Origin of the sequence: Chryseobacterium sp. 7 (assembly GCF_003663845.1) — a bacterium.
Classification (GTDB): domain Bacteria; phylum Bacteroidota; class Bacteroidia; order Flavobacteriales; family Weeksellaceae; genus Chryseobacterium.
Map to the genome: position 1 here is coordinate 576,713 of NZ_RCCA01000001.1, position 115,343 is coordinate 692,055.

Genomic DNA, 115,343 nt, shown 5'->3' on the forward strand with positions numbered 1-115,343 from the left:
GACAAGCATAAAGAGGTTTTTGAAAAATATTTCAACACCATTGCTTCTCAAGAACAGGCGTTTACTAACCTGAACCTTGCTTACTGTAAGTATGGTTTCTTCCTGAAAGTTCCTAAAAATGTAGTGATTGAAAAGCCAATCCACGTTTTTTACATTTCTCAGAATCAGGAGGAAAATACATTCTATAATACAAGAAACCTTTTGATTGTAGAAGAAGGAGCCAAAGTAGAAGTGATTGAAAGCCATCATAATTTTGACAGCACTTATGTATTGACAAACTCTGTAACGGAGATCTTTACCTACCCTAATGCAAAAGCAGACTGGCACAAGCTTCAAAATGACAACAACACAACTTACCTTATTGACAATACTTTTGCAAAACAGGAAAAAGACAGCTTAACGACTGTTAATACTTTCTCTTTCGGAGGTAAATTGGTAAGAAATAACCTTGATTTTATTCATAATGGATCTAATATCAATTCATTCATGAACGGAATCACAATCATCGGAAAAGATCAGCTGGTAGACCACCACACGGCAGTTCACCATAACTTCCCGAACTGTGAAAGTTACCAGAACTATAAAGGAATCTTTGACGGCAATGCTCACGGAGTTTTCAACGGAAAAGTTTTCGTTGATAAAATTGCTCAGAAAACAAACGCTTATCAGCAGAACAACAATGTATTGCTAAGTGAAGGTGCAAGTATTGATACAAAGCCCCAGTTAGAGATCTTTGCTGATGATGTAAAATGTTCTCATGGCTGTACCGTAGGCCAGTTGAATGAAGATGCTTTATTCTACCTGAGAGCAAGAGGAATTTCTAAAAAAGAAGCGCAGGCATTACTTTTATATGCTTTTGCTAATGATGCAATGCAAAACATTGACATAGAGCCTCTAAAAGAGAAAATTTCAAAGCTGTTGGCTGAGAAACTAGGAGTTGATATAGAATTCTAAGACTTATATATATTGATAAACAAAAGCACTTCTTTCGAAGTGCTTTTTATTTTTATAACAGATTATCTTTCTGTTTTATTTTTTCAACCAATCCTGATTTCCTTTATTATCAGATCTTTTCTTACCGTTATCAAAATTGTAAGCCAGTCCTACTCCTAATGTCTGCTTCAGCTGTGTTTTCCATATCTGATTATGGTCATACAACAGATCAAGTGTTACATTCGTGGAGATATATTTATTGATTTTCATGCTTAAAACTCCGCTGTATCCAAGAACAAGTCTTTCCGGGTGGTCAAGATAATTTGAGAATACAGAAGCCGTATTCAGCAAGGTAATATTATCCATAATCTTCAGCTTATACATGGCTGTACCAAGGAAACCGAATTGGAAAAGAGAAGAGTCTCCGTCATGCTTAAGTCCATACGTTCCGGCCGTTTGAAGGTCTTTGTCTAAAACAAAAGTCCATCTGGCATTTGCCGGACGTAAAGTTACCGTAAGATTGTCATTAGGACGATAAGTAACCCCTGCTCCTAAATTAACATATCCCGGTGCCATAAAGTTAGAAATCTTTTTAGCATCAGGGTTGTTTCCGTCTTCATATCCCGGTGCAAACTGAGTCTGAAGGCCTGCACCTGTTGATAGATACCAATGCTTGGCAAACTCTCTACCATAATTAGTAGAAAGGTTAATAACGTCCTGAGTTTTTCTTACTCCGGTTCCCTGTGTATTATTTTGTCCGTAACCAAGAATAATAATGTTTTCCCAAAGATCTTTTCCTTTTTCATATGTAAGGTTGTAATTGACACCGGCAAGCCACCCAACGTTGTTGGCTCCCCCTCCTACCCAGTTTGAAAAGGCAGCCTGATTAAGCATTAATGTGTTTTGTCCCTGAATAGACCAGGCTTTAACAGTATCTGTTGCCGGAGCTTCCGTTTTAGTCTCCTGAGCCATTGCTACAGCTCCAAGAGAAATAGAACTGATCAATAAAAGTTTTTTCATAATGACGATTTATTACAAATGTATAAATAATAATCTTTGCCGGAATAAAATTCACTTTAAAATGAATTTAGCAACACTAAATTACCGCTTATAATCCCATGAAAATAAATCATTTAAGCGAAAAACCTTAAGTCTTCAAACTTAAATCAACTTAAAATTACAGTATTTTTAAAATAAAAAAACACCTCATTTCTGAAGTGTTCTTTTATTGAAATTGATATTCAATATTATTTTTTTAACCACCACTGGCTGTCTTTTCGGTCAGAACGTTTTACTCCATTATTCAAGGTATAAGCGAAGCCGATTCCAAGAGTTTGTTTCAGCTGTGTTTTTTCGATTTGATTATGATCATATAGCAAATCTACCGTAACATTGGATGAAATATATTTGTTTACTTTCAAGTTCAATAGCGCTCCGTATGCAAGAACCAGTCTTTCCGGATGATCAAGATAATTGGAAAAGACAGAAGCAGTATTCGTTAAGTAAATATCTTCCATTATTTTCAGCTTGTAAATGGCTGTTCCCAGAAAACCGAACTGCAATAAAGAAGTATTCCCATCATTTTTCAAACCATAACTTCCTGCTGTTTGAAGATCTTTATCCAGTACAAAAGTCCATCTGGCGTTGGTAGGACGTAAAGTAACTGTAACATCATCATTAGGCCTGTATGTGATACCCATCCCGAGATTCAGGTAGCCTGGTGCCATAAAGTTTGAGATTTTCTTGGCTTCAGGATTATTTCCGTCTTCATATCCCGGTGCAAACTGAGACTGAAATCCCGCTCCCAGAGAGAAATACCAGCTTTTGGAAAACTTTCTCCCGTAATTGGTAGAAATGTTAATTACATCCTGTGTTTTTCTTATTCCAAGCCCTTTGGTATCATTTTGCCCATACCCAAGAATAATGATATTTTCCCAAAGGTCTTTATCTTTTTCATAGGTGATGTTGTAATTAGCTCCGGCAAGCCATCCCACGTTATTGGCTCCCCCTCCAACCCAGTTTGAGAATGCAGCCTGGTTGATCATTAATGTATTTTTTCCTAAAACAGACCAGTATTTCACTGTGTCTACCACTACGGAATCTTTTTTCAATTCTTCTTGTGCACTTGCATAAATTCCTATAAAACAGGAAAGAATCAATAAAAACTTCTTCATTACTCTTAATAATTTTCAATACAAAAGTATTAATATAATTTTTTTTAAAGGCAAATTCAGCTTTAAAGAATTGAATTTCATCAAAGCTGAATCAATCACAATAACATAGTTCTATAAAATCAGTGCCAAAATAATAAGTTTGAAAATAAAATTTGATACCTTTTGTCTTAAAATCAGGTGGGTAGAAATTAATTCATCGCCAAATTTTCCGAAATTTATCCTTGGCTTTTGATTTGACATAAAATCTTCATGTTTAAAAACGTAATTTCCAAAAGAGCGGTTATATACCCATTGCTGATGCTTTCTGCAATGTGGTTCGGGTATTTCTTACAAATGCAGGGCTTTTTCCAAAGCTGCTTTGGAGCCATCATTCCACTTTTGCCTGAAGGGTTGCTTGGTGTAGCCACCTCTCCTCTTTTACACGGAAATATTGATCATATTATAGGAAACTCTATTCCGATAGCAGCATTGATGTTTTTGCTGTATCAGTTTTATCCTATTGTTGCCAACAAAGTCTTTATCATCGGCTGGCTCGCGACAGGGCTTTTGGTATGGCTTCTTCCCCCTATTGACATTCTTACCGGCGAATATATGTACACCTGTACCATTGGAGCCAGTGGCGTAGTGTATGTGCTTGCATTCTTCCTGTTTTTCAGCGGGGTATTCAAGTGGAACACCAAACTTTTAACCATTTCAATGCTTGTAGTACTGTATTATGGAAGCTTAATCTGGGGAATGCTTCCCGAAGAACTGTTCTACAATATGCAGGAGCCAAGTAAAATCTCATGGCAGGCCCACCTTTCAGGAGCCGTAGTAGGAAGCATCATTGCATTTTCCTTTAAAAATGTGGGTGAAAAGAAGAAAAAATTTATTTGGGAATTCCCTAATTATTATAGTGAAAAGGATGATAAACTGTGGCAGGAATACAAGGAAAACCATCCGGAAGACTTTATGGAACTGCCTTATAAAAAAAGAGATGATATCTGGGATCATTTGGAAGAATTAAGAAAGAGATAATACTTATTTCACTACATTTGAAAAAAAACACCAATGATCTCTGAAGAATATTTATATGCTATCGCTCTCCGTGAATGCAGCCAGATTGGCGACATTCATTTTCATAAACTTGTCCGTACTTTTGGAAGTACTCAGGAAGCATGGAAAAGAGCAAAGAAAGAGTATAAAAAACTGGAAGGAATAGGACAAAAAACGGTTTCGGATATTGGCAATGAGGCTCATTTGAAATTCGCAGAAGAAGAATTAAATTTTTGCGAAAAAAATAATATCCAAATCAGGTTAAAACACCTTTATGAAATACCTTCCCTCCTTCAGGAATGCAACGACTCTCCTGCCATTCTTTATCAAAAAGGACAGATCAATGATTTACTTCCCAAAGTAAGTATTGTAGGAACCCGGAATATAACTTCTTACGGCAGACAATTTATTGAAGCGTTTTTTGAAGCATCAAAATCCTCACCATATACATCAGTAAGCGGCCTTGCTTTAGGAATAGACAAGGAGGTTCATGAACAGTCTATACTTACCGGAAAACCTACTATAGGAGTTCTCGCTCATGGTTTTAAGCACTTATATCCGTCGAAAAACAAGCGCCTTTCTGAGAAAATTATTGATGAAAGAGGTGCATTAATTACAGAATTCAGTTCTTCCAGAAAGCCAGACCGGGAAAATTTTATACAAAGAAACAGAATTGTAGCGGGAATGTCTCCGGCGACCATTGTTGTGGAAACTGGTTTTGGTGGCGGCTCAATAAGCACCGCAACATTTGCGAATGACTATAACCGTGACGTGTTTGCTCTCCCTGGAAAAATTACTGACGCAGCCAGCCAAGGATGTAATCAGCTGATTTTCCATAATAAAGCAACAGCTATTTCAACCATCAAAGATCTCATCAGCATGCTTGGATTGAATGAACCCAAAGAAAAAATGGAAGAGTTATTTCCTCACAGCGAGAAAAGAATACAACTATCTGATAGTCAGAATTTAATATATCAATCTATCAAAGACCATCCTCAGATCTCTCTGGACGATCTCTCGCAGAAAATTGAAGTTTCCCCTTACAGAATTTTACCAATAATTTTAGAATTGGAACTTTTAGGGAAAGTAAAATCATTTTCCGGGAGGCAATTTATTGCAATTTAATATTTAACGATTTCTTAATATTGCATTATTTCACACATAACATTTCATTTTTAATAAAATTTAATCACAAATTATCAATTTAATAATATTACGAAACATTATTATTTAATTTTTAACAATGTTAAAATATAGTGTTGTGAATCTTGAAAAAAAAATTAAATTTGTTGACAATAATATTCAACCTTAATATATGGAACAATATAATATTGACCAGAAAATCCAAGAGTTTATTGCAAAAATTGAAGCAAAAAATCCTAACGAACCGGAGTTCTTACAAGCTGTAAAAGAAGTTGCCGTAACTGTAATTCCATTCATTGCTACTAAAAAAGAATATACCGGAATGAAGCTGCTTGAAAGAATGGCTGAAGCTGAAAGAATTATTATTTTCAGAGTTCCATGGGTTGATGACAAAGGAGAAATTCAGGTTAACAGAGGTTTCAGAATTCAAATGAACTCTGCTATTGGTCCATACAAAGGAGGAATCCGTTTCCATCCTACGGTAAACTTATCAGTTCTTAAGTTCTTAGCTTTTGAACAAGTATTCAAAAACTCTTTAACAACACTTCCAATGGGAGGTGGTAAAGGAGGTTCAGATTTCGATCCACAAGGAAAGTCTGACATGGAAGTAATGCGTTTCTGCCAGGCTTTCATGACAGAACTGTGCAAGCATATTGGTCCTGAAACAGATGTACCTGCAGGAGACATTGGTGTTGGAGCAAGAGAAATCGGATATTTATTCGGACAGTACAAGAAAATCAGAAACGAGTTTACGGGAGTTCTTACAGGAAAAGGTCTTGCTTACGGAGGTTCATTAATCCGTCCTGAAGCTACAGGATACGGTGTAGTATACTTCGCTGAACAGATGCTTAAAACAATCGGACAGAATTTCGAAGGTAAAATTGTAACGGTATCAGGTTTCGGAAACGTAGCTTGGGGAGTTATCAAAAAAGCAACTGAACTAGGAGCTAAAGTAGTAACAGTTTCTGGTCCAGACGGATACATTTACGATAAAGATGGTATCAGCGGAGAAAAGATTGACTATCTGTTAGAGCTTAGATCTTCCGGAAACAACAGAGCTGAAGATTATGCTAAAAAATATCCATCTGCTGAGTTCCACGCTGGAAAACGTCCTTGGGATGTGAAGTGTGATGTAGCTTTCCCTTCTGCAACTCAAAACGAATTAGATTTAGATGATGCAAGAAAATTAGTTGAAAACGGATGTATCTGTGTAACTGAAGCAGCTAACATGCCTTCTACATTAGATGCTATCAACTATTTCTTAGATAATAAAGTATTATTCTCTCCTGGTAAAGCTTCCAATGCTGGAGGTGTTGCAACTTCAGGATTAGAAATGACTCAGAACTCTATCCGTCTTAACTGGACTTCTGAAGAAGTAGACGCAAGATTAAAGGAAATCATGATTGGTATCCATAAAGCTTGCAGAGACTACGGAAAAGACGAAGACGGTTATGTAAACTACGTAAAAGGTGCAAATATTGCCGGCTTCGTAAAAGTAGCAGAAGCAATGTTGGCTCAAGGAGTTGTGTAACATAAAAAGTAAAGGTTGGGAAAAACTCCCGACCTTTTTTGATATAGCCTGTTCCCGGGATAATGGGAAAAAAGTAAAAAGTGAAAGGAGAAAGCGCTGCTATATGCAGCGCTTTTTTTATTTTTATATAATGAAAAACACCTTTAAAAATATTGATGAATACATTCTTCTGTTCCCAATGGAAGTACAGGAAAAACTGCTTGAACTGAGAAAAGCCATTCATTCTCAGGCTTCAGATCTGGAGGAATATATTGGCTATCAAATGCCTGCTTTCAGATATAAAGGAAAGCCCATGATCTATTTTGCAGGGTACAAAAAACACATTGGATTGTATCCGGGAGCAGAAGGCATCAGTCATTTTGAGGCTGATTTTAATGAAAGAAAATATAAGTTTTCTAAAGGTGCCGTACAATTTCCAATCACCGAAGAACTTCCGTTGGATTTAATTCATAAAATGGTCAGGTTTAAAATTGAAGAAATTGAGCAAAAAAAATCCTGAAATACAAGATTCCAGGATTCCGACTAGTGTTTGCTAAAGTGCTTACTTTTTCTTCTTTTTGTCTTTCTTCTCTTCTTTAGGAGTATCTGCAGGTTTGGTAGTATCCGTAGGCGTTGTGCTTACTGTAGGATCTGTTGCAGGAGAATTCTCCATAGTGGTAACAGGTGCTTTTTCCTGTTGGGTTTTTGGATCCGAAGGACTTGTAGTCTGCGTATTCGGTTGAGTTTGAGTTGTCGTTTGTTTGTTCGTAGAGGTATCCGGCTTTTGTGTTGTTGATTGTGCCGAAACTGCGATTACTCCAACTAAGGTAAACGCTGCCGTTAAAAATAACTTTTTCATAATGTAATATTTAAATGATTGTTTAACTTAAACGAGACATCATTTATAAAATTATACGTAATAAGCTTATTTAACGTACTTTATAATTATTTAAGAGGATTTTGGAAAAAAGATTTCAATTAGCTCAGCTGGAAGAGTAATGCTGGAGGCTGGAAGTTTATTCCAGTGAAAATATTACCTAAAACGGTTTATTATTAAGACTTCTTACTTCCATCATCCAGCTCCCACCTTAGGCTTACTTCGTCACATTCTTCATCATTTTTTCTACAAATTCAAAAGCGGCCGGGCAGATCACTGTATTTTTCAGCATTAAATTATTAATCTGATAGATCTTCTTACGGTCTGTATGAGGATATTCACGGCAGGCTTTTGGCCTTATTTCATAGATAGAACACGTATTATCACTATTTAGAAAAAAGCAGGGAAGATTCTGCAGTACTTTGTCATTATCTTCATCTACCCTTAAGAATTTAGCTTCAAAATCAGCAGACTTCATACGAAGATGCTTAGCAATACGCTCGATATCCTTTTCTGTATACAAAGGTCCTGTTGTCTTACAGCAATTGGCACATTGCAGACAGTCTATTTCATCAAAAACTTCCTCATGGGTTTCCTGTACAATATAATCGAGGTTCTTGGGCGGCTTTTTCTTTAATCCGTCCAGAAATTTTTTATGATCCTTTTGCTTTTGTATGGCTTGTTTTTTATAAAAATCTAAATTCATTTATTCATTATTTCTCACAAAATCCGGAAGCTCTTCTTTTTTGTATTCATTAATTTTATCCAGATCCAGAATAGTGGTAAGATTTTCTTTGCTTGGATAATACATTGGGACAAATTTAGCCCCGTAAACAATTTCACCCGTGGTATACGAAGATCTTTGAACTACTGTGTTTGAAAATACTTCGTCAAATGCACGGATCTGTACAATAAGCTCAATATCCGTATTTTTAAAATCCTCTTCGGAAAAGCCGTAAAACGGAGAATTTTCATCAATCTTATGTACTACCGTCCAGTTGAGCGCCAGTGTATTGATCTTGCTCATCTGAGTATCTAGCCTGTAAAAATTATTTTTAGCAACGCCATTTTCTATCACTTCAATAGCTGCTGAAAGAATAACATCAGCATCCGTTAATGCATTATTTTTATAAGGAGCCAGCCTGAACATCAGTGCCGGAGAATCCTGAAACGGTGCAATAACAGCTATATCAGAAAACCTAAGGAAAGCCCGTGGTCTTGAAAATCTTCCGTAGAAAAGTCCGGTTGCAATGGCAAAGGTAAGCAATCCCAGAAAAGCTTCAAAAGTAGCCACAAGACTTGCCAAAAAACCTACCGGGGCTATTCTTCCGTAACCTACCGTGGTAAACGTCTGGGAACTGAAGAAAAAAACATCAATAAATTCATTCAACGGATCACTTTTATCAATTCCGGTAAGATGTTCCACGCCAATCAGATAATAGATCATGGCAAAAAGAAGATTGACCAGAATATAAGCAATCACCAGATACGAGATAAAACGGAATGATGAAAGATTCAGCATCGTATGATACCAGCTTAGCCTGTTGAAAACATTCACCCCTTTTCTCTGAACATTCGGAAGGCCGTCTTTATTGATAAATCTTCCGGATGCATTGGTTCCGAAACCGCTGTTCTCAGCATTTTTCTGCCGGATCTTTTTTCTGAATCCTCCTGTCATTGTATATCATTTGTTTTTTTAAGTTGTTTTTATACTATTTCATCTTTTCATTAATTCCTGCACAAAGATAAAATATTGTTTTGATGAATTTTATCAATTGATTCATTTGAGTTTTAAATTCATTTTGGAGTACATTTGGAGTATGAAAAAAATGGAGTCAAGAGAGGACATTGAACACCTTGTCAACTCATTTTATGCCAAAGTAGTTAAGGATGAAACCATAGGATTCTTCTTTAATGATGTCGCTAAAGTAGATTGGGATAAGCATCTTCCCAAGATGTATTCTTTCTGGGAATCAATCCTTTTCGGACAGATGACCTATAAAGGAAATCCAATGGGTGTACACTTCCCGATTAATGAAATACAGGCTATGGAACAGAAACATTTTGACAAATGGCTGCTGCTTTGGCGTACCACCATTGAAGAAAACTTTGTAGGGGAAAATGCAGATATGGCAATCTATAAGTCTGAAAACATAGCAAAACTGATGGCGTTTAAAATGGATTTGGCGAGAAGGTTGTGATGGAATCCAGACTTTCTGATTTCGAGATATGGGGTTTTGGGTGCATGATATGAATTATGGAATCTGAAATTTATTTCAAGTAAATTGTTCTTTTTAAGGAACAATTACCGTAAAAATATAGGCTGCCAGATTTACCAATAGAACAGTTCCGTACAGGATATTTGTTTTTCCCCGGCTTAAAGAAAGCATTACGATAAATACAGATAAAGAAAGCAGGATAATATCTTTTTTGTCCAGGCCTAACACCAGCGGAATATCATACATGATACATACCGCAGAAACCGCAGGAATAGTCAAACCTATACTTGCCAATGCTGAACCCAGTGCAAGATTTAAGCTGGATTGTATCTGATTGGCTCTTGCTGCACGTATGGCAGCAACACCTTCAGGAAGCAGTACCACAGCTGCAATAATCACCCCAACAAGGGATTTCGGAGCCCCAAGACTTTGTACCATTCCTTCTATTGTATCAGATAGTCCTTTTGCCATTAATACGACAATAACAAGGCAAATCACCAGAAAAATAAAACTGATAAGAGTTTTGGGCAACGAAGGAATATAATGTTCTTCCGGATGTTCATCAGGAACAATAAAATAACTTCTATGGCGCACAGTCTGTACCATCAGGAAAACGCCGTAAATAACAAGACATGCGATGGATATAAAAATAAGCTGCGCTTCATTATAGAATGGTCCGTTGACACTTGAAGTAAAATTAGGAAGGACAAGGGTAAGTACCAGGATAGAAACAATACTCACCAGATAAGTCGTTGCTGAGGTTCTTGCGAAGAACTGTTCATGATATTTAACACCGCCTACCAGAATACATATCCCCAAAATTCCGTTAAGAATAAGCATTACGGCAGCAAAAACGGTATCTCTGGCCAGCGTGATCGCCTGATCTCCGCCGGCAACCATCAGCGAGATGATCAACGCCACTTCAATAATGGTGATACAAAGCGCCAGGATAATGGTTCCAAAAGGTTCTCCTACTTTATGAGCCACTACTTCTGCATGATGCACTGCTGATAAAACACTCGCAATTAATAAAACACCTGCAAGGATATCATAAATAACACCATTTCCCATTAAACCGGAAAAGTAGTATCCTACTGCCAGAATAGGAAAAATATAGGTATAATGTAAAAGTTCTTTTAGTCTCATATCGTGACTACAAAATACAAAAAATCTATGAATTTTTCAATCTTAAAAGAAAATATTAATAATATTTTAATGAGGCCAGAAGTTAAAGTCCTGATAATCTGTAAACATATGAAACAGCAGCCCAATTCCTATAATCCTTATATTTCCTTTAAAGAACAGCAGCAAAAAATACACCGCAATGGCATAATAGGAATGTAAAAAATGAAAACCTATGCTTTCTCGTGATGGGTCAAAAATAGGATTGGCAAAAAGATGGTCCAGGTCTACCAACATGGTAGCCAGAAGAATGAAATAAGCCTTCTTCCAGTTTTTACGATAAAAAATCAATGCAATAAAGACCGGAAAAACGAGATGTAAAAAATAATGCGTAAAGGTCTTGAGCAATGCAATATCTGATGGAGCCATTAATGATAATTTTATTCGGTTGTATGCTTACCAGCGTAAAATTAAGGGTAATTCTCCGTTTTTTGCTTTTATTTTCACCCAATAATCTTTTGATTTATTTCCATAGAGCACATAGTCTATATTGGAAATGATCCTTTTCTCATTGGCATTCAGTGTTTTTAATGAAGAACAGAGCAAATTATTATTTCTGATCAGAATATAGTTTTCTTTTCGCTGAGGAGATAATGATACGGGCTTCCGGATTGATTTGATCGCAACACCATCATTATTTCTGTTGATCTGGTTCGGTTGAAAAGGAATTGCAGTGAATTGATTTTCGTTGTTTATCCACTTTTTAGACTGGAAATATTCCCATGTCTTTTCTGGAGCACTACTTTTAATATCAATGAAATAATTAGGCTGGGTAATTTTCTGAAAGGTCTTTTTTTCAACTTCATTGAAATTATCATCATATTCATAGCTGATGATAGTATCATTCACTTGTTCAAGATCTGCTGTTGCCTTAAAGTAGGAAATCTGTGAAGAGTCAGCGATACTTTTATTGAAAAAACGGCTGATGTTTCTTACATTTTCTTTGTCTAATTCCAGATCTAAAAAATGTTTTTCTTTTTCCAGTTGAGAACCTATAGCATTAAAAAATTCTGTGTTTGAATTATTTTTGATTTCAATTTCATCCTCATTTAAATCAATAGAAAAATTCTGAATCTTTTTCCCGGAAATGAATGAAATGCTTCCTACCGAATTATTGATTAACTGATCTGCATTCAGAACAGCATTCGAAGAAGATTGAAGAACTTGTTTCTGAATGGTTTCAAAGGCCAAATCTGAAGTCCCCGCAATACAATGACTTCCATTAATTACAACAAAAATCTGATCTTTCTGAAAACGGTTATTTCCTTTGGTAACAAAGTTTTGCTTCTTTAAAAAGGTGATGAATTTTTTCGAATCTTTCAATTCTAAAACAGTATACCATTCGGAGAATTTGGTGTCCTTAAGATGAAAAATCTGCAGAAAGTCCGGAATTCTGATCCCTGCATCTTTCAATGAACCTGAACTTTTACCTTTAGACTTACTTCCAGACCACTGTGAAGGGTGCATTGCCAGGTTGAAGAGGTATTGTCCCGTTAGTTTCTTTATATCCATTAAAATTACTGCATCTGCGTTTTCAGGAATATATCTGAGGTTTTTATTCTTATAAAAAGCAACAAAGTATACTGCAATAGCAAGCAATACAATTAACGGGACAATAATCTTCTTTTTCTTCATTTATAAAATTTGTGGTTTCTCTTCTGTTTCTTTTGTTTTAAAAATCTGATCGAACACATCAAAGAAATACATTAAGCTGTTTTCCGAAGAATCTTTAATATTATAATTCATTTCAGTCTGAATGCTTTCTCCTTTCACTTCTGTTTTATAATACATTTCGCCTACATTTTTTCTGATGGCATCCAATGTTTTTCTCTCTTTTGGAGTTTTAAATTCTTTGTCAAGGCCTGTTAAAAGTTTCTTGATATCTAATCTTCCGGATAAAGGATATTTCGCTGAATCTTTGGCCCATTTTCTGGATACGTCAGACTGGTTTACTGATAAATTATTATCGGCAGAACTCATCAGATACACTACCCCATCTTTTACGGTAAAGAATAATTGATCAATATATCCCCCATTTTTCTCTTCTTTGAACGTGTAAAGATTTCCTTTTTTAGAGAATCTTTTAGATAGTTTTTTATTGGTTGCCAGCATATCAAAAATACGGTTCCAATACCCTTCATTTTCCGTTGCAAAGGCGAAAGTGAAATTAGGAACAGCAATTTCTTTAGTCTTTTTTACTTCTTTTTCGTTGAAATCTGCATCGTATTCATAATCTGTATATTCTACTGTTTTGGATTTCAATTCGTTCAAAACAAAGATTCCGTTTCCGGGTGCAATTTTGGTAATGGCTTCTTCGTCAAGAACAATTTTCATGGTTTCCATCACGAGTTCCATTTCTTTTTTGTACTCATTTTCTCCTGAATTCTGAAGAAGACTGTACATCATATCGAAACATTTTGCTCCATTGACGTTCATTGCATAGTAACCAACGCTTTTTTCATTGATGAGCTCCAACAGTTTTTTATTTTTCTTTCCTTTGTAAATGGCAGAAATATTGTTTTGAATGTCAGGATTTTTGTGCTGATAATTATTCACCAGCCTCACTTTATCCTTATCAAAATACAGATTGTAGGAATAGTTGGAGTCGTAAATATTTTTGAAAAACTGCCCATAGCTATAGAACTTCGTCATTTTCCCATAAATCCCGTCATTTACAATTCTTCCATAATCTGTATAAACAAAAACATCGGAATTGGCATCTCTGAATTTCAGCATTTCTTTAGGAGCTTCAATCTCTAAATTTGAACTGAAATACTGGTCAAAACGATCTTCAGCATTCTTTTTTACTATTTTAAAGTTTTCTCTTCGGATAGAATCCTGCTCTTTTTTGTAAGCTTTATCTTCTTCCTCATCATATGCTTCATTAGGCATTTCCTCTCCATTTTCAGGGTTTTCAGCATGTTCCTTTTCTTTAGGATATTGATGATGCTTTTGCAGATACTTGATATCTTTCTGAATTCTCGCTATTTCCAGATTATTGTCTTTAATGCTTTCTTTCAGATACTTAATATCATCCTTAAGGCTTTTGATTTCCTCTTTATAGTTAAAAGGTTTTTCCGGCTCATCGGTATAAGCACTGTCTCCGGCATCTACTGCAACACTGTCTACAGCTACTGCTGTACTGTCTGCAACAGCTTCAGTAGACCAAATATCTTTATAAGGCTTGGTATAGCTTATCATGCTAAGAACTGCGCGGCTTCCGTTCCACGCCACAAAAACATCATCATTAATATCTACATAAGAATAGTTTTTTCTACTGGAAACTTCCTGTCCTTTTTTCTTTACAGAATTAATGAACTCCTGAAACTTTTCCTTATTATCAATGATAAAATGCGTGTTGTACGTCTTAATAGAATCATTAAAGCTTGCATAATGATACTGAGTCGCATCATATTTGATTCCTGTTTTGGAATAATCTGTCCATGACGGGGCTTCTTTGCTTTTTTTGCTTAGCTCATGAAGCAGCGGATTCAGTTTATTCCAGTTGATTTTATTATTAAGCTGTTTTCCGTTGACTTCCATATAAAATACGGCATCAGACGGTATTTTCATACCGTTTTGGGCAAAAGCCAGTGTAAAGCCAAAGAGTACAAAAATAATTTTTTGTGTTTTTAAAAAGATAGATTTCATGACTATAGTTTAGAAATTTATTGAAAAATAATTGTGTTTTGTATTTGTTTTTTCTGAAGGATCAAATCCAGAATATCAGCCTCCAGTTTAAGTGCTTTTTTATTGGGAGAAAGTACGTAGGTATTATTTGTTTGTGATTTTACCGTGCTTTCGAATTGCATAATGGAAGTATATTTTGCATCATTAAAAACTTCCTTGTCTGCCTTACTCATCTTGTCGTAATCCGCTTTGAAGGTATTGACTTTATTCCTTGTCAATGTCTTTTTTTCAAGATTCTGGCTGTAAACCTGGGTAGGAACCATTTTGCCCAATATATTCTGAGCCTTCAGTTTTTCCAGACCAGCATTGATATTTTCAATTTTCTTGAAATTGCAGCTTAGTTTAATGATATAATTATCAAAATCCATTGATGTTTTCACATTGCTGATACCAGGAGTTCCTTTGAAAATTCTGGCAGCTTCATTGATTTTATTTTCAATTTCGGCCTTTTTGGGAACCTTTTTCCCGTTAATGGTTTCCATTTTGGAGATGGAAGCCAGTCTCGTCTTGCTTTTGCTGGCGTTGAGAATGATGGTATATTCTCCCGTTCCGTTAGCCTTTACATTCACTTTATCAAGGATATCGAAACAGCTTGTTAAGAACAGCAATGGGAGGCATAGAAGAAATAATCTGAGAAAATTTTTCATGATTTGTTTTAAAGCCACAAAATTACTCAATTTTGGCCTTAAATCCTTATTAACTTTGATTTTTCGGCCATAAATAGCTGTTTCCCGGTACTTTTTCAGGGGAAAATACGGTACTATTTTTTAAACACGTCCTTTCAGATAATCCTGACGAAGATCTTCGTCCAGTTTTTCGATAGCATACCGAAGACAGGTTCTGGGCATTTCTTTGTAATGCTGATTCAAATAGCTGATAAGTTCACTTTCATTTTTATTCCCCATTTCCCTTAATAACCAACCATTTGCTTTATGCATCAGATCGTGGGGATGTTTCAGGTTTCTGGCTACAAACTCCTTGGTAAGATCAAACGAACCTTTTTTAATGTAATGCATGGTCCCCACAACAGCAATTCTCTTATGCCACATTTCTTCAGATTCCGAAAGTTCTCTGAGAAGGTTTTCTTTCTGATTTTCAAATGTATATCTACCCAGAATCTTATAACAGGTAGAGTCTACCAGATCCCAATTGTTGACGTAAGGAAGATGATTCAGGTAAAAAGCAACTACTTCTTCTTTTACGGCTTTATCTTTTGTTTTTTCAAACTTTGAAATCAGCATAAAAAGAGCTGTAAGCCTATGCTCATGATATTTTGAAGAAAGTAATAGACTAAGATCTTTTAAACTGATTTTCGAATAATATTCTTTGGCAACAGAGCGCTGATCCGGAACCGTTACGCCCAGAAACAAATCGCCTTCACCATATTCTCCTTTTCCTGTCTTGAAAAATCTTGGAAAGAATTCTGCCTTTTCAGGAATGGATAGAACAGCCAGCGATTCCTGTATTTCTTTAACAATGCTCATGTGACAAGTTAAGCGTTTTCTTCTACAGCAATATTTTCCTGTTCTTCCTCTTCTTTGGCAATCTTATTAGGATTGGCTACTTTAGCAATGGTAAGCCCCTGAACAATGATCGAGAATACAACAACACAATAGGTAATACTCAAAATAATTTCACTGTATTCACTTTTGGGAATAGACATCGCCAGTGCAATTGAAACACCGCCTCTGATTCCTCCCCAAACCAAAACTTTTACTGTCTGCGGACTGAAGCTTCTTCTGAGTGAAGTAAATTTTGTAGGGCCCCAGATGGAAATAAATCTTGCAAAAAGAACAACTACAATCGCTGCTAATCCCGGAATCATAAAATGTTTGAGATCTTTAATCATCAAAAGTTCAAATCCGATGAACAGGAATAATACGGCATTCAGAATTTCATCAATCAATTCCCAGAACTTGATCAGGTAATCCTGAGTTACCGATTTCATTTTGAAACTTCTGTTGAAGTTCCCCATAAACAATCCTGCCGCAACCATTGTCAATGGCCCGGAAATATGCATCTGGCGGGCAATAAGATATCCTCCCATCACCACAGAAAGCGTTACTAGTACGGAAATAATATAATCATCTACCTCACGCATCAGCCTTGAGGTAACCCACCCCAGCAGAACTCCGAGTAAAAGACCTCCTCCTGCTTCTTTAAGCAAAAGTAATCCTATGGTTTCAACACTCAAATCCACCTCTTTTCCGACTGCCAGCTGTAAGATTACGGTAAAGACCACAACTGCCATACCGTCATTGAAGAGCGATTCTCCGGCTACTTTTGTTTCCAGGGATTTTGATACATTAGCCTGTTTCAGTACACTCAGAACTGCTACCGGATCGGTAGGTGAAATCAAAGCACCAAAAACAAGACAGTAGATAAACGGAAGCTTAACCCCCACATAAGGAAGCAGATAGAACATTCCGAATCCTACTACAAAAGTAGATATCACAACACCTACCGTGGAAAATATTACTACAGGTCTGAACTGTTCTTTCAGGTCATTAATATTAATATGAATTCCTCCTGCAAAGAGCAGAAAATTAAGCATAGCACCCATTAAAACCTCCGTAAAATCGATGCCGTTCATAAGCTTATGAAGATGCCCGAAAGTTCTCGGAAGCACTGTTTCTCCGAACATTACCAGAAAAATAGAAACCACAATGGCGATTACCATAATTCCGATGGTGCTCGGAAGTTTCAGAAACCTGTAATTAAGATAGGCAAATATTGATGCTAATACGATTAATGCTGAAAATGAATAATATAACTCCACTAAGTGTTTTTTAATTTTTAAGATTAATTGGTTAGTTCCAAATAAAGTATTTTAATATAGACCTTACTACCCTCTTTTTCCCAGACATCATACATGGCATCCTGAGAAGTTTTTGAACTTCTTGTATAGTCTTGCCCTATATTCAGAATGTTCAGCAGAATGTATTCGTCTCCTACAGAATTGACGACATAGGCTGTTTTCTCAGACTTACCGTCTCCTGAATTTTTTATCCCGTCCGTAAGCGCACGAAACTGGTTCAGATGATGCATAAAATTATTTCCATCTTTCACAGAGTCATAGGCTCTAAGCAGGATCAGCAAAATATCCAGGTTGGTAGGATCTTGACCATACAATGTCTTTCCCTGTTTGATGCAATCTGTAAAATTGTTCTGCTTAAAAGCATCTACAAGATTCTTAAAGCTGTCATCTGACGTGCTTATTTTATCATTTCTAAAGTTTCTTCCATAGTAAAGATACTGGGATTCTATACTGTCCAGAGACTTTGGATACCCTTTATACTTAAAAATAAGTTTCTCGTAATTGTACGGAGAATCAGGACTTTTGAGGCTTTTCTCAATAGCTTTTAAGTCGATTTTTGATTTCTGGCTGAACCCAAAAACCGAAAACATAATAAATAAAAGGAAAAAGTGATACTTCATTAATTGTTGCTTTCTTCCTCGTCGTTATCGAAATATTCGAAAAGGAAATCGTTGTACGGGAATCTTGAAATATGAATTTTCATAACTTCATCATAGATCATTTTCTTCATTTCCGGGAAGTTTTCCTTCGTTAATGCAGAAATGAAAACCGTTGGATATTTTGATTTTGCCATCCACGTCTTTTTCCATTCTTCCAGAGAGATATTTTTACGGGTAGAGGGCGTAAGATCATCTTCATCCTTTTTCTCATAGCTGAAATCATCAATCTTATTGAAAATCATGATCATTGGTTTCTGATGGGCATTAATTTCCATCAGGATATGATTTACAGATTCTATATGATCTTCAAAGCTTTCGTGAGAAATATCCACTACATGAATCAAAAGATCAGCTTCACGCACTTCATCCAAAGTAGATTTGAATGATTCTACCAGCTGAGTCGGTAATTTTCTGATAAACCCTACGGTATCGGTAAGCAGGAAAGGTAAATTTCCAATCACCACTTTTCTTACAGTCGTATCTAGGGTAGCAAATAATTTATTTTCTGCAAAAACCTCAGACTTTGAGATAGAATTCATCAAAGTAGATTTTCCTACGTTGGTATATCCTACCAAAGCAGCACGAACCACCTTTCCGCGGTTGTTACGCTGAGTTGCCATCTGTTTGTCAATAGTCTTTAATTTCTCTTTCAGCAACGTAATTCTGTCACGGATAATACGACGGTCAGTTTCAATTTCCGTTTCACCGGGACCTCTCATCCCAATCCCCCCTTTCTGACGTTCAAGGTGAGTCCACATTCTTGTCAATCGTGGTAAAAGATACTGATATTGAGCTAATTCTACCTGAGTTCTTGCATAAGAAGTCTGGGCTCTTTGGGCAAAAATATCAAGAATAAGATTGGTACGGTCCAAAATCTTCACTTCCATATCTCTTTCCAGATTTTTAAGCTGTGAAGGAGAGAGTTCATCGTCGAAAATTACAGTTCCTATCTCGTTTTCTTTTACATATTCTTTTATCTCAATGGCTTTTCCGCTTCCGATAAAGGTTTTGGAATCCGGCTGAGTCAGTTTTTGGGTAAAACGCTTTTGTACGGTAGCTCCGGCTGTGAAAGCTAAAAACTCAAGTTCATCTAAATACTCCGTCAGTTTTTCTTCGTCCTGATTTTGAGTAATAACACCCACCAGGACAGCCTTCTCATAGTTATGTTCTTTCTTTTCTAACATTAAGTTCTGTCTATGTTTATGATTTTTACAAGTTAATATTTTTCAGAAAAAAACAAAATCAATTTTTATTTAATAACACATTTTAAGATAAATTTAAGTTTGAAAATAAAAAGTCTGAAAAAAAACTCCTAACTTTATAAAACAGATTTCTGATTTTTAAATAGTTAAACTAAAATTTAATCTCCGGAATATCATGATTACCCATATTAGATGTATGATTATTGATGATGATGAACTGGACAGGCTGGTTCTTCAGCATTATATCAAACAATATCAGAATATTGAGATTGTTGCTTCTTTTGAATCTGCAGAAAAGGCTATTCCTTATCTTGACCTTCCTGTGGATCTTCTGATTACCGAAACCAGTCTGAAGGGGATGAACGGTCTTGAATTCCGGAAGCTGGCTCATAAAATACCGGCATGTATTTTTGTAAGTTCTCATCCTGAACTGGCTGCCGATACGTTTGAAATCAACACTCTGGATTTTATTACCAAACCGCTTATTGCGGATCGTTTTCATTATTCTATGGAGAAACTTTTCCATTTTTTTGAAGTAAAGGAAAAGTGTGAGTGCTATGATGCCCTGATAGGTGAAAACTGCATCAAAATAAAAGAAGGCGGACATATTTTTCAAATCAAAATGAGAGATATTCTGTATCTGGAAGCCCTGAAAGACTATACAAGAATCATCACCCTCGAAAAAAAATATTGCATTTTAAATTCTTTGGGAAATATTCTGCAAAAAAACTGTTTTGATTCTTTCGTCAGGATACACCGGAGCTATGCTGTACCACGCCATCTCATCCGCGGAAAAAGCTGCCATGAAATAGAACTGGCACACCACATAAAACTCCCTATTGGACGAACTTATAAGGATAATCTTTCTTTTTTCAATCCTTAAAAAAATCCTGATAAAGACCCGGAAATACCTCACAAAATGCTATTGGTCGATTATTTCTGCCGTTGGTCTATTTTCCTGTCATTCGATTGAGATAGGTGGTAATTTAGTTCTCCCAAATCACCCTTGTTATAAGACAGAATACCTAATATTTAAAAGTGATTATCTATGAAAAAAACTCTATCTCCTCTTCTTTTTCCAATTACCCTTATTGATTCTTAAGTTTTGGCATCAGTCATAATTTGTACGAATAAAAATGGAAATAAGATATTTACCACCCTTAGTTTCTTAAAGGATTTGAAATAAAAAACAAGAATTTGAAAACCCATATTTTTATTTAAACTTTGGAAATAACTTGTTCTAAAATCCCAAATTTTGGTTATTTCGAAAGGACTCATTGTATACAGGCCAATTATAATAATTCTAGGAACACAAATACAAAATTTATTAAGCAGCCCAATATTGACCAATATCTAAAAAACTATTCTCTAAACTAATAACTGCCAAAAACTAATACCCGCAAAAAGCTGATAACCAAAATAGATTTTTCAAACAAAAAGAAAGTCCGCCAAAAGCGGACTTTTTATATAGAAGACGGAATCCTTAATCCCAATCTGCTGCTACAAATTTCATTGAATTGCCATTCTCATTGGTTAAAGTAAGAAAATGTCCTTCCACTGAATATTTTGTCATGGTTTCAATTTTCTTCTGAAAAGAGGTTTCAAGCTCCATATTCTGGCAGGCTTTCATTGTACTTACTCCTTTTGAAATTTTCACTTTTCCTCCTTTTTTAAATTCAGTTACAAAAGACATTTGGTTACATCCCATATAAGCACTTCCTTGAATTTTTCCATCAACCATATTAGCGGTCAGGTTCATTTCAGCCTTATTAGCAATCAGTTGATCTTTTGAAAAACCATCCAATGAAACAAGCATCCATTGTCTTTGAAGAGAAGGATTTTTAGCTGGCATTGAAGAACAATTTAAAACTACTCCTAAAAGTAAAACTGCAAAAAGTGACAATAGTATCTTTTTCATGCGGATTATCATCCCATTTTCGTACCATTCCGGGACAGAATCTCGTAAAAATTAGTAAATTAGCGACACAAAAATTATTTTATAAAATGAAAAGACTATTTCTACTATTCACTTTCTTATTGGGCTTTGCTCAAATGAGGGCGGATGAGGGGATGTGGCTGCTAATGCTCATCAAAAGACTTAACGGTGTTGATATGCAAAAAGAGGGTCTACATCTTACGCCTGAAGAAATTTATTCTGTGAACAATTCAAGCTTAAAGGATGCTATCGTAAGTTTCGGTGGTTTCTGTACAGGAGAGATTGTTTCTGATAAAGGACTTATATTTACAAACCACCACTGTGGTTATGGTGCCGTTGCTGCTGCTTCTACACCGGAAAAAGATTATTTGAAGAACGGTTTCTGGGCAATGAAACAGAAAGACGAATTCAATGCAAAGGATCTTTATGTAAGATTTTTAGTGAGAATGGATGATGCTACGCAGAGAATCACTTCGAAACTAAACAACAATATGACCGGAGCAGAGAGAAAAGCTGTTATTGATGCTGAAACTAAAGCGATTCAGACAGAAAACTCTGAAAACGGAAAATATACTGTAGTAGTAAGAGATTTCTTCAACGGAAATGAATTCTACTATTTTGTATACCAGGATTATAAAGACATCAGATTAGTAGGTGCTCCACCTTCATCATTAGGAAAATTCGGAGGAGATACAGACAACTGGGAATGGCCAAGACACACAGCAGACTTCACTGTTTTCAGAGTATATGCTGATGCTGCAGGAAATCCTGCTGAATATTCTCCAAGCAACACCCCATTGAAGCCTAAGCACTTCCTTCCGGTTTCTCTTAAAGGAATCAAGCCTGGGGATTTCTCTATGATCTTGGGTTACCCTGGAAGAACAAACCGTTACCTGACTTCTTACGGAATTCAGCAAATGGTAACTAAAGATTACCCGGCTTGGGTAGAAGCTTCTAAATTGGCTATGGATGTAATGAAAAAGTACATGGACAAGGATAAAGCTACTCAGCTTAACTATGCTTCTCAATATGCTTCAGTAGCAAACTACTGGAAAAACAGACAGGGAACTATTGACGCAGTAGAGAAAAACGGAACTATTTCTGACAAACAAAAAATAGAAGAAACTTACAATAAGTGGGCTGCAATGCCTGGAAATGACCAATACAATGGCGTTTTAGAAGATATTGGCATATACTATAAACAAGTTTCTGATAGAAATGTTGAAAGAAACTACGCTTCTCAGTTCTCAAGAAATGCAAAATATATGACTCTTGCGCTACAGGTAGGATCTGCTCTTAAAGCTTACGCGGCTCAAGATATGCAGGGAAGACTGGCTATGAAAGCTAAAACTGAAGCGGCTATCAAAGCGGCTTATGAAAACTTCAACCCATCTTTAGAAGGAGAAATGCTTGCTGCAATGACAAGTCTTTACCAAGCCAGAGTTAAAAATCCGGAAGTTGCTTCTGCCACTATTTTAGGTTTAGATGCTAAAACGGTTTCAAATGTAGCTTATTCTTCAATTTTTGCCAATAAAACTTCTGCAACCAACTTCTTATTGAATCCAGATGCACTAAAGCTGGATGCTGATCCACTTTGGAAAGCTGCTAACGGAATTGTTGCTGATCAAAAAATAAGCACTGAAAGATTTGTTAAAATAGACGACAATTTTGCAAAAAATAACCGTCTTTTCTTAGCTGGTCTGATGAAGGCTATGCCTGAGAAAAAATTCTACCCGGATGCTAACTCTACCATGAGATTAACGTATGGTACTGTAGATAAATTACCTATCAGAACTGACAGAAACTATTTCGGTATTACGGATAACTATTATACAGATATGACTGGTCTTGTTGGAAAATACAAGAAAGGTGATGAAGAATTCGACCTTCCTCAAAGAGTGATTGATCTTTATAACCTTAAAGATTTCGGACAGTATGCTGATGCTGCAGGATATATGCCTGTAAACTTCCTTTCTAACAACGATATTACAGGAGGTAACTCTGGTTCTCCGGTAATTGATGGAGACGGAAACCTTATCGGTATTGCTTTCGATGGTAACAGCGAAGCATTAAGCGGTGACATCGTATTCGAACAGGAATGGCAGAAAACAATCAACGTAGACGTTCGTTTTGTTCTTTGGACAATCGATAAGTATGCGGGTGCAAGAAGATTAGTTGACGAATTGAAGCTTGTAAGAAGTGAAAACACTCCTGCTGATACAAAAACTAAAAACTCAGGTACTACAACAATGCCTAAGAAAATCAAGAAAAAATAATCTTATCTGATATTTTTTTGAAAACCGTGAAATTTACTTTCACGGTTTTTTTATTTTTGACTATTAAAATTATTCATTATGAAACCTCAACCTATTGAATTCAAAGCCATTATTCAGCAAAACGGAGAGATGAATGCTGCATTTGTAGAATTTCCTTTTTCCACGGAAGAGTTGTTTAATAAGAAAGGTCAGGTAAAGATAAAAGCCCTGTTTGATGGTAAAGTTGAATATCGCGGAAGTCTGGCTAAAATGAAATCTGATTGTCACATTTTAGGTCTTACTCAGGAAGCTTGAAAGCTGCTGAATAAAACCTTCGGTGATGAGATCTCTGTTTCTCTTGCTGAAGACAAAGAAGATAGAGTAGTTGAAATTGCAGATGATATAGTATTCGTCTTTAATGAAAATCCACAAGCAAAAGATCTATTTGACAAAATGAGTTACACTCACCGAAAGGAATACATCCGTTGGATTGAAGAAGCCAAGAAACCTGAAACAAGAGAAAACAGAAAAATAAAAATGATCCAGATGATTCTGGATGGAAAAATGGGGATATAAAAATTATTCTATGCTTCTTGAAGTTGGATCAGCTTCATTATCTCTTTCTAATGAATCAATATCATCGCCAGGGTTTTCAGGCACGAGAAAACTCATTACAAGCAGAACTATAAATTCAAAAATAAGAACCCAATACCACTTTACAAAGTTAAACAGCCAAACATATGGTAAAATTAAAGATACAAAGAAATAAATATTTGTTACTTTTAAAGTAGACCATTGACCAGATAATATTTTTTTAACGTTTTTATTTAAAATTAGAATTAATAAAATACCACAAACAACAAAGACAGCTTTACGTAAAAAAGTACTTGTATAAATATAAATATCACTAATAAACATTGTCGAAATAACACCTACAAATAGTAATATAAAAATTATATTTACAATTCTGTATATCCATTTATAGACTTTGTTCTCATCTTTTCTTTCATAAATATAAGTGAAATTTATATTTAAAATTCTTTCTTTTTCTATTATAAAATTATGCCCGGGAATACTTTTTATTTCAACACCACCACCATCTAACCTTTTATATCTTTTTGCATCTGATAAAACAATTGTTTGTAGTTGGTTACTTTGGGGATCCAAATAATAGTTAATTACTCTTCCTGAATATAATTTCGTTTCTTCATTTTGCTCTGTTAAAACATCAGCATTAGTATAACCATAGGTAAGAGTATCATCACTATTTAGATTATAAGTCCCTTTTACTAAGTCTTGCCAATAATTTAAATATTTCATAACACCAATTGATTTTACAAAAGTTGTTCTTGTTATTAAGTATGTTAGTATGCCTAGTAAAAATGAAAGAGTATATATACAAATCATTAACAGAAAAAAATGCATATAGATATCTTTATCTTTTGGTGCTAACTTTTTATCTGGATTGGGAAGCTTGTTATTAGATAGATCATTAAAGGTATCCCATATTGTTTTATATGAAATTGAGGGCAATAAATCCAAATTTAGAGCTTTGTTGCAGAATACAAAAAAAAGAAAAGTAACCAAAAGAATAATAATACTCGTTAGTATTGTCCAAATAAATCTCTCAAAAAGATTCCCCTTGTCAAATTCTTTCGAATACTCTCTGATAAAAAGAAATTTCCGGAAAATAATTCCCGGAAATAAAAATATCATTAAATAGACAATAGTATTTAAAGCTATATTAAATTCCATATATTTAATTTACAACTATTGTAACTTCTTTATTATTCTTTAAAGTTATTTTACGTGGCTTATTATCATTTTTCGCCTTCAGTTCTTCTACTGTTTTTTCAAGCTTTTCTTTATCTTGAGGATCAGAAAATTTATCTAGGAAATCCTTATTAAATAAAGTATCCTCTGCAACTAATGAAGCTGTAGTTTTAAATAAAGATTCTATAAGAAAGAACATATTATTAACAATTCTTACCATTTTTCCATGTTTTTCCATTACAAATATATATACAAAAAGTTTTCCACAAATCTTGTGTATTAATTATTTTTTTTTAAATTACCAAAATTCATATTGTTTTTATTTTTCTTGATGCAAATATCGCCCTGTACAACGACAAAACTTGACGTATCATTTATGAAAAAAAAATTAGATTATTTTGTCAGGAACTGATAAAGTAGCCGACTATAGTTACAGATATCATTTATAACTATAAAAAATTTACTTTTATGAACAAGTTTATTTTCAGAACATCAATTTTAGCGGCAGCTACTTTAGCAGCATTTACTCTTTCTTCATGTAGTGATTCTAATGACGACATGATGATGGATATGGGTTTTCAAAGAAGCATCACTTTTGAAAATGTAGTAACCCCTAAAGATTTTGTAGAAAGCGGAAGTTTTCAGGGAACAGGAGCACCTCCGATTATTTTGCCCGGACAATCTGTTTCCATTACATTCAGTGCAGGAAAAACACAGGCATTAATGTTTGCAACCATGTATGGAGCTTCAAAAGACTGGTTTTTTGCATCACAACAGCCAGGCATCAAATTATTTGACACCAATGGAAATGCCATTACCGGAGATGTTTCTTCAAGCGTAAGATTATGGGATAACGGAAGCAAAGATGACGCCACAGGACAGGTTGAAAGCAAACCTATCATGCAGGTTCCTAATGTAAATGCTTCTCAGCTTATGAAGCTTAGTCTGGCTTACAATGATGTAACTTCGGAATTCACTCTTACCATTACCAATACTTCTGGTGGAACCGCTAATGAAACTCCTTTTTCTCCGGGAGTATGGGCCGTTTCCAATTATAATGGTTCCCAGCTACTAAACAGCGCTCCATTTTTTACACCTAACGCTTTATCAAATCCAGAGATCACGGATATTGCTCAGATGGGAAATATCAGTAAAATGATGACTAAGCTGAATGCCAATACCGGAATTATGACTGGTCTTTCTCCGGCATTGGTTGTAGTTTACCGTGGCGATAAAAATCCGATTTATGAATTAGGTAAAACAGACACCGGAATGGGTCTGAAAGACATTGCACAATTTGGAAATGCAGCCAAGCTTCAAAACAGTCTTAAATCTTTATCCGGCGTAAAAGCGGTATATGTTGCAGGGAATGCTCCTGTAGCACCTGGAAACAAGGTAACAACAAGCTTTAATGCTGAACCGGGTGATAAAATAGCTTATGCAACGATGTTTGGATTCTCTAACGATTGGTTCTTTGCTAATGAACAAAGTATTGATGCCAGTAGTAAAGGAGATATTAGTTCAAAAACCTCACTATTTGATTCCGGAACAGGGATTGACCAATATCCCGGAGCCGGAAACCATCAGGCATTATTTGGAGGAACTCCACAAAGTGAAAATAAAATCATTTCTAAAGTAGGAAACCAGTATCCTTTTCCTTCTGTTCAGAATATGATTAAAGTAACAGTTAATTAATCTTGAAATAAAGAAAAGGTCAGGCGCTATTGTCTGACCTTTTTCATTGTAAAATTATATGGGCTTGATTATGGTTTCAGTGCGCCTTCCAAATATTGTTCTCCTCCACCATTGGTGACGGTTATAAAACCTTCATAATGGCTTACTTTTACTCCCAGATCATTATTAATTTCTTTAAAATATCCGGCTTTTTCTTTGTTATAAAATATATCTCCCTGCCAAAGAAACTTTGCAGACTGCCCTGTTTTATTTTGAAATATAAGAGCATTCAAAGGATTTACCAACCCACAGGATTTGAGATCTACCACGGCGCTTTCATTAGCGGCAAAATCTTTAGACAGTACAATAACGGTATTCATTTATTTTTCTTTGGTTTTCGGTTCATTAAAAAACTGAGCAATACTTTCCTATTACTTTGATACAAATGTGATTCTCCATTGCGACAAAACTTGACGTATTTACTCAGCAAAAAATAAAAAGCCCAAGCAGAATCTGTTTAGACTTTTTAATATTCAAATTCTATTCAACCGGAATTCCAAGATATTGTAAATAAGAATCCAATATTTTTTTATCAAATACCGGTTCATTAATACCTGATCCTTCCAGATACTGAATCACATTGGAACAATCCCATATGTAAGTATTCTGGTAAAGTTCTACAGTAGATAACCCCTCATGCATATTGTCTCTGAAAAGACTCGTCAATGGATATAAACGGTTTTTACTGTCATCCTCCCACTGTTTTCTCCATTCTTTATATGGAAGATCTTTGAGGGTAAAAGGATAATATTTTTTCATAAGTCCAAAGAAGTCTTCCAAAGTAAGATTGGTTTCCGGACGGGCAATCAGATTGAATTTTTTCCCTATTGCCTCTTTATTTCTGGTGATATAAGCCATAGCTTTGGTCATATAATCTACGGTGATAAGCCCTTCTCTAAGTTCGGTGAGTGCAGGATAAGATTTGAATTCTATACAGTTTTTCACCAATCCGGACCACCATTGGTACGAAGCGCTTGCTCCTGTTTCACTGTGGCACATGGCATACCCAAGACGGTAAGTAACCAACGGCAAACCTTCTTTTGCCGCCAGATCGGCAATGGCTTCCATAACCCATTTGCTTCTTACGTAGCCAATGTCTTTACTTACAGACATCAGGTTTTGTTCAATATCATCAGATTCAAGCATTACTTTTTTTCCTGTAAACAAATGTCCCCAGCTGTAGACGGAAATGGTTGACAGCAATGCGAGACATTTTGTTTTTTCTGCTCCTGCCAGTTTTATGATCTCTCTCAATCCTTCTACATTCGGGGTTTTCATATAGGAATAAGGTTCAATGAAATTAACCGAGCTTCCGGAATGATAAATTAAATCGATTTGCTTAGCCAGCTTTGTGAATATTTCATCTGATAATCCTAAAGACGGTAAAGCAAGATCTCCTATTACAGGAATAATTCTCGGTTTCTGTTCTATGTTTTGAGGAATATGATATTGCTTAAAGCATCTGTCGATTTTTTCCATTGCATGAAACTCGTCCTGAGCTCTGACAAGACAATAAATATCTGCACTGGTAGTATCCAGAAGTTCCTGCAAAAGGTGAATTCCCACAAATCCTGTAGCTCCCGTTAAAAATATAGTTGTTGGATTTTCTACCTGTTTAGGATCAAAACCACCTGCAAAAACAGTTCCCGGAGCAAGATAAACATCTTTCTGAAGCTCAACGTAAGGTTCCACATCTTCGGCAGGAATAGCTTCTCTGGTTTCTCTGGATCTGGCAATAAGAACTTCTGACAGTTGCTGCAACACCGGGTACTGATAAATATCCCGCAGATATACTTTTACATCCAGCATTCTCTGCAAAGCTACAGCCACTGTTGCAACCAGCAGTGAGTTTCCTCCGATATCAAAAAAATTATCCGTGATATTAATAACAGGGCGTTCCAATGCGGAAGACCAGACACCTACGATAATTCTTTCTGTTTCGTTGGTGGGTGGTTCGCTTGAAATGAGTTCTTTAGACTCCTGAGCTGCCAGATCTTTTAAAGCCTGAGTATCTGTTTTGCCATTTGCCGTTAATGGAATGTTATCTATAAAAATAATCTGTGCAGGAATCATATACCCCGGAAGTTCATCTTTCAATCTATTTCGGATGGATGAAATATCTCTTTCTAATCCTTGATTTAAAACAATAAAAGCAATCAGATACTGAGTACTTCCTTCTGTTTCCTTTCCAATGACAAGGGCTTCTCTGATATCCTTCTGATGCATTAATGTACGTTCAATTTCTCCCGGTTCAACCCGGAATCCGCGAATTTTGATCTGGTTATCTATTCTCCCTAAAAATTCAATCTCTCCGTCCGGCTTCCACTTGGCCAAATCTCCGGTACGGTATAATTTTTCTTTTTCATTGAATGGATTGGCTATGAATTTAGTATTTGTCAATTCTTCATTATTAAGATATCCGTTTGCCAAAATGCTTCCTCCAATGCATAATTCTCCTGTCGCTCCCACAGGTAATAATTCCATTTTCTCGCTTAAAATATAGGCTTTTGCATTGGCTATAGGTCTTCCAATTGACGACATGTATTTTCCGTTGGTATCTTTCACTTTTCTAAAAGTTGCATATACCGTACATTCTGTGGGTCCGTAGTAATCTATCAGTTCATAACTTAATTCGGAGGTAAGTACCGGCTTTAGTTTTTCTCCTCCGGTAAAGAGATATTTCAGCTTCAGATCAGTATAATTCCGGGAATAATTAACGAATGACGGAACAAGAACAGTAGGTACAAAGCCATGAGTAATCTGATTTCTTCTATAAAAATCAACCAAAGCAACAGCATCTGTTCTCTGCTCATTATCAGCTATAAAAATAGTAGCTCCGGAAGTAAGTGCTGACCAGGTTTCCCATACGGAAATATCAAAGGCCAATCCTGCAACAAGTGTCAGTTTTGAGCTATGATCTACATGGAAATGATGGTTATGCCATGTTACCAGATGCTGTATAGCCTGGTGACTTACCATCACTCCTTTGGGTTTTCCGGTTGAGCCTGAAGTATAAATGGTGTAAGCTAAATTGTTCTGATGAATATTAATTTCAGGATGTTCTGAGGGTAGATCATTAAGATTTTCCATACTGCTCAGATCAAATACTTTTGTCTGTTCCGTGCCTGATAAATGGGTTTTAAGAATTTGATTGGTAATGATGATATCAGCAGAAGTATCCGAAAGAATATATTCTACTCTTTTAGCGGGATAAGCCGGATCTATAGGAACATAAGCTGCACCTGTTTTGATAATGCCAAGCACAGCAACCATCCATTCTAAGGAACGATCCAGCCAGATAGGAACATATTTTCCTTCTTTGATTCCTTGACTTAGTAATAAGCTAGCAAACTGATTGCTTCTCTGATCCAGTTCTCTATAAGTAATTTTCTGATCCTGATAAACTGCGGCCGTCTTATCCGGATGGAGAATTGCCTGTTTCCGAAAAAGAGATTCCAGTGTTTCTTCGCGAGGATAATCCCAACCGGTTCTATTGAATCCGTTGAGTAATTTTTCTCTGTCTTCTGATGACAGCAATACCGCAGAGCCCAGTGAAAGGGCTTCTTGTGAGGGAATAGTGTTTGACATAATAATTGGATTTGATTTGATTTAAAGAATTCCGAGTGCAGAACAGTAAATACATGAGGGATACCCACAGCTTATTTACTAAATGTGTTTCTGATCATGTTTCAAAAAACTGAATGATACAGGATATTAATCAATCAACCTATTGAGCAGAACGATCAACAATGTTCAAACAGTATTGATGACATTCAAAAAAGAGAGAGAATATATTTTACTATTCTTTACGAGTAGGTGTATTTTTTACGCAGTATTTGAGAATTTAATTTTCATAATGTGGTATTTTAAATAATTTGGTAATCAAACTTAACATAATAATTTAAATTGCGTGTTACATAATTACTATTATTTATAATCACCAGGAATTGATATTCTAGAATAAAATACTGAATTATAACAAATTACAAATACAACCATTCAAGATACCTCCGCCTGCAATCAATGTATAGGAATATTCTTTAAATTTGTAAGAAAGAAAAAAACACCTCATTTTAATATGAATCACAAACTGAAGAGAGAGCATGGATTTATACATATTCCATGTCATGAACTGGATATTTTTATACTTTCTGACGGGTATTTTGGAGTTGGTTATCACCAGCCGATTTTAGCCCCTGACATTCCTCAAAATATGGTCAAAAATGAGCTCCGTAATCTATACTTATCGGAGTCCTACTATGAAGCACCTATTAATGTAATGCTTATTAAAAAAGCTGGCCGTATTATTTTAATTGATACCGGAGAAGGATTTTATGATGAGGAAAATGCAGGACAATTATTACACAGCCTTTCGGCAGCTGGATTTACACCGGAATCAGTAACGGATATTCTGATTACACATGCTCACAGAGATCATATTGGTGGAATTCTTTCTAAAAATGGTGAGATTGTATTTCCGAATGCGCAGTATTATATTTCGCGTCCGGAATTTGAATTCTGGATGGCAGGTGAACCAGATTTTCAAAAAAGTAAAAATCCGGAAGGTGGAAAACCGAGTATTCCACTGGTGAGAAAAACTCTTTCTGCCATTGGCAGCAGACTCACAACCTTTGAAACGGGAGATTTTTTGTTCTCCTGTATTCAGACACAGACTGCACCAGGACATACTCCCGGGCATATTATATATTCAGTAATTAATGGAGATCTATCAATTATCAATGTGGTAGATGTTTTCCATTCTCCCCTTCTTATTGCAAAACCGGATTGGGGAACGCAATGGGATACTGATTTTGAAGCTGGTATAGAGACTCGTAAAAAGGTTCTGGAAAACTGTTATCAGAACAGAACGCTTATCTGCTCTGCTCATCTTCCATGGCCGGGTATTGGGTACATCAGTAAGGTAAACGATCAGTTTCAATGGATTCCTAAGGTTTACAATCATCCTTTTTTAATCAATCTTGCCACTGATCTTGAAATAGTTACATAAATTATTTTAGCAGCAGAAGTCCGGATCATCCATTCCAGAATTCACGATCCAGACTTCTGTACTGTATGGCTTCGGAAATATGGTGAGACAAAATATTTTCGGATTCTTCAAGATCTGCTATTGTTCTGGCTACTTTCAGGATTCTGTCGTAAGCTCTTGCTGAAAGATTGAGTTTTTCCATCGCTAATTTTATGAGACCGAAGGAAGCTTCATCCAATTGGCAGAAAGCTTCAATTTCTTTGGGACCTATCTGGGCATTGCTGCTGATATTCAGATTTTTATATCTTTGATTCTGAATGTCTCTTGCTTTCATTACACGGTCTCTGATGTCTTTGCTTTTTTCTCCTTTTCTTTTTTCGGAAAGCTGCTCAAATTCAACTTTCTGAACCTCAATATGGATGTCAATTCTATCCAAAAGCGGCCCCGAAAGTTTATTCATATACCGCTGCATTTCGTAAACAGATGAGGTATTATTGGGATCATCGGGAAAGAAACCGCTGGGGCTGGGATTCATGGAAGCTACTAACATAAAACTTGCAGGATAATTTACGGTAAAACGAGCTCTTGAAATGGTTACTTCCCTGTCTTCTAAAGGTTGTCTCATCACCTCCAGCACTGTGCGTTTAAACTCAGGCATTTCGTCTAGGAATAAAACTCCGTTGTGAGCCAGCGAGATTTCTCCCGGCTGTGGATAGCTTCCTCCTGTATATTTGCAAAGTAAATGCAAAATACAATGGAGAAATCGCCCATATTCGCACCTACTTTGGATATTTTTTCGCAAAGTAGATGCGACCAATTTTAAATTCTTATCTTAGATGGTACAAATCATACAAAATAAGGTGAGAAAAATTGGCTTAAAATATAGCTCACTATCTGGAAGCTTCTTTAGTGCTAAGAGCAATAAAGAAGTTCAGTTTGAATCTTCTCTGGAAAGGGATTTTATATTCTTACTAGAGATGGATTGGATTATTGAGTCTTATCATGAACAGCCAGTTACTATCTATTATTCCGATTCTGAAGGAAAACAACGTTCTTATACTCCTGATTTCTTATTTTACTGGCATCCCCGATTTGCTTCCAAGGGAGCAAAACCATTGTTAATTGAGATAAAATACAAAGAAGATCTGGAAAAAAATCTGTCCATTTATAATCCCAAATTCAAAGCCGCAGAAGAATTCTGTGAAAAGAATGGATACGAGTTTAAAGTTCTTACTGAAGAAGATATCAGAACTGAGTATCTTGAAAACTGTAAATTCTTATATCGATATAAGAAGAATACTTTTGATCATAGGCATCCGGATATACAACTCATTCTAAAAACCATGTGTGATTTGCAATGTACAACACCAAGGGAACTTATCCAGGTGTGTGCAAGAGAAAAATATAAACAGATGGAGCTCATATATTATATGTGGTATATGGTTTCAATAAATATCATCAGGTGTATTTGGGAGCAACCCTTAACAATGGATTCTGCAATATGGCTTGATGAGTTATATGAAAATTCTTATCTAAAATGAAACAGGAAATTTTTTATCTGAATGTCGGTCAGCAAATAACTTATAATGATATTCCTTGTGCTATCATAAGAAATATTGATATTAAGCGTGTAAGTATTGAGGAAATAGAAAGCGGTATAATACATACGGTTAATATCGGTGAAATCTCTCCCGCTGATCCTCAACAGGAATCTAACAATAGAGATATGCTTGATTTTACAGATAAAGAATGGAAAAAAGCACAGGAAAGATTTCAGGTTATTCGTCCTGTTCTTGAAAATCGAGGAGATTTAAAAATTGTTGAAAGAGCAGCTAAGGAAGCTAAAGTTGATAAGGCAACCATTTATAGATGGATCAATCGTTACGAGCAAACAGGAAGTATTGGTTCTATACTTGGAAAAAAGAAAAATGGGGGCCGTGGCAAATCAAGGCTATCCCCCGAACAGGATGAAATAATACAGAAATGTATCAATGAAATATATTTAACTTCATTCAGAAAGTCTATTAATTATCTCATTAGAGCAATTTCTTATGAGTGTAATAAATTAGAAGTTCAAATGCCACATTCTACAACTATAAGAAGGAGAATAAATGAACTTTCAGAAGAAGAAAAAATAAAACAACGTTATGGCAAAAAAGTTTCTGATAATAAATTCAGACCGATCCGTGGAAATTTTCCACATGCCCACTATCCATTATCAGTTGTACAGATTGACCATACCCCTGTAGACATTATACTTGTTGACGAAGTATTTCGTCAGCCTTTTAACAAACCTTATTTAACTGTTGCTATAGATGTTTACAGTCGCATGATATTGGGAATCAATATTTCATTTGACCCACCCGGAGCAATGGGAACTGGACTCTGCATTTCAAATGCCATTTTAGGAAAGGAAACATATCTTCACAAGCTGGGTGTTGAGGGCTCATGGGGGTGCTGGGGAGTAATGGAGACAATTCACGTTGATAACGCCAAGGAATTCAGAGGAATTATGCTGAAAAAAGCATGTGAAAATTATGGAATTAATCTTGAATTCCGCCCTGTTGCAACTCCCCATTATGGAGGACATATCGAAAGATTCCTAGGTTCATTTTCAAAAGCCGTACATGATCTTCCAGGCACAACATTTTCAAACATTAAGGAACGTTCAACTTATAAATCTGAAAAACACGCTTCATTCACATTGGCTGAGTTTGAGAAATGGATGGTAACTTATATAGTCAATGTATATCATAAAACTGTACATTCAGGAATTGGAATGACTCCTGAAGAAAAATATATTGATGGAATATTTGGCAATAATGAAACGAAAGGCATGGGACTACCCCCACGTTTCCATGATGAAAGAAAGGTCAGGCTGGATTTTATGCCTTATTTAGAGCGAACAATTCAGGCATCAGGAATTGTTATAGACCATATATATTATTACGATGAAGTTCTAAGAAAATATATTAACGTTCCCAATAAAAGTAAGAACTTAAGAAAATATTCTTTTAGAAGGAATCCCAAGGATATCAGTGTCATTTATTTCTTTGATCCAGATTTGAATGAATATTTTGAGATCCCTTACAGGGATACCCGCTATCCTCCAATGTCAGTCTGGGAGTACAAAGCTGCAGTAAAAAAATGGAAGGAAGATAACACTGGAACTATTAATGAAGCACACATATTTGAAAGCTATAAAAAACTGGAAGAAATTGAATTAAAAGCAATCAAATCGACCAAGAAGCTATCCAAAAACTCCAGAAGAATAATAGCAAAAGAATTTATAAGTAAGGAGATCTTTCTGGAGGACATTTCAAAGGTAAATCACGACATAGAATTAGCAGGGACAAACAAAGATAAAAGCCTACAAACCGACGAAATAATCTTTGAGAATGAGCTCAATTTAAAACCATTTGAAAACCTAGATGATGAAGCATTTGACAACTAAAACTAAAGAACTGGTTCTGAATGGAAGTCTTGAAGAGAAAATCTTTCATTTAAGAAAACAAAAATGGATTCCTTATCCCAATGCTGAGAAAATATTGGCAAAGCTGGAGGATCTTAAAGATTATCCAACTGTAGATAGAATGCCAAATCTTTTGATTGTTGGTGAAACCAATAATGGAAAAACAGCACTCATTAATAGATTTTATAAGAAAAACAATCCATATATCCGAGAAGGAGAATATGACTTAGTTATCGCTCCTGTGCTTGTTGCCCAAGCGCCATCAGAGCCTGATAAAAAGAGTTTCTACAATAGAATATTGCAAATACTTAATGCTCCAATAATAAAGAGTGAAAGTCCTGACACCAAGCAGAGAAGGATTATTTCATTATTCAAAAAGCTGGAAGTAAAAATAATTATCATTGATGAAATACATCATGTGCTTGCTGGGAGCCCTCTTAAACAAAGAGTATTCCTGAATGATTTAAAAGAGCTCAGTAATGAATTAAAAATTCCAATCATATGTGTTGGAATTCGTGATGCATTTAATGTCATTCAGTCTGATAACCAGCTCTCTAATAGGTTTGAAACAGTAACATTGGAAAGATGGAAAATGAATGAGGCATACTTACAGTTCCTAGTAAACTACGAAGCTCTTCTTCCTCTTGAAAAGCCATCATACCTTGCTGAGAATTCAATAGCTTCAAAAATACTGGCAATGTCAGATGGGTTAGTTGGTGAAATTTGTACTATCCTGATAAGATCTGCAGAACTTGCACTGAAAAGTGGTTTAAACAAAATTGATCATAAAATCTTGGATAATATCGAATATGTTTCCCCTGAAGACAGAAAGAAAGTCCTCAGAAGAGCTAATTTATAATGCCATACATCCATACATTAAATAAAAATATATGGGCACATTATATTCCACCATATCAGGATGAATTGTTCACAAGCTGGTTTCTTAGACTTTCGCAAGCCCATGAAGTAAAAAGCCATTCGTTTGGAAAATATTATTTTAAAGATCAACAATTTTGGAACCGAGATGTAGATAACATGCCTACAGATTACTTAAAAAAAGTAATATTTGATAATTCACCTTTGGAGTATACTGCCATTAACAATCTATTTTTAAGTAATTATCAAAGTATGTTATTTGAAAATCACAATCCAAACGGTTTTACCTCTGGAATACTTCCATTAGGCATTGCCCATAGAAAGCGTAAGAATAATGGACTTTTATATTGTCCAATATGCTTAAAAAAAAAGCTTATTATAAAAAACAATGGAGGTTATTAATTTCTTATGTATGCTGTGATTGTGAAGTTCTTTTACGAGATTGCTGCACCAAATGTTATAATCCTATAACTTTTCACCGATTAGAACAGGGTAATAAAAAAACAATCAAGATTCAATCACTAAATTTATGTTCATTTTGTGATTATGATTTAACTCAAGATTTTGATAAGGCAAACAAAAATCAAGTTTCAAATCAAATAAAAATTTATGAAATTCTAAACCAGGGATATTCAGTAAATATACATTATAGTTTTTCTTACTTCTATCTTCTTCAGGTTATCATGACCCTTTTATCACGAAAACATAAGATTTGGGGAAGATTACGAGAAGCTTGTGAGGCTGAGTTTGGAATCCTGCCAGAAATAAATAAAAATTTTACAACCTGGTCTATTGAAGATCGTATTCCTATTTTCGAAATAGCATGTAAAATCATTAAAGATTATTCTTTTTTAAGATACCTGATTATCACTTATAACCTTAGACTAAGTGAATTTAAAAAGGATCATATACTTCCATATTCATTTGAAGCAATATTCAAAAATATTTAATTATGATAAACCCGATTTTATATAGGCAAATATTTTGATATTGTAGAACTGAATATACATTTAAAAACACCTGAAAGCCACAAATATAATATTCGCAATATTCATTATGAATATTATGAATATTACATAAAAACAACTCAACAAACCTAACATACCAAATATTTACACGGTTAATGTAAGAAATTTGTAATTTGAGAGAAAATATTTATATTTGTGTTTATGACTTAAAAAAAGAGAATCTATTAGAAAGGAGAAATAAAAAATCCGTTAGTACCTACGAAATACAATAACGGACTTATATGTTATAAAAAATATGGTAAAGGAAATTCTTTTATCCGACCCCTTATTTTCTATAGCAAATATAAAAATTTATTAATTAATAATGAAATATATTATGCTGAAATTACAAGAAATTTTACAAAAAAAATGCAGCTTGTTTAAGTTGAAAAATCCATTCGGATGTACATTAAAAAAACAAATAAACAAAAACAGTTTACACTCTAATTATCAAACCACTACAAAACCTAATCCCGTACTAACATTTACTCAAATTTCAACAGAAAAACACATATTAGATTTACTAGAATTTAAGAATAAATTCCTATCTGAAAATGAGATTTTATGTTACCTATCAAACACTATATATGAAGATAAATTCTGTCAAAAAAAGCTAAATTTCTGTCTGGAAAAACTTGAAAAAGAAAAAAGGATTTATGAATATCGAATCCCGAAAACGAATAAATCACTTTGGGGTCAGGCGTATTGGCTAGACCATAATATGATTCCCCAAAATGCATATATTAATCATCCAAAATACAGAGATGTCATTCAGGAATATAAACGTCAATGTAGTTTAGCTTAACCAAACAAAATATATTAATAGTTATGGATTTCGACTTCAGTCTTCCTCCCATTAACAAGGGGTTCTACAAAATCACCAACTTTCCTTATTGGTTTAAAAATACCAATGATGAAATATACACAAAAATAGAATTTGCCCATATTATCTATGAGCAAGAGAATAATTTTATGGTTGAAAAAATACAATCCTACCATGATGATAAGTTTAATATTGAGGCATTAATGGATTTAAAAATTGGTGATAAATTCGACATCAAACTTAATGGAAATTCAAAAAGAATAAAGCAGAAAAAAAAATATCAACTAGGATTATGGCTGGATAGTTATGAGAAGACGCGTTTTCAAATAGTAGAAGACGATCAAAACCCAATTTTCTCAGAACGATCCGTAGGTACAAGGTATTATCAAATTGAAAAACAATATAAAGATTCCTCTCCTGTAACAATAATTATTCCTTCAGTTGTCATCGCCCAAGCCTTTTATCTGGTAAATTCTCTGATCATTCAAAATTTATTTAGGGCAGATCTTGATGAGTTAACAGAAATTGTTAATTGGGAAACAAAAAAAGAAAATGATCTTGTTATTGGGGAAATATCACTAAAAAAACATGGAACTGAGAATATAAAATCAATGGCTAAATCATTGGCATTCTTTTTATTTTCAAAAGATAACTACCTGTGGAACAACCTGCTTAAAATGCAGAGCAATTTATATCATAAAGTATTAAATAATTCTCAAAAGAACAATTATAATTTTTTAATTCCTATAAAAGAAAAGCTACATCTGACTATAAACGGCAACTATATTAATACTCCGGAAAAGACTTTCTTCCTTGCCAATGAAATTGTAAAAGTGAAGTCGGAGAATAATTTTGACGACCTTTATGAAACTGACTATATAAGGTTCATTGATTATTATAACTCATCTAATACCCTATCCGAAAATTTAAAAGATTCTACAGGTAAAAGATCAAAAAAAAGCAATAAGAATAAAAAAACAACTATTACAAAAGATTGTGTTAATTCTGAATTAGCAGAAAACTTTATTGAATCAGGAATTGATGTTCTAAGCGATATCGTAAAACTTTCCATTGACAGTAAGGCTAGCAAATCTAAATCCGGAGGAAAGCCCATCATTATAAATAGTACTCCTTATGGAACATTCGATGATAAACAACCAAATCCAGGTTCAAAGTCAGGCGGAATTAGCGGTGGAAAAAAAACATCTAATACACGGAAGAAAAGTGAGATTTTCCACATCATTTATTCTATAGTGGAAAAATTAAAGGTTCATTTCACCATTAGTGAGCATATTATGGATAATAAAGAAATTGTAGTCTTTAAAGTATTTTTTAATGGAAAATATGCTTTTTTGATAGATGATGATTTTCACCAACGTCTACAGTTAGTATATCAAGCTGGATTAAAAGATGTTTCTGCAACAGACATTGATAATCTAATAAATTTGGTTAAAAACAATGATTACAACTGGAAGAAAGTAAAAATGAATAAAGAGTCTAATGGATTTATAATTTCTAAACCCACAAATTACAATCGAGGAGGAACACGCATTGTTAGAACAATAATAAATAAGGATGGAAATAAGGAAGAACAAAAGATATCTGATTTGTGTTATCTTAATATTTTAAGCAAACTGAAAGGTCTGTTTGAGATTTTTCACTAGAGACTCTCCAATATTTTTACTATACAGAAATCCCTACAATATTGCCTATTCTCTTATTCCTAACAACAAACTTGGCAGGTAGTAATCCGTTTGTATTAATTTTCTCTTTTCTTAATTCAAAATTTACTTTCATTTCCAGTAAAACTAAATTACTTTTAAATTCATTATTTTGAAATTGAAAATTTGAATTTACCTGGTAAATTAAAATCTGTGAAAATATAGAGCTATATGATTCAGGTATATAATCATAGTTAAAAATTGTTATTTAAAGAAAATGTACTTATTTTTGCAACGAAAGAATAGGATAAATAAAATCTGAACAGCTTAACAGCAGGATTTCTACAATCTGAACAATTTTTTCATTTTAAGCATACTCTTCAATAATATTTGTTAATAATAAATAAAGCAAATTAACATTCATGTTACCTTTTACAATTATAACGTTCAAGGCTAAAATCTACTTTTGCAAATTCAGATAAAAAGAAGCAAGGTATCTGAAATATTACTTTATCATCCATAATATTTAAAAAATTAAGTACACTAAGAAGAACTTTCTCATCATCTTTACCGTTTTTAAGTGGTATCCATATTATATTTAATGAGGCTAAAGAGCCAAATGAGTTCATTACGGTCTGTTCGTCAGGATAAAATATAAGTTCATTTAACATTATTGTAATAGGAATAAGTATAGCTTGACAACACTCTTCATAATTTATTTCCCTTGTCTTTCTATCAATAAGGGTTAAAATGTCCTGCATCATCAATTCCTGAGCATTACTCATTTTACAAGTTTTTATAGGTACAATTTTATAAATTATATTTCATTTTCTTCAAATCCTTCAGAAAAAAATTCATCCATAGTCATTCCAAAGGCATGGATAACTTTTGCTAGAGTGCTGAAACGAAGATCTTCCCCTTTCTCATATCTTCCATACTGAGCCCTGGATATATTATGCTCATAAGCAAAATATTCATAACTCGAATATCCTTTGGCGATCCTAATTTGTTTTATTCTCTTTCCGAGTTTCTGTAGGACTTCATCCTTTAAAAATTCTTTTTCCTCCATGTAATCTCAATTAGAGAATACAAAGCTTGGAAATAAGCCTCGTTTATGTTACCACTAAAAAGGTGTATCTAATTAGTAGCTTTTTTATTAAAATGTTTTATATTTGGCCTCCTTCTCTTAACAAGAGATCTAAATAAGAGCATAAAATCAATAACAAATATGTTAGCAATACTAACTTCCACGAGCCAAAATATTGGAGAGTTTCCATTTGTCAAAATAATTCTCTTTATCTATTTTATTCCCACTATAATTGCATTGTTTAGGGTATATATATTAAGATTTAAATTTTTCAGTGTTTTACTGATTAATTTATTTTTTGGTTGGACCGTATATGGTTGGTGGTTGGCATTTGCAAAAGCATTTTCAAGTAAAAATGTTATTTATATAAAGAATAAACCTAAAAAAACTGTAGTTTTAGATAAATATGATCAACTCAATAAATTAAATGACCTACGTGCTTCAGGAGCTATTAATGAAGAGGAGTTCGAAATTGAAAAACAAAAAATATTAAATCATTAATACAAATAAATTATCTGGAAGTAATGAAGGTTATTCTAACAGTTAAAGAAGAGGATTTAGATTTTATTTTAAAACAGTTTCTTAGGGTTGAAGTTAAAGCCATAAAAATTAAAAAAAAGAATAAACAACGGACATTGAAGTCAACCTTTCCAAATACGTACAATGAGCCAGATACATAAGTTCAATATTTCCTTACTAAACTTATATTCTTCAAAAATAGTCTTTAGTTAAAAAAATAAAGAACATTTCTAGGTTACTCACTTTTCAAAATTGGCTTTACATATTTAGCTTATAAAATAAATTTTTATACGTCAATATTTGACGCACCTAATAAATACTTTTATATAAATTATTGATTTAAGAACAATTATATTAAAAACAATAGATAAAATAAATGTTACTAAATCACATAATTTGATTAAAATACATTAAATTTGTAACATAAAATAATAAATATGGACAATACAGTAGGCAAAAACATAAAGGCTTTGCGTACAAAAATGCAGTATACACAGCAAAATGTCGCACATTATCTAAACATAAGCCGAGTAGAACTTAATTACTATGAAAATGGTAAAAGGCCAATTCCAAGTCATCTAATAACAAAATTAGCTGAGTTATATTCTGTAGACGAATATGACTTATATAATGATGACGAAGCTGCTTTAAAAACTAATCTTGCTTTTGCTTTCCGTATGGAAGAATTAAATGCCGAAGATTTAGCTTCAATTGCATCATTCAAAAAAATAGCTACGAACTATTTTAAAATGCAAAATGTATTAGCTAGTAATGAATAATTTCATAATTTTAGAAAGAAAGGCAACTGAGTTCCGCCGAGAATTGGGAATAGGACATATAGATCCAATAAATTTTAAAAGTCTTCTTAAAAAACTAAATGTAATTACTGTTTTTCGACCTTTAGGAGAAACATTTAATGGTATGGCTATAAAAATAGTAGATACAAATAAAGAAAACACAAATAGATTTATGTTAGTTAATAACATTCATAGTCTAGGAGAGCAAAATTTCACTATTGGCCATGAGTTATATCATTTATTTATACAGGAAAATTTCACACATAATTACTGTACAACAGGACTTTTCAATAAGAAGCATATAGAAGAATTTAACGCAGATGTATTTTCATCTATATTAATGCTTCCAGAGGACGGGATAATTTCCCTTATTCCTGATATGGAAACACAAAAGGATCAAATAACAATTCAAACTATACTAAAGTTAGAACAATATTTTTTTTGTTCTAGATCGGTTCTTTTATATAGATTAAAAAACTTAAGCTTAATTAGTGAATCCAAAAGTAAGGAATACCTTAAAGACATAGTAGAGAACGCCATATTAAATGGATACCCATTAGACTTATATAAAAATGGAAATTCAAATCTAGTACTTGGAGATTATGGACAAAAGGCTAGTGAATTATATTCTAAAGAGCTTATCTCGGAAAGTCATTATCATAGTCTTCTTTTAGATCTTGGAATGAATCAAGAAGATTTAGAAAACTTATTCAATGGCTAAGAAAAAAGATAAAATAATACTAATAGATGCAGATGTAGTTTCGCATTTCATTAAAGCTAGTGAAATTTATTTTCTATGCAGTATTTTTGATTATGATATCAAAGTACTAGATAAAGTTTATGCTGAACTGGAAAGATTTCCAAAGAAAAAAATTGAAATAGACAATTTGATAAATCAGAAAATTTTAGAAATAGAGAAATTTCCAGAAGAAAATCAAGAAATAGTAAAAGAATATTTTTATATAAAAAATAAATTATTCAAAGGAGACGGAGAAAGCGCATGTCTAGCTGTTGCAAGATATACAGAAAATATAGTCGCAAGTAGTAATCTTAAAGACATTCGACAATATTGCAACCTACACAATGTAGAATACTTAGCTACTATGGACTTTCTCTGTGAGGCATACCGTAAAGGAATTTTCGACCTAGAGCGTTGCAACAAATTCATTACAAATGTACTTGCAGAGAATGGAAGACTTCCTGTAAAAAAAATGGAAGATTACACCTGTAAACAATTTAATTTTAAATAAAAATACCCCAAATAAATAACTAAACCAAATGCCTCAGATCTATTTCTAATAGAAAATCAGTCGCTTTTATATACGGAAGAGCTGTATTTTAGGTCTTAATTCAATAGGCTTAGGATATGCATTTGGATTTGCTAATGTAATAATGGGAACAGGAAGAAAATATTGAGTATATCAAAATAAGATCTGACATGATTGTCTCTGTAGATTTAATAAAAAACATTAAAAAGCTGCCTCATTTTTGAGACAGCTTTTTTCAATAAAACCCGTTCGTGATACTCATATAATCAATTGATATTCTAAATTATCTCGGATAATTCCATTTGGACTACTCCGTAAATATCTACCTACACCATGACCGATTACACTGACTTCCCTTTCAGAATGCTAAGCTGTTGTTGTATAATTCCAAATTACAGTCCATACAGAAATTCGTGGAATATCAAACAAAGAAACAGCGTCTGCCCTAGAATATTTAGTAGATTGATCAAAGCTAAAGTGTCGTGGATTAATGTTAGTCACAACATAAGCAGCATAAGCTGTAATTGTATCTGTAAAATCTCCCCATACACAGGAAAACATATTTTTATATTTTCTCCTATTTATTTGGGGAATGACTGATTTATTCCCATATTTAAAGTATCATAAACAATAACTAGATTGATTAAATATGCTAAATATATACGCTAACGAAGAATGGGCTATTGAAGCAAAAAAAGCTTTAAACTTTTTTATCTCTAGAATGGGTGACACAAAATGGACAGAAAGAAGGGCAAAGGTTATTTCATATTTTCATAATGTAGAAAGTATTCAATATGGAACTAAAGAAATTAAAACAGGCGAGAAAAAGGCCATATTACCAATAGCAGTATATGAAGATTGGATAGCTTGGTATATGTATTTAGTAGAAAGTATATTTTATCGTCCATCTTGTGGTGATAATTTACAATCCGCAAGGATATTTCCATTCTTTTCAATGATTGGAAAAAATCTTTCAACTCTTCTTGATATCGATGGGATAGAAACTAAAATTGATGAATTGCTAAATGAAAAGAAAAACCAACCTGATGCTATTTTTTTTGAACTAGCAGTTGCAAATTTATATTGTAAAAATGGTTGGAAAGTTTGTTTTATACCAGAAAGTACTTTTTATAAATCTCCAGACTTACAAATAAGAAAAAATGGAAAACAGTATTGGGTAGAATGTAAAAGAATGCAAAAAGTATCTGATTATTCGGAAAGCGAAAGATCAGAATGGCAAAAAAGATCAATAAAGCTATCGGAATTACTTAATAATCTGAAATTATCATATTATATTGACATTACATTCAAGGTTCCAGTTGCAGATACAGATGAAAATATCCTAGTTGATACCTTTATAGATTACTTAAAAGCAAAGGAATCTGGTAAGATTATGGAAAGTAAAACTAATCAAATAGAGGTTGTAATAAAACCCTTAGACATTACTTCTATTAATAAAAATTTAAAAGATAAAAATATTAGAAACCACTCTCCTGAAATAATTGAAGCTTTAATAGGTGAATATATAAGTGGAGGAAATTATGTGACGGCTTTAGGATATGACGAGCTATATAAATTAGGAACGAATAAAGATCTGGATGTTCTAAATATCTATGTAAATAAAATAAATAATGCCTGTATAATGAAGTGGATAAATATTTCCGATTATTCAATTGACATGAAGGCTAAAGATATAAAACGTCTTTTAGTAAAAGCAGTTAATCAAATACCATCAGATAATCCTGGAATTATACATGTTGGTTATGAAAACTTAGATGGACCTTATGTTGAAAGGAAAAGATTCTTGAAAATACAAAATACAATACAAAACTTTGATTATAAAGATAAAGATATTCAGGCCATATTCTGTAATAACATTCAATTACTTGCAACTAGCAATAATTTTGATTGGGCTGAAACAGCTTGTTTTTATAAAAAAAGCATTGACCCTAATCTTAAAAATCATTTACTTTTAGCTGATTCAATTAATAAATTCAATCAACCACATTGGGAAGAGGATATTTATAATTTAGAAAAAAAAGATACTGAAGGCTAATACAGTGAGCCAACTCAGTCTATTCAATTCAGAAGAATTTCATAAATTTCCAGAAGATCATTTTGAACACAGAGAAAAATTCTTCCAACCAAGGGTAGCTGATGAACTCAATGATAATTTACTACATATCAACAACGTACTCAAAAAAATACACAATAAGATCCTATTAATGCCACGTCTCACCACATGGTATGGAAACACCTATTGAATCTAACGAATCAGACAATAATAAAAAGAAAACTAATCCCTGGACTCCAGAACTTTTATCACTGAAAGAAAGAATTGAAAAGAAATTCGAATATCATTTCAATTGTTTCAGAAAAATGGATCACCATCAAAATCAGTTTAGCCTGCCATCACTAATAGCTCATTATGAAAGGTAACCTTCAAGAGTATTGGGAACATAGAATTTAATCTTAATAGGACTTTTAGCTCATTAGAATTTTTGCTACCTCCTCTGTTCTATTACCTATAAAGTTAGAGATTAGATTTATTTTTTTAAGGTTAACACTCTCATCAAATTTTGTCCTTGTACCTTTTCCTTTATAAGCAACAATTCCTTTCTTACCTGAAATCTTTATAATTTTTTTAGATCTATTGTTGTCATATAATATAATTTATAATCAAATATACAAAACTAATTTTTTCTTACATTCATTTGAGTATTTATCAAACCAATCCTTAAAATACTATTTGATTTTTAACAACCATAAAAAATCCCCTTCAATTCATGAAGGGGACATTATCTTTTTAAATATTCGTTACTAAATTAAGCCTAAATTTATTAATCTGAAGGTCATAGCAGAAGAGCTTACTTCAAATTTATTAGCCAATGAAGCAATAGTAGCATCATCATGTAAGTCACATTTCAATCCCACTATTTCTTTTCTAACTAAATGTTCAGGCATAAGAATATTTGCAGCAAAATAATTTGCCTCTTTTTCGATTTTTTCTTCCTTAGAAGTATATCCTTCCGATTTCTTTCTAAAAAAAACATTATCCATAAACATCTTAGACTTTTGAGTATGCAACTTAAAGTGCCCTAGCTCATGTGCTAATGTAAATCTTTTTCTGACATTACTGGATTTTTTATTAACTCCTATTGTTACATTGTCCTCTTCTATAACCAAAACTCCAGAAATATCATCTTCAAAAGGATAATTAATCACACTAATCCCTTCTTTTCCAATTAACTCCTCCAAATTAATTGGAAGGCTCTCAAAAAGAAAAGAGTTTGTATCAATATACTCTCGCGTTATATCAATAATACTTTTTGAAATTGACATTCTATTTGTTGTTTTTTGAAACTATTCTCATAAATTTTACAAAGTCTCTATCTTGTGAAAAAATTGATGGGTCAATACCTACACCAATTATATTTCCTCTCTCAATTGCCGGAATTACTTCTGGTAATAAATCTTTGATATCCACCATAAGATAATTAGCAATTAATATTAAAGTATAAATACTGGGTTTCTGTTTACCTTTCTCTATATTAACGATTGACGGTCGGGATAAATCCAGAAATTTGGCGAGATCATCTTGATTTATCCCTTTCTTAATCCTAATAGAGGAAATATTTGCACCCAAATTTATAAAAAATTGGTTCTCATTCATATTTAGGTTGTTTATTAAGTACTACAAAGATACAATTTAATTTCTATTTTAACAACATTTTAAGAAATTAATTTAAAATTCATTTTAAAAATAGTTTGCATAATTGACATTAGCGACAAATCATGTCGTATTTTTTAAAAAAAAATTAACTATTTATAAATCTATAAATCAATTACTTAAACATAAAAACTCAAGTTAAAATTAACTTTATTGTAAAAAAATATTAAAATTATTTTGGGAATTTAAAAAAGAAATTTTAACTTTGTTGCAGGTTCATGATTAAAATCATAATTCCTAAAAAAAACCAGGCAGTTAAAAAGCCTAGTTTGTAAATATTTCTAATGAAAAGTAGAGGCCGTTGCAAGGCTAATACTTAATCAAAATAAAAAATATTTGTCTTTGCACTTCAAATATATATACTTTTAGAAATATCTTCCAAACTTTTCGCTTTTTTTAACACCATGTTAAATTTTTAATGTGGGCCTGTTATTGTTAATCTAAAAAAATATACCGCCGCAAAATCAATTATTCGCGTGCCACTGAGAGTGGCTAGGGTTACTAAAATGTAACATTTTTTTTAAACATAAACAAAAACAGATGAACACAATAGACAAAAATAGCGATATGCCACCTCTTAAATTTTTAATAGATGGTGAAGAATTCTCAACTACACAACAATATATAACAGGTAGAGAATTAAAAGATAAAAAGAACATTCCATACTCAACGACACTGTATTTAGCGATAAGCAGACCTTATGAAGATGAACTAATAGAAAATGACAGTAGAGTAAATCTTGCAAGACCTGATATAGAACAGTTTTTTGTCAAGAAAAAACTTGAATATTCAATAAATGGTAAAGATTTCATTTCCTATAAACAATTCATTACAGGAAACGAAATTAGAAAAACAGGTAATGTCCCAGACAATCATTTAATTTATTTAGATAATCCTGATGATTGGGATGATATTTTAATTGGGAATAATGACTTTGTCGATCTCGCAAGAGAAGGCAAGGAAAAATTCATTTCAAAGCCTAAGGAAAAAAACTACATTATTGTTAATGGGACAAATCATTTTTGGGATAAAGAATATATCTCTTTTGAAGAAGTGATTAGCCTATCCGGACACATAATGAGCAATCCAAACACAGCATTTACCGTAGCATTTGAAAACGGACCCTTATCTAATCCTGAAGGCGTACTTACAAATGGGAAATCTGTACAGGTAAAACATAAAATGATATTCTATGTCACTGCAACAGATAAATCATAGCCCAGATATTCGTTCTCTTCAAGATGAAGGATACGAAGTGGAAATAAAAGGTGGATACATATGTATCCACCACATTCCTTACGTCAATTTTGAAAGAGAAATTAAATATGGAGTATTGTTTTCGCCATTTCAAATAATTCCAGGCACTGAAAGAATTGGCATTCCTAATGACCATGTAATTCACTTTATTGGAGAAAAGCCATGTCATACAAATGGGAACCCAATATTACCTCTTGAATATATAAATGAAAAGCGAACCCTATCCAAAGACTTAGTAGCGGATTATTCTTTTTCAAATAAACCCCAAAATCCATTTAGAGATTTTTACGAAAAGTTTACAAGCTATATAAGAGTTATATCAAACGAAGCAATCTCTTTGGATGAAACTGGTACAGTAACTGCAAAAACATTCAAGCCAATCATTATAAATGAAACAGAAACACCATTCATATATTTTGATTCAAATTCGTCGAGAGCAAGAATTGATTTTCTTAATGAAAAATTTCTTGGAATGAAAGTGGCAATTATTGGACTGGGTGGAACTGGGAGCTATATTTTAGACTTTATCGCTAAAACCCCTGTCTCTCAAATACATTTATTTGACAACGATACCTTCGAGTCTCATAATGCTTTTAGAGCCCCAGGAGCAGCAAGTGTTGATGAACTTAGTAATCGAGTGTCGAAAGTAGATTATTTAAAAGGAATATACTCAAAAATGCATGCTGGTTTAATCTCTCACCAAGAAATTCTTTCAGAACTTAATATAAATGAACTTGATAATATGGATTTCGTATTTATTTGTATTGATAGAAATGATGCAAGAAATTTCATTTCAAAACATCTGCTTTCAAAAAACATCCCCTTTATTGATAGTGGTCTTGGAATTAATGTTAGAGATGAAAGACTTTGGGGAGCAACAAGAATAACATATAATCAACAGGTCGGAAGTGAATATAATGAAACATCACACAATCCATATAATTCTAATATTCAAATTGCCGAATTAAATGCTTTTAATGCAGTTCATGCAGTAATGAAATGGAAGCAGCATTGTGGTTTTTATGGTGATTCATTAAATCAAAACTCTTCCCACTTTATCATTGAAAACTTTAAATTCTTTCATAATGCAGGTTGAATATAAATTCATGAAAGAAATCCCACAAAACCCCGCACAAGGGGTTTTGTATATATCTATTCAATATAAGGTAGCAGTACATCTATGTGCTTGTGGATGTAAGAATAAAGTTGTTACAAGATTGTCTCCAAAAGATTGGAAATTAATTTTTGATGGGCAAAGTATAACATTATATCCTTCTATTGGAAATTGGAATTTCACCTGTCAATCCCATTATTGGATAAGAAATAACGAATTTCTCTGGATAAAGGAGGAAAAGCCTAGAAAGAAGAAGAAAAAATTTTTTTCTCTTTTCTCAAAAAAAAATTTAAGCAATAACTAAATTATATAAATATGTTTCAAATTAAAGCAATTAAACCCGGGCCCAAGCCTAAAAAAGAAGACGGCTCACACGACAGAAGAAGAAGAGTAACACCTGAAAAAAAGGAAGATTATCCAGAATTAAAGCCTCACAAACATAAACCAGGTGCCTAATTTAAAAGAACCAGTTGACTTAGTTGAATTAGTCAATACTTAATCTGACAGTTATAATCAAAAAGAATAACTTTAAAACAGATTAAGTATTATGACTACACAACAAAAAATCATCAAAAACAAGTTAGGCGTACTTGAATTAGCACAACATTTAGGAAACGTATCCAAAGCCTGCAAGGTAATGGGATATTCCCGAGACAGCTTTTATAGATTCAAAGAACTGTATGAACAAGGTGGAGAACTTGCTTTACAGGAAATTTCCAGAAGAAAACCTGTACTAAAGAATCGTGTAGACGAGTCGATTGAGAAAGCTGTCATTGATATAGCAATTGAGAACCCAGCTTTAGGACAACTTAGAGTAAGTAATGAGCTCAGAAAGAAAGGTTTTATTGTTTCACCTGGTGGAGTTAGAAGTATCTGGCTCAGACATGATCTCCATACCTTTAAGCTTCGTTTAAAAGCTTTGGAAACTAAATCAGCACAAGAAGGCATTGTCCTTACAGAAAGTCAACTTACTGTTTTAGAAAAAGCGAAGGAAGAAAAGAAGGCTCATGGTGAGATAGAAACTTATCATCCAGGGTATTTAGGAGCACAGGACACATATTACGTAGGAAATATTAAAGGAGTTGGTCATATTTATCAGCAAACTTTTATAGATACCTATTCTAAGGTTGCATTTGCAAAGTTATATGACCGTAAGAATGCACTTATTGCCGCTGATATGCTTAACGATCAAGTTGTTCCTTTCTTTGAGCAGCAGGAACTTCGCTTACTTAGAGTTTTGACCGACAGAGGAACTGAATACTGTGGAATAAGAGAACAACACGAATATCAGTTATATTTGGCTATTGAAGATATTGACCATACCAAAACAAAAGCTAAAAGTCCACAAACCAACGGTATTTGTGAACGTTTTCACAGAACCATACAAGACGAGTTTTATGCAGTTGCTTTCAGAAAGAAAATTTACAGAAGTATTGAAGAACTCCAATTGGATCTTAGCAGCTGGCTATCGTATTACAACCAAGAAAGAACACATACAGGAAAGCATTGTTACGGTAAAACCCCGATGCAAACGTTTTTGGATAGTAAATCTCTTGCAAAAGAGAAATTATTGGAAACTCTTGCAGAGGAACAAAAAATCCTTACTTTTGGAAGTAAGGAAAATATTGGATAACTGACAATTATTTTTAACCCCTAAATGTCAGATTAAGTCGTGGCTATTACAACTTAGTCAACTGGTTTTATCAATCTATAAAACACTTTCTTTCGGTATCAATAGACGAAAGTATTATTTACATTAATTTATAAAATTTTGCACTAACAATTAATTTTTTGTAATTGACAATGAAGAAATAATCTACTTTTCTTCACTTTTAATTCTATCTTCTTCTAATACTTCTGCCATAATTTTTGCTTGTAATTTACAATCAATAAGTTCAACTTTCAAACTATCAATTGTTTTATTTTTAGCTGTCAAATTAGTTTCACCTGCTCTTTTCTGTACTTACATTGTACCATGCTGTATTATCCGTTTCATTATCCTAATATCAATTTTCATTTCTATTATCCATAACTTTATATATTGCTTAGTATTTAAAATATAATCCCCGCACAAGTTTCTTCAAAGTAATTGCAGCTGAAAGATTCAGTTTAGCACAACGTTTCTTATTAATTTTATGAATAATATAATTATATATCAACATATATTTTTAGATCAAGGCACCCATTTAGGAAAATAAGTGCCTATTATTTAGAATTTTACTAATTATTAATATACGCAAAGAACAATAAAATTATATATTAAATGAAAAATTATCGGATATAAATAATTCCTTTCTTTTAAGTATATTAATGATGTTATGATTGTAAGAAAAAATGTATAACACATTTGCTCTAATGAAGGCAAATGATTAATGCTAAATAAAAATGAAATAAAAAGAGTAATAAAAATAGGTGAGATATTTTTTTTCAATAAAAATTCAATTGGAATTATTTTTTTAAAGATTTCTTCATATAGTGGAGCTACTAAAATAGCACTAATTAAATAATAATCATATTTATTAGACAAGTGAAAAGCACATTCAAAAATATCATTACTAATAAGAACTATGGCATAAGAATATAATATACTTGCTACAAAATATAAAAATATTTTTTTTGAAGAAATACCTTTAAATCCAATATAATCACTTACTTTTTTATTCGAAATCATGATTGTCACAAAAAACAGGCCAGCAACAATCAATCTACTGCATATAATACTTAAATCATAATTAATTTGATTATCATAGCCTCCTAACCATTTTATAAATAAAAAATTGATAATAAATTCTACTAGAAAATAAAGTAAAATTATCAGGATTGGCATAATATAATTATTTTTTCTTTTCATTATTATCTTTATTATCTGTTTTTTTATTATGCCATAGCAAATGATTCAAGGCGACTCCCATTCTATAACCATCATATGCAGACTTAGTTGATGGTCCATCGACAGATCCTATAGGCGCAGGCCCTGCAGTAGCAGGTGGGCACTCTGAACAATAGGGAGCTATTCCTGAGCCAGAAGTAGCGCTACCAACGCCGTTTATGACTTTAGAAACCCCACTTTCAGGTGCAGTGAAATTTTCCTTAAAATTTTCCTGTACAAAATCTTTAGCATTAAAATCAAATTCCATATTTGGGTAATTATAAGTATTATAATTATCCTGCGAAAACTTATCTACACCATATATCTTAGCATTATCTGCTAATTTCGCATCTACAATAAGTCCAAATCCAGATTTTTTACCGATTGTATTATAACTGACATTTCCTTCATTAGCCCAACTTCCTGTTACCGAAACTCCTCCTCCTTCTTCCAATTTAATATTGCCTACTGATTGCTTATCAGAATTTACAAGATTAATTGAATGAGAGGCACCAAGATACTCTTCTTTGTCAGACAATCTTGCATAAGCATTACTAGATGTTAATTTTGCGTCATAGACAAAATCACCAGCTTCATCCTTATACCAATCTTCATTTCTTCCATCCGGATCAATAAATATTAGAGGATTATTATAAGCATATCGATATGGTGTCCATCTTGTATCTTTCTCCGCCAAAGGATCCACCACTCCCCATCTTCCTAAATCCGGCATATACATTCTCGCTCCATAATCAAAAAAGCCTGTTTCCTGTAATTCCTTACCATTATACTTGTAAGACCTATAACTTCCGAAATAAGAATTACTCAGTCCTCCTGAGATATGGCTTAACCCAAATGCATAATAGTTGTTGGTATCAGTAATTTCAAGAGCTCCTGTGCTGTCTTTACCAAAGCTCATCCTTGTATTTCCAAGGTGGTCTTTGTACTGATAAATATAGCGGTTTTCTGCAAAACTGTAAACTCCTTCTGTAGTATGTACAAAATCAAGCCTCCATTCCGGGGTAATTGTACCGGGATTAAAAATACCTTTATATGCCTGTTGCTCATAGGCATGCTCCGTACGGCAGGTTAGACAGATCCCTCCTCCCTCAAAATAGTTGTACTGAAAACCATCCAGATAATCTGTAATTGTAATACTGGCCAGACCACGAGGTGGGGCACTGGAATACGTTTTACGTACTTTTACGCCATCTGCACGGTATAAATAATCCAAGCCAATATTCATAGCAGGTCCAAAAGGACTACTCTGTGTAATGGAATAAGAATCAGGTAAACTCAGATAATTATATACAATACTCCAGATTCCTTTATCCTTCATAGTGGTCATGCTGCCATTCAGGTCATAGTCAATTACATTGTTTCCTCCCTCATAACCGGTATCATTCAATGCATTTTCTATCACCTGAGTCAAACGGTTGCCATTATAGATATAGTCAAGGTTATCCACCAATGTCGAAGTCTGACCCGATACAGGAATAGCCCTTCTTTTAAGATTGCTGATATTCCCATTCACATCATAAGTCAGGTATTCGTCATAATTACCGCTAACTCCTGTTGAAGGCTCTTTATAAAACGCATTGGTTAACCTGTTCAATACATCATATTCATAATTATAACGCTTCAAAAGGTTTTCAGAACCGTTATTCCAGTCAATTTCAGCAATGTTACCATTAAACTTCCCAACGGATTGAGTATTAACAGGATTATTATATCTCATCTCATAACCAAAAAGTTTACCGTTCAGGTTAGAAGGATCATTGATTTTGGTCATCCAGCCTCTGATATTATACTTATAATCCATCTGCTGCAAAGGCGAAGCTGCTGCAGTCCCTCCCACTTTCTTGGACTCAAGCTGAGAAAGCTCATTGTATTTATTCTGCGTAAGATATTCAACAGCATTATTATCCACCTGATGTTTATGAACCAATAACCTGTTCTGGCTGTCATATTCAAAGGTTTCTGTAATAACCCTTTCAACGTCGGTATCTAAACGTTTATGTCGGGTAACAGTCATTTTTGGCGTGCCTGAAAAATCAAGCTGGCTCTCTGTTCCTGTATATCCTCCCAGATGGTTTACGGAATGAGTTCCTACTGCTCTTCCCCGGAAATCATAATAGAAATACGTTTTGGTCCAGTTATCATCCTCTACGTTCTTTACATAAGAAGCCGTTGGCATTCCCTGAGTACTCACACTGCTCGCTGCATTGATCACAGGCTGGTCTAAAATAACAGTAGGTGGAAACTTCTTAGTATCCCGGGGATAATTGTCATAGTAATTAATGCTCAGAATAGTCTGGGAATCCGATAGAAAATTGTTCGTATAGTATACCATAATCCCAGGCCTGTTAAAGCCGGTAGCAGTCTGCTCTTCTACAATATTCTGACTGCCAAGCTGGTTCTGCATCGTTTCACGGTCTCCACCAGATATAATTCCCGTGTAGGCCACACGTCCAAATTTGTCATACTTGGTAAAAAGCCACTGACCTTTCCCTTCCATTACAGTATCACGAGTCAAAATAAGACGGTCCTGTTTGTCATACACCATATATTCCCAGCCTTTCCCAGGAAGCTTCTTTTGCGCAAGCCTGCCCCGGCCGTCATAACGGTACTGGTAGCAAAGCTCATTAAGTAAAGAATCCGTCATAGATGCAGAAACACCTTTTGGAGGTATAACAAAGGCTAACTGGTCATACTCATTATAAACATAATACGTATCTGCATTCAATGTCGGACTGATAACTTTCCTTACCAGTATCACCTGACCTTTCGCATTTTTAAATTCCTGGGTCTCATTGCCATCTTCATCCTTTACCATATTCTTATACAGCTGCCCAGATGGATAAGCAATGGCAGGAGCAGGGTCAAAACTGCTCTTGGTTGTTCCCTGATACCAGCTTGAAGAGATAAGATAATGGTAAACTTCTCCAGTTCCATTGGTGCCGTAGTCATATTTTACAGGCTTGCCTGACCAGGCTGTTCCTACCTGAACCTGTTCCTGAATCCGGTTTAAAGGAGAGCTTTCAAGTCTTTTCTCAGAATAGATCTTTTCATTCCCATAAATATCGGGATTAACAGCATTGGACAGCGGGGAAGCATAGATACCCCCATTTAAGGTCCCGCTCTGAGGGACAGGAAGATAATCATTAACCTGCCTTCCAAACCCATCATATTCGTATTTCGTTACTACATCCTTACCCGTAGGAGAGCCTTTTATAGCAATAGACTGCTTAGGTCTTGAAAGTCCGTCATAGTACTGGACATTTTCTGTTACTTTTAAGTTCGTATGGTCAAGATAGGTCTTCGTATAGATATAATTCTCTGCCGGTGAAAGCTGACCTTGCAATGAGCCAGCCAGCAGGATTCCTATTGGAATTATGAGTTTCTTCATCAGTTTAGTTTTTAAAATGGTATTGGTATTCTTTTAAGGTCTTATAGGATACATTGCCAGCAGCATCCCTAACCTCCTGCTTGATCTCTTTAATCCTGTTTTCTGTATCATAAAAATAGAGTTCCTTTAACCCTGAAGGCTGTACGATACTTCTCACTCCCACTAAAGGATCATAAGTATAAGTCGTAATCAGCGCTCCAGGCACTGCCGTTTTCCTGAAAGTATCCAAGGCACTCAACAACGCTGATTCATCATTATCCAATCCCGCTGATGCATCCGTATTCGATGTATTGACAATAGTATCAATTAAGGACTGCTGGATATCTGATTTTCTCACCCCTTCCACTTTGGCAATGGGTTGCGTTTTATTGTATCCCCAGATAATTGTAACAGGTGTACCTTCTTTCAAAGTATACTCCTCCAGATTTCCCTTACTATCGTATTTATCATACTTTATCTTTGTTTCCATAGCATTGGTCAAGGTATTCAAACCCGTAACTGCATCAGGAAAAAGACTCGTGGTAGAAGCATCATAAATAATTTCTGTTTTGGCAACCGCTTTCTCTGCAACCATGGTATTTAGCTTTTGGGTTACACCCGTTTCCAATGGAATACTGATCATATTGGCATTGATAAGCTTCTGGTTATTCTTCTCCGTAGCATACAAATAATTGGTCTTTGTCGTACTGCCATCAGGAAGAAGCTGTGTAGACAATGACGGATAATCAAAAGAATTATAAGTATTATTTGTGGTGCTCGTTACTGAACTCTGTACTCCATTCTTATAAAAATAAGATGTCTCAACTTTCTTAGATGGCAATGTGATACCATATTTTGTAAAATATTTATAAGGTGTAGCTAGAATGACTTGGGGGAAATATTGCTGAAAGGCACTATAGTATTTATACTTGTATCTTTCAGGATTAATATTATTATAAAAATTATCTTTTGCTTTTATTCCTTCAAGTTTTTCAAATACATAGCTCGCATACTCATTATTAACTTCTGAAAGTATCTTACCATCCATATCATATTTTTTCTCAAAAACCATCTGCCCTCTAAGGTAATCATGATTGGTAATCGGTAAAATAGGCATAGTTGGCACAAACATTTCCGGGTTAGGAAAATCAATAGGCGATCTGAATTTATAAACCGTTTTTCCATTATCCGTAATGCTGTTATTGCTGCCTCGCACAATCTGCTTTAAGGTTACATACTGATATCCAACATCTGAACCCTGTGTTTTTTCAGATGGAATGATATTATAGTTGGTAGTCGTATCAGATGTACAGCTATAAGATAAATAGCCATCAGAAAGAGTTGGGTGATACTCATATGTAATTCCTTCTTCATATCTGAAAACAGGTTCCGGGAAAACTAAAGCTCCACTGCTTTTTTGAGAATCGTTAATATCAGTATAATCATATATAAATTCCTTTGCCGGATTTGTCGAACCAGCATCATCAAAATATTTAATATTATTAACCCTTAATCCACCTCCTTTTTTGGTCAAGTAACTCGTAAAATAATGCTCTTTTGTAGTCGCTGTATAATTGTATGATACAGGCATATGTGTATATCCATAACTTCCAGTAAATGATGCATAATAAGTACCTGGCTGCAGATCCACTTCTCCATCGAACTCGGTAATTGGCTGTGAATTCTCACCAGGATTATGGCTTGGGCACTGTACATTACCATTATTTAAGCAAGACTGCCATGACATTTCCCAAAAATGTAATGAAGGAGAATATGTGTTACTTCCGGTTTTTTGGTAAATATCAAATCTCCAGTTTGAGTATATTAAACTTCCCAAATCAAGATGCAGCTTTACCTTTTGCGGTGAAAGTATTGTAAAAAATTCTTTTTTCTGCGAAGGGCTAAATGAGGGGATATCCAATGTAAAAGTACTAACTGAATCCACCCATTCTCCTGTAATAGGTTCCATTGGCAGGTTGAACCCGGCAGCGTGGCTATAAATATTTTCTCCAAAATCAAAAACTACTTTGCCTTTGGTTGGATAAGTAATAGAGTTGATAACATCTTGGGTAATGTAAATCGGTTTATAAGGCTCTGGTCCTTTGTAGTATCCCCAACTATCTTTTCCAAAAGTTTTATCAAAACTATTATAAGCAATATTATATTCATTTATGTTATTTCCTAAACTCGATTTTGTGATTTTTTTCAGCAAAAGCTTTTGCAGAAAACCCTGAGGATAGGGAGGATTATAAAAGGATGTGTTTGAATAATCATAATCAAAAGAATATTTATCAACGTACTGGCTATTACTCTGTCCTGTAAAATTGCTTTGAATTGATTTTAATTTATACAAATTAGAGGCGTTCAGATAATTAGAATCGGTTCTTCCCTTCTCATAGAAAAAGTTTACTGTTCCTTTATCTGTTATTGCAATACTGGTCAGAAGTTTCGTGTTTGCAGTATTATATACAGTTTGAGCTTCTATAGCTCCAGGCATTTGAGGATCAGGATTCATTGTGGTATTAGAGTAATTGTATGTAATGTTTCCTGCAAGCCTATTTGTTCTTGTTTCCGGATCCTTATACTCAACTTGCGAAGCTTGATCATAGTTAAAGGTAAGCAATACATTATTACTTGGATCTTTAACTTTTTCCAAATGAAATGCTGTAAAATATATTCCTCCACCAAGATTAGTAGCTATATCACTGGAACCATTAAGCAGCCCAACTTTTACAGTAGATACATTTTTTGAGGAAGTTTCCATTCCTCGAAATAAATATTGATTCCCTTTATCGTCTGTAATGGTAATTGTCTGCACTTCACCACCCGAATCATGGGTACTTGTAATTTTTAAATTATTCCGATCCAGCTTTTCAGCTATAAAATTACCATTAGGATCTTTTTTAATGATAAATCTTCCGGAATAACCCATAAAATTATACTGATACAGATCATACTCAGTGTCATAAGTACCAATTCCCACATAAAATGCATATTCGTTGATATTCCAATTGGTAAGCTGGTCAAATATCAATTTGTAGGTTGGGTTATTTTCATGTCTATAGATTCCATATTTTATTGCAGGAGGAGAAGACATAAAAGTAGATTCTATTTTGCCATCAGCAACTCCTCCCCTTACTGTTCTTGTAATGGTTCCTCCTGCTAATAAATTCCAACCAAGCCCCGTTTCTCCAGCTTTATCATCCGGTTTTGCACTTAACGGATGGTATTTTAACTGGACATTTAGATTAATGTTAGAGTTACTTGTTGGAATATTAAAAAGAGGGATACTGATGTCTGGAATTCCTGTATAATAACTTACCGGCACTTCTTCAAACTTCATTAAATTATTTGAAGTAGGAGCTGCTGGAAATATTTTATTAATATTATCTACATCTTTATTAAAATCATTACCTGTTTGAGCATTTAACTGACAATAAATATTTGCCAGAATAGCTACAGTTAATATTTTTCTTTTCATGGTTATTTTTTTATCAGTTTAGCATTCGCTGTTTTATTGTTATCAGTTTTTATGGTCACCAGATAAGCTCCCTGAATGAGTGCCTGAGTATTGATCTTAGTCACTTTATTTTTTGTTTTCAGACTCTGAAGCTGTCTTCCGCTCATGTCATACAACAGAATATCTGCATCTTTAAAGTCAAAACCAATTTCCACATAGGCATAATCAGAAACAGGATTTGGATAGATTTTGATATCGTATTTTTCAATTAACTGATCCACCTGCTTGTCTCCAAGCTTCACGATCTTCCAGTTCTCTTTTCCGAGCTCTTCTGCACTGGTTCCTGCCAGAATAATGGAACCGTCTCTGTTCAGTTTTAAATCAGACAATCTCTCTTCCTTCTTTCTGGATTCTCCACCCACGTGTTTTCTCCATTGCTCATTGCCATTATGATCCAAATACAACATCCAGAACGTTTCATCATCAGTTTCTACTCTTCCCTCTGTCTGAGTATAGCCTCCTAATAAAATTCCTTTAGAAGATTTATCGTCTGCTGAATGAAGAACACTCATACTCATAAGTATGTCCCTGTTTTTGAAATTGTAAGATTTCTGCCACTGCTCTTCGCCTCTTTCATTTAATGATATCAGCCAAAGGTCCGATCCTTCTTCAAGGCCTACAGTTTTATTCCCTGACCTGTCTGATCTGGATTCTCCGCCAATGATAAAGCCAGTTGAAGTTAATGCCAGAGTTCTTATATGATCATCACCTTTACCTCCAAAGTTCTTTTCCCATTCTACTTTTCCGCTCTTGTCTAACTTGACAATCCAGTAGTCACCTTCACCGAAGTTTTCGGTTTTCTTTATTCCTCCAAGTGAACTTCTGGAATAAATTCCAAGTAATGCTCCACCGTCACGAGTTGGAATCATCTTCTCTACTTCATCTAAGCCTTTTCCTCCTAAAATCAATTGGGACAGTTCTTTTCCATCCTTATCTAGTTTTGTAATCAAAACATCTTTGGAGCCGTAACCTTTTGAAGAGTTTTGTACGTTTCCAGCCACAAAGAATCCCTGATCTGTAGTCTGAATTACAGCTCTTGCTTCTTCATCAGAACTTGATCCAATATTTTTTTGCCATAGCTCGTCTCCAAATTCATTAATTCTGATCAGCCAGATATCAGATCCACCTTTAGAATCTTCTTTTTTATCAAGACCTTTTCCTGAATAGGAAGTTCCGGCTAATAGAAATCCGCCATCCTGAGTGGTAACGGTTGCGGATAAATAATCGTGGTTTTGTCCTGAAAAGTATTTTTCCCAGACTTCTTCTCCCTGTTGATTCAGCTTTACAAGGTGAAAATCATAACCATTATTTTGCCTATTCGCTTGTTGTAGTTTGTCGCTCTGAATAGAGCTTCCTGTGATCAGATACTGTTGATCTATTGTAGTGGTAACCTGGCTTAGAAAATCCTGAGTAGAGGATTTGATGTCTTTCTGCCACACTACTTTCTGAGCAGATGTACCCAGAATAGCGCATAAGGTAAGCGCAGCAAGATAAATTTTTTTCATTCTCGTGTTGTTGTTTGAGTTAGTAATTAGTCTTTATTAAATACGTAGCAATTTAACATTTTTTTAGAAACAATAAATGCTTTTATTATAATTAAAATGATTACAATTATACTTTTAAAGCATGTGATTTATATTAATATCACAAAAATATATTGATTAAACGACAAAACTTGTCGTATCAATAATAATTATTGATTAAGATCATACACAACTGTAAAGACAAAAGCAAAATTTAAATATAATTCTACAATGAATATGTAATTTTAGTAAATATTGAAAACAAAAAAATCAAAAGTCTTACAGAGTGAAGCAGCAACTTTGAAAGTCCTTACGTCCTAACAAAGTTGCGAATGAATTCCTAACTTCTCCGCATAGTTGTAAGTCGCACACATTTTAATAGACAATATTTCCATTCCTAAAACAGAATTTTAGGAACATTACTCTTTTGTAAAGCATAGAGAGCATTAATTTTTTAAAAATACAAAACGGAGCCATCTACATATTGTAGATTTTAAGGTATCCAACTAAAAGGTGAACTTCTTAAAATTATAAAAGCCAATTGGAAGAATAACGTATGCTAAAATTTAAGTTGACTGTATCAGTCATGTAGACATTAACTAACAACAGAAAAAAATTGTAATTCCATTTATTAATATCTCCATCAATAAAAGGCTGATAATGTAGCAATAGCTTTTTCAAAAGCAACTATATCTATGTTAATAATTCCTAAGTGATAAATTAGACTTGCTATATGTACTTTTGCGAAAGCTTTTTAAGCATTTCTAAATGCTTATGAACACGAATTAGTTTTATATTCTGAAATAAACGTAATGAGATCTAAATTCAGAGCATTTATAAGATAATATCATCTTTAAATTAATTTTGACCAATTATTTTTAATTGCTCTATCAGTTCATTGTGTAATAATAACAAAAGCGTAATCACTGCATTTTTCAAAACTACTTGATTTTTTCAAAGATATACGTGTAAGCAATCTGTCTTTTCAGTCTTGAATCATACTCTTTTTACATCATATTATAATGATGAATAGATTGTTAACATAGTTAAGTTAAAATCAGATAAATCTCCTCTATGAGCAATAATATCTCTTAAAGGTCTAATTTTGGAAAATGCATTATTAAAATAGTCTATCAATATCAATAATTTTTTTTCCTGCAATATTGAATTGTTGCGAATTTTTCTTTCTAATCCGTTTGATTGAGCAAAGTCTAATTGAAAAACTACATTTAATAACTTTAGCACTTGATCTTTAAATATCTTATTTTCGTATCTACTTTGCAATTTTTTGCATTTACTTCGCGAATTCGCATTTGCTTTGCAAAATCACACCTCCTCCAACTAAGGCTACATCTGAAATGGTATGATGCGGTGAGCGGAATGGTCTTACCGTCATGAGTGAAGCTTCAGTTCCTATTTTTCCTGCTACGGAATGAATTTTTGTAGTTTCTAAGGCTTCTTTTAAGGTTAAAGGAGGTAAAATACTGGGAACTCTTTTGGCCAGCATTGTTTTTCCGCTTCCGGGAGGACCGATGAGGATGATATTATGTCCGCCTGCTGCTGCCACTTCCATAGCTCTTTTGGCTGTTTCCTGACCTTTAACTTCAGAGAAATCAAAGGGAAAATCGTTGATCTTTTCATGAAACTCTTTTCGGGTATCTAAAGTCATTTTTTCGAGAGGTTTTCCTCCGTTAAAAAAATCAATGACCTCTCTTATATTTTCTACACCATATACTTCAAGATCATTTACTATAGCGGCTTCTCTTGCGTTTTGCTTCGGAAGGATAATTCCTTTAAAACCTTCTTCTCTGGCCTGAATAGCAATGGGCAATACTCCTTTGATTGGCTGCAGGCTTCCATCGAGAGAAAGTTCTCCCATAATGATATAATGCTCTATTTCCTCTGCCAAAATCTGGTCTGAAGCGGCTAAAATCCCAATAGCAATACTCAGGTCATAAGCTGAACCTTCTTTTCTAAGATCTGCCGGAGCCATATTGATGGTAATTTTCTTTCCGGGAATTTTAAGTCCTACATTTTTCAGGGCTGCGGAGATTCTGTAACTGCTTTCTTTAATGGCATTATCGGGAAGACCTACGAGATGGTATCCTACTCCGCCAGTGTCTACATTTACTTCAATAGTTATGGTTTGTGCAGAAACTCCATAAATGGCACTGCCATAAATTTTTATCAGCATGGTGTGTTTTTAAAGTAAAAATAATGAATATAGTATTTTGAAAATCTGCCACTTACATGAATATTTTTTTGATTGAATGTAAATATTAGAAAAGATTTTAAGAAAATAACTATTAAGTTTCCCAAAGAATTCCCGACCATGATTACAAAAACAAAAATCGGTACAAAGAGATTTGTACCGACCCAACCATTATTAAAAACTAACGAAAAAGATTAATCATCTGAATACTGAATAAAGATGTAATGATGAGTCGGAAGCCGGATGCCAAAAAGAGGAAATTCCTTTTTTGGGGGGGTAATTATGACCGTCATTAGATTAACAAGGATGAATGTATCTATTGAGCGTAAAGTAAAAAATACTTTAGTTCTTCTTCAATACAAGGAACGTCCCTCTTCCGGCACCCATTCTTCCTTCCCACAATCAATCTTTAAACATCTTCAGATTTTCTAATCCTATTATTTCTTTATAAATCTATTTTTGTATTCTGTTCCATCTGTGCTTTTAGAAACAATAATATAGTTCCCCGGCACAAGTCCGCTTACATCAATCGCCTGATTATATCTGTGATCGTTTTTCTTCAGAACAAGTTTTCCGGACATATCTATAATGATTACTTCTTTATACACTTTATCGGTCTCTTTCCCGATGTAAAGATGCTGAGCCGTAGGATTAGGGTAAATTTTCAGGCTGTTATCCTCACTTTTTACTTCTCCTGTTCCCAAATTGCTACAGAATTCCCAGTCTCCGAAATTCAGCTCTACGAATGCAAAAGGGTCTAACATCTGACACTGATCCGGACAATATTCTGTACAGGCATAAAACCCATAGCTTCCTGAACTGGTTGCCACATAAGTATCTCCTACTACACCAGGGATAATGCATGGATCTCCCGGTAAAGGTGGATTACTGGCCGGTACACATCTGAACCAGGTGTGTTTTCCGTATACAACAGGAAATATATTATCAAACTGCACAGATGCTCCATTGCAAACATTCACTGTTCCTCCGTTTTCCTGATAAGTTCCCGGAGTATAAGTGGTCATCATCGCCGGAAGTCCGTATACAAAACCGTCTGCAAATACTGCAGGACTTTCTGCGGTACAATCGCCGTCCATAACGATCACTTTAAAATAATTCAGCTGGTCATTTCCATTAATGGTCAGCTGTTGTGATGTAGCCCCCGGAATGACAACCCAGGGATTATTATTGGGGGTCTGCCAGGTCCACTCCTGTTTATACCATTGATAGCTTCCGTAGGACTGTACTGTAGAAAGAACCTCATCTTCCGTATCACAGAATAAGACCGTCCCGGGATATTTCTGCCCAAGTCTTGCACTGGTAATGGTAGGGGTACACTGTGCTTTTATATTCAAAATGGTGAATAATAAAAACACTAAAAAAATTAGTTTTGTTTTCATATATAGATTATTAAGTTTGGTGCTTTAAAAATCTTCTACATCAATCCAACAATAATCTGATCCCGAATTTCATATTAAAATGAAGCGGTTTCTCTTTATAAATAGTATTTGGTGCGTTTTCTTCCTTAAAGTGATAGCCTATTCCCGGTTCTGCATATACACCTATTTTATCAACAATCTTCAGCTGAAGCCCTACCGCAGTATTGACAGAAAACTGAAAGGGCTTATGATCAAGACGCTCTTTGGAGCTCTCTTTTACTTCGTCATTAACAATATAACTTGTTGTAACACTTCCTGATATGGGCTTCTCAACAAGTGCTCCTCCCGTAATATATCCTGTAAACCTTCCTTTCTGAATAACATTGTAGTTCACCTGAACCGGAAGTCCTATATAATGAATGGTCTGATCTCCTTTTATATAGTTGTTATCACTTCCTGAATGTAGTTCGGAGGCCAGTTTGGTATAATTCAGTCCTGTTCCTATTCCCCATCTTTTTCCTAAATTATAGTACAATGACAACCCGAATGTAAGCGGTACTTTATGCCTGATTCTCGCTTCTACCGGCTGGCTCTGATTGGCTAATAATATGTCCGTCAGGGGATCATCATGGTATTCGGAAGTGGTAAATACCTGCTCTACACTCATGGCTTTTCCTGTAATAGAGGCATAGCCTGGAAACTGCTGTTCTGCGGAATTGGAGGCCATATTTCCTGTCAGCATGCTCAGCATCCAAGATTTTTTATCCCGGGATTTTGATGTGCTTCGTTTTGTGTTGTCAGCATAGATTTCCTTTATTTTCTCTTCCTTGAAAAGAACCTCATCAGAAGCTTGTTCTTTTATCGTTTCTTTTATGGTATCATCAACAGAAGGTATTTTCTGAGCAATCCTGCTTTCCTGCTGAAAAGACTCCGGTGCTGTAGGAAGTTTGAAAATATCCTGAATTTTCGAATTATTTCCCATTTGGTTTTCCGTTCTACTTTCGGCATATCTTTGTGCTGCAATTTTCTCAGTAGATCCTGTATTTAATATATTATCCGCTAAGAAAGCCTCTGTTCCTGATTTCGTTTCTCCGCTTGAATAATCTTCTGTTTTTATAGGTTTTAAAGTATTTTTTTCCTCTTCATTTTTCACACCTGCCGGTTTCTGAGACATTCTTTTTTCTATATCATTCTGTGGCAGTATTTTTATAAGCAAAAATATCAGTGCAATGGCTGCAGCAATTCCTCCAATCTGATACCACAAAGATTTTCTTCCTGTGTCTGCTCCCTTCTCTTCCTCCTTTACATCTTCCTGAATTTCAGGAATTAAACCCGGAATCACAGTATTCTCTTCCCTGGAAAATAATTCATCTTTAATGTCTTCCCACAATACTTCCGGAACGTCCTCTTCATGGTCATCCATTCTGCTTCGCAGGTTATTTAGCCATTCGTTATTCATATTGTGCTTTTTTTGACATTTTAAATTCTTTTATTTTCTGAGCAAGCAGTCCTTTTGCCCGGTGAAACTGGGATGCAGAAGAATTTTCTGCTATTCCCAGCAGCACGGCAATTTCTTTATGACTTTTTTCCTCGAATACATACAGGTTAAAAACCGTTCTGTACCCATCCGGAAGAGCTCTTATCATCATCATAATATCATCCCGCGGAATTTCTTCAAAATCAGGTTCTTCTTCATTAGGAATATCCGGAAGATCATCTACTTCTACAGCAGCTTTAAAATCTCCTTTCTGTTTTATATGCTTCAAAGCTTCATTTACGGTGATGCGTGTCATCCATGCTTTCAAAGAGCCGTTTCCTCTGTATTCAAAAGATTTTATGGAACGGAACATTTTGATAAAACTATTTTGAAGCACATCATGCACATCTTCTTTTTCTGCCACATAACGGGAGCACACATAGGACAGATTTCTGGAATAAGCTCCGAAAAGCTCTTTCCAGGCAGCTTCCTCCTTTTTCAGAAGGTGCTTTACCAAAATCTGTTCTTTACTTTCTTCCATATAATGCTTCTGCCTCCGTATCCTGTGGGATGCTGTAAAACTGTCAAGCAAAAACAGATTGCCTCTTATTGACAGAGCGCAATCCATTGATGATTATATCTATTAATTAATTTTTAATACAGAATGGGAAATTATAATCAATCACCTCATAAGGCGCAACCAATGTACCATCTACTGTAATTTTTTCTGCTGTAAGCGCATACCTCAGTGACTGATCCAACCCTACATAATAGCCTTTTTGCTTAGAGACAAATTCTACAACTGTCTTTTTATTCACTCCATCTACCGGAATCTGAAGTTCCATTGTTTTCGGGGTTAAAGTAAGTTCTATTACGTTATTTGCCGGATTGATCACTGCTGCATATTTAAGATCATACTTCACTTTTGCCATTGATTTCAATGCCTGTTCCGCTTTTACAGGGTTTTTTACTACAGTTTTTACAATTTCTTCAATAGGAAATTCGGCAAATGAAATGGTATCTTTTTTTACTTTAAAATCTTTTACACCTTCTCTTTTTCCATTACCCTGTACTATAATGAGCTTACCCTTATAATTTCCAGGTAAATTTTCCATTTTTACAGGCGGAATATCCGGACCTTCATTGTCATTGCATGAGGATAGGGTAAATCCTATCAAAACCATTAAAACTGTTATAAAAAATCGGGGTACTGTCAATTTTTTCATTGCATTACATTTTCGTTAAACATTATTTATTTTCGAGTACTCATCTATATAAATCCTGTTTCTTGAAAATCTTGCACGCTTTTTCTAAAAAAAGAATAAAAATTTCATAACCAACTGATTTTATGCATGTAAAATTTCATCATCCCACTGCAAATTCCATACCTGTTATAAAAATGAACCTGTATCTTTCTTTCATCAACAGCAAAAAGGAAACTACATCACATAGCTTCCTTTTCGTTATTTATCTGTCATATTTTACTGTACTCCTCCACCAAGTGCTCTGTAAAGATCTACCTCAGCATTTAATTTTTCAAGGGTAACGTTGATGGCTTCCAGATCATTCTGTAGTTTATTATTCTGTGCTGTAATCACTTCCAGATAGGTTGCCATACCGCTTTTATACAGTTTCAATGCATCATTGATTCCTTTATCCAGAATGGCTGTTCTTTGATCTAAAAGCTGAAGCCTTTCTGAAGAACCTTTAGACCTAGCCATAGCATCGGAAACTTCTCCCACGGCAGTCATTGCGGATTGTTTAAAATTAATGGCTGCTTTTTCCTGTTCAATCAAAGCAGTATCGTAGGCAGTTTTCAGTTGTTTTTTCTGAAAAATCGGGGCGGCCAGATTTGCGGCAATGGCTTTGGTAATAGACCCCGGAATATCAAACCATGAATTGAATTTATTGGAATTCACTCCAATCTGCGGACTCAGGCTGATACTTGGATACATGGCTGCTTTTGCCAATCCGGTTTTGGAATTTAAACTGATTACGTTAAACTCTGCCATTTTCAGATCCGGTCTTCGGCTTAGCAGTTGTGCAGGTAATCCTTCCGACAGTTTGTTTTCGGGAATCATTGTTTTCAGATTTCCTTCTCTTTCAATTTTAGTTGGATATTCTCCGCAAAGAATACTCAATGCATTCTCCTGAACAGAAATATTCTGTTTTGCCAAAGGGATCAGCAGTTCGGCTGTTTTCTTCTGCGCTTCGGATTGCTGAACGGCCAATGAATTAATCTGCCCTGCTGTAAACTGAAGGTTCATCATTTTGAGCGTATTGTCACTGAGCTCAATGTTTTGTTCGGCTATCTTCAACTGTTCATCCAGACTGATCAGGTTATAATATGCCTGAGCTACCTGAACTACGATTCTGCTTTTGATCGCATTTAAGTTTTCTTTCTGTCCAAAATACTCTGCCGCCGCGGATTCTTTCTGCATTTTTGCTTTTCCCCAGATGTCTACTTCCCATGAAAGTCTCAGTGCCGCACTGAAATCATCCATGTATTTTGTTCCTACAAACTGTTCGTTCAGAGATCCGTTAAGCGTATTGGTAGATGCCCAGCTTCTGTTTGCTCCGGCAGCAAGATCCAATGTTGGCATCAGACCCAGTTTAGCTTGTTTATAGATCAGATCCAGCTGTTCTATGTTTTTCAGAGCTACATTTACTTCGTTGTTTCTTGAAAGGGCTTTATCTATTAAGCCAATCAATTTAGGATCTTTGAAGAATGTTTTCCACGGGAGGACTACAGTATCTCCTGTTACCTGTACAGATTCTTTATAGTTTTCGGGAATCTGAAGATCTGTTCTGGTATATTTTTTCCCTACGGCACAGGACATCAGTAGTGATGCCATTGCGCCTGAAATAAGGAAATTCTTTATATTAAATATGCTCATTTGTCAATTGATTTTCTATTGTATGATACTTCTTTTTGGTAGAGAATTTCTCATCCAGATACTGAAAGAACATGTAGAGTACAGGTATTACAAAAACTCCTAAAATCACTCCGCTCAGCATTCCCATTGCTGCACTTGTACTGATTGACTTGTTTCCTGAAGCCATTCCTCCTGTAGAAATCATTAGCGGAATCATTCCCACAATAAAAGCTAATGAAGTCATAATAATCGGACGTAATCTCGCCTTTGCACCTTCCAGTGCAGAATCCAGAATGGAAAGACCTGCTTTTCGCCTTTGTATGGCAAATTCTACAATAAGGATCGCGTTTTTGGCAAGAAGCCCGATAAGCATGATTAATCCTACCTGTACATAGATATTATTATCCAATCCGATGGCTTTTATTCCTAAGAATGCTCCTACAATTCCCGTCGGGATGGAAAGCATTACTGCTAAAGGAAGAATATAGCTTTCATATTGAGCAGCTAACAAGAGGTATACAAAAAGTAAACACAGTCCGAAGATGGCAATTGTCTGATTTCCTGCTGATTTCTCTTCTAAACTTAGTCCTGTCCATTCGTAGCTGTAATCAGAGGGTAGTTTGCTTAAAGTCTGCTCCAGCTTGTCCATTAACTCCCCGTTACTTACTCCAGGTTTTGGAGATACGTTGATATTTAATGAATTATAAAGGTTGTATCGCTGAACAGATTCCGGGCCGTAAACTTTTTTCAACGTAATTAGTGTATTTACCGGAACCATATCTCCTTTTTCATTCTTTACAAAAATATCATTGAATGCCTGCTCATCCATTCTGAAAACGCCATCCGCTTTAATATTGACTCTGTAGAACTTCCCGAATCTCGAGAAATTCTGAGACTGATCCCCTGAGAAATAGGTCTGAACTGTTCCCAACAGGTTTGAAATGCTTACTCCCAGCTGTTTTGCTTTATCTTCATTCACTTCAAGCTCCATTTGAGGATAATCTGCCCTGAACATGGTGTAGGCAAATGCCACTTCCGGAACCTTCATCAGTTGACTGATCAGTTCATCTGCTTTGGCTTTAAGAATCTGAGGATCCCTTCCCATACGATCCTGAAGGACAATTTCAGCGTCATTTGTCATTCCGTATCCTTCTACCGGAGGCATTCTGAAGGTCATTACGCTCCCTTCTTTGATCACTCCCAATTTTGTATTTGCCATATCTACCACTTCCTGGATATCCTGAACTTCGCCTCTTTCTTTTTTAGGCTTCAGCTTTACAAATCCCATCGCATAAGCAGGTCCTGCACTGTTACTAAGAAGGTTATATCCTGTAATGGAAGTATTTTCCTGCACTGCATCTACTCCTTTTAATATTTCATTAATTTTGTTGGAAACTTCTGTGGTTTTGGTCAATGCTGTTCCCGGAGGCATACTTAAGGTATACATAAAGAATCCGTCATCTTCCATTGGCACAAAACTTTTAGGCGTGCTTGACATCAGCCATCCTGCAACACCAATAACGGCTACTATTAATCCTCCTGCGATCCATTTTCTTCCTATTAAAAAGCGTACTCCTTTTGCGTAACGGTTGGTCATATTATTAAATCCGGCATTGAATGCCACCGCAAATCTTTGCCCGAATCCTTTTGGCTTTTCTCCTTCTCCTGCATGATTATTTTTCAAAAATACGGCACATAAAGCAGGTGTTAAAGTCAATGCATTGACCGCCGAAATAATAATGGCAATGGCCAATGTATACGCAAACTGCTTATAGAATAACCCTGCTGAACCGGACATAAATCCGATTGGGATAAATACGGCTGACATCACCAATGTGATAGAAATAACCGCTCCTGTAATCTCACTCATCGCCTTGTGAGTAGCTTCTCTTCCTGAAAGGTCTGTTCCTTCCATATTACTGTGAACAGCTTCCACTACTACAATGGCGTCATCCACTACAATCCCGATGGCCAGTACAAGGGCAAAGAGCGTCAGTACATTAATCGTAAATCCTAAAACCAGAAGGAAGAAGAATGTACCGATAATGGCTACCGGAACCGCTACTGCAGGAATAATCGTAGATCTGAAATCCTGTAAAAAGATAAATACCACGATAAATACAAGGATAAAAGCTTCTATCAATGTAGATTTTACCTGTCCTGTAGCCTCGTCCAATCTTTCTTTGGTACTCATTACCTTTGTATATTTAATACCCGGAGGGAATGATTTTGATAATTGGTCAAGGGCTTTATTCACTCCTATTTCAATCTGATTGGCATTAGATCCTGTAGTCTGCATGATGGCTACAGTAACTGCATTTTTTCCATTGGAAAGGTTGTCTCCTGTATTGGAAATGGCTCCGAATTCTACACGGGCAACATCTTTTAGCCTGATAACCTGGCTTCCGGTATTTTTAACAATAATACTTTCATATTGTTCCGGTTTGTTCTTTTTTCCTTTATATCTTATTACATACTCCAAAGCGGCATCAGATTCTTCTCCCAATTTACCAGGAGCAGACTCCAAACTGTGGTCTGCAATGGCTCTGGAAACATCTGCCGGTTCAAGTCCGTAGGATGACATTTTCTGAGGGTTAAGCCATATTCTCATGGAATAATCCTTCAATCCGAAAACCATGGCCTGTCCTACTCCTTTTACCCTTTTGACCTGTGGAATAAGGTTGATATTCGCGTAGTTCTGAAGGAAGGTTTCATCATACTGCTTATTATCCTCAGTATAAATATTGAAAATCAGCACCATACTGTTCTGCTGCTTGGAGGTGGTCAGTCCCATTCTCACTACCTCCTGCGGAAGGATCGGAGTGGCCTGCTGTACTCTGTTTTGTACATTTACCGCAGCCTGATCGGCATTTACCCCCTGTTTGAAAATAATGGAGATGGAAAATGTACCATCATTACTCGCTGTGGATTTCATGTATTCCATGTCTTCCACTCCATTGATTTGCTCTTCCAGCGGAGTTACCACAGAACGGATCACGGTTTCACTATTTCCTCCCGGATAAGAACCTGAAACGGTGATCGTTGGTGGAGAAATGTCCGGGAACCTGGTCACTGCCAGTTGGTTTAATCCGATGATCCCTAAAATCACAATGATAAGGGATATTACTGTTGCCAGTACCGGACGGTCTATTATCTTTTTTAACATTTTTGAATTTTCTAAGAATGGTTATACAACTATTTCAAAGGAACTGTTGTCGCAACAACCTGTGCTCCGTCTGTAAGCGCATCAATTCTGTTGATAGCAATTTTATCTCCTGCATTCACGCCTTCTTTGATGAAGTAATCCTGAGAGGTACTTCCTGAAACGGTAATCTGTGTCATCTTCACTTTATCTTTACCATTCAGTTTATAGACAAAGAATCTGTCCTGAATATCTTTCACCGATGTTTTCGGAAGCTTGACTACCCCATTCAACGCATTGTGAATCATTACCCTAGCTGTTCCTCCCGCTCTTAATAGTTTATCCGGATTTTGAAAAACAGCCTTCATCTGAATACTTCCGGTATTTCTGTCGAAGTTTCCACTAGCGTTTTCCAGTTTTCCTTTAAGAGAATAAGTGGACCCGTCTGCAAGGATAAGCTCTACATTTTCTGCGGTATTTCCTGATGCAGCATTTTTGCTGTGTGTAATAAAATCTGCTTCATTCATTGAAAAGTAAACATTCACACTGTTTATGCTTGAAAGTGTTGTCAACGGAGCGGCATCTGAAGGACTGATAAGGTTTCCTACTCTATTCGGAATTCTTCCGATATATCCGCTCACCGGTGCTTTGATATAGGTAAAATTAGCATTGATCTTTGATGACCCTAATGAAGACTGTGCCTGTGCCACCTGTGCTGATGCTGCTTTATAACTTGCCTGTGCTGTCTTCAACTGCATATCGGAAACTACTTTACCTTCTACAAGCGGTTTCAGCTTTTCCACTTCAAGTCTTGCTGTTTCCTGTGCTGCAATAGCTGATTTCAAAGCGGCTGCGTTGGTATTTACCTGCTCATTGTATACGGATGGGTTTATTCTGAAAAGGGTCTGTCCTTTGCTCACATACTGTCCTTCTTTGATATATACTGCTTCCAGATAACCTGTCACCTGCGCTTTAATATCTACATTATCCTGCCCTTCTATGCTTCCCGGATATCCTGTAGACACGTCTGCATCTCCGGACTTCACCTGGATAAAATCTGTGGGCAATGCCTGCTGCAGCTGCTGAGCATTTTCCTGGCCGCTCCCGGAACCGCATGAGTACAATATGGCGGCAGCCGTAAGTGAAAGTACCAGATATCCTTTTCTGTAATTCATAACATGAGTTTTTAAATTTTACAGGAGCAAAATAACTTCATCTTATAGTGATATTCATTCAGAAGTTGGGTGAAGTGTCATTAATTGCAGGTGAAACGTATGATAGCAAAAATGAAAGGAAAACAGCTATTTTCCTTTATAATTGTGATAAAAAAGAGATTTTCGGGTGAAAATAAGAGTGAAATCATTCAGGAGAAATTAATGTATTTCACAAGTAAAACGAAAAAAAGATTGCCTTGGGTAAAAGCAATCTCGTTTATATTTTTAAAGAATTAATAATCCATCCAGGACTTGAAAATGGAAGCTTTTTCCCGGCTTACAATGACTTCCATATCAGGATGTTTTCTAAGCTCCAGCTTTAGTTTTCCATTAAAATGATTAAAAATCTGCTTTACAGAATTGATGTGAATGATAAACTGTCTGTTGGCACGGAAAAAGAATTTGGGATCTAACTGTTTTTCAAGCTCTTCCAAAGTTTGAGGCACATTTTCTACCACTCCGGTATTCAGCATGGCTTTACTGATTCCCAATTCGGTATAAAAGTATAGGATATCTTCTGCGAGAACAGTTTTGTATCCATCTCTGTGGGCGATCAGAAAACGTTTTCTGTAATCTTTCGGCTGGATATAATTTAAGAGTCCTTCTATGGCCGTTCCTACTACCGGAACAGATTCCATAAAGGTTTCGTAGCGTTTTAAAGCAGCATCCAGTTCTTCTTCCTCAATAGGTTTCAAAAGGTAATCTACGCTGTTGTATTTGAATGCCTGTACTGCATATTCGTCATAAGCTGTGGTAAATATCACCGCACTTTTAACTTCATGTTTGTTAAATATTTCAAAGCTCAGCCCATCTGCAAGGCGTACATCCATCATGATAACATCCGGAACGACATTATTTTCAAGCCAGTGTACTGTGGAGGTGATTGAGTCTTCTACGGACAGGATTTCGATATGGGGTCTTAACTTCAACAGCAGTCTTTTTAACCTGTCAGCATTGGGTCTTTCGTCTTCAACGATTAAAACTTTATTAATCTTCATATCAATGGGAGTTTTACAATAAATTTATCTTCTGTTTTTTCGATTACAGGTTTAGGATATCCTAAGATTTCGTATCGTGCAACAATATTGGTAAGTCCTACTCCTGAGGAATCCGGCTTATTGATCAAAGGCAGAAAGGTATTAGAAACTACCAATTCTCCTTCAGGGCTTGTATAAACGTGAATCTCCAGAGGATTTACTTTAGAGGTTTGGTTGTGCTTAATGGCATTTTCAACCAGTAATTGTAAAGACAATGGAAGGGTAAATCTGGATCTGTATTCTTCCTGAATATCTATTTTGAATACCACTCCTTCGCCAATTCTTTTTTCAATCAGAAAGATGTAGGACTCTAAAAATTTCAGTTCTTCTTCTACTGCGATGATATCCTTTTTAGAATTGACCAGCAGGTATCTGTATACTCTCGCAAACTTCTCAGAATAATCGTAGCCTAGCTGCTGGTCTTCCAGGATAAGCTCTGACAGTACACTTAAGTTATTGAAAATAAAATGAGGATCTATCTGAAGCTTAAGTGCTTGAAGTTCTGCAGCCATCGCAGCCTGTTTATGTTTAGAAGCTCTCAGTTTATGCTGGGCGGCTTCTACTGCTGTTTTTTTCCAGTTTTCCAATAAATAATCTACGGTATTAAAAGCACTGATAATCAATGATATTACAATATTGGTTGCGATCCATTGTCCCAGGAGCGTATATTCTTTGCGGGAATCCATTTCAGGTAATGTGACTGAGGTACAGTCTATGATAGAATTAATAATAATTACAATCATGACACTTCCCACAATTTGGAGCAAACACTGAATAAACAGTCGTTTTACGGTTCTGTTTCTCCAGGGAAGCCACTTATTGAGTGTTCTGTCTATAAATATACTGACCTCCGAAATAATGATTGAAAAAAAGATAATCCATGTAGCATCTTCCAGAATCATCTTCAATGGAGCATCCAAGTATCCTTTCCAAACGGGATCAAAGGGATCAATAAGATAGGAAAAAACACAGAAAGTGACTACTGCTAAAGCCCAGATTACAAGCCTTCTTTTCATGGTGGAAAGAATCTTCTTATTTCGTACTATATTTTTCCTGATGGTAGAAACCCTATTCATATCCGAGACTTTATGAATGTAAATATAGAAATAGATTTTATATGCATATTCTCTATTTTAGGCGAGACCACCAAAACGGGACCTGAAACGTAAAATAGCAGTGTTCAAATGGAGGTGACGGTTCATCACCTGAAAAAGACATTTCATCATCATTTTATGCAATGTCACCCTATTTTTATGATCTGCGAACTACTGGGTACCATAATTTTGCAGTATTAAATCCGGTACAATGAAAACAATAATTGTCTGCACAGATTTTTCCCACGAAGCCGAAAATGCGACTCATTATGCTGCTTCTATGGCTAAAGAGAATAATTACAGGATGATACTTTTTAATCTGCAAACCGTTTCTATTCATGCTTTGAATGCACAGGTTTCAGCTGAATTTTTCTACAATCAAACGCTTAAAAATCAAAAAAAAATGGAGGATAAAGCGACTGAACTAAAGGCTCTTTATGCTATAGAAACCGCACATCATCTGGCTTCCGGCAATTTCATTGAAGAGCTTGAAAACTGTATGCAGCTTCATGAATGTGATTTTTTGGTGATGGGAATGGCAGAAAAAACTCTCGAACAAAAGTTATTAGGCAACAGTGTTACAAGGGCTATTCATAAAATAAAGAAACCCATATTAATTGTTCCTGCTCATATAGAATATACCGGGATCGGGAAGATTCTTTTTGCTTATGATACTCACAAAAGCATGACCTGGTCTGCCATGAACGATATTTATTACTTTATTAATGAATTCAATGCTGAGGTTGAGGTATTCAACGTAAGTGAAAGCCTTGAGGATTTTGCACAAGTGATTCATGATATTGACCTAAACTCCGGATATGATCTGGATGATATTAAATACAGCTTTAAAATGATTCAATCCATCGAAGTTATTAAAGCCATTGAAGAGGAAATAAGGCTTACCAATCCTGACCTTCTGACCATGGTTCCGTACAAATATAACCTTGTGGAATCTCTTTTCCATCGCAGCAAAACAGCCATCATGGCTTATAAGAATAAAATACCATTACTGTCAATTCCCTTAAACATAGATTAAGAATCAATAAAAATCTGTTCACTTTAAATTATCCTTTTTTGCCTTTAAAGGCTAAATTTTACACTTAATCTTGTTTGACAGGACCGGAAATCAGTTTTCCGGTTCTGTTTTTTTAATCCGGATTTCGGAAGATTGACAAGGAAATAAATTTTCCTATTTTAATCAGCATCATTGGAATATTTTATCAAAAAGAAAAACAAATACAATCATCACATTCCACCGAATATCAAAAAGTCGTAAATTTATTAAAGGATAAAAACAGTGTTTTCCCTCTTTTTTATAGTTGTCTCGTTAGCTAATTTTGTTCAATAAAATTAAACACCATAAAAATGAAAACTTACTTTTTTACTAAGATTTTAAGTCCCTTGTGTGCCGCATTTATTCTGGCTTTTTGTCTGCTTAGCTGCACCCGTTGCTCCGAACCACCTAAAGAACCCGTTAGTAACAGTTATAAAAAGAAACTGATCAGCTATCGTGAAGGCAAGGTTCTTTTTGATGAATACACCAGAACCAACCATGAAGTGCTCATGAAGTCCAGAAATGGTGAACCCGACTCCCGATGGTACTGGTTCTCGCTGGAAGATATGGAAGGTTATATAAAGTATGTAAAAGAAAATGCCAGGAAACAAAAATTAAAAAATCCGGGAATCAGGATTTACATGGGAAAATACCCTATGAATCATCCTAAAAACAGAATGGCAAAACCGGAATATGCAGGCTATCAGACTATATTTTTAGTTCCTACTGCTGAAAAACGGGAAAGAACCAATGCCAAGTCTAGGTCTGCCTCCACCGAAGAAAACACAGATGTACCTTCTATAGAATCTATGAATATGACCAATCTGGCACCACCACCAAAAACGCTGTCAGGAACAATGCCTTAAAAAACACAAAATTATGAACTGGAATATTGAAACAGGGAAACAGATATCGATGATTATCTCCATAATAGTAATGGGTTTAATGATCATAAAATATAGAAAAACCGGAAAGGAAAATTTGTTTTTTATCATTGGATATCTGTTGTTTTCCCTGATCGATATTTTCTGTTATTTCTACTTTCGGTTTACAAGTATGCCTACGGACATCTTTTATGTAATTGGGTTTTTAATAATTGTCTTTTTTCTGTATTTATTGTATTATTACCAATTATTGTATGTTCCGCTGCTCAAAAAGATACAGATCATCATTCTGATTCTTTTTGTCCTCAACATTGCTTTCATGTTTTGCACAGAGGATGATCTGCTTCATCATTTTTCTTTTAACATGCTGTATGTAGACATTCTGCTGTTGCTATTTTCTATTATCCTGTTTCTTTATCAGACTTTTAATTCGGATAAGATATTAGGAATTACTAATTACCTGCCCTTCTGGATATCAGTGGCTTTGTTGATCTTTTTTATCGGAAGTATTCCGATTCTGTTTTTCAGAACTACGGTTTCAGAAAGTATTTATTTCTTCATTTTATTTATGCTGAACCTGATCAGCAATAGTATCCTGATATTCGGCTTATTAGGAAACAAACAGGAAAGAACCCGATAAATGCTTCTTAGATATGGAAGAGAATAATTTAGTCATCATCTTTACCATTACATTATTCATCGTTGTTTTGACAATGATCTTCATCTATGCGGTCTTTATCAAGAAAAAAACAACACTGCTGATAGCACAGAAGGAAAAAGATCTCAGGTTCGAAAAGGAACTGGCGACTTCACAGGTAGAGATGAAAGAGCAAACGCTGAATTATATCGGGCAGGAACTGCATGATGATCTGGGACAAAAACTTTCTGTGGTCCGCCTTCGTCAGAACCAACTGATTACCAAATTAAAAAGCTCAGAAAAAGAAGACCTCATCGAACTGAATGAATTGTTGGGAGAATGCATACAGGACATCAGAAACCTGTCTAAAACACTCATTACAGAACAGATTATTCATTTCGGGCTGGCAGAATCCATAGAAAGAGAAGTTCAAAGGATACAAAAACTGAAATTATTAAAAATAGAGTTTGTCACTCAAAAACAGGATATTGATATTACTCCTAAACATGGTCTGATCCTTTTCAGAATTGTTCAGGAAAGCATCAATAATATTCTGAAACATTCCAAAGCCAAAAACGTTTCCATACAAATGGATGATGACTGTGAAAAACTACACATCAGTATCTCTGACAACGGAAAAGGCTTTGATACCAGCAGTATTCAGGACGGCTCGGGACTGAAAAATATGGAACTGAGAGCCAAACTGATTCATGCTGAACTGTCTATACGCTCAGAACTGAATAAAGGAACACAAACTTTGATAACCTATCACAAAAATTTATTATGAAAACTATTCCCATAGCGATCGTTGATGATCATACTTTAATCTCCAAAGCGCTGGAGAATATGATCACAGAAAACACTCAATATCGGGTCATTATGAATCATCCTAATGGAGAGGATTTTATTGCAGGTATAGAAAATGCTTCCGAATTACCCGCTGTAGTGCTGATGGATGTTAATATGCCTTATAAAAACGGTATAGAAACTACAGAATGGCTTACCGAACATTATCCCGACATCAAAGTGATTGCTCTGACCATGGATGATGATGAAAAAGTTCTTATCAGAATGCTGAAAGCAGGTGCTAAAGGATATCTGCTGAAAGATATGCAGCCTTCCATTCTCTTTCAGGCAATAGATACCGTGTTTGAAAAAGGGAGCTTTTATACAGATTTTGTGGCCCAAAAATTATTGAAAGTAAAAACCGAGGAAATGAAAAATGCGTCTCTCCTTTCTGAGCTTAAAGACAGAGAGAAAGAGTTTATAAAATGGGCATGCAGTGAGCTTACCTACAAGGAAATTGCTGACAAGATGTGCCTCAGCCCTAAAACTATTGACGGCTACAGAGATTCGGTTTTTGTAAAACTGGATATAAAAAACAGAGCCGGACTGGTGCTTTTTGCTTTGAAACATGATCTGTGCTGATTGAATATTCCACCTTTTTAAATACATTTATTCTTCTATAAAAAACATCTTTATATTCTTTTTATGCATCCGGCAGCTTTTCAAGCTGCCGGATTTTTATTTTGTAACCTATTAATATACAATACAAAAGGGGTTTTCCCTTTTTCAAAATACGGTTTTCTCCTCTGTTTTCATCCTTCAGAATGATGGAATTTTGTCATAGAAAAAAACACCAAAAGGCAGAACCCGAAAAGCCGAAACAGAGTAGGGATTATTTTTAAAACTAATACAATGAAAAAAGCACTTATCGTAGGTATTAATGATTATGCACCCATCGGATACGGAGGTCCGGATCTTAACGGCTGTATAAACGATGCGAGAGATATGGCAAACACATTGGTAATCTGTGGTTTTAGTCCTGCAAAGATTAAAATCCTTACCAATCAAAATGCAACAAGAGCGAATATATTAAACTATCTGAAATCCATGATCAGCACCAGTGTAAAAGGAGATTCTCTTGTTTTCTATTATTCCGGACACGGAACCAGAGTAGCCAATATCGGAACAGATCTGGAACTGGATGGCTTAGACGAAGCGATTTGCCCTCACGATTATGCCAATGCCGGAGTCATCCGTGATGATGATTTTAAAACTGTTCTCAGCAAGCTGAAAGCCGGAGTAAACATGGAAGTTATTTTTGACTGCTGTTATTCCGGAACAGGAACCCGAAAAATGGATCTGGGACTGGAATCAGACTTCCTTAACGAAACTGCCCGTTATATTCCGCCAATGCTGGAAGATGAATTTTATCTGACGTATGCCAGTGAAATGGAGGCTTCTAAAAGTTCAAAAAAATCAACTGTATTGACTAAAGCATTAGTACCTGTTGTCGGAATGAATCATACGTTATGGGCAGCAGCAAAGGACAATCAGGTGTCTATGGAAGGCAATATGAGTGGACAAATACGAGGGTATTTTACTTATCATTTCTGTAAAATTTTACGTGCTACCAATGGTAATATCGTCCGAAAAACGCTTGATAAACAGGTTGCTATTGCATTAGCAGCTATGGGAGCCGCCCAGATTAACCAAACGGAAAGCATTAGTGCAGAGTTGTCACAAAAAATATTTACTTAATCATAAAACCATTACTGGCGGAATCCGAAAAGCCATAAAAAGAGTAGGAACACACTAGATTAAAAATAATAATCATGTCAAAAATTGAAAACAACAACCCAATGACCGCTGAAGAGGTTTTAAGACTTAGAACCGTTAAAGCAAAATCAACTGAAAAACCATCTGTAATTGAAAAATTATTCAGCCAGCGCCCAGCTATGGAAACCATTAACGGAAGAACTTTTCCTAAAGGAATGAAAACAATAGGAATGCCTATGGATGAAAAAACAGCAGAAAACAGAGCTTTGGAAACTGATCATTTCTATCCTACCCATGCTGATTTTGAGTACAATCCAAAGTTGGAACCTAAAAAAGACCGTAAACCTAAGTTCATTGAAAGAGATTCTTTCCTTACTCCGGAAAACGCAAGAACTATTTTTGGAGCAGATCAAAGAAAAGTATATAATTCTACAGCTTATCCATGGAGATGTGTAGGAAGAGTAGAAAGTTCTTTAGGTTCAGGAAGCGGTGTAATGATCGGCCCAAGACATCTTCTTACCTGCTCTCATATTGTAGACTGGCAGCCTAATAATACGACGGGATGGCTGAAGTTCACGCCTATGTATTACAATGGAAGCGCTCCTTACGGAACGGCCTGGGGTACATTAACGTATTACAAGTATAAAGTAGCAGGCCCTACCATCGACTCTACAGAGATTCAATATGATTATGTAGTGATTGTCTTAGACAGACCTATTGGAAACAGCACAGGATGGCTAGGCTCAAAATCATACTCCGATTCCTGGGATGGAGGTGCTTACTGGACTCACGCCGGATATCCGGGAGACCTTACAGGAACTCAAAGACCAACCTACCAAACAGGCATTGCTCTGGACGGTGATTTCTGGAGTGCTGATGATAACGAAAGCATGAGCCATAAAGCAGATATATGGCCCGGACAAAGTGGAGGTCCTTTCTGGGGATATTGGGACGGCTCTCCGTATGCTGTAGCTACTCAAAGTGCGCATAATCCAAGTGATAATTTTGCAAGTGGCGGCTCAGATTTAGTGAATCTGGTCATCAGAGCGAGAAATGAACATCCTTAATTTATTTTTTAGCTTAACAAACGCGCCCGACTTGAAGTCGGGCGCGTTTTATTTCAGTTTAAAATGTTTCTAAAACTATTCAAAGACACTATAAATTCGGCATTGGACTTGGTTTTGCCCCTTGACTTATTAATTTTGACCTATTGAGCATATTTTAAAAATCTAAAATGAAAAGTTTTTCTGAATAAAAATTATTACTTTTGAATTAACACAAATTTATTATATGAAAAATTTATTTTTACTTTGTTCTATTTTTACTTTTTTGTCATTGTTCGGACAGGAAAAAAAGGTTATGAATCCTCCCCCTCCAAAAAATTACAAAGAAATACCAGAAAATTACAATATAGATGATAATTTAGTGTATTTTAAAATTGAAAAACTATCTAAATCCTTTAATTTTGCAATTTTTGATAATGATATTTTGCCCGTTGAAAATACTTTTATTTTTTCTTTTATTGTCGAAAAAGACAGAAATATATCTAACCTTAAGGTTGAAAAAGGAAAGAATGAGAAAGTGATCAATGAACTGAAACGACAGATTGTTTTAGCCAAATTTCCAAATCCTGACAAAGATAAAATCAGTCCACAACGTTTATATAAATTAAAATTTATTTTTGATTATAAAAACAAAACACTTAAAACGACTCTTTATGATCCGGAAACAAAGGGAACCATTCCTTCTCCTTTACCAGAATATCCTACAGAAAGTGCATTGGATAACAAAGTTTATTATATTGTTGATAAAAAAATAGAATTTAATACTAACAATTTATCCAGTTCGTTTGATTTTGAAAATCTTGATGAAAATATACCAAATGATAACATTTTCATTGTCTCTTTTATTGCAGAAAAAATGGGTAAGATTACAGATTTAAATATAGAAAAAGGAAAAGACTATAAAACAATAATGGAGCTAAAAAGAATGCTTTTTCGATTAAGATTTCACCCTGCTTTAATTAAAAATAAACCTGTTAGAAGTTTGTGTAGACTGAAATTTATTTTTGATTACAAGAATAAGTTATTAAAAATAATCATTTTATAAAGAATAAATATCATAATAACAATAAAGAGGCTGTTCAAATGTTTAGACAGCAATAATCAGATTTATTCAAAATAATCTTGATTATGTTTTATTGCATTACTAAATATAATTTTCATTTTATTTTTTAAAAAAATTAATAATTACTTGATCTTCTTCAATGTTATCAATTTCGTACCGCACTTTTACAAAGCCTTTTGCTTTCATTCTAGAACCTGTGAATGTTGATAGCGCAGCTTCTTCTATACTTTTTCCAGCAAGTCTTGCCTCCCAAAATTAGTTAGGTTAATAGACTGCCCTTCATAATCTTCATACATTGTTCCTTTTTTCCACCATCCTATAACTCCATCTAGCTGACCAAATTTTTTATTCGTCTGATAAAAGGCAATTGCATCGGAAAGAACTAAATCTCCTAACCCAGAGTATTTATCAGTAATACTTTCGGAATATTAAAATCCCCCATAAGCATTCTTTCATTACCATAAATGGGCAAATGATTCAGTTTTGAGATATCTAATTTAATTGCAATTAAAATAAACTAACCGTTCAGATTTTGAATGGTTAGCATTTAAATATTTCTACTATATAAATTAAAATTATATAAAGTCGTTATAAATTTGGCATTGGACTTGGCTTTGCCCCTTGATTTATTAATCGTGTTTTCATATCTCGGAAATATTTTATGTCTCCAAAAGTTCCATCTGAAAATTCTTCCTTATAATCTCCATTTCTTAATGTATCATGTAGAAACATTGGAAATACTTTATCCAAGTTTTGTTTATTCTTAGAAGAAACTCCCGGATCATTTTTATACAAACTAATACTATCTATACCTATCCAGTTATATAAAAAACGAATGTCTTAAAAATAGGGTCCGTCATCAATATATAATCGGTAGTTTGTAGGACGGTCAACTTTTCGAATAATATACATCCAATCATCCAGATTAAAATCTTTCCATAATTCGGGAATAATCGTAAAAAGACTTCTTACATTTGTGTATCTAAAATTCTTTGTATCAAGCAATTTAACAATTAAGTCTTTAGAATTATAAGTTAATAATTCATCTTTTAAAGGTTTATAAGAAGCCCAACCACTTTGTTTTATTCCATGATGTAGTTTTTGTATAATTTGTTCCATTATTTTATATTTTGTATGTATAGTATTTAAACAAAATACGGCAACTCATGGCTGCCGTTATAATTATTTTTTCAATTTAATCTAGTCCTTCATAAAAATCACTGTTGCTATTCCTTTTTACAATACCATTTTCTCTTTTTTCAAAGATATAATCACCATTAAAAATTAAATAATAGTCTTCGTTATGATAAATTTCATTAGTGATTTTATGAACCATTTGTAATACAGATTTTCTTAATAATATTGAACCTGCATGTTTTTTTATAACATCAAATGAAACATAAGAAGCCCCTGCAAATTCCAAATCAATCAACTCACCATCAAAATCTCCGTTCACACAACCGAAAGTAGAATCATAGAGTTTAGATATTAAGAAAAGTGAATTATCATGTACTTTAATAAGATCTGTTAATTCCTGCTTTTGTTCTAATTTTCTTTTAAATTGTATATTATATGTTAGTCCCATTTTATTTTGTTATTTTTAAATGATTAATTTTACCGTCTTTTGTTATATAGATTATCTCTTCCAAACCTTCAATAGTCCAATTTGAAAACTGATTTTGAAGTTTATTTATATCTCCTTCCCAAATTTTAAGATTTAATATAATTCTTTTGGTTTGCTCTTCTTTAATTTTTTTCTCTATGGAAGACCAAATATTCCTCACATTTGTATTTTTATAAGGAGAATAACAATCAAAAATTTTACCTTCAATTTTATAATCAGGATTTTTCAATGTTTCAGATACTTTAGGATTCTGCTCTACATCAAATCCATTTTTTGCTAAAAATTCTGCTGCTTCGTTTTCTAGCTCCAATGATATTCTAGTTGCATCATCTGATATTTTAGGCATTCTGGTAATTATTCCTGTAGGTTTTGCAAAAGCATTTTTAGGTTTACTTGGTTTTGTACGATTTTTCAAAATAACTAATTCCTCCAAAATTTCACCAACTTTCTCTGAGCTATAGCTTACTTTTCTTATATCCTGCAAAACTTTCTGATACGCTTTATCGTAACGGCTTCCCTGAGCGATAATCTCACCTTTATACACCAAAGCAAATCTTCTTTTACTGCTTATTGAGCCTATGACATCAGGATTAACACCTCCTTTTTTTCCGATACTCTCCATAATAGCAGCGGCATCAAGCTCCATAAAGAATGCCCCGTTTTGTATCAATACATCACATTCCGATGTTTTTGAAAAGAACCCTGCGCTTGGGATCACCCACTCTGTCTGTTGAAACAGGCGTAAAGAACTTCGTTCAAATCGTCCTGCATTTAAATCCAAAAATAAGGAAATAGCGGAAGCTTTCAAACCCTGCTGTACATTTTTTGCAGCTTTGGGCAGCAATACAAAAATCCCCCTGTAAACAGAGGCAATAAGATGTGGTGCAGCTACTATAGCTCCGCCAACTCCATAGATAAGATCCCAGTCTCTCAGAAACTGCTCTCCACCGGGAAGTTTTCTTATCTCTTCCCGAAATGCCTGTATGGTAAGATCCGGTAATGCCAAACTAAGATCTGCAGCGGCAGCTAATAACAGGTATGGGTTTCCTGTAGTAGAAAGAGTTCCTACTCCCAGAATAATAGCGGCAATATCTGCTGCAATACGTAATCTGTCATTTATTATTGCCCATTTTTCTGCATCTGCTAAAGCTTTCACATAAATTGCCGGAACTTTCGTAATCGTAGTAACCCCATCAAACTCTTCTTCAAGATACACCATTTCTAATGGCAAAAATTGCCTTCCTTCGTCCAAGTCTTTGTATATTGTTTCTTGCGTGCTGCTTTTAGCAATTGTATTTACTCCAAGATCATCTGTTTCGTAATTTTCTTCTTCAATGTATTGTTCCTGCTGTTGTTGCAGAAAAAATGTTTTCTCATCAGACTGACCAAATAATCCTAAAATCGTTCCCGAAAGTTCGTTAACTTTTGTGTTTACTCTATAGCCTTTTTTAATTTTAAAAATTGGTGCATCTTCTTTTATCGTGTGATGTTGTGCGAAAGACCGCATAATTCCGGCAAAAATGATTCGGTTAGATTGTGGTTTTCCATCTACATAACTTATATCATCGAGATTATAATAAATCCTGTTGCAAAGCTCAGGTTCTTTTTTGAACCGATTCATGATGTAACCGGGAGAAGAAGTTTTGAAGATATTTACCAAGGCAGAACTTCCGTCTTTCCAACCACTAAAAAATCCAGTATCATCATATTCTGTAAGAGTGATAAGATGCTGCATCACCTTTTCGTTATCCAATACGATTCTTTCAAAAACAAAATCCGGAGTATTGGTATAAAGAAATATTAACTGTTCCGGAGTACTCGCTTGCTTAAAATAGAATTCGTAAATTTTAGAAAAATATCCGAGATAATTATATGAAGTTTCTTTTTCAAAATCACCGTAACCAACGTATTGTATTAAATTTTTAAATTCTTCATAAGAAAAAGTTTCCAGCATAATTGCTTTGTTTCTACGCAGCTCTTCAGTGTCTGCATTTCTGTGAAAAAAATATTTTAACCGGAAATATAGTTTTCTTACATTTAAATCTATATCAAACTCTATTTCATTTTGTCTTTGGACTAAATCTACAAGTTCTGTATTTTTATTGAGATAAGTTTTTAATTTTATGATGTTTTCTTTATTGTCTTTAATTGACGTTTGTTCTGCGTGCCAATCATAATTATTAACATCGTATTCTAAAATATAATTATTGAAAAGAGTATTTCTTCTTCGAAGTTCAGAGCACAGAAACTGTTTGTTGATAAAATCATCCGTTCTCCAATCTTCTAATAGCTTTTGTGGAGACTGTAGTTTTTCCATTTTCTTCGTTTTTTAGTTGTTAACATTTCTCAAGTGTTTCCATAATTTTTCTTTTTTGAATAAAGGCAGAGCATTACGCTCTGCCAGTGATTAATATTTCCTAAGAAAGTGCATCCAGGTTCTCTTTGTGTTTTTCCACAAATTCATCCAGATAGGAAGCCAGAAGTTCTGTAAAACCTGCTTTATTGTTTTTCAACAGCCAAAGCATATACTGATAGCTCGGTACTTTCACCAGATCAGTAGTCATATCACCTTCGGGTTCTACAACAGGGAGTTTTATAAGATGGTTGTCTCCGTCACGAAGGGAGCTCCAGGTCTCTTTATAGATGATCCATTCCGGAGTTGGAAGCGGAATGTTAACCACTTCTCCTGTTTCCCTATCTTTCAGAATCTGCTCATATCTGAAGCTGATAAACTGCTGTTTAGATTTAGCATCAATATCCAGCACGCGGATATGTCTTTCGAATTGGGGAAGTCTTGGATGTGCTTCTAAGGGAAGCTCTGCAAGGCTTAATGGTGTGTTTTCAATACTGTTAAGGATTTCCTTAATATTTTCCGGTATAATTAAATGTTCGTTCATAATTTTTTATTTTTTAAGAGAATAATATTTTTCCAAGTATATTCATTGTTAGTGACCCTTGGCCGCCACTTCCTCTTGAGAGATAAAATCTTCTTGGCTGTAGATTAAAGGTGGAATTAAATTGCTGATAAGTCACACCATTACTTTCCGCAATCACATATACAACTCCGTTATAATAAGCGATGTGAAAGGTTTCATTTCGGTTTGGTAAAAGATTGCCCTGATAAATAATCCAGCTTCCATCTCCTCCGTAATTTGAAAAACCATAAAATACTCCGTCATCTCCACGGATTCCTCCATAGAAAGATCCCACGAAATTAGCTCCATAGTTACTTTGGCTATTATTAACGGTAAAAGAAACCATAAACCCGGCATTAATATCCGAGATGGAAATTAAATTATCCGTTTGTGCGGTAGAGCCCTGCCCAATCGAGATAGAAGTATCCGTGATTGTTGAGTTGCCCGTTACTGAAGTCCAATTAGCAATTCCCGTAAACTTGCTGTAAGTAAGTCCTGCTTTTACAATGAGCTCTGGTGAGCTGGAATTTGTTAACCCATTATGGGTAACGAATACCTTATAATATCCCTGTGGTTTTGTACTCCAGTTGATCCCAAAATTCAAATTATTGGGAAAGTTCTGCATCACAGTAAAATTATCTACACTATATTCTTCAGGGACTGCCAGGTTGACACCGTTGATATCTTTTACCCTTTTCACTTTGATGTAAGCGTTGGAAGAAACATTATCCACAAAGAGATTTAATCCCACTAATGTGGTGTACTGAATAAAGTTTTTTGAATTGTCAATAAACGGAAGCAGCAACACGTCTATTCTGGGTGTTCCGGTAGAATAATTTTCGGTAGAAAGTTTCATACGGTTTCTCCATGTTGTTTTTTCAGCATCAGTCAGAAGGAGTGGATAGTTGGAAATCATATTTTTTCCGTTACTCCACGAAAGCTGCCCGGACGGGTTCTGAACCATCATTCTGTTAAAAGTTGTATCTGCAGATTTATCACTCAGCCCGGTTACCGAATAATAAAATCCGGAAGTGTTGAGGGTCCAGTTAGCACCAAGAGTCAATCCTGAGCCGGCAACCGTAGTTAAAGATGAGTTTGCTATATTTTTACCCAAATCTCCTGCCGGAAGTTTGGCCACCTCTCCATTATTGTTTACGCCTATAATTTTCGGATAATCCTGAGCGTTTCCTTCCGTAAGAGGAATTTCTAACTTCTGATCAAGCTTTTCTCTTGTGCTGACATTATATTGAGCCTGGCTTAATATTCCTTCTGACAAAAGATCTGTGTCTGAAATACTGATGTTGCTATCCGCTAATTCTAATGGAATCGTTCCGTCAACAACGGCATGTGTTTTTAGATCCCCGTTTTCATCAACAGCGTAGTCCGTATAAGTGGGAGAACCCGGTGCAGCCACCTGATAAATAACATTTGATTCTCTTTTATCTATTGTGGGTAAGGTATTTACCCTAATAATTTTTCCTATAATAGGCATATCATTTATGTTTTTTTGATTAATAATTATAATTTATACCCAGTCTCCTGAAATAACATTTTCAGATGGATCGTCCGATGAGCTTCCTAAAAGATTGGTATTCTGGGCGAAATTGAATCTGTCTTCTGTAATAACTTCGGAAGGAACTTCAAAATCATCAGGATTTTCTATTGTAAATGGCAGTGCATGAGCGACTTTCAAACCAATACTTTCTGCCTGAAGAATATTAAGAGAAGTAGGAAGTCTTGTAATCCAGGCTTTACCATGTTTCTTACCTTTCGGTTGTTTCATTTCATCTACAATAGACAAATAAAGATCATCGCCAATAACAGGAACTTCTCCCCCTTTCCAGATCTTTCCGGTCGCAAGGTAAAATTGTACAGCGTCCTCAAAACCAGGACGTACTGTAACAACTACCCTGGCCATACCACTTTGTAAGAATGCTCTGAATAGCGGATCTACATCTTCAGCCTGATAGAGGTTAGACCACTCTGTTTTATTGGCCCAATAATAAGGATATAGATAATAGGATAGATTTTCCCATTCAAAGGCTTGCTCCATAAACTTAATGAAGGCTGTGTATTTATCGAGATTTGATGAAAGGTCTGTTTCATAATCCGTAAAAGTGCTTCCTTTAGTTAACCCTGCCATTCCATAACCATGGGTAGAGTTAGCAGTTCTGTTGATCATATAAGAGATACAGTTTTTACGAAGTACTGTATTCTCAATCTGACGGTAAAATCCTGGATTGGATCCTTTAATCTGGATACCGGTAGCTTTTTCGTCTGCTATTTTCTGTTCGTAAATAGCTAATGCCTTTTCATAACCCTCAATAATAGCATTGAATGTTTTTTGAAGCCATGCATTTTTTGCCTCAGGAGTAAGTTCAACATCAACTATATAGTTTACTGTTCCGGAAAATTCATTATAAGCAGTTGCGGAAATAGGAAGTGTTTTTGAATAGCTTTTTTTAAATTCATATTTAGTACCTGATGACAGCTGCCCCCATCTTCCAGTGAAAAAGTAACTCAGGTCTCCTAATAAAATACTTATACTTGCACTATCACCATCGTTTGCCCCAGCATAATTGACTACTCCATAAGTGGCAACATATCCGTCAGGAATTTGAATTTCATCCTTCATATTATAATATTCAATTTCGGAAATGTTTCCAGAACATTGGCCGCTTAAAGACTTTCCAATTGAAAAGGACGACAGAGGTTTTTCCTCGATTTCAATATTATACGTACTTGTCCAGTATTTTAATACAGCTTCATTATCCAAAGCAGAATAATTTGCCAGGGGTAAATTCTTTGCATTTCTTGGGTCTTCTGGTTTTACCAGATCTGTTTTTGTTGCAGAGCTATCCAATGTCATTCCCAGTGTATGCAGTTTGGCAGGCTGAGGAATCATAAATTCAAACATCATCCGTTTTCCATAATCGTAGATCTGATTCTTCATCAGTTTGTCTACCCATCGGTAAACGCCCACTACATGTTTATCTCCTTTTGTGTTGTCAAAACCATGCTTATTGTTTTCTTCAAACTCTTCAATGATCTTTTCAATCCTTTCCTCATGAACTTTTGTGACCACTCTGTCTAACGCTCTTGCGGTAACATCCTGAGCTTGGGTAAGTGCCTGTCTTGTACTTTCTTCTTTGGATGAATGCGCGGCATATCCTCCTGCAATTCCTGTACTGATAGATCCTCCTCCTGTCATTTTCCAGTTGGCATCGAAATGTGACTGTACATTAATATCTTTGGATTCCTGCATCATTTTGGCAATTTCACTCTGCATTTCAAACCTGGTTGCAGTAGTTGTATCCGTAAGTTTTTCTCTTTCAGTATCTGAGGATGTAGTTGTAGTATTTTCGCTTCTCCTCAGTCTTCTGGTTGATTTCTCACGGTACTCTCTGGCCATGATATTTTCAATATGGGCGACTTCTCCTTCAACATAGGCATGAGTAGTCTGCTCTACTTTCAGATAATCTGCAATACCGATTTGTTTAAATCCAAAACCTGATGGAATGAAGTTATTTTCTTCATCATCAGTTTCCACAGGCTCTGTTTCGTCCACTTCAAGTAAAAACTGATCAGATAAACAGGCTCTGGCTTGTAATTTATTGATAAAAATATTGGCCAGCTTTCCATTTGTGAACATAATTTTAGCAATTAAAGAAGCATCCTGTATGGTATTAAAATCTAGCCCAGGCATACAGAGATCATTTAAGAAAATGGTATTTCCAGATCTGGATTTTGTAAAATAATCGCTGCTAATACTTGCAGAACCGTTTCCAGGAGTCAGCTCATAGGAAATATGATTCACCTCCCAAGATGAATCCGGAACCGTAAGAGCAATGTCAAAAGTGAATCCTTTATAAACATATTTCGGACAAATCTGGTAGGTAAAAGGAACTGCCACTGTTCTTGCCATTGGAATAAGAACCCCTCCTATACTGGTATATCTTTCATTATCAGTATTGGTATTTTCCACAATAATATTGTTAGATTTTTCAATCACTTCTTTTACTAAGATATCAATCTCTGAAAAGGTATTTATGCTCTCTAACAGAATATTTAGATCCGCAGAATTTGATGAAGCTGAACGTTCTTTTCCTGCATCTTTCTGAAAATCATACCCTAAAACATCAAATAGCGTGTCTAAATTCTCAGGTTTTATGGCTCTTAACAAAGAACCAGCTTCTATTTCATCTCTGAACTGAAAGTTGAATTTGGGTAATACCGGGTCAGGAATACCTGGAATCTGCTGGCACGGATCTGTAGGATCATATTTTACGTCCGGGGTTCTTACCTGGCAGTATCTATCTCTGTTCTCTGCCACTTTTCTGTTATATTCTTCAATAATAGGAGCGATCTCATTCTGGTAAGATTCTTCTCTTATTTTGTAATCTCTCTGATACTCTGTTTTATATTGTCTTTCAATGTTAGAAAGGTTTTTCTTTAAAGCTTCGTATTTGTCAAGTTTAATTTTTGCTGCAGAAATAAGCTGCTGCTTTTTCATTTCCTGTGTAGGAAAAGTTTCCTTAGGTCCCTCAGCAGTAATTCTTGATACTGCTTGTGATGAAGAAAGAGACTCATCTTCCATCATTAGCTCTTTAGGTAAAATAACTCTTGCCTGCAGAGCCGTCATCATTTCTCCTTCGTTTGAAACAGTAAGGATATGCTGAGCCAATAACTGCTGCATCATCACTTCCTTCACGTAAAAATCCTTTTGACTAACAACCTGATAAATTAAATTATTCCATAAATCAATCAGGCGAGGTCCTACAGGAGGTGTTTGTGAAGGAAATAAGGCATCTCTTTCAGCAACAACCTCTTCATATGTACATGTATTTTTATTTTTTGCCAGCCATGTTCCGAATGTATAATAAGCTTTATAGGTTCTTTTAAACCCTTCTAAACTATTTTGGCTGTTTGAATCCGGGGAAATTCGCTTAGGATTATTTACAAAACTGGCAGCGCACGTCTGCAGTAGCTTTTGCTTCGTTTCAGTTCCATTAACAACCGGGACGTAAAAAGTAGTGTCATTTTTCAGATCCTGAGGAATAACGATGAATCTTTTATCTTGTTTGGTATCATCAGACAATTCAGGGCTTCTAAGGCTTACAAATCTGAAAAGCGTCTGTGATGGTGTATTTTCTACAGGAGCGCCTGTAGGACTATTTTCCATATTGTTCATTTGTGTAAATTTGTGTTTGTTTTTAAAATAGGTGAGATCTGAAGCTCTTTTTAGTAGAATGTCTTCAGGTTTTAGCCTTATTTTTTTAGGTGGTTTCCGGCAAAGGATGTCCACCTGAGATTTTTAAGTCTAGCTTCATATGTTGTGTTTTTCTGAAGCAAATATCCATCACGGAAGCGACAAAACTTGACGTATAAAAAAAGATTATTTTATGTTAATCCTTTGGTACAAAAACCTTAGTATTCTCAATATTTTAATACATTTGCTATAAAACATATCTCAGATGAATTTCGAGCAGATCAATTTACACCTTGAAGCTTATAAAGAACATGATCAGATTCTGGATGCAGCAAAATATCTGATCCATTCTTTTGATCTTGAGCATGAAAACTTTGCAGGGTTCGGATTTAGGCAGGAACTGTCCCCTACCTCAATGCTTCTTACGGCAGAAGGCGATTTGGGCGGGCCACAAACGGTCATGATCCCAAGAAATTTATTTGATTTTGACCTGAACCTTGTTCTTAATATGGTTGCCCACGAAATGCTTCATGTAAGACAGAAAGCTCCGGGGCAGGTAATTGAAGACAAAAATGAAAGAGAATTTCAGGCGTACTATGAAATGCTTTTTCATAAAGTCTTTCCACAGATTCCTGAGGTTTCGGATTTTCATAAAAAATTCTTTGGCGGTAAAGCATTGGAATATTATAAAAGAATGGGTGAAGGTTCAGCGCTCCAACAAAAATATGCAGAACAGAAAACAGAAGTAGAACATTTAATTAACGAATTACCATGACAGTAAAACCAGACATCACTTGGGCAGATTTTGAAAAAATAGACATCAGATGCGGAACCATCATCTCTGTGAATGATTTTGAAAAAGCTAAAAACCCATCTTACCAGCTGGAAATAGATTTTGGAGACCTGGGAATCAGAAAATCATCCGCACAAATTACCTCTCTTTATGAAAAAGAAGAACTGGTAGGAAAACAGATTTTAGCAGTTGTGAATTTCCCTAAAAAACAGATCGCCAATTTCTTCAGTGAATGTCTTGTGCTGGGATTATATGGTGAGGACAAAAAAGATGTTACGCTTTTAGCCCCGTCATTACCAACAAAAAACGGAATGCAGGTAGGATAGACACCAACAAAACACATATGATACAGAACATACCTTTAGAAAAAATTTTATTCCTTGATATTGAGACCGTTCCGCAGGCCGGATCATGGGACGATTTATCCGAAACCGATCAGCATCTGTGGGATAAAAAAACAAAATTTCAGCGTAAAGAAGAGGTCTCTGCAGAAGAATTTTATGACAGAGCCGGTATTATGGCCGAGTTTGGAAAAATCATCTGCATCACCATAGGAATGGTTGAAAAGAATGAAACGTTAAAAATAAAAAGCTTTTCCGGGCATGATGAAAAGAAAATGCTTCAGGAATTTGGAGAAATCTTCAACAGCCCAAGGCTTTACAATGTGATTCTCTGCGCCCACAACGGAAAGGAATTTGATTTTCCTTGGATTGCAAGGCGGTATTTAATCAATGGAATGCAACCCCCGGCACCTTTTCAGATGTTTGGGAAAAAACCATGGGAAATTCCTCATATAGATACGATGGAGCTTTGGAAATTTGGGGATTATAAGAGTTTTGTATCTCTCGAATTGCTGGCGCATGTCTTTGGAATTCCTACTCCGAAAGATGATATAGATGGCTCAATGGTTTCATCAATTTACTACATAGAGAAAGACTTGCAGAGAATTGTTGACTATTGTGAAAAAGATGTCTTAACTTTGGCAAATATTTTCCGGCGCATGCGTCAGGAAGATTTGTTGAAAAGGAATATCAATCTAGATTAAAAAATGAAATTTACAGACGATCAAATTGCTGACATTGGTGAGGAAATCATTGGTGTGTTAAAAACCGTATATGACCCTGAAATTCCGGTAGATATCTACGAACTAGGGCTGATTTACGATGTCCAGATCTCCGATGATGCTGACGTAAAAATTATAATGACACTTACTACTCCCAACTGTCCCGTTGCAGAAACCCTTCCTCAGGAAGTAAAAGATAAAGTGGCTGAAGTAGAGAACGTAAAAAGTGTAGATTTAGAGCTTACTTTCGAACCAAGCTGGAATAAGGATATGATGAGCGAGGAGGCGAAGTTTGAACTGGGGATGCTTTAAATATTACCCTTAAATAATATAAAACCCCGAAATTTTTCGGGGCTTTTATTTTAAATATCTTTTGCGATTTCCTTTCCTTCTCTCCTGCTCCATTCACTCCATGAACCTACATAAAGATCAGGCATTGGAAATCCGGCATAATCTAAAGCTAAAATTGTATGGCAGGCAGTAACGCCCGATCCACAATGAATGATCAGATGCTCAGGTTTGTCTTCTAATAACTGCTTATATTTTTCTTTTAAAACTTCCGGCTTCAGAAAGTTTCCGTTTTCATCAAGATTTTCAGAAAAAGGAATATTAATTGCTCCCGGAATATGTCCTGCTACGAGATCAATAGGCTCAGATTCACCTTTATAGCGATAAGCATCTCTCACATCAACAACCGTAGAAGAATCGTTTTTCAGCTCATTTTCAACAACTTCCAGACTTGAAACAGGAAGAAGCCATTGATCTTTTTTGATTAAAGAAGCTGTATCAAACCTTTCTTCTCCTGAAGAAAATTCTAGCCCAGCTCTTTCTGCTGCCTGCATTCCGCCATCAAGAACCTGAACTTTATCCAACCCCAAAGATCTTAACATCCACCAAGCTCTGGCAGCTGCATTTGAAGCATTTTTGTCATCATAGACAACAACATGAGCTCCCTCTGAAATCCCAAGATTCGAAAGTATTTCTGCAAACTTTTCTACGGAAGGAAGCGGATGCCTGCCTCCAAAAGCTGCATTTTCTCCTATTTCAGCCAAATCTTTATCCAAGTCAATGAATCTTGCTCCCTTTATGTGTTTTTCAAGATAATTTTGCTTTACGTCCTTTCCTGTTCTTGCATCAAGAAGAATAAGATTTTCTGTTGGAATATTTTTGAGTTCGGATGATGAGATAATTGGAGACATTTTTGTTGATTTTGGTTAATTTAAGTATGTTTTGGCTAAAGCCTATATATTTCAATATAGTAAAGCGGGCTAAAGCCCGCTCCTATTGATTATTTTATTCTTCACTCCTATTTAAAAATGAAAAATATCCTTCGCTTTGTTATAAGAACTTTCGAAATTCAGAAGGTTCAGTTTATGTTCTGCTTTTTCCACACTCATAAAGTTGATGACCTGTTCTGTAGGCATATTTCCCACAAGATCATCCTTAGCCATAGGACATCCTCCGATTCCTTTGATAGCACTGTCAAATCTTCTGCAGCCTTTATCGTAAGCCGCTTTTAATTTTGAGTAAGAATCTTCATAACGGTTATGAAAATGCCCTCCGAAGTTGATCCCTGGATATTTAGAAGGTATTTTTTCAAATAAAAGAGCAATCGTTTCGGGAGTTGCAACACCGGTTGTATCAGATAATAGAATGTCTTTCACTCCGATGTCAGAAAATCTTTGTGCCCATTGGTCAACATCTTCCCATTTCCACATTTCGCCATATGGATTTCCAAAAGCCATCGAGAAGTAGATATTAAGCTGTTTTCCTTCGCTTTTTACCAGTTCAAGCATTTTAATGATTTCATCGAAAGCTTCTTCCTGACTTTTATTCGTATTTCTGTGCTGAAAGGTTTCGGAAATAGAAAACGGGAATCCCAGAATATCTACCGACTGATGTTTTAATGCTTTTTCAGCACCTCTGTAATTACCAATAATGGCAGATACTTTAGTCTTGGAAAGTGATTTATCAATATTTTCCGCCACCTCATCAGAATCAGCCATCTGCGGAATTGCTTTTGGAGAAACAAAACTCAGGCAATCCAATACATCAAAGCCAACATCCATCAAGGAGTTGATATAATCTATTTTTTTTTCGGTAGGGATAAATTCTCCCCATCCCTGCATAGCATCTCTAGGACATTCGGTAAGAAACATTTTTACTTTTTGATTTTCTCAAATATAATAAATCTAAACTACTTGTTACACTGTGTATACAAAGCTAACACTATTTTGATTTTCAAATATTTATATATCATTTATAATTTCAATAACTGATATTAAATTGCAAATAACGTATTCTCAGCATCAAATTTGCTAACTTTGTTAAAATTTATGATATCTGATGAGTACAATAGAATTCAACCCATTGTGGAAAGAAAAATTACTGAACCGTTTTCTTAGCTATGTAAAAATATATTCTACCAGCGATGCAGAAAGTGAGACAACCCCTTCTACTCCCCGCCAGTGGGATATTGCCAACTTTATTACTGAAGAACTGAAGACTATTGGTCTTGAGGATGTTTCAATAGACAGCAACGGTTATATTATGGGCTACGTTCCTTCTAACCTTGAAAACGATGACAGGCCTACGATCGGGTTTATTTCACATTATGATACTTCACCGGATTTCAGCGGAGAAAATGTAAAGCCTCAGGTTTGGGAAAATTATGACGGGAATGACCTTCTGTTGAACCAGACTACAGGATTCACTTTATCTCCTTCAAGATTTGAAAGTTTAAAAAAATATGTTGGTCAGACATTAATTACTACCGACGGGACTACTCTTCTTGGCGCAGATGATAAAGCGGGATGTGCAGAAATTGTAACCGCAGCGGAATATCTTATTGCTCACCCTGAAATTAAACATGGAAGAGTTGCTATAGGATTTACTCCGGATGAAGAAATCGGAAGAGGAGCTCATAAATTTGATGTTGCTAAATTTGGTGCAGAATGGGCTTATACCATGGATGGTGGAGAAGTTGGAGAATTGGAATATGAAAACTTTAATGCTGCCGGAGCTGTGGTTAAAATCCACGGATTGAGCGTTCACCCAGGTTATGCTTACGGAAAAATGATCAATGCGGCTCTTTTAGCTGCTGAATTTGCTCAGATGCTTCCTTCTAACGAAACACCTGCCACAACAAAAGGTTTTGACGGATTCTATCACTTAATGGACATTACAGCAGATATCTCTGAAGCAAAACTTCAATACATTATCCGCGATCATGATGCAGATAAATTTGAAGCCAGAAAGAAGTTTATGGAAGAAAAAGTAGCTGAATTCAACCAAAAACATGGTGAAGGAACTGCTGAGGTGGAGCTCAAAGAGCAATACAGAAACATGAAGCAGCAATTTGAAGGTAAAATGCACATTGTAGACCTTGCTGCAAAAGCTATGACCGAAGCGGGTATTGAGCCTAAGATCAAAGCTATTAGAGGAGGAACAGACGGAGCCCAGCTTTCTTATATGGGACTTCCATGCCCGAATATTTTTGCTGGAGGAATCAACTTCCACGGTCCGTACGAGTATGTAGCTTTAGAAAGTATGGAGAAAGCAACTGAAGTAATTATTAATATTGTAAAAGCATAAAAAATCATGAAAAAGGTCTTAGCATCAGCATTCATTTTCGCTTTTATTTTCGGCAGTGCCCAGGTTTCTGAATTTCAGAGGGCAGATTCCCGCTATGAAAGAAAGAAAACGGCTCTGTATAACAAATATCCTAAGCCTAATGATTTAAGAACGAAAAAAGAATGGCTTTTAACAGAGGATAAAATTGCTGCTTACAAAGAGACTTTGGATAAGGCTTCTCTTGATGGCAAGAAAATGATTGCCGCAGATCCTCCTATAAAAACAAAAGTAACTAAAGAAGCCGAGTATGATAAGGGTAAAGCAGCTTTCCAGAAGCAATTATCCGAAGCTGTTAATCTTGATTTTTTAGGTTTTTATTCGGACTCTTATAAAGTAACAATGACTTTTGTGGTGGATTCTAAAGGAAATGCTCTTGACCCCAATGTAAAAGGTAATAACGAGGATGTAAACGCATTCATTGAAGCAGCTTTTTACCGAATCCGAGAGAAAGGAAAATGGAAACCCGCAGAAGATAAGGGAAAACCTGTATCTTCTACTGTTTCTCTCCCTTTAACATTCGTTTTTAAGAAATAATATCAAAAACCCGCTTTTATGGAAGCGGGTTTATTTTTTTAATCAAGAATCATATCTAATGATTTATAATACTGATAATGAAGGCTTTTATCTTTTCTGAATATTCTAATCTCTGTCGAATTTTTATCTTTGCTCACAGAATCACCTACAAATGGAGAATCTTTCGCCCATCCTTCATAGAAAGCTAAAGGAATCCTATTTCCATTTGAAAGGTATAGGTTATCAAATCCTCCGTGATCTGCTTTCTGTTGTATGACAAGTCCACTATATGCACTTTCATACTCTTTGTTAAAGCTATATTTCTGGAAAACTTTTAATCCTAAATAACCTAAAATCATCAATACTATCATTATAAAAGTACTCTTGTAGTTTTTATTTTTTTCCATATTATTCTTTTCTGTATTTTCAATACATCTGTATCTGTATAATTAAATTTAAGGATTATTTTCATCATTCATTCATTTTTTTCAGCACAGAAAAATTCCCCACATATAATTCATTTACAATTCACTAGCTATTTTTATTATCTTTACAAGGATGTACAATTTTAACCGATAACATTTAAAACCAAACTATCATGAAAACAATGAAAAAACTTTTGAGAAAAGACTTATCTGAAATTTTAGGAAGCGGAAATGGAGGCTGCCATATGGGAGGTAACTCTTATAATTGTCAGGACGACTGCCAATGTGCCTGGGGATATGCATGTGAAATGTATGAAGACGGAAATCCGGGACAATGCATCGCTGTAGGAGGCGGTGGAAACCCTGGCGGAGGTGGATGTAATCCTCCTTCTATCTGTGAAGAACAACCTTATTAGTAATAGAAAGCCGGGAGCAGTAATACTTCCGGTTTTATTTTCACTCAAAAACAGACCTTTGTCAAAGCATTTCTGCTGTTCATCAAATAAAATTCCATTCCATTCTTCATAGTTGTTGTTTTGCATCAGATTTTAAACAACAATTACATTATGAAGCAGCAATTTTTCGCGCTAAGTGCATTACTATTATGCATTTTTTGCGGCATAGAAACTAAAGCACAGCAGACTCCTGCTTTTCACATTGGGGTAAAGGGAGGGGCCAGCTTTACAAAAACCTCAACGGAATCTTCACTGGAAGGAAAATATGGTTTGGGGTACCAGGCAGGGGTAATGACAAGAATGGATATCGGAAAACTGTATGTACAGGGAGAAGCCTTATTCAACAAAAAGAAAGTACAATTCGAGTCCCAAGACGGAAGCTCTTCAAAACTTTCCTGGAACGCAATTGATATTCCTGTGGTAGTAGGATATAAACTGATGAAAACCGATGATTTCAATGTAAGACTATTTGCAGGAGGAGTTTACAGCTATGCTTTCAACAATAATTTGTCGACTTCTCAGGCTCTTCAGGAAGGGTTTAAAAAGTTTGATAAATCCAATATCGGAGTTACAGGAGGTGTAGGATTAGATTATAAAAACTTCACGGTAGATCTGAGGTATGAGACCGGCCTTACAAGCATTAGTAAAGAATTTAAGTCCAAACCCCACAGTTTTTCCCTTGGAATAGGTTATTTCCTGTTCTAAAAAACTTAAATTATCTTTACCTGTTAGAAACTGTTTTCCCTGCAGTTTCTAATTTTTTTATTAATCTATTTCCCTTTCCATGACGAAATCTTTTGTTTTAAAAGAATACATATTTACTTTTATTTTCTGGCTTGTTCTCGCTATTGTACTTTGGTGTAATTTCCAGATTACAACAGAGAAGTATCTTGCTATGATTCAAACTGTTATTATTACAGTTTCTTCTTTTACTTTCACTCATTTTTTGACCAATAAGCTTCTTCCGAAAGCTTTGCGTGAAAAAAAGATGAAAAGGTTTCTAGTACAGGTTGTGATGGTTATTTTCATATTAAGTCTGATCTTCGCAGTTATTTTTACTTATCTTGAGGTTGCTCCAAAAGAACAGCTTCCACAAAGTTTTTCAGATCAGCTTCCTTTTTTATGGAAAGGTTTTTATATGTCTTTGCCCGCCTCATTCCTGATCAATGGAGCAGCATGCGGAATCAAATTTTATAAAGAACATGGAAGAATAGAGCGTGATCATATTCTCCTTCAGCAGGCTCACCTGGAGAACCAGCTTAAACTCCTGCAGGATCAGATCAACCCTCATGTGGTATTCAATATTCTGAACCACATCCATATTCTGATGAAAACGGATACACAACTTGCTGATTATTTGTTGCTTAAATTTTCAGATATATTACGCTATCAGCTTTACCATTGTAATGAAAATCTGGTTTTCCTCAATAAAGACATAGAACATATACAAAACCTTGTAGAAGTTGAAAAACTAAGATGGGGGAATGAACTGGACGTAAGGGTAACCTGGGAAATGACCAATAAAAAACTTTTCATAGCACCTCTCCTTTTGGTTACTTTTATTGAAAATGCCTTTAAATACGTGTGCCGGCTTCCCGGTCACAAAGGATATATTATTATTTCATGCAAGGAAAAAGACAATATTCTTTCTTTTATATCGAGAATTCCTATTCTGATATGGCAATTCATAAAAAGAAAGACGGAACAGGCGGAATTGGCCTTCAAAATGTACAGAAACGACTAAAACTTCAATATCCGGATTGTCATGATCTAAAGATTGAAACAAACAATAATGTTTTTAAAGTAACTCTAATTTTAAAATTATCTGACCATAATGAGTAATATTCCTAAAATGAAATGCCTGATTATAGATGATGAACCTCTGGCAAGATTCCATCTGAAAGAACTTGCGGATCAGATTGATTTTTTATCCGTTGAAGACACCTGTGCCACAGCTTTGGAAGCAGATACCATAGTGAAGGAGAACGAAATAGATCTCCTATTTTTGGATATCAACATGCCTTATCTTACGGGTTTGGAATTTTTGGAACAGCTGGAAAATCCTCCTTTATGTATTCTTACTACAGCTTATTCTGAATATGCTTTGGAGGGATTTCGTCTTCAGGTAGTGGATTATCTATTAAAACCGATTGCTTTTAACCGTTTTTATCAGGCTGTAAATAAGGCGCAACAACAGTTTATCATCAGTGAAAAATTAAAGAACAATACAGCTTTGGATGATCCTTTCCTCTATGTGAGACAGTCTGATACCTTCATTAAAATTTCCTGGGTAGATATTCTTTATATTGAAAGTATGCAGAATTATACCAAGCTTCATTTTAAAGATAAATCACTGATGATCCATCAGACGATGAAAGCTATTGAGGAATCGCTTCCTTCGGATCATTTTTTCAGAATTCATAAATCCTACCTTATCAATATTACTCATATTGACATGATTTCAGGAGGACGGCTTTTTATTAATAAAATTGAGCTTCCTATTTCCAGAACCCGAAAAGAAGAATTGCTTAATCAGGTTGTATATAAGAAGTTGATCAGTAAATAAATAGAGTAAAAAATAAAAGGAAGGGGTGGCTCCTAGTCATGGTCGGAAGAAATTTCCGACCATTTTTTATGTTTTAAGTTTTGAAGACTTTTGCAGGATCCCCCCCCGCAAATATTATTAAAATTGCGGTAATCATATCCCGAAGTTCCATAGCGATGCGTCTTTTAGCTGTTTTATATCCTAAATTGTTTACTTTTTTGTAAATCAAGAGCAGCATAGAAGCAATCATTGTCATGTAGAGCATTACTTCAATTCCGTTTTTATTGAGCGAAACAAGATGGCTTAAATTCAACTCTTGTTTCATAAATCTGAAGAATACCTCAATATCCCACCTTTTACGGTAATAATCCGATATTTCTTTGGCAGAAAGTTCAAATTCGTTGGTTATGAACCAAAGTTCTTTAGCTGTTTTTTCATTTTTGATAACGATCAACCGAAAATATGTTTCTACTTTTTCTTCACGATGATGAATATTTCCCCGTTTGTTTTGGATGGGTTTTCCGGTGTAAAGCTTCACTTTGCTGTCTTTAATAACTCCCCAATCATCCCATTTTATTGGGGTTTCTGTTTTAATAAAAGATTCAATCTCTTCATATTTCCTGTTTTCTTTGGAACGGATAATAAATTTCAGAAGCTTTTCTTCAAAATCTTTCATCGTCCTTGTAGACTGGATCCCTCTGTCTATGATATAAATATTATCATGATGATCTTCTTTTTTCACCTGGTTCAGAACAGCCTGGGCAAGAGCATTATCTTCTGTTGAGTATTTTTGCCCCGTAAAAACATCTACCGCTGATGGCAAAATTCCGTCAAATGAAAAACTGAATTTCACTAATTTTTTTCCACTTTTCTGATCAATTCCTTCTTTAAGCTTGTTACATGTATCAGCTACAATGGTACTGTCAACTCTGATTAAGTTGTATTTTTCGATTTCTGTCTTGGAATAAAGTTCCGAAAATCTTTCGTACATCTGTTCGTAGATTTCTAGGAAATAATTGGAATCAATTTTTGAAAGCCTCTCAGAAATTGAACTCCTTCGAATCTTTTCCTCTTCCCCTAAACCAAATAAGGCTTTGAATCCACTGCTATTAAAAGTATCTTCGAGTGTTCTTTGACTTAATTTTTCATTATCAAATATGCAATACAAAAGCAGGTAGAATATTTTTCTTCCATGCAAAACTTTACTATAATAATCCACTTTTGTACTTGCGGAAAGGTGACTTAAAAGTGCTTCGGGAATAAATTCTAAAACATCTTTAAGTGATATTTTGTGATCTTTAAAAACTGACATAAACAATTGATTATCAGCAATAAAGATACAAAAAATGAAACAATAAAACAAATTAAATAGTTGATAATCAATTAATTACAATAATAATATTGAATATCTAAAAACAAAAAGTCGGAAGAAAAAATCTTCCGACCATGACTAGGGTGGCTCCTTCCTTTTTTCTTATGGTAAATTCCAGCGTAAAGATACTGCTGCGTAAAATGTACTGGCAAATTTCGGATCTGCTACTTTTTTGTCTCTGAAAATACTTTTGATCCTTCGGTCATTCTCACTGAAGCTTCTCAATAGAGCCGTTCCTCCTGTGAGACGTAAAGTAAGCCTGTCATTAAGCTTTATTTCTGGTCTGAGCCCTGCCGTGATCTGCTGATAGCCCAGCAACATAGATTTACCGTCTTTATTCCTTTCTACCGTCATACCACTAAGGTTTACAACCGCTTTTAAAGCAAATTTGTCTGAAAACAGATAACCGGCTTCCATTCCTTCCGGAAAGTTGATATTAAATTTAATTTTTCCGTTCGTTTTCCAGTCGAAATAAATCCAGGGTAAAATCATAGGAACTCCAAAAGCTGTGGTAAGTACCGGGCCTCCACCCAATGAAATATTAGGATTAAAATGCCTGATAAATAATAATCCTCCCTGCCCCAATACATCATCAAAACTTACTTTTTCAAGGTCTGTATATACTCCTACAGATGCCGTCATCATCATACTCCATTTTTTGCCCAAAGGCCTCATATGCTGTATTCCCACTTGCGCATTCAGCATCTGATCAGGAAACAACTGGGTTTCGTAATTTTTGTGTGTCATCTTTGCATATGACCCACTCAACAGCATAGACCATGATCTGACTTTCCCATCAGTATCTTTTTTTACTGATAATGGAATGCTGAGGTTCAGATCTGCTCTTTTAAAATCACTTTTAGAATTCGTCTTTGTACTGTCTTCAGGCCGAATGTAGTTGGATGCAGGAATGTATTCGGTTTTAAGCTCTGCTGAGAGCCTTGACTGTGCATTCACACAATATCCTAATGGCAGTATACAGCATAAAGCCGTCGAAAGGGTTCTTTTCATATTTTAAATTTGATGCAAAGAGAACCCTTTGGTTATTTTTCACAAAAATTACTTGATTAAGTGCCCGGATTGTATGACAACAGGATCAAATAAGAGGATTAGTTTCCCGGTTGTACCACTATTGAAGGAGTTACTTTTTGAGTTTTAAAAATTCGATATCCGAACCATACCGCGATTAATGCCATTGCTGAACGTGTCACCACCATCGGAATGATAGAATCTGCTTCCAAAAAGCCTATCAGCCCTGATATTAAAAAGGTTACCATCAGCTGCATGAACCCCAATAAGGCAGCTGCTGTTCCTCTTCCTTCTCTAAATGGAGATAAAGCATGTGCAGAAGTGATGGGAAACAAAATACCAATAGCAAGTAATGACAGATAAAGCATCGCAATTTCTAAAGCTACAGAAAGATTTTCAGCTGCAATCAGAATATGAAGCGTACATACTACTAACAAAACAATTGTAGCAGCAAACAAAAGCGTTGAATTACTTATTCTTTTGATCAGCTTAGGCGTAATATAAGCTGCTGTTATCAAAGCCAGTGAGTTGAAAGCAAATATAAAACTGAATGTACTGCTTGAAAACCCATGGATCTCCATGAATAAAAATGGTGCGTTCGAGATGTAAATAATTAACGATGCAAAAGCAATACTTCCCACCATCGTACTATTGATAAAGTCTTTGTTGGAAATAATCATTTTCAGCTGATCTTTCAATCCTTTTTCATTCAGCATTTCATCATCGGAAAGATGGATTCGGGTATTGGTTTCCGGAACATATTTGTACACCATAAAAAATGTAATGAGCCCCATGATGCATAAAAAGGCAAAAGAACTATTCCAGCCCCAGAATTTAAGAAATACACTTCCCAGTAGCGGAGCTACGATTGGAGCAATACCACTGATCTGCGACTGTTGTGAAAAGATCGTGACAGCTTTATGCTTATCATAAAGATCAATAATAATTGCCCTTCCGATAACAATTCCGGCACTTCCTCCGAACGCCTGTAGAAAACGCATAGCCCATAATACATAAATATCTGAGGTAAAATAGATGGCTGTTGCTCCTATAATAAAAAACAAAAGCCCACAATACAACATTGGCTTTCTTCCTTTTTTATCAGATAAAGGACCCCACAAAAGCTGTCCGAAAGCAAATCCTGCAAAAAATACAGAAATGGATACCTGGATGTGTCCGATATCCGTATTAAAAATCTTCGCCATACTTGGGAAAGCGGGAAGATAAAGATCTATACTAAGCGACTCCAACGTGTTGAGTAGTGCAAGAATAAACACTACAATATTCAAATTCTTCTTCATAATAACAATAAGCCTTCGCAGGCGTTTTTTCCAGCTGCAAAATTGCTGCAAAAAGTATCGTTTTTCAATAAAAGAACTGAAGGAAGGATAGCACAAACTGAGGATTCTCTTATCTGATTGTGTTCAAATTATTTATTTAAACTGAAAAACAAATGAACATTCTGAGGATTACCCTTTACCAGGTCTGAACCCATCAGGGTTCTGTTGCGTATGTTTTTTAAAGAACCGGGAAAAGTAAGAAGCGTCACTAAAACCTAATTTAAAAGCGATTTCTTTTACGGTTAAGGCGCCAAAACTAAGCTCTCTTTTTGCTTCCAGAATAATTCTCTGGGCAATCATTTTTTTTACTGTTGTCCCTCTCAAAAGACGCACAATATCATTAAGATGATGACTGCTTATCTTCAATTGATCCGCATAGAAACCTGTTTCTTTATGCTCTATATAATGCTTTTCAATAAGACCAATCAGTTCTTGAATGCGCTGACGGTCATTCAACAAAGGTCCCTGAGGAATAATTTGTTCTCCAATGATAATACAAAACGCTTTCAGATAAGCCTTTAAGAGTTCCGTTCTTGCTGTTGTTTTATATTCCTGCTCCATCAATGCTATAATGGTACTGCAGGTTTTTTCATTTTTTGGATTTAAAAAAAAGGGAAGCTCTCCTCCCGTAAGTACAGATTCTATATTGCAGGCTTCGTTGAAAATTTCTCTGCTTATTGCCATGGCATATCCCTTCTCTCCTTCTAATTTCATGTTGAAAGCCTGCCCCGGCGCAATGATGCAGATTTGATTGTTCTCAAGTTTATAGCTTTCAAAATCCAATTCTAAGCGGCTGTTTTCATACACTTCTCTAAACCAGATAATCTCAAAAAAATTATGCCTGTGAACATCATGAAAGTTCTCCGGACCGGCATCACTCAGAGTACTCATCTGAAATTCTTCAGAAGTCAAATGGTGAACCGGAATTTCTTTTTCTGGTGTAATCATCACTACATTATTTAGCTATAAACAAAAACCACAGCAAAAAAAGTGCTGCGGTTTTCTTACAATATTTAAAATTAAATATAATTTTTAAGTTTTTGAGGTTTTAATCTCTTTAAGAAGTTTCTTATTTTTATCCGGAATTTATCTAGCTAAAAACAAGGTAATAAATTAAGCTCCAAATGGTTACAAAAAACAAGACAAAAACGAAAGATTCTTTCAGATTCTGATCTCTTTTTTTGATGTAATGTTTATACAGAGTAACTATTATAAATGTTATAATTACTAAACATGGTAATATTGTAAAGGTATACATCTTATTGGTTTAAAAAGGCATCCCACCCCTGAGCAGTAAGCGCTACCAGCTGGTTAGATCCTCTTGCTACCATAAAGTTCCCTTCTTCTTTTTCTACTGCATGTCCTATAATGGTAAAATCAGGATGGTTTTTAATTTTATCAAAATCATTTGCTGAAATAGTGAACAAAAGTTCATAATCTTCACCACCACTTAATGCTGTCATTACCGGATTTAAATTCATTTCATCCGCTGTAGAGATTGTAAGACTATCTAATGGAACTTTTTCCTCATACAATCTAAATCCTACATTAGACTGATCTGAAAGGTGAAGGATTTCGGAAGCTAAACCATCTGAAATATCGATCATAGAAGTTGGTTTGATATCCAATTCTTCTAAAATCTTTTTAACGTCTGTTCTTGCTTCAGGTTTCAGCTGTCTTTCCAGAATATAGTCGTAGCCTTCCATTTCAGGCTGCATATTCGGATCAGCAAGAAAAACAGCATGTTCTCTTTCAAGAATCTGTAATCCCATGTATGCTCCACCCAAGTCTCCTGTTACCACAAGAAGATCATTTGGTTTTGCTCCGCTTCTTTTTACGATGTTTTCTTCGTTTTCAATTCCTACAGCTGTAATGCTCATTACCAGCCCGGAATTTGAACTTGTAGTATCTCCTCCAATCAGATCAACTTTATATCTTCCACATGCCGCCTGAATTCCGGAATAGATTTCTTCTAAAGCTTCCACTGGAAAACGGTTAGACACAGCAAGAGAAACCAAAATCTGTGTAGGCGTTGCATTCATTGCTGCAATATCGCTTAGGTTTACCACCACAGCTTTATACCCTAAATGCTTTAATGGAACATAGCCCAGATTAAAGTGTACTCCTTCCGCCAGCACATCTGTTGTAAGAACTACTTTTTTGTGATCAGGATTAATAACTGCCGCATCATCTCCTACTCCAAGCTCCGAAGATTCATTGGATAGAGGAAAATGTTCTGTCAAATGCTTAATAAGACCGAATTCTCCTAATTTCGAAATGGGCGTCAGCTCCTGTGATTTATCTTCAAACATAAATTTCTGTTTATAAGTGATCTTTGAAAAATGATAATTGATATCTCAGCAATACAGATTTCATTATGTATCATTGATCAATCATCATTCATCATTTATATATTAATCTCTGCCGGGTCAATATTGTGTGGGTGGAAAGGAAACTTTTTAAAGTCTTCTCTCGATAATACCACAGTTTCCGGGCTCTTGTACTTGTTCATGGCTTCCACTACATCATCTGGTGGAGTGGTCATTTTTCTAAGCATCATATCAATCCATACTCCTGTAGCTTCTGCAGTAGCACAGTGCATGCCGTCCGGAGTATAAAATTTGTGTACAAAACGGTAGATGGAAGAATCCTCTGCACATCCGTCTATTTCTACACTTACAATAACGATCTGATCTGCATAAATTTCTTTGAAGAAAGAATATCTTTCGTGCAGGATCACCGGGCCTATTCCCCATCTGCTCAGCTGGGTAACTCCCATTTTTTCTTTAGTCATGAAAGCCATTCTGGCTTGTGCACAATATTGTACATATGATGAATTGGCTAAGTGCTTGTTGGCATCAAGATCGCTCCATCGCACTTCAAATTTATGGTAGAAAATCATTTTGAAAATCGTTTTTGAATATTATAAAATAATAATCTTCAAAAATACTCAAATAAGATGGTTTATAAAAATTGTACTTTTGAAAAAATAATCTTCCGCATAGGATTACACATACATGAAACAGATCATTATTATCGGAGGCGGTGCTGCAGGCTTTTTCTGTGCATCTAATCTTGACGAAAAAAAATATACAATTACGATTTTAGAACAGAATTCAGATGTTCTTCAGAAAGTTAAGATTTCTGGTGGCGGACGCTGCAATGTTACCCACGCATGCTTTGATCCAAGAGAACTTGTTCAGTTTTATCCTCGTGGAAACAAGGAACTACTTAGCGTTTTCAGCAAATTTCAGCCTGGAGACACCATGGAATGGTTTGATCAGCGTAATGTTCCGCTGAAAATTGAAAATGATAACAGAACTTTCCCTGAAAGTAATTCTTCTCAAACCATTATCAATACTTTTTTGAATGAAACTCAAAAGAAAAATGTAACTGTACAGACAAAGTGTACGGTAAAAGAGATTGAAAAACAGGATGAAAAATATATTGTAAGAACCAATTCAGGCAATTTTGAGGCAGATTATATCGTATACACTACCGGAAGTTCTCCAAAATCGCTGAAAATTATCGAAAATCTGGGTCATAAGATTGTGGATTTAGTCCCTTCACTTTTCACATTTAATATTAAAGATGAGTTGCTGAAAGATCTTCCGGGAACAAGTTTTGAAAACGCCGGAATTTCAATTCCAAAGCTTAAAACTGAAGAAAGCGGACCTTTGCTTATTACACACTGGGGACTTTCCGGGCCTGCTGTCCTTAAAATCTCTGCGTGGGAAGCAATAAGCCTTGCAAAGCTTAAATATAACTTTGAAATCGAGGTTAATTTCGTTTCCATAGAAATGGATGAAGCAGAAGAAATTTTCAACAATTTCAAGCAGAGCAATCCTAAAAAAACGATAGGACAGTCTAAAATTTTTGATATTACCAACAGGTTCTGGCAGAAGATTTTAGAGATTTCAAAAGTTGATCTTAATAAACAGGTTGCCAATATTTCCGGAAAGGAAATGCAGAAAATCATTGAAAATCTCTGCAAAAAAAAGTTTCAGGTAACCGGGAAATCTACCTTTAAAGATGAATTTGTAACAGCCGGAGGCGTTGATTTAAAAGAAATTAACTTCAAAAATATGTCTTCAAAATTACTTCCTAATTTCTATATTGCCGGAGAAGTTCTCAATATAGATGCCGTGACAGGCGGGTTCAATTTCCAGGCATGCTGGAGCGAAGGATGGCTGATTGCACAGGATCTCAACAGCTTATAAAAAAACACTACTTTTAATAAAAACTAAATACATGAAAAAAATAGTAGCATTCTTTCTATGTCTGGGATTCGGGCTTGTTTTTGCTCAGACAAAGGAAACTCAACCTAAGCCTGCGACAGATCATTCCAGAGATAAATACATTCCTGAACAGAGTAAACAGGCAGAATATCCTGGTGGAATTCAGGTATTTATGCGAGAGGTATCTCAAAAAATTAATACTAACCGAATAAAAGGGGCTAAGGGTAAGACCCGTTCCAATGCTAAATTCTCTGTTAATGCTAAAGGAGATATAGAAACTATTATAGTAACCGGTGAAAATGAATCTCTTAATCATGAGGTAGAAAGAGTAATGAAATCTATGAAAACCCTATGGAAACCCGGAGAATATAAGGGGAATACCGTAATGATTTGGTTTAATCTTCCTTTCATTATTAATTTTGAATAATCGGGATGCTATCTGCCAAAAGAAATACTGCAATTTTCTTCAAAATTCTTCTCATCATAGGATTTGGGTATTTCTTTTGGCTGATGTTGAAAATTACATTAGAATATATTCCATTTAATCCTGAAGCCAGTTTTTTGATGATCAAACAGACAGAAGCGATAGAAAGACCTGAATATCTTACATTTTTCTATACTCATGTCTATACGAGCATCTTTGTGCTTTTTTCTGGCTTTTTGGCTATTCTCAGAAAAGATTTCGGGCTCAAAAATTTCCACCGGAATATGGGAAAAGTATATATTTTTCTCATTCTGATCTGTGCTGCTCCTTCAGGAATTTATATGGGAATATTTGCCAACGGAGGTATTTTATCGAAGATTTCTTTTGTTATTTTAGGCTTTTTATGGTGGTTTTCAACGTTTAAAGCATATCAGCTGGCAAGACAGAAAAAATTTAAAGAACACAAGCAGTGGATGTGGCGAAGTTTCGCTTTCACTTTATCTGCTATTACCCTGAGAATGTGGAAAGTAATTATTGTATATTTATTTCATCCCAATCCAATGGATGTCTATCAAATCATTGCATGGCTGGGCTGGACCCCCAATATCCTTATTATTGAATATTTAATCACAAAAAAACATATATGAAAATTGTAAATTACACCTTGATTTCTTTACTGACAGCTTCTCTGATCAGTTGTAAAAAAGATGGTAAGACCAATGAATCGGGGAAAGATTCTCTGACCGCAAAGAAAGACTCTGTGGTAGTTCCTGAAGTTCATAAAGAATATTACGGAATTTATACCGGAGAATTCGCCGGAATGGAAAAGGTAGTTGACCAAGCAGACGGTTCAGAGTATGATGTGAACAACTACAAAAGAATTTCTTTAAAGATCAACAGAATCACCAAAGACAGCGTTTACGGGCAAAGTATTGTGAATGGGAATCAGCGCCCTTTCCGAGGAGTTTTCAATGAGGCTGCAGCGTCTTTTGTACTGGATGAACCTGGTAATGACAAAACAGACGGAAGATTTGAAGTAAAACTGAAAGGTGACAGCTTAACCGGAAATTGGAATGCTTTTGATAAAACAACCGTTAAAGCACCTTCAAAAACACTTAAGCTCATCAAAAAAGAGTTTGTTTACAACCCGAACTTTATGCTGGATAAAGATTCTGATCTGGTAGACTGGTCAAACCCTAAAGAGTTTACAGAAAAATACAAGGATGAAGAAACCGGAAAAACAGAAAGCTATAAAACCTCTAAAAACCGTATTGCTTCTGAAGCTATATTTAAACTCAATGCATCTAAGCAGAAACTGACGGAAAAAGATCTTAAAAACCTAAGAAAACTGGATCTTGAAATCATCAAGAATTCTGTATTTGCAAGACATGGCTATTCCTTTAAAAAAGAAACTTACAGAAATTTCTTTGAGCAAACAGACTGGTATATCCCGGTTTCCAACAATGTAGACAATGATCTTTCACCTATGGAAAAAGAAAATGTAGCTTTACTGAACCGTTTTACCAAATATGCGGAGGATAAATATGATAGTTTTGGGAGATAGCTGTCAGGTTGCAGGAATTAGAGATTAGGAGTTGAGGTTAATCTATCATTGTTTGTCACCTTTATGAAAATATAGAGGATCAGACAACCTGCAGCATAACATAAATTATCAATCCAAGAGAAAGAATTTCCGATCACAATATACATCAGGCTTCCAGGACGGAAGCCTAGTTTTTCTGCAATATTGAAATACTGGGCAAACTCTACCAGAAATGAAAAAATCAAAATTCCCAAAATCAATTTCTGGTCATTTACTTTTACAAAACTTTTCACAAAAGTATACAGAAGCATCACCACAATTACATCTCCGAGATACGCTCTCACAAAGAAAACATTACTGAGTTTGGTAGCAATTAATACTTCCACAAGAAAAATAAATATGGTCAGAAGAAGATACTTCAGGCTGAATTGGAATTTCATTTCAAATTTGAGTTTAGGCATAAAAAATCGGCGTTCCAGGAACACCGATCTTATTTTTATACAGCAAATATATTATTTCTTTACTTTGATTGTACATCCGATTGCTACAGTTTTCGTCATTTTCACAGGTTCTCCTTTTATAAGAGCATTTAAGGCATCCTGAGCATAATATTCTGATACGTCATTCGGGTTATCATAATTATTGTCAATAGCACCAATATATTTCACAATATTCTTTCCGTTTTCTTTTTTCAGTACAAAAACATGCGGTGTTTTTGTTGCTCCGTACTGCGGATAAATTTTCTGACTTTCATCTACCAAATATGGAAAAGTAAAGCCTTTTTGTTTTGCTCTTTCAATCATCTGCTGATAGCCGTCTTCCGGCTGTACATTAGGATCATTTGGGTTGATTGCGATGACGGGATATCCCTGAGATTTATATTTTTTATCCAGCTCAATAATTCTGTCTTCGTATTTCTTGGCGTAAGGACAATGATTGCAGGTAAATATTACAATAAATCCTTTCGCACTTTTAAAATCACTTAGGGAAACCATTTTCCCGTCTATATTTTTAAGCTTAAAATCAGCAGCTTCATCCCCTACTTCATAGCTTTTTGCCGCAATATTTTCTTTCTGGTTTTTGTTTTTATCATGATCTGTCGTTGTAAAGCTCAGTAATCCCAGCCCAACGATCAATGCTGTCATTAAAATTTTCAGGTTTTTCATAATCTATTATTATAGGTTTTCTTTAATTGTCTTGTCTAAATCTTCTTTGCTCATTTCACCATCGTTAAAGTAGAATTTTGCTCCGTTTTTATAGAACAGCGTTACCGGAATATTCCCATCCCAGTCTTTTTCAAACCTTGGAATCCATGTGTTCATTCTTTTGATATCATCCAGCAGAAGTACCTCAGCGGTAAGATTTTTATTTTTGATGAATTTCAATACTCTTTCCTTATCAGCCAATCTATCTAAAGAGACCAAAATCATCTTATATTTCTGATGCTCTGAGTATTTAGCATTCACTTCCATAAAGTGCGGAAGCTCCTTTACACAAGGAGCACAGGTGGTAGACCAGAAATTCACAACAAGTAGCTTATCTTTTTCCTGTTCAATACGCTTTTCCAGGTCTTCATATTTTACTACAGAAATATCTGTCTGCTGGGCTTTATAAACCGAACAAAGCATAAATACGTTAAGGATTATTATTAAATTCTTCATATTCAAAATTAACAAATGCATTCTTTCTCAATGGAAATCAACTTGTTAAAATTTGTTAAGAATTCTATTTATTATACAAAATTCTTTCACCAACTGTTGAATTAATAAAAATAAAATGTAACTTAGCTCAGAATCAAAACTAAAATACCATGAAAAAATCAAACATCCAGTCAAGAAAATTGACTAAAAATGAATTAAAAGAAATTAAAGGAAGCGGAAGATTATGCTTTGACGGATTCTGCCGTAGAGGAGAATTTGAAGAATGGCAGCTTGGTGCCGGTGACAAAAACGGATTCTGCTGTTAACCAAACTAAAACAATAACTAAACTAAATTTATCATGAAAAAATCAAACATTCAAAAAAGAAAATTGACAAAAAGCGAATTAAAACAAATCAATGGAGGGAGTGGACCGCTTTGCCCAGGAACTTGTTTTTGTAATATTGACGGTGAGATGACAATAGGCTCATGTAATACTAAAGGACAGTGTTGTTAATATCAAAAAAGCTTTGTTAGATAATAAAGATTGAGGCAGCCCCTCAATCTTTTTTTATGAAGAAAAATTTCAACAAAAAAAAGTTAACAATTTGAATCACAATATTTTGAATATAACAAAATAACTTGTAAATTAGCTTTTACCAAATTAAAATTAATATGAAAAATTTAAAAAATCAGAAAAGAAAATTGAACAAAACTGAACTGAAAGAGATCAGCGGTGGAGCTAACAGACCCATCTGCCCAAGAGTGATAAGCTGTACAGATCCTCACACCGGAGAAGAACGATATGGAGTTCCGGGGATGCAGGATGGATTTTGTTGTTAGACAGTTTGTAATATGTAAATAAGGAAAATATGAAAAATTCAGCCTTGAAAATAAGAAGACTCAACAAAGCCGAGCTCAAAGAAATCAATGGTGGGGCAGCTGCCTGTGCCGAAGGTTTATGTAAACTAAGAGGAGTAAGTCATTTCCTTATTATCGGCCCAAGGGGAAAAGACGGCTACTGCTGCTAATACAAAACAACAGTAAAAAAAATGATTGGATTACCCTCCAATCATTTTTTTTATCGAATTCAGCTTCATTAAAGCTTCAATAGGCGTTAAAGTGTTGATGTCTATTTTCGTAAGCTCTTCACGGATATTCTCCAGAACAGGATCATCCAGCTGGAAGAAAGAGAGCTGCATATTTTCCTCTGTTACTCTTTTGATCGTTTCTGATGAGTTGTTTCCCTGGGTTCTGCTTGCTTCCAATGTTTTAAGGATTTCATTTGCTCTGTTTACTACTTTGGCAGGCATTCCGGCCAACTTTGCCACGTGGATACCGAAACTGTGCTCGCTTCCGCCCGGAACTAATTTTCTCAGGAAAATGATATTTCCTTTGTTTTCCTGGATTGACACATGGAAGTTCTTCACCCTTTCGAAATTAACTGTCATTTCATTCAGTTCGTGGTAGTGGGTTGCAAATAACGTCTTTGCCTGTGTAGGATGCTGATGAAGATATTCTGCAATAGCCCAGGCAATAGAAACCCCGTCATAAGTAGAAGTTCCACGGCCAATTTCATCCAATAGGATCAAACTTCGTTCTGAAATATTGTTCAGGATATTGGCGGCTTCATTCATCTCTACCATGAAAGTAGATTCCCCGGCAGAAATATTATCTGTAGCTCCTACTCTTGTAAAAATCTTATCTAATAATCCGATCTCCGCATGTTTTGCAGGTACAAAACTTCCAATCTGAGCCAAAAGACATACAATTGCCGTCTGACGCAGAATAGCCGATTTACCGGCCATGTTCGGTCCTGTTACCATGATGATCTGCTGTGAATTCTTATCA

The 115,343-nt window shown here is 35.1% G+C and carries 110 protein-coding genes and 2 pseudogenes (2 of these 112 running past the window's edge); 55 read left to right on the forward strand and 57 right to left on the reverse strand.

Annotation, left to right across the window (positions count from 1 at the left end):
* A protein-coding gene (gene sufD / locus CLU97_RS02650) for a Fe-S cluster assembly protein SufD (protein WP_121486570.1) crosses the window boundary here: on the forward strand, positions 1-954 show its 3' portion. It extends 354 nt beyond the left edge of the window; the window shows 954 of its 1,308 coding nt (coding positions 355-1,308); the start codon falls outside the window, past its left edge; the stop codon is at positions 952-954.
* Positions 955-1,029: 75 nt separating this feature from the next.
* Here the strand turns inward: sufD and CLU97_RS02655 are convergent, their stop codons facing one another.
* Together CLU97_RS02655 and CLU97_RS02660 are read right to left on the reverse strand one after the other, a co-directional pair.
* Positions 1,030-1,953, reverse strand: coding sequence for a DUF3078 domain-containing protein (locus tag CLU97_RS02655; RefSeq protein WP_121486571.1), 924 nt, complete (start codon positions 1,951-1,953; stop codon positions 1,030-1,032).
* 227 nt (positions 1,954-2,180) lie between these two features.
* Positions 2,181-3,107, reverse strand: a complete 927-nt coding sequence (locus CLU97_RS02660; RefSeq protein ID WP_121486572.1) for a DUF3078 domain-containing protein — start codon at positions 3,105-3,107, stop codon at positions 2,181-2,183.
* Positions 3,108-3,356: 249 nt separating this feature from the next.
* On the opposite strand from CLU97_RS02660, the gene CLU97_RS02665 reads away from it, so the two are divergent.
* The 4 genes from CLU97_RS02665 to CLU97_RS02680 all read left to right on the forward strand — a co-directional run bounded on the left by CLU97_RS02665 (position 3,357) and on the right by CLU97_RS02680 (position 7,315).
* Positions 3,357-4,124 carry a rhomboid family intramembrane serine protease gene (locus CLU97_RS02665; RefSeq protein WP_121486573.1) on the forward strand — a complete coding sequence of 256 codons (768 nt, stop codon included), beginning with the start codon at positions 3,357-3,359 and terminating at the stop codon, positions 4,122-4,124.
* A gap of 33 nt (positions 4,125-4,157) precedes the next feature.
* Positions 4,158-5,267: a DNA-processing protein DprA gene (gene dprA, locus CLU97_RS02670; protein WP_121486574.1), complete on the forward strand. Its 1,110-nt coding sequence runs from the start codon at positions 4,158-4,160 to the stop codon at positions 5,265-5,267.
* Positions 5,268-5,457: 190 nt separating this feature from the next.
* The gene (gene gdhA, locus CLU97_RS02675; protein WP_105700419.1) at positions 5,458-6,816 is read left to right on the forward strand and encodes an NADP-specific glutamate dehydrogenase; all 1,359 of its coding nucleotides are present in this window, start codon (positions 5,458-5,460) and stop codon (positions 6,814-6,816) included.
* 130 nt (positions 6,817-6,946) lie between these two features.
* Positions 6,947-7,315: an iron chaperone gene (locus CLU97_RS02680; RefSeq protein ID WP_121486575.1), complete on the forward strand. Its 369-nt coding sequence runs from the start codon at positions 6,947-6,949 to the stop codon at positions 7,313-7,315.
* A gap of 42 nt (positions 7,316-7,357) precedes the next feature.
* Here the strand turns inward: CLU97_RS02680 and CLU97_RS02685 are convergent, their stop codons facing one another.
* The 3 genes from CLU97_RS02685 to CLU97_RS02695 form a co-directional block, all read right to left on the reverse strand.
* Entirely contained in the window at positions 7,358-7,654 is a 297-nt protein-coding gene (locus CLU97_RS02685; protein WP_121486576.1) for a hypothetical protein, read from the reverse strand.
* 235 nt (positions 7,655-7,889) lie between these two features.
* Complete coding sequence (locus CLU97_RS02690) at positions 7,890-8,378, reverse strand: YkgJ family cysteine cluster protein (protein WP_121486577.1); 489 nt, start codon at positions 8,376-8,378, stop codon at positions 7,890-7,892.
* Positions 8,379-9,350 carry an ion channel gene (locus tag CLU97_RS02695; protein WP_121486578.1) on the reverse strand — a complete coding sequence of 324 codons (972 nt, stop codon included), beginning with the start codon at positions 9,348-9,350 and terminating at the stop codon, positions 8,379-8,381. It abuts the gene before it with no gap.
* A 142-nt stretch (positions 9,351-9,492) separates the two neighbouring features.
* Between CLU97_RS02695 and CLU97_RS02700 the strand changes: the two genes are divergently transcribed.
* On the forward strand, positions 9,493-9,873 hold the full coding sequence (locus CLU97_RS02700) for a group III truncated hemoglobin (RefSeq protein ID WP_121486579.1): 381 nt from the start codon (positions 9,493-9,495) through the stop codon (positions 9,871-9,873).
* Between the two features lie 93 nt (positions 9,874-9,966).
* Here the strand turns inward: CLU97_RS02700 and CLU97_RS02705 are convergent, their stop codons facing one another.
* From CLU97_RS02705 to hflX, 9 genes are all read right to left on the reverse strand, one after another.
* Positions 9,967-11,037: a calcium:proton antiporter gene (locus CLU97_RS02705; protein WP_121486580.1), complete on the reverse strand. Its 1,071-nt coding sequence runs from the start codon at positions 11,035-11,037 to the stop codon at positions 9,967-9,969.
* Positions 11,038-11,103: 66 nt separating this feature from the next.
* Positions 11,104-11,442, reverse strand: a complete 339-nt coding sequence (locus CLU97_RS02710) for a DUF6122 family protein (RefSeq protein ID WP_121486581.1) — start codon at positions 11,440-11,442, stop codon at positions 11,104-11,106.
* A 27-nt stretch (positions 11,443-11,469) separates the two neighbouring features.
* Positions 11,470-12,708: a hypothetical protein gene (locus CLU97_RS02715; RefSeq protein WP_121486582.1), complete on the reverse strand. Its 1,239-nt coding sequence runs from the start codon at positions 12,706-12,708 to the stop codon at positions 11,470-11,472.
* The gene (locus CLU97_RS02720) at positions 12,709-14,724 is read right to left on the reverse strand and encodes a hypothetical protein (RefSeq protein WP_121486583.1); all 2,016 of its coding nucleotides are present in this window, start codon (positions 14,722-14,724) and stop codon (positions 12,709-12,711) included.
* 17 nt (positions 14,725-14,741) lie between these two features.
* Positions 14,742-15,410, reverse strand: a complete 669-nt coding sequence (locus CLU97_RS02725; protein WP_121486584.1) for a hypothetical protein — start codon at positions 15,408-15,410, stop codon at positions 14,742-14,744.
* A 120-nt stretch (positions 15,411-15,530) separates the two neighbouring features.
* Positions 15,531-16,247 (reverse strand): DNA alkylation repair protein, encoded by a 717-nt coding sequence (locus CLU97_RS02730; protein ID WP_121486585.1) that lies wholly within the window; start codon positions 16,245-16,247, stop codon positions 15,531-15,533.
* An 8-nt stretch (positions 16,248-16,255) separates the two neighbouring features.
* Complete coding sequence (locus CLU97_RS02735; RefSeq protein WP_121486586.1) at positions 16,256-17,542, reverse strand: cation:proton antiporter; 1,287 nt, start codon at positions 17,540-17,542, stop codon at positions 16,256-16,258.
* A 23-nt stretch (positions 17,543-17,565) separates the two neighbouring features.
* Positions 17,566-18,201, reverse strand: coding sequence for a DUF4919 domain-containing protein (locus CLU97_RS02740; protein ID WP_121486587.1), 636 nt, complete (start codon positions 18,199-18,201; stop codon positions 17,566-17,568).
* Complete coding sequence (gene hflX, locus CLU97_RS02745; RefSeq protein WP_121486588.1) at positions 18,201-19,424, reverse strand: GTPase HflX; 1,224 nt, start codon at positions 19,422-19,424, stop codon at positions 18,201-18,203. The genes CLU97_RS02740 and hflX overlap by 1 nt, the downstream gene beginning before the upstream one ends.
* A gap of 193 nt (positions 19,425-19,617) precedes the next feature.
* Between hflX and CLU97_RS02750 the strand changes: the two genes are divergently transcribed.
* On the forward strand, positions 19,618-20,325 hold the full coding sequence (locus CLU97_RS02750; RefSeq protein ID WP_228437480.1) for a LytR/AlgR family response regulator transcription factor: 708 nt from the start codon (positions 19,618-19,620) through the stop codon (positions 20,323-20,325).
* 600 nt (positions 20,326-20,925) lie between these two features.
* Here CLU97_RS02750 and CLU97_RS02760 read toward each other — a convergent pair.
* Positions 20,926-21,360, reverse strand: coding sequence for an META domain-containing protein (locus CLU97_RS02760; RefSeq protein ID WP_228437482.1), 435 nt, complete (start codon positions 21,358-21,360; stop codon positions 20,926-20,928).
* An 86-nt stretch (positions 21,361-21,446) separates the two neighbouring features.
* On the opposite strand from CLU97_RS02760, the gene CLU97_RS02765 reads away from it, so the two are divergent.
* The 3 genes from CLU97_RS02765 to CLU97_RS23935 all read left to right on the forward strand — a co-directional run bounded on the left by CLU97_RS02765 (position 21,447) and on the right by CLU97_RS23935 (position 24,209).
* Complete coding sequence (locus CLU97_RS02765) at positions 21,447-23,654, forward strand: S46 family peptidase (protein WP_121486591.1); 2,208 nt, start codon at positions 21,447-21,449, stop codon at positions 23,652-23,654.
* 78 nt (positions 23,655-23,732) lie between these two features.
* Positions 23,733-23,948 carry a DUF1905 domain-containing protein gene (locus tag CLU97_RS23930; protein WP_228437484.1) on the forward strand — a complete coding sequence of 72 codons (216 nt, stop codon included), beginning with the start codon at positions 23,733-23,735 and terminating at the stop codon, positions 23,946-23,948.
* Between the two features lie 75 nt (positions 23,949-24,023).
* Positions 24,024-24,209 (forward strand): YdeI/OmpD-associated family protein, encoded by a 186-nt coding sequence (locus CLU97_RS23935; protein ID WP_228437839.1) that lies wholly within the window; start codon positions 24,024-24,026, stop codon positions 24,207-24,209.
* A gap of 3 nt (positions 24,210-24,212) precedes the next feature.
* Here CLU97_RS23935 and CLU97_RS02775 read toward each other — a convergent pair whose 3' ends face one another.
* Complete coding sequence (locus CLU97_RS02775) at positions 24,213-25,388, reverse strand: hypothetical protein (protein ID WP_121486592.1); 1,176 nt, start codon at positions 25,386-25,388, stop codon at positions 24,213-24,215.
* A gap of 4 nt (positions 25,389-25,392) precedes the next feature.
* The gene (locus CLU97_RS02780; protein ID WP_121486593.1) at positions 25,393-25,644 is read right to left on the reverse strand and encodes a hypothetical protein; all 252 of its coding nucleotides are present in this window, start codon (positions 25,642-25,644) and stop codon (positions 25,393-25,395) included.
* Between the two features lie 230 nt (positions 25,645-25,874).
* Here CLU97_RS02780 and CLU97_RS02785 point away from each other — a divergent pair, with 230 nt between their 5' ends.
* Positions 25,875-27,101 (forward strand): spondin domain-containing protein, encoded by a 1,227-nt coding sequence (locus tag CLU97_RS02785; RefSeq protein ID WP_121486594.1) that lies wholly within the window; start codon positions 25,875-25,877, stop codon positions 27,099-27,101.
* A gap of 68 nt (positions 27,102-27,169) precedes the next feature.
* Here the strand turns inward: CLU97_RS02785 and CLU97_RS02790 are convergent, their stop codons facing one another.
* Positions 27,170-27,460, reverse strand: a complete 291-nt coding sequence (locus CLU97_RS02790) for a hypothetical protein (RefSeq protein ID WP_121486595.1) — start codon at positions 27,458-27,460, stop codon at positions 27,170-27,172.
* Positions 27,461-27,620: 160 nt separating this feature from the next.
* Entirely contained in the window at positions 27,621-30,728 is a 3,108-nt protein-coding gene (locus tag CLU97_RS02795) for a non-ribosomal peptide synthetase (protein ID WP_121486596.1), read from the reverse strand.
* Between the two features lie 490 nt (positions 30,729-31,218).
* Here CLU97_RS02795 and CLU97_RS02800 point away from each other — a divergent pair, with 490 nt between their 5' ends.
* Entirely contained in the window at positions 31,219-32,148 is a 930-nt protein-coding gene (locus CLU97_RS02800) for an MBL fold metallo-hydrolase (protein WP_121486597.1), read from the forward strand.
* Between the two features lie 25 nt (positions 32,149-32,173).
* Here the strand turns inward: CLU97_RS02800 and CLU97_RS02805 are convergent.
* Positions 32,174-32,851: pseudogene (locus tag CLU97_RS02805) on the reverse strand (YifB family Mg chelatase-like AAA ATPase); the annotation flags it as partial.
* 112 nt (positions 32,852-32,963) lie between these two features.
* Between CLU97_RS02805 and CLU97_RS02810 the strand changes: the two are divergent.
* From CLU97_RS02810 to CLU97_RS02840, 7 genes are all read left to right on the forward strand, one after another.
* On the forward strand, positions 32,964-33,668 hold the full coding sequence (locus tag CLU97_RS02810) for a TnsA endonuclease N-terminal domain-containing protein (RefSeq protein WP_121486598.1): 705 nt from the start codon (positions 32,964-32,966) through the stop codon (positions 33,666-33,668).
* Positions 33,665-35,581 (forward strand): helix-turn-helix domain-containing protein, encoded by a 1,917-nt coding sequence (locus CLU97_RS02815; protein WP_121486599.1) that lies wholly within the window; start codon positions 33,665-33,667, stop codon positions 35,579-35,581. Before CLU97_RS02810 ends, CLU97_RS02815 begins: the two co-directional genes overlap by 4 nt.
* Positions 35,559-36,458, forward strand: a complete 900-nt coding sequence (locus tag CLU97_RS02820; RefSeq protein WP_121486600.1) for a TniB family NTP-binding protein — start codon at positions 35,559-35,561, stop codon at positions 36,456-36,458. Before CLU97_RS02815 ends, CLU97_RS02820 begins: the two co-directional genes overlap by 23 nt.
* Positions 36,458-36,877 carry a TniQ family protein gene (locus CLU97_RS02825; RefSeq protein WP_121486601.1) on the forward strand — a complete coding sequence of 140 codons (420 nt, stop codon included), beginning with the start codon at positions 36,458-36,460 and terminating at the stop codon, positions 36,875-36,877. Before CLU97_RS02820 ends, CLU97_RS02825 begins: the two co-directional genes overlap by 1 nt.
* A complete protein-coding gene (locus CLU97_RS02830; protein WP_121486602.1) occupies positions 36,832-37,425 on the forward strand; it encodes a hypothetical protein in 594 nt (197 codons plus the stop codon). Before CLU97_RS02825 ends, CLU97_RS02830 begins: the two co-directional genes overlap by 46 nt.
* A gap of 394 nt (positions 37,426-37,819) precedes the next feature.
* Positions 37,820-38,287 carry a hypothetical protein gene (locus tag CLU97_RS02835; protein ID WP_147436421.1) on the forward strand — a complete coding sequence of 156 codons (468 nt, stop codon included), beginning with the start codon at positions 37,820-37,822 and terminating at the stop codon, positions 38,285-38,287.
* A gap of 23 nt (positions 38,288-38,310) precedes the next feature.
* Positions 38,311-39,969: a hypothetical protein gene (locus CLU97_RS02840; RefSeq protein ID WP_121486604.1), complete on the forward strand. Its 1,659-nt coding sequence runs from the start codon at positions 38,311-38,313 to the stop codon at positions 39,967-39,969.
* A 422-nt stretch (positions 39,970-40,391) separates the two neighbouring features.
* On the opposite strand, the gene CLU97_RS02845 is transcribed toward CLU97_RS02840, so the two are convergent.
* Entirely contained in the window at positions 40,392-40,751 is a 360-nt protein-coding gene (locus CLU97_RS02845) for a hypothetical protein (protein ID WP_121486605.1), read from the reverse strand.
* Between the two features lie 32 nt (positions 40,752-40,783).
* Positions 40,784-41,035, reverse strand: coding sequence for a helix-turn-helix domain-containing protein (locus CLU97_RS02850; RefSeq protein ID WP_121486606.1), 252 nt, complete (start codon positions 41,033-41,035; stop codon positions 40,784-40,786).
* Between the two features lie 159 nt (positions 41,036-41,194).
* On the opposite strand from CLU97_RS02850, the gene CLU97_RS23940 reads away from it, so the two are divergent.
* The 6 genes from CLU97_RS23940 to CLU97_RS23465 all read left to right on the forward strand — a co-directional run bounded on the left by CLU97_RS23940 (position 41,195) and on the right by CLU97_RS23465 (position 46,076).
* The gene (locus CLU97_RS23940; RefSeq protein ID WP_228437486.1) at positions 41,195-41,554 is read left to right on the forward strand and encodes an SHOCT domain-containing protein; all 360 of its coding nucleotides are present in this window, start codon (positions 41,195-41,197) and stop codon (positions 41,552-41,554) included.
* Positions 41,555-42,009: 455 nt separating this feature from the next.
* On the forward strand, positions 42,010-42,351 hold the full coding sequence (locus CLU97_RS02860; RefSeq protein WP_228437488.1) for a helix-turn-helix domain-containing protein: 342 nt from the start codon (positions 42,010-42,012) through the stop codon (positions 42,349-42,351).
* Positions 42,344-43,090, forward strand: a complete 747-nt coding sequence (locus tag CLU97_RS02865; protein WP_121486608.1) for an ImmA/IrrE family metallo-endopeptidase — start codon at positions 42,344-42,346, stop codon at positions 43,088-43,090. The genes CLU97_RS02860 and CLU97_RS02865 overlap by 8 nt, the downstream gene beginning before the upstream one ends.
* Positions 43,083-43,619, forward strand: a complete 537-nt coding sequence (locus tag CLU97_RS02870; protein WP_121486609.1) for a hypothetical protein — start codon at positions 43,083-43,085, stop codon at positions 43,617-43,619. Before CLU97_RS02865 ends, CLU97_RS02870 begins: the two co-directional genes overlap by 8 nt.
* Positions 43,620-44,286: 667 nt before the next feature.
* Positions 44,287-45,693 carry a hypothetical protein gene (locus CLU97_RS02875; RefSeq protein ID WP_121486610.1) on the forward strand — a complete coding sequence of 469 codons (1,407 nt, stop codon included), beginning with the start codon at positions 44,287-44,289 and terminating at the stop codon, positions 45,691-45,693.
* Between the two features lie 191 nt (positions 45,694-45,884).
* A complete protein-coding gene (locus tag CLU97_RS23465; protein WP_147436423.1) occupies positions 45,885-46,076 on the forward strand; it encodes a hypothetical protein in 192 nt (63 codons plus the stop codon).
* 381 nt (positions 46,077-46,457) lie between these two features.
* Here CLU97_RS23465 and CLU97_RS02880 read toward each other — a convergent pair whose 3' ends face one another.
* Together CLU97_RS02880 and CLU97_RS02885 are read right to left on the reverse strand one after the other, a co-directional pair.
* Positions 46,458-46,979 carry an ImmA/IrrE family metallo-endopeptidase gene (locus tag CLU97_RS02880; protein WP_121486611.1) on the reverse strand — a complete coding sequence of 174 codons (522 nt, stop codon included), beginning with the start codon at positions 46,977-46,979 and terminating at the stop codon, positions 46,458-46,460.
* 1 nt (position 46,980) lies between these two features.
* Positions 46,981-47,310 carry a helix-turn-helix domain-containing protein gene (locus tag CLU97_RS02885; protein WP_121486612.1) on the reverse strand — a complete coding sequence of 110 codons (330 nt, stop codon included), beginning with the start codon at positions 47,308-47,310 and terminating at the stop codon, positions 46,981-46,983.
* A 597-nt stretch (positions 47,311-47,907) separates the two neighbouring features.
* Here CLU97_RS02885 and CLU97_RS02890 point away from each other — a divergent pair.
* From CLU97_RS02890 to CLU97_RS02905, 5 genes are all read left to right on the forward strand, one after another.
* Entirely contained in the window at positions 47,908-48,585 is a 678-nt protein-coding gene (locus tag CLU97_RS02890) for a multiubiquitin domain-containing protein (protein WP_121486613.1), read from the forward strand.
* The gene (locus CLU97_RS02895) at positions 48,560-49,720 is read left to right on the forward strand and encodes a ThiF family adenylyltransferase (protein ID WP_121486614.1); all 1,161 of its coding nucleotides are present in this window, start codon (positions 48,560-48,562) and stop codon (positions 49,718-49,720) included. Before CLU97_RS02890 ends, CLU97_RS02895 begins: the two co-directional genes overlap by 26 nt.
* A gap of 10 nt (positions 49,721-49,730) precedes the next feature.
* Positions 49,731-50,042: a DUF6527 family protein gene (locus CLU97_RS02900; RefSeq protein WP_228437490.1), complete on the forward strand. Its 312-nt coding sequence runs from the start codon at positions 49,731-49,733 to the stop codon at positions 50,040-50,042.
* Positions 50,043-50,053: 11 nt separating this feature from the next.
* Positions 50,054-50,194: a hypothetical protein gene (locus CLU97_RS23530; RefSeq protein ID WP_183084504.1), complete on the forward strand. Its 141-nt coding sequence runs from the start codon at positions 50,054-50,056 to the stop codon at positions 50,192-50,194.
* Positions 50,195-50,285: 91 nt separating this feature from the next.
* The gene (locus CLU97_RS02905; RefSeq protein WP_121486615.1) at positions 50,286-51,371 is read left to right on the forward strand and encodes an IS481 family transposase; all 1,086 of its coding nucleotides are present in this window, start codon (positions 50,286-50,288) and stop codon (positions 51,369-51,371) included.
* Positions 51,372-51,965: 594 nt separating this feature from the next.
* On the opposite strand, the gene CLU97_RS02910 is transcribed toward CLU97_RS02905, so the two are convergent.
* The 14 genes and pseudogenes from CLU97_RS02910 to CLU97_RS02975 form a co-directional block, all read right to left on the reverse strand.
* Positions 51,966-52,589 carry a CPBP family intramembrane glutamic endopeptidase gene (locus tag CLU97_RS02910; protein ID WP_121486616.1) on the reverse strand — a complete coding sequence of 208 codons (624 nt, stop codon included), beginning with the start codon at positions 52,587-52,589 and terminating at the stop codon, positions 51,966-51,968.
* Positions 52,573-56,016 carry a DUF6443 domain-containing protein gene (locus tag CLU97_RS02915; RefSeq protein WP_121486617.1) on the reverse strand — a complete coding sequence of 1,148 codons (3,444 nt, stop codon included), beginning with the start codon at positions 56,014-56,016 and terminating at the stop codon, positions 52,573-52,575. The genes CLU97_RS02910 and CLU97_RS02915 overlap by 17 nt, the downstream gene beginning before the upstream one ends.
* A gap of 4 nt (positions 56,017-56,020) precedes the next feature.
* The gene (locus tag CLU97_RS02920) at positions 56,021-59,476 is read right to left on the reverse strand and encodes a hypothetical protein (protein ID WP_121486618.1); all 3,456 of its coding nucleotides are present in this window, start codon (positions 59,474-59,476) and stop codon (positions 56,021-56,023) included.
* Positions 59,477-59,478: 2 nt separating this feature from the next.
* Complete coding sequence (locus CLU97_RS02925; RefSeq protein ID WP_121486619.1) at positions 59,479-61,020, reverse strand: T9SS type A sorting domain-containing protein; 1,542 nt, start codon at positions 61,018-61,020, stop codon at positions 59,479-59,481.
* A gap of 1,348 nt (positions 61,021-62,368) precedes the next feature.
* Positions 62,369-63,232 (reverse strand): annotated as a pseudogene (locus CLU97_RS02930) (YifB family Mg chelatase-like AAA ATPase); the annotation flags it as partial.
* Between the two features lie 455 nt (positions 63,233-63,687).
* Entirely contained in the window at positions 63,688-64,650 is a 963-nt protein-coding gene (locus tag CLU97_RS02935) for a T9SS type A sorting domain-containing protein (protein WP_121486620.1), read from the reverse strand.
* A gap of 40 nt (positions 64,651-64,690) precedes the next feature.
* Positions 64,691-66,088, reverse strand: a complete 1,398-nt coding sequence (locus tag CLU97_RS02940) for a porin family protein (protein WP_121486621.1) — start codon at positions 66,086-66,088, stop codon at positions 64,691-64,693.
* Entirely contained in the window at positions 66,081-66,647 is a 567-nt protein-coding gene (locus CLU97_RS02945; RefSeq protein ID WP_121486622.1) for an RNA polymerase sigma factor, read from the reverse strand. Before CLU97_RS02945 ends, CLU97_RS02940 begins: the two co-directional genes overlap by 8 nt.
* A 106-nt stretch (positions 66,648-66,753) precedes the next feature.
* Positions 66,754-67,332 carry a DUF4840 domain-containing protein gene (locus CLU97_RS02950; protein ID WP_121486623.1) on the reverse strand — a complete coding sequence of 193 codons (579 nt, stop codon included), beginning with the start codon at positions 67,330-67,332 and terminating at the stop codon, positions 66,754-66,756.
* Between the two features lie 255 nt (positions 67,333-67,587).
* Entirely contained in the window at positions 67,588-69,003 is a 1,416-nt protein-coding gene (locus CLU97_RS02955; protein WP_121486624.1) for an efflux transporter outer membrane subunit, read from the reverse strand.
* A complete protein-coding gene (locus CLU97_RS02960; RefSeq protein ID WP_121486625.1) occupies positions 68,990-72,148 on the reverse strand; it encodes an efflux RND transporter permease subunit in 3,159 nt (1,052 codons plus the stop codon). Before CLU97_RS02960 ends, CLU97_RS02955 begins: the two co-directional genes overlap by 14 nt.
* 29 nt (positions 72,149-72,177) lie before the next feature.
* A complete protein-coding gene (locus CLU97_RS02965) occupies positions 72,178-73,299 on the reverse strand; it encodes an efflux RND transporter periplasmic adaptor subunit (RefSeq protein ID WP_121486626.1) in 1,122 nt (373 codons plus the stop codon).
* A gap of 272 nt (positions 73,300-73,571) precedes the next feature.
* Positions 73,572-74,336 (reverse strand): LytR/AlgR family response regulator transcription factor, encoded by a 765-nt coding sequence (locus CLU97_RS02970; protein WP_121486627.1) that lies wholly within the window; start codon positions 74,334-74,336, stop codon positions 73,572-73,574.
* Positions 74,333-75,451 (reverse strand): sensor histidine kinase, encoded by a 1,119-nt coding sequence (locus tag CLU97_RS02975; protein WP_121486628.1) that lies wholly within the window; start codon positions 75,449-75,451, stop codon positions 74,333-74,335. Before CLU97_RS02975 ends, CLU97_RS02970 begins: the two co-directional genes overlap by 4 nt.
* 229 nt (positions 75,452-75,680) lie before the next feature.
* On the opposite strand from CLU97_RS02975, the gene CLU97_RS02980 reads away from it, so the two are divergent.
* The 8 genes from CLU97_RS02980 to CLU97_RS03015 all read left to right on the forward strand — a co-directional run bounded on the left by CLU97_RS02980 (position 75,681) and on the right by CLU97_RS03015 (position 82,715).
* Entirely contained in the window at positions 75,681-76,505 is an 825-nt protein-coding gene (locus CLU97_RS02980; RefSeq protein ID WP_121486629.1) for a universal stress protein, read from the forward strand.
* Positions 76,506-76,834: 329 nt separating this feature from the next.
* Entirely contained in the window at positions 76,835-77,389 is a 555-nt protein-coding gene (locus CLU97_RS02985; protein ID WP_121486630.1) for a hypothetical protein, read from the forward strand.
* A gap of 337 nt (positions 77,390-77,726) precedes the next feature.
* Positions 77,727-78,047: a hypothetical protein gene (locus CLU97_RS23470; RefSeq protein WP_147436426.1), complete on the forward strand. Its 321-nt coding sequence runs from the start codon at positions 77,727-77,729 to the stop codon at positions 78,045-78,047.
* Positions 78,048-78,060: 13 nt separating this feature from the next.
* Positions 78,061-78,831 (forward strand): sensor histidine kinase, encoded by a 771-nt coding sequence (locus CLU97_RS02995; RefSeq protein WP_121486632.1) that lies wholly within the window; start codon positions 78,061-78,063, stop codon positions 78,829-78,831.
* A complete protein-coding gene (locus tag CLU97_RS03000; RefSeq protein WP_121486633.1) occupies positions 78,828-79,472 on the forward strand; it encodes a response regulator transcription factor in 645 nt (214 codons plus the stop codon). The genes CLU97_RS02995 and CLU97_RS03000 overlap by 4 nt, the downstream gene beginning before the upstream one ends.
* Before the next feature lie 270 nt (positions 79,473-79,742).
* On the forward strand, positions 79,743-80,588 hold the full coding sequence (locus tag CLU97_RS03005) for a caspase domain-containing protein (protein ID WP_121486634.1): 846 nt from the start codon (positions 79,743-79,745) through the stop codon (positions 80,586-80,588).
* Between the two features lie 74 nt (positions 80,589-80,662).
* On the forward strand, positions 80,663-81,673 hold the full coding sequence (locus CLU97_RS03010) for a trypsin-like serine peptidase (protein WP_121486635.1): 1,011 nt from the start codon (positions 80,663-80,665) through the stop codon (positions 81,671-81,673).
* Positions 81,674-81,896: 223 nt separating this feature from the next.
* Entirely contained in the window at positions 81,897-82,715 is an 819-nt protein-coding gene (locus CLU97_RS03015) for a hypothetical protein (protein WP_121486636.1), read from the forward strand.
* 858 nt (positions 82,716-83,573) lie between these two features.
* Here CLU97_RS03015 and CLU97_RS03025 read toward each other — a convergent pair.
* The 6 genes from CLU97_RS03025 to CLU97_RS03050 all read right to left on the reverse strand — a co-directional run bounded on the left by CLU97_RS03025 (position 83,574) and on the right by CLU97_RS03050 (position 92,454).
* Positions 83,574-83,852 carry a hypothetical protein gene (locus CLU97_RS03025; protein ID WP_121486638.1) on the reverse strand — a complete coding sequence of 93 codons (279 nt, stop codon included), beginning with the start codon at positions 83,850-83,852 and terminating at the stop codon, positions 83,574-83,576.
* 76 nt (positions 83,853-83,928) lie between these two features.
* A complete protein-coding gene (locus CLU97_RS03030; protein WP_121486639.1) occupies positions 83,929-84,318 on the reverse strand; it encodes a hypothetical protein in 390 nt (129 codons plus the stop codon).
* 1 nt (position 84,319) lies between these two features.
* Positions 84,320-86,674, reverse strand: coding sequence for a hypothetical protein (locus tag CLU97_RS23945; RefSeq protein WP_228437492.1), 2,355 nt, complete (start codon positions 86,672-86,674; stop codon positions 84,320-84,322).
* Between the two features lie 100 nt (positions 86,675-86,774).
* Positions 86,775-87,254 (reverse strand): hypothetical protein, encoded by a 480-nt coding sequence (locus CLU97_RS03040; RefSeq protein ID WP_105700378.1) that lies wholly within the window; start codon positions 87,252-87,254, stop codon positions 86,775-86,777.
* A gap of 13 nt (positions 87,255-87,267) precedes the next feature.
* Positions 87,268-88,764, reverse strand: coding sequence for a hypothetical protein (locus CLU97_RS03045; protein WP_121486640.1), 1,497 nt, complete (start codon positions 88,762-88,764; stop codon positions 87,268-87,270).
* 33 nt (positions 88,765-88,797) lie between these two features.
* On the reverse strand, positions 88,798-92,454 hold the full coding sequence (locus CLU97_RS03050; protein ID WP_147436428.1) for a hypothetical protein: 3,657 nt from the start codon (positions 92,452-92,454) through the stop codon (positions 88,798-88,800).
* A gap of 292 nt (positions 92,455-92,746) precedes the next feature.
* Here CLU97_RS03050 and CLU97_RS03055 point away from each other — a divergent pair, with 292 nt between their 5' ends.
* Genes CLU97_RS03055 through CLU97_RS03070 form a run of 4 tightly spaced genes read left to right on the forward strand, consistent with a single transcriptional unit; the run spans position 92,747 to position 94,649 of the window.
* A complete protein-coding gene (locus CLU97_RS03055; protein ID WP_121486642.1) occupies positions 92,747-93,256 on the forward strand; it encodes a hypothetical protein in 510 nt (169 codons plus the stop codon).
* Positions 93,253-93,600 (forward strand): tRNA-binding protein, encoded by a 348-nt coding sequence (locus tag CLU97_RS03060; protein ID WP_105700374.1) that lies wholly within the window; start codon positions 93,253-93,255, stop codon positions 93,598-93,600. Before CLU97_RS03055 ends, CLU97_RS03060 begins: the two co-directional genes overlap by 4 nt.
* Positions 93,601-93,617: 17 nt before the next feature.
* The gene (locus tag CLU97_RS03065) at positions 93,618-94,319 is read left to right on the forward strand and encodes a 3'-5' exonuclease (protein ID WP_121486643.1); all 702 of its coding nucleotides are present in this window, start codon (positions 93,618-93,620) and stop codon (positions 94,317-94,319) included.
* A gap of 3 nt (positions 94,320-94,322) precedes the next feature.
* Positions 94,323-94,649 (forward strand): SUF system Fe-S cluster assembly protein, encoded by a 327-nt coding sequence (locus CLU97_RS03070; protein ID WP_034691980.1) that lies wholly within the window; start codon positions 94,323-94,325, stop codon positions 94,647-94,649.
* 50 nt (positions 94,650-94,699) lie between these two features.
* On the opposite strand, the gene CLU97_RS03075 is transcribed toward CLU97_RS03070, so the two are convergent.
* Both CLU97_RS03075 and CLU97_RS03080 read right to left on the reverse strand, forming a co-directional pair.
* On the reverse strand, positions 94,700-95,536 hold the full coding sequence (locus tag CLU97_RS03075) for a sulfurtransferase (RefSeq protein WP_121486644.1): 837 nt from the start codon (positions 95,534-95,536) through the stop codon (positions 94,700-94,702).
* 111 nt (positions 95,537-95,647) lie between these two features.
* Positions 95,648-96,496, reverse strand: coding sequence for a hydroxymethylglutaryl-CoA lyase (locus CLU97_RS03080; RefSeq protein ID WP_121486645.1), 849 nt, complete (start codon positions 96,494-96,496; stop codon positions 95,648-95,650).
* Between the two features lie 187 nt (positions 96,497-96,683).
* Here CLU97_RS03080 and pepT point away from each other — a divergent pair, with 187 nt between their 5' ends.
* Both pepT and CLU97_RS03090 read left to right on the forward strand, forming a co-directional pair.
* Complete coding sequence (pepT, locus tag CLU97_RS03085) at positions 96,684-97,931, forward strand: peptidase T (protein WP_121486646.1); 1,248 nt, start codon at positions 96,684-96,686, stop codon at positions 97,929-97,931.
* Positions 97,932-97,937: 6 nt separating this feature from the next.
* Positions 97,938-98,504: an energy transducer TonB gene (locus CLU97_RS03090; protein ID WP_121486647.1), complete on the forward strand. Its 567-nt coding sequence runs from the start codon at positions 97,938-97,940 to the stop codon at positions 98,502-98,504.
* Between the two features lie 38 nt (positions 98,505-98,542).
* On the opposite strand, the gene CLU97_RS03095 is transcribed toward CLU97_RS03090, so the two are convergent.
* The gene (locus tag CLU97_RS03095) at positions 98,543-98,890 is read right to left on the reverse strand and encodes a hypothetical protein (RefSeq protein ID WP_121486648.1); all 348 of its coding nucleotides are present in this window, start codon (positions 98,888-98,890) and stop codon (positions 98,543-98,545) included.
* 191 nt (positions 98,891-99,081) lie between these two features.
* On the opposite strand from CLU97_RS03095, the gene CLU97_RS03100 reads away from it, so the two are divergent.
* The 4 genes from CLU97_RS03100 (at position 99,082) to CLU97_RS03115 (ending at position 101,929) form a co-directional block, all read left to right on the forward strand.
* Positions 99,082-99,324 carry a hypothetical protein gene (locus tag CLU97_RS03100; RefSeq protein WP_121486649.1) on the forward strand — a complete coding sequence of 81 codons (243 nt, stop codon included), beginning with the start codon at positions 99,082-99,084 and terminating at the stop codon, positions 99,322-99,324.
* Between the two features lie 150 nt (positions 99,325-99,474).
* Positions 99,475-100,068: a porin family protein gene (locus CLU97_RS03105; RefSeq protein ID WP_121486650.1), complete on the forward strand. Its 594-nt coding sequence runs from the start codon at positions 99,475-99,477 to the stop codon at positions 100,066-100,068.
* Positions 100,069-100,147: 79 nt separating this feature from the next.
* On the forward strand, positions 100,148-101,107 hold the full coding sequence (locus CLU97_RS03110) for a sensor histidine kinase (protein ID WP_228437494.1): 960 nt from the start codon (positions 100,148-100,150) through the stop codon (positions 101,105-101,107).
* 90 nt (positions 101,108-101,197) lie between these two features.
* Positions 101,198-101,929: a LytR/AlgR family response regulator transcription factor gene (locus CLU97_RS03115; protein WP_183084505.1), complete on the forward strand. Its 732-nt coding sequence runs from the start codon at positions 101,198-101,200 to the stop codon at positions 101,927-101,929.
* Between the two features lie 73 nt (positions 101,930-102,002).
* On the opposite strand, the gene CLU97_RS03120 is transcribed toward CLU97_RS03115, so the two are convergent.
* The 6 genes from CLU97_RS03120 to CLU97_RS03145 all read right to left on the reverse strand — a co-directional run bounded on the left by CLU97_RS03120 (position 102,003) and on the right by CLU97_RS03145 (position 108,551).
* Positions 102,003-103,220 (reverse strand): IS4 family transposase, encoded by a 1,218-nt coding sequence (locus tag CLU97_RS03120; protein WP_121486166.1) that lies wholly within the window; start codon positions 103,218-103,220, stop codon positions 102,003-102,005.
* Positions 103,221-103,382: 162 nt separating this feature from the next.
* A complete protein-coding gene (locus tag CLU97_RS03125; protein WP_121486652.1) occupies positions 103,383-104,291 on the reverse strand; it encodes a DUF6268 family outer membrane beta-barrel protein in 909 nt (302 codons plus the stop codon).
* Positions 104,292-104,389: 98 nt separating this feature from the next.
* Positions 104,390-105,661 (reverse strand): multidrug effflux MFS transporter, encoded by a 1,272-nt coding sequence (locus tag CLU97_RS03130; protein WP_147436430.1) that lies wholly within the window; start codon positions 105,659-105,661, stop codon positions 104,390-104,392.
* Between the two features lie 117 nt (positions 105,662-105,778).
* Positions 105,779-106,597, reverse strand: coding sequence for a helix-turn-helix domain-containing protein (locus tag CLU97_RS03135; protein WP_121486654.1), 819 nt, complete (start codon positions 106,595-106,597; stop codon positions 105,779-105,781).
* A gap of 311 nt (positions 106,598-106,908) precedes the next feature.
* Positions 106,909-107,961, reverse strand: a complete 1,053-nt coding sequence (gene thiL, locus CLU97_RS03140; protein WP_121486655.1) for a thiamine-phosphate kinase — start codon at positions 107,959-107,961, stop codon at positions 106,909-106,911.
* A gap of 95 nt (positions 107,962-108,056) precedes the next feature.
* Entirely contained in the window at positions 108,057-108,551 is a 495-nt protein-coding gene (locus tag CLU97_RS03145; RefSeq protein WP_105700358.1) for an acyl-CoA thioesterase, read from the reverse strand.
* Positions 108,552-108,666: 115 nt separating this feature from the next.
* Between CLU97_RS03145 and CLU97_RS03150 the strand changes: the two genes are divergently transcribed.
* Genes CLU97_RS03150 through CLU97_RS03165 form a run of 4 tightly spaced genes read left to right on the forward strand, consistent with a single transcriptional unit; the run spans position 108,667 to position 111,875 of the window.
* Positions 108,667-109,869, forward strand: a complete 1,203-nt coding sequence (locus CLU97_RS03150; RefSeq protein WP_121486656.1) for an NAD(P)/FAD-dependent oxidoreductase — start codon at positions 108,667-108,669, stop codon at positions 109,867-109,869.
* 31 nt (positions 109,870-109,900) lie between these two features.
* Complete coding sequence (locus tag CLU97_RS03155; protein WP_121486657.1) at positions 109,901-110,314, forward strand: hypothetical protein; 414 nt, start codon at positions 109,901-109,903, stop codon at positions 110,312-110,314.
* A 5-nt stretch (positions 110,315-110,319) separates the two neighbouring features.
* Positions 110,320-110,958 (forward strand): DUF2306 domain-containing protein, encoded by a 639-nt coding sequence (locus tag CLU97_RS03160; RefSeq protein WP_121486658.1) that lies wholly within the window; start codon positions 110,320-110,322, stop codon positions 110,956-110,958.
* Positions 110,955-111,875, forward strand: a complete 921-nt coding sequence (locus CLU97_RS03165; protein WP_121486659.1) for a YARHG domain-containing protein — start codon at positions 110,955-110,957, stop codon at positions 111,873-111,875. Before CLU97_RS03160 ends, CLU97_RS03165 begins: the two co-directional genes overlap by 4 nt.
* Before the next feature lie 17 nt (positions 111,876-111,892).
* On the opposite strand, the gene CLU97_RS03170 is transcribed toward CLU97_RS03165, so the two are convergent.
* The 3 genes from CLU97_RS03170 to CLU97_RS03180 form a co-directional block, all read right to left on the reverse strand.
* Entirely contained in the window at positions 111,893-112,294 is a 402-nt protein-coding gene (locus tag CLU97_RS03170; RefSeq protein ID WP_121489635.1) for a DUF2809 domain-containing protein, read from the reverse strand.
* 72 nt (positions 112,295-112,366) lie between these two features.
* A complete protein-coding gene (locus tag CLU97_RS03175; RefSeq protein ID WP_121486660.1) occupies positions 112,367-113,020 on the reverse strand; it encodes a thioredoxin family protein in 654 nt (217 codons plus the stop codon).
* Positions 113,021-113,029: 9 nt separating this feature from the next.
* Positions 113,030-113,515 (reverse strand): TlpA family protein disulfide reductase, encoded by a 486-nt coding sequence (locus tag CLU97_RS03180; protein WP_121486661.1) that lies wholly within the window; start codon positions 113,513-113,515, stop codon positions 113,030-113,032.
* Positions 113,516-113,664: 149 nt separating this feature from the next.
* Between CLU97_RS03180 and CLU97_RS23535 the strand changes: the two genes are divergently transcribed.
* The 3 genes from CLU97_RS23535 (at position 113,665) to CLU97_RS23545 (ending at position 114,523) form a co-directional block, all read left to right on the forward strand.
* On the forward strand, positions 113,665-113,820 hold the full coding sequence (locus CLU97_RS23535; protein WP_165790435.1) for a hypothetical protein: 156 nt from the start codon (positions 113,665-113,667) through the stop codon (positions 113,818-113,820).
* Positions 113,821-114,167: 347 nt separating this feature from the next.
* The gene (locus CLU97_RS23540) at positions 114,168-114,335 is read left to right on the forward strand and encodes a hypothetical protein (RefSeq protein WP_183084506.1); all 168 of its coding nucleotides are present in this window, start codon (positions 114,168-114,170) and stop codon (positions 114,333-114,335) included.
* Positions 114,336-114,364: 29 nt separating this feature from the next.
* Entirely contained in the window at positions 114,365-114,523 is a 159-nt protein-coding gene (locus tag CLU97_RS23545) for a hypothetical protein (protein ID WP_183084507.1), read from the forward strand.
* 30 nt (positions 114,524-114,553) lie between these two features.
* Here CLU97_RS23545 and mutS read toward each other — a convergent pair whose 3' ends face one another.
* Positions 114,554-115,343, reverse strand: partial view of a DNA mismatch repair protein MutS gene (gene mutS, locus CLU97_RS03190; RefSeq protein ID WP_121486663.1) — the 3' portion only. It continues 1,802 nt past the right edge of the window; the window shows 790 of its 2,592 coding nt (coding positions 1,803-2,592); its start codon lies off the right edge, out of view — the gene reads right to left on this strand; its stop codon occupies positions 114,554-114,556.

Excerpts from the sequence above, each read along its gene's own strand:
- CLU97_RS23470 (WP_147436426.1), top strand. The coding sequence starts at position 77,727 with ATGTTTTGCACAGAGGATGATCTGCTTCATCATTTTTCTTTTAACATG.
- CLU97_RS02965 (WP_121486626.1), bottom strand. The coding sequence starts at position 73,299 with ATGAATTACAGAAAAGGATATCTGGTACTTTCACTTACGGCTGCCGCC.
- CLU97_RS02940 (WP_121486621.1), bottom strand. The coding sequence starts at position 66,088 with ATGAATAACGAATGGCTAAATAACCTGCGAAGCAGAATGGATGACCAT.
- CLU97_RS23545 (WP_183084507.1), top strand. The coding sequence starts at position 114,365 with ATGAAAAATTCAGCCTTGAAAATAAGAAGACTCAACAAAGCCGAGCTC.
- CLU97_RS03040 (WP_105700378.1), bottom strand. The coding sequence starts at position 87,254 with ATGAACGAACATTTAATTATACCGGAAAATATTAAGGAAATCCTTAAC.
- CLU97_RS02850 (WP_121486606.1), bottom strand. The coding sequence starts at position 41,035 with ATGGAGGAAAAAGAATTTTTAAAGGATGAAGTCCTACAGAAACTCGGA.
- CLU97_RS02760 (WP_228437482.1), bottom strand. The coding sequence starts at position 21,360 with ATGAAAAAGATACTATTGTCACTTTTTGCAGTTTTACTTTTAGGAGTA.
- CLU97_RS03160 (WP_121486658.1), top strand. The coding sequence starts at position 110,320 with ATGCTATCTGCCAAAAGAAATACTGCAATTTTCTTCAAAATTCTTCTC.
- CLU97_RS02685 (WP_121486576.1), bottom strand. The coding sequence starts at position 7,654 with ATGAAAAAGTTATTTTTAACGGCAGCGTTTACCTTAGTTGGAGTAATC.
- CLU97_RS03105 (WP_121486650.1), top strand. The coding sequence starts at position 99,475 with ATGAAGCAGCAATTTTTCGCGCTAAGTGCATTACTATTATGCATTTTT.
- CLU97_RS02975 (WP_121486628.1), bottom strand. The coding sequence starts at position 75,451 with ATGAATAGGGTTTCTACCATCAGGAAAAATATAGTACGAAATAAGAAG.
- CLU97_RS03010 (WP_121486635.1), top strand. The coding sequence starts at position 80,663 with ATGTCAAAAATTGAAAACAACAACCCAATGACCGCTGAAGAGGTTTTA.
- CLU97_RS02740 (WP_121486587.1), bottom strand. The coding sequence starts at position 18,201 with ATGAAGTATCACTTTTTCCTTTTATTTATTATGTTTTCGGTTTTTGGG.
- CLU97_RS02845 (WP_121486605.1), bottom strand. The coding sequence starts at position 40,751 with ATGAGTAATGCTCAGGAATTGATGATGCAGGACATTTTAACCCTTATT.
- CLU97_RS02700 (WP_121486579.1), top strand. The coding sequence starts at position 9,493 with ATGAAAAAAATGGAGTCAAGAGAGGACATTGAACACCTTGTCAACTCA.
- CLU97_RS23945 (WP_228437492.1), bottom strand. The coding sequence starts at position 86,674 with ATGGAAAAACTACAGTCTCCACAAAAGCTATTAGAAGATTGGAGAACG.
- CLU97_RS02810 (WP_121486598.1), top strand. The coding sequence starts at position 32,964 with ATGGTACAAATCATACAAAATAAGGTGAGAAAAATTGGCTTAAAATAT.
- CLU97_RS03125 (WP_121486652.1), bottom strand. The coding sequence starts at position 104,291 with ATGAAAAGAACCCTTTCGACGGCTTTATGCTGTATACTGCCATTAGGA.
- pepT (WP_121486646.1), top strand. The coding sequence starts at position 96,684 with ATGAGTACAATAGAATTCAACCCATTGTGGAAAGAAAAATTACTGAAC.
- CLU97_RS02775 (WP_121486592.1), bottom strand. The coding sequence starts at position 25,388 with ATGGAATTTAATATAGCTTTAAATACTATTGTCTATTTAATGATATTT.
- CLU97_RS02725 (WP_121486584.1), bottom strand. The coding sequence starts at position 15,410 with ATGAAAAATTTTCTCAGATTATTTCTTCTATGCCTCCCATTGCTGTTC.
- CLU97_RS02690 (WP_121486577.1), bottom strand. The coding sequence starts at position 8,378 with ATGAATTTAGATTTTTATAAAAAACAAGCCATACAAAAGCAAAAGGAT.
- CLU97_RS03110 (WP_228437494.1), top strand. The coding sequence starts at position 100,148 with ATGACGAAATCTTTTGTTTTAAAAGAATACATATTTACTTTTATTTTC.
- CLU97_RS03145 (WP_105700358.1), bottom strand. The coding sequence starts at position 108,551 with ATGATTTTCTACCATAAATTTGAAGTGCGATGGAGCGATCTTGATGCC.
- CLU97_RS02880 (WP_121486611.1), bottom strand. The coding sequence starts at position 46,979 with ATGTCAATTTCAAAAAGTATTATTGATATAACGCGAGAGTATATTGAT.
- CLU97_RS02695 (WP_121486578.1), bottom strand. The coding sequence starts at position 9,350 with ATGACAGGAGGATTCAGAAAAAAGATCCGGCAGAAAAATGCTGAGAAC.
- CLU97_RS23465 (WP_147436423.1), top strand. The coding sequence starts at position 45,885 with ATGGAAACACCTATTGAATCTAACGAATCAGACAATAATAAAAAGAAA.
- CLU97_RS02985 (WP_121486630.1), top strand. The coding sequence starts at position 76,835 with ATGAAAACTTACTTTTTTACTAAGATTTTAAGTCCCTTGTGTGCCGCA.
- CLU97_RS03165 (WP_121486659.1), top strand. The coding sequence starts at position 110,955 with ATGAAAATTGTAAATTACACCTTGATTTCTTTACTGACAGCTTCTCTG.
- CLU97_RS02885 (WP_121486612.1), bottom strand. The coding sequence starts at position 47,310 with ATGAATGAGAACCAATTTTTTATAAATTTGGGTGCAAATATTTCCTCT.
- CLU97_RS23535 (WP_165790435.1), top strand. The coding sequence starts at position 113,665 with ATGAAAAAATCAAACATCCAGTCAAGAAAATTGACTAAAAATGAATTA.
- CLU97_RS02840 (WP_121486604.1), top strand. The coding sequence starts at position 38,311 with ATGGATTTCGACTTCAGTCTTCCTCCCATTAACAAGGGGTTCTACAAA.
- CLU97_RS02750 (WP_228437480.1), top strand. The coding sequence starts at position 19,618 with ATGATTACCCATATTAGATGTATGATTATTGATGATGATGAACTGGAC.
- CLU97_RS02830 (WP_121486602.1), top strand. The coding sequence starts at position 36,832 with ATGCTTAAAAAAAAAGCTTATTATAAAAAACAATGGAGGTTATTAATT.
- CLU97_RS02920 (WP_121486618.1), bottom strand. The coding sequence starts at position 59,476 with ATGAAAAGAAAAATATTAACTGTAGCTATTCTGGCAAATATTTATTGT.
- CLU97_RS23540 (WP_183084506.1), top strand. The coding sequence starts at position 114,168 with ATGAAAAATTTAAAAAATCAGAAAAGAAAATTGAACAAAACTGAACTG.
- CLU97_RS03055 (WP_121486642.1), top strand. The coding sequence starts at position 92,747 with ATGAATTTCGAGCAGATCAATTTACACCTTGAAGCTTATAAAGAACAT.
- CLU97_RS03100 (WP_121486649.1), top strand. The coding sequence starts at position 99,082 with ATGAAAACAATGAAAAAACTTTTGAGAAAAGACTTATCTGAAATTTTA.
- CLU97_RS03070 (WP_034691980.1), top strand. The coding sequence starts at position 94,323 with ATGAAATTTACAGACGATCAAATTGCTGACATTGGTGAGGAAATCATT.
- CLU97_RS02785 (WP_121486594.1), top strand. The coding sequence starts at position 25,875 with ATGAACAAGTTTATTTTCAGAACATCAATTTTAGCGGCAGCTACTTTA.
- hflX (WP_121486588.1), bottom strand. The coding sequence starts at position 19,424 with ATGTTAGAAAAGAAAGAACATAACTATGAGAAGGCTGTCCTGGTGGGT.
- CLU97_RS02680 (WP_121486575.1), top strand. The coding sequence starts at position 6,947 with ATGAAAAACACCTTTAAAAATATTGATGAATACATTCTTCTGTTCCCA.
- CLU97_RS02945 (WP_121486622.1), bottom strand. The coding sequence starts at position 66,647 with ATGGAAGAAAGTAAAGAACAGATTTTGGTAAAGCACCTTCTGAAAAAG.
- CLU97_RS02655 (WP_121486571.1), bottom strand. The coding sequence starts at position 1,953 with ATGAAAAAACTTTTATTGATCAGTTCTATTTCTCTTGGAGCTGTAGCA.
- CLU97_RS02720 (WP_121486583.1), bottom strand. The coding sequence starts at position 14,724 with ATGAAATCTATCTTTTTAAAAACACAAAAAATTATTTTTGTACTCTTT.
- CLU97_RS02980 (WP_121486629.1), top strand. The coding sequence starts at position 75,681 with ATGAAAACAATAATTGTCTGCACAGATTTTTCCCACGAAGCCGAAAAT.
- thiL (WP_121486655.1), bottom strand. The coding sequence starts at position 107,961 with ATGTTTGAAGATAAATCACAGGAGCTGACGCCCATTTCGAAATTAGGA.
- CLU97_RS02955 (WP_121486624.1), bottom strand. The coding sequence starts at position 69,003 with ATGAGCATATTTAATATAAAGAATTTCCTTATTTCAGGCGCAATGGCA.
- CLU97_RS02905 (WP_121486615.1), top strand. The coding sequence starts at position 50,286 with ATGACTACACAACAAAAAATCATCAAAAACAAGTTAGGCGTACTTGAA.
- CLU97_RS02890 (WP_121486613.1), top strand. The coding sequence starts at position 47,908 with ATGAACACAATAGACAAAAATAGCGATATGCCACCTCTTAAATTTTTA.
- CLU97_RS02935 (WP_121486620.1), bottom strand. The coding sequence starts at position 64,650 with ATGAAAACAAAACTAATTTTTTTAGTGTTTTTATTATTCACCATTTTG.
- CLU97_RS02660 (WP_121486572.1), bottom strand. The coding sequence starts at position 3,107 with ATGAAGAAGTTTTTATTGATTCTTTCCTGTTTTATAGGAATTTATGCA.
- CLU97_RS03120 (WP_121486166.1), bottom strand. The coding sequence starts at position 103,220 with ATGTCAGTTTTTAAAGATCACAAAATATCACTTAAAGATGTTTTAGAA.
- CLU97_RS02900 (WP_228437490.1), top strand. The coding sequence starts at position 49,731 with ATGAAAGAAATCCCACAAAACCCCGCACAAGGGGTTTTGTATATATCT.
- CLU97_RS02950 (WP_121486623.1), bottom strand. The coding sequence starts at position 67,332 with ATGAAAAAATTGACAGTACCCCGATTTTTTATAACAGTTTTAATGGTT.
- CLU97_RS02730 (WP_121486585.1), bottom strand. The coding sequence starts at position 16,247 with ATGAGCATTGTTAAAGAAATACAGGAATCGCTGGCTGTTCTATCCATT.
- CLU97_RS03050 (WP_147436428.1), bottom strand. The coding sequence starts at position 92,454 with ATGGAAAATAGTCCTACAGGCGCTCCTGTAGAAAATACACCATCACAG.
- CLU97_RS02815 (WP_121486599.1), top strand. The coding sequence starts at position 33,665 with ATGAAACAGGAAATTTTTTATCTGAATGTCGGTCAGCAAATAACTTAT.
- CLU97_RS02860 (WP_228437488.1), top strand. The coding sequence starts at position 42,010 with ATGGACAATACAGTAGGCAAAAACATAAAGGCTTTGCGTACAAAAATG.
- CLU97_RS03090 (WP_121486647.1), top strand. The coding sequence starts at position 97,938 with ATGAAAAAGGTCTTAGCATCAGCATTCATTTTCGCTTTTATTTTCGGC.
- CLU97_RS03135 (WP_121486654.1), bottom strand. The coding sequence starts at position 106,597 with ATGATTACACCAGAAAAAGAAATTCCGGTTCACCATTTGACTTCTGAA.
- CLU97_RS02825 (WP_121486601.1), top strand. The coding sequence starts at position 36,458 with ATGCCATACATCCATACATTAAATAAAAATATATGGGCACATTATATT.
- CLU97_RS02970 (WP_121486627.1), bottom strand. The coding sequence starts at position 74,336 with ATGAAGATTAATAAAGTTTTAATCGTTGAAGACGAAAGACCCAATGCT.
- CLU97_RS03170 (WP_121489635.1), bottom strand. The coding sequence starts at position 112,294 with ATGAAATTCCAATTCAGCCTGAAGTATCTTCTTCTGACCATATTTATT.
- CLU97_RS02925 (WP_121486619.1), bottom strand. The coding sequence starts at position 61,020 with ATGAAAAAAATTTATCTTGCTGCGCTTACCTTATGCGCTATTCTGGGT.
- CLU97_RS02960 (WP_121486625.1), bottom strand. The coding sequence starts at position 72,148 with ATGTTAAAAAAGATAATAGACCGTCCGGTACTGGCAACAGTAATATCC.
- CLU97_RS02865 (WP_121486608.1), top strand. The coding sequence starts at position 42,344 with ATGAATAATTTCATAATTTTAGAAAGAAAGGCAACTGAGTTCCGCCGA.
- CLU97_RS03175 (WP_121486660.1), bottom strand. The coding sequence starts at position 113,020 with ATGAAAAACCTGAAAATTTTAATGACAGCATTGATCGTTGGGCTGGGA.
- CLU97_RS02705 (WP_121486580.1), bottom strand. The coding sequence starts at position 11,037 with ATGAGACTAAAAGAACTTTTACATTATACCTATATTTTTCCTATTCTG.
- CLU97_RS03115 (WP_183084505.1), top strand. The coding sequence starts at position 101,198 with ATGAGTAATATTCCTAAAATGAAATGCCTGATTATAGATGATGAACCT.
- CLU97_RS23930 (WP_228437484.1), top strand. The coding sequence starts at position 23,733 with ATGAAACCTCAACCTATTGAATTCAAAGCCATTATTCAGCAAAACGGA.
- CLU97_RS03015 (WP_121486636.1), top strand. The coding sequence starts at position 81,897 with ATGAAAAATTTATTTTTACTTTGTTCTATTTTTACTTTTTTGTCATTG.
- CLU97_RS03095 (WP_121486648.1), bottom strand. The coding sequence starts at position 98,890 with ATGGAAAAAAATAAAAACTACAAGAGTACTTTTATAATGATAGTATTG.
- CLU97_RS03060 (WP_105700374.1), top strand. The coding sequence starts at position 93,253 with ATGACAGTAAAACCAGACATCACTTGGGCAGATTTTGAAAAAATAGAC.
- dprA (WP_121486574.1), top strand. The coding sequence starts at position 4,158 with ATGATCTCTGAAGAATATTTATATGCTATCGCTCTCCGTGAATGCAGC.
- CLU97_RS03030 (WP_121486639.1), bottom strand. The coding sequence starts at position 84,318 with ATGGGACTAACATATAATATACAATTTAAAAGAAAATTAGAACAAAAG.
- CLU97_RS03155 (WP_121486657.1), top strand. The coding sequence starts at position 109,901 with ATGAAAAAAATAGTAGCATTCTTTCTATGTCTGGGATTCGGGCTTGTT.
- CLU97_RS02795 (WP_121486596.1), bottom strand. The coding sequence starts at position 30,728 with ATGTCAAACACTATTCCCTCACAAGAAGCCCTTTCACTGGGCTCTGCG.
- CLU97_RS23530 (WP_183084504.1), top strand. The coding sequence starts at position 50,054 with ATGTTTCAAATTAAAGCAATTAAACCCGGGCCCAAGCCTAAAAAAGAA.
- CLU97_RS02800 (WP_121486597.1), top strand. The coding sequence starts at position 31,219 with ATGAATCACAAACTGAAGAGAGAGCATGGATTTATACATATTCCATGT.
- gdhA (WP_105700419.1), top strand. The coding sequence starts at position 5,458 with ATGGAACAATATAATATTGACCAGAAAATCCAAGAGTTTATTGCAAAA.
- CLU97_RS02875 (WP_121486610.1), top strand. The coding sequence starts at position 44,287 with ATGCTAAATATATACGCTAACGAAGAATGGGCTATTGAAGCAAAAAAA.
- CLU97_RS02665 (WP_121486573.1), top strand. The coding sequence starts at position 3,357 with ATGTTTAAAAACGTAATTTCCAAAAGAGCGGTTATATACCCATTGCTG.
- CLU97_RS02780 (WP_121486593.1), bottom strand. The coding sequence starts at position 25,644 with ATGGAAAAACATGGAAAAATGGTAAGAATTGTTAATAATATGTTCTTT.
- CLU97_RS03180 (WP_121486661.1), bottom strand. The coding sequence starts at position 113,515 with ATGAAGAATTTAATAATAATCCTTAACGTATTTATGCTTTGTTCGGTT.
- CLU97_RS03075 (WP_121486644.1), bottom strand. The coding sequence starts at position 95,536 with ATGTCTCCAATTATCTCATCATCCGAACTCAAAAATATTCCAACAGAA.
- CLU97_RS03045 (WP_121486640.1), bottom strand. The coding sequence starts at position 88,764 with ATGCCTATTATAGGAAAAATTATTAGGGTAAATACCTTACCCACAATA.
- CLU97_RS02915 (WP_121486617.1), bottom strand. The coding sequence starts at position 56,016 with ATGAAGAAACTCATAATTCCAATAGGAATCCTGCTGGCTGGCTCATTG.
- CLU97_RS02995 (WP_121486632.1), top strand. The coding sequence starts at position 78,061 with ATGGAAGAGAATAATTTAGTCATCATCTTTACCATTACATTATTCATC.
- CLU97_RS02710 (WP_121486581.1), bottom strand. The coding sequence starts at position 11,442 with ATGGCTCCATCAGATATTGCATTGCTCAAGACCTTTACGCATTATTTT.
- CLU97_RS03025 (WP_121486638.1), bottom strand. The coding sequence starts at position 83,852 with ATGGAACAAATTATACAAAAACTACATCATGGAATAAAACAAAGTGGT.
- CLU97_RS03150 (WP_121486656.1), top strand. The coding sequence starts at position 108,667 with ATGAAACAGATCATTATTATCGGAGGCGGTGCTGCAGGCTTTTTCTGT.
- CLU97_RS02835 (WP_147436421.1), top strand. The coding sequence starts at position 37,820 with ATGCTGAAATTACAAGAAATTTTACAAAAAAAATGCAGCTTGTTTAAG.
- CLU97_RS02715 (WP_121486582.1), bottom strand. The coding sequence starts at position 12,708 with ATGAAGAAAAAGAAGATTATTGTCCCGTTAATTGTATTGCTTGCTATT.
- CLU97_RS02910 (WP_121486616.1), bottom strand. The coding sequence starts at position 52,589 with ATGAAAAGAAAAAATAATTATATTATGCCAATCCTGATAATTTTACTT.
- CLU97_RS03080 (WP_121486645.1), bottom strand. The coding sequence starts at position 96,496 with ATGTTTCTTACCGAATGTCCTAGAGATGCTATGCAGGGATGGGGAGAA.
- CLU97_RS02765 (WP_121486591.1), top strand. The coding sequence starts at position 21,447 with ATGAAAAGACTATTTCTACTATTCACTTTCTTATTGGGCTTTGCTCAA.
- CLU97_RS03000 (WP_121486633.1), top strand. The coding sequence starts at position 78,828 with ATGAAAACTATTCCCATAGCGATCGTTGATGATCATACTTTAATCTCC.
- CLU97_RS02895 (WP_121486614.1), top strand. The coding sequence starts at position 48,560 with ATGTCACTGCAACAGATAAATCATAGCCCAGATATTCGTTCTCTTCAA.
- CLU97_RS02870 (WP_121486609.1), top strand. The coding sequence starts at position 43,083 with ATGGCTAAGAAAAAAGATAAAATAATACTAATAGATGCAGATGTAGTT.
- CLU97_RS02790 (WP_121486595.1), bottom strand. The coding sequence starts at position 27,460 with ATGAATACCGTTATTGTACTGTCTAAAGATTTTGCCGCTAATGAAAGC.
- CLU97_RS02820 (WP_121486600.1), top strand. The coding sequence starts at position 35,559 with ATGATGAAGCATTTGACAACTAAAACTAAAGAACTGGTTCTGAATGGA.
- CLU97_RS03065 (WP_121486643.1), top strand. The coding sequence starts at position 93,618 with ATGATACAGAACATACCTTTAGAAAAAATTTTATTCCTTGATATTGAG.
- CLU97_RS03005 (WP_121486634.1), top strand. The coding sequence starts at position 79,743 with ATGAAAAAAGCACTTATCGTAGGTATTAATGATTATGCACCCATCGGA.
- CLU97_RS23940 (WP_228437486.1), top strand. The coding sequence starts at position 41,195 with ATGTTAGCAATACTAACTTCCACGAGCCAAAATATTGGAGAGTTTCCA.